At 68.1% G+C, this 109,869-nt stretch carries 111 protein-coding genes and 3 tRNA genes (2 of these 114 running past the window's edge); 69 read left to right on the top strand and 45 right to left on the bottom strand.

What is annotated here, in order from left to right:
• Positions 1-2,655: the 5' portion of a tetratricopeptide repeat protein gene (locus EG854_RS09720; protein WP_123287912.1), read on the bottom strand. It extends 204 nt beyond the left edge of the window; the window shows 2,655 of its 2,859 coding nt (coding positions 1-2,655); the start codon lies at positions 2,653-2,655; its stop codon lies beyond the left edge, outside the window.
• A 134-nt stretch (positions 2,656-2,789) separates the two neighbouring features.
• On the opposite strand from EG854_RS09720, the gene EG854_RS09715 reads away from it, so the two are divergent.
• Positions 2,790-3,230, top strand: a complete 441-nt coding sequence (locus EG854_RS09715; protein ID WP_338133586.1) for a DUF983 domain-containing protein — start codon at positions 2,790-2,792, stop codon at positions 3,228-3,230.
• Between the two features lie 27 nt (positions 3,231-3,257).
• Here the strand turns inward: EG854_RS09715 and EG854_RS09710 are convergent.
• Positions 3,258-3,331 (bottom strand) — tRNA-Cys (locus EG854_RS09710).
• A gap of 108 nt (positions 3,332-3,439) precedes the next feature.
• Between EG854_RS09710 and EG854_RS09705 the strand changes: the two genes are divergently transcribed.
• The 5 genes from EG854_RS09705 to EG854_RS09685 all read left to right on the top strand — a co-directional run bounded on the left by EG854_RS09705 (position 3,440) and on the right by EG854_RS09685 (position 10,064).
• Entirely contained in the window at positions 3,440-4,069 is a 630-nt protein-coding gene (locus tag EG854_RS09705) for a protein-L-isoaspartate O-methyltransferase family protein (RefSeq protein ID WP_123287911.1), read from the top strand.
• A gap of 135 nt (positions 4,070-4,204) precedes the next feature.
• Positions 4,205-5,683 (top strand): TolC family outer membrane protein, encoded by a 1,479-nt coding sequence (locus EG854_RS09700; RefSeq protein WP_123287951.1) that lies wholly within the window; start codon positions 4,205-4,207, stop codon positions 5,681-5,683.
• A 141-nt stretch (positions 5,684-5,824) separates the two neighbouring features.
• Entirely contained in the window at positions 5,825-6,454 is a 630-nt protein-coding gene (locus EG854_RS09695; protein WP_123287910.1) for a DUF2497 domain-containing protein, read from the top strand.
• 149 nt (positions 6,455-6,603) lie between these two features.
• Positions 6,604-9,330, top strand: a complete 2,727-nt coding sequence (locus EG854_RS09690; protein WP_123287909.1) for a valine--tRNA ligase — start codon at positions 6,604-6,606, stop codon at positions 9,328-9,330.
• Positions 9,327-10,064: a TlyA family RNA methyltransferase gene (locus EG854_RS09685; RefSeq protein ID WP_123287908.1), complete on the top strand. Its 738-nt coding sequence runs from the start codon at positions 9,327-9,329 to the stop codon at positions 10,062-10,064. The genes EG854_RS09690 and EG854_RS09685 overlap by 4 nt, the downstream gene beginning before the upstream one ends.
• A gap of 70 nt (positions 10,065-10,134) precedes the next feature.
• Here EG854_RS09685 and EG854_RS09680 read toward each other — a convergent pair whose 3' ends face one another.
• Entirely contained in the window at positions 10,135-10,755 is a 621-nt protein-coding gene (locus EG854_RS09680) for a glycine zipper 2TM domain-containing protein (RefSeq protein ID WP_123287907.1), read from the bottom strand.
• 156 nt (positions 10,756-10,911) lie between these two features.
• Here EG854_RS09680 and EG854_RS09675 point away from each other — a divergent pair, with 156 nt between their 5' ends.
• The gene (locus tag EG854_RS09675) at positions 10,912-12,147 is read left to right on the top strand and encodes a class I SAM-dependent RNA methyltransferase (RefSeq protein WP_123287906.1); all 1,236 of its coding nucleotides are present in this window, start codon (positions 10,912-10,914) and stop codon (positions 12,145-12,147) included.
• Between the two features lie 3 nt (positions 12,148-12,150).
• Here the strand turns inward: EG854_RS09675 and EG854_RS09670 are convergent, their stop codons facing one another.
• Both EG854_RS09670 and EG854_RS09665 read right to left on the bottom strand, forming a co-directional pair.
• Positions 12,151-13,239 carry a PA0069 family radical SAM protein gene (locus tag EG854_RS09670; RefSeq protein WP_123287905.1) on the bottom strand — a complete coding sequence of 363 codons (1,089 nt, stop codon included), beginning with the start codon at positions 13,237-13,239 and terminating at the stop codon, positions 12,151-12,153.
• Positions 13,240-13,279: 40 nt separating this feature from the next.
• Positions 13,280-13,356, bottom strand: a tRNA-Arg gene (locus EG854_RS09665).
• A gap of 294 nt (positions 13,357-13,650) precedes the next feature.
• On the opposite strand from EG854_RS09665, the gene EG854_RS09660 reads away from it, so the two are divergent.
• The 4 genes from EG854_RS09660 to EG854_RS09645 all read left to right on the top strand — a co-directional run bounded on the left by EG854_RS09660 (position 13,651) and on the right by EG854_RS09645 (position 17,729).
• Positions 13,651-16,152 (top strand): helicase-related protein, encoded by a 2,502-nt coding sequence (locus tag EG854_RS09660; protein ID WP_123287904.1) that lies wholly within the window; start codon positions 13,651-13,653, stop codon positions 16,150-16,152.
• Positions 16,149-16,457 (top strand): S4 domain-containing protein, encoded by a 309-nt coding sequence (locus tag EG854_RS09655; protein WP_123287903.1) that lies wholly within the window; start codon positions 16,149-16,151, stop codon positions 16,455-16,457. The genes EG854_RS09660 and EG854_RS09655 overlap by 4 nt, the downstream gene beginning before the upstream one ends.
• 69 nt (positions 16,458-16,526) lie before the next feature.
• On the top strand, positions 16,527-16,868 hold the full coding sequence (gene fdxA / locus EG854_RS09650) for a ferredoxin FdxA (RefSeq protein WP_123287902.1): 342 nt from the start codon (positions 16,527-16,529) through the stop codon (positions 16,866-16,868).
• Positions 16,869-17,189: 321 nt separating this feature from the next.
• Positions 17,190-17,729, top strand: coding sequence for a CarD family transcriptional regulator (locus EG854_RS09645; protein WP_123287901.1), 540 nt, complete (start codon positions 17,190-17,192; stop codon positions 17,727-17,729).
• A gap of 67 nt (positions 17,730-17,796) precedes the next feature.
• Here EG854_RS09645 and EG854_RS09640 read toward each other — a convergent pair whose 3' ends face one another.
• Positions 17,797-18,174, bottom strand: coding sequence for a c-type cytochrome (locus EG854_RS09640; RefSeq protein ID WP_123287900.1), 378 nt, complete (start codon positions 18,172-18,174; stop codon positions 17,797-17,799).
• A 156-nt stretch (positions 18,175-18,330) separates the two neighbouring features.
• On the opposite strand from EG854_RS09640, the gene EG854_RS09635 reads away from it, so the two are divergent.
• A complete protein-coding gene (locus EG854_RS09635) occupies positions 18,331-18,702 on the top strand; it encodes a hypothetical protein (RefSeq protein ID WP_123287899.1) in 372 nt (123 codons plus the stop codon).
• On the opposite strand, the gene EG854_RS09630 is transcribed toward EG854_RS09635, so the two are convergent.
• Positions 18,703-19,179, bottom strand: coding sequence for a DUF3617 domain-containing protein (locus tag EG854_RS09630; protein ID WP_123287898.1), 477 nt, complete (start codon positions 19,177-19,179; stop codon positions 18,703-18,705). It abuts the gene before it with no gap.
• Between the two features lie 253 nt (positions 19,180-19,432).
• Here EG854_RS09630 and rpmB point away from each other — a divergent pair, with 253 nt between their 5' ends.
• Positions 19,433-19,729 carry a 50S ribosomal protein L28 gene (rpmB, locus tag EG854_RS09625; protein ID WP_123287897.1) on the top strand — a complete coding sequence of 99 codons (297 nt, stop codon included), beginning with the start codon at positions 19,433-19,435 and terminating at the stop codon, positions 19,727-19,729.
• A gap of 115 nt (positions 19,730-19,844) precedes the next feature.
• Positions 19,845-21,584, top strand: coding sequence for a M1 family metallopeptidase (locus EG854_RS09620; RefSeq protein WP_241153199.1), 1,740 nt, complete (start codon positions 19,845-19,847; stop codon positions 21,582-21,584).
• A 6-nt stretch (positions 21,585-21,590) separates the two neighbouring features.
• On the opposite strand, the gene EG854_RS09615 is transcribed toward EG854_RS09620, so the two are convergent.
• The 4 genes from EG854_RS09615 to EG854_RS09600 form a co-directional block, all read right to left on the bottom strand.
• Positions 21,591-22,364 carry a transglutaminase-like domain-containing protein gene (locus EG854_RS09615; protein ID WP_123287896.1) on the bottom strand — a complete coding sequence of 258 codons (774 nt, stop codon included), beginning with the start codon at positions 22,362-22,364 and terminating at the stop codon, positions 21,591-21,593.
• Positions 22,365-22,449: 85 nt separating this feature from the next.
• Entirely contained in the window at positions 22,450-23,007 is a 558-nt protein-coding gene (locus tag EG854_RS09610) for an HNH endonuclease (RefSeq protein ID WP_123287949.1), read from the bottom strand.
• Between the two features lie 204 nt (positions 23,008-23,211).
• The gene (locus EG854_RS09605) at positions 23,212-23,868 is read right to left on the bottom strand and encodes a trimeric intracellular cation channel family protein (RefSeq protein ID WP_123287895.1); all 657 of its coding nucleotides are present in this window, start codon (positions 23,866-23,868) and stop codon (positions 23,212-23,214) included.
• Positions 23,865-24,515, bottom strand: coding sequence for a DNA-3-methyladenine glycosylase family protein (locus EG854_RS09600; protein WP_123287894.1), 651 nt, complete (start codon positions 24,513-24,515; stop codon positions 23,865-23,867). The genes EG854_RS09605 and EG854_RS09600 overlap by 4 nt, the downstream gene beginning before the upstream one ends.
• 127 nt (positions 24,516-24,642) lie before the next feature.
• Between EG854_RS09600 and gluQRS the strand changes: the two genes are divergently transcribed.
• The 4 genes from gluQRS (at position 24,643) to EG854_RS09580 (ending at position 27,830) form a co-directional block, all read left to right on the top strand.
• Complete coding sequence (gluQRS, locus tag EG854_RS09595) at positions 24,643-25,494, top strand: tRNA glutamyl-Q(34) synthetase GluQRS (protein WP_123287893.1); 852 nt, start codon at positions 24,643-24,645, stop codon at positions 25,492-25,494.
• Positions 25,495-25,508: 14 nt separating this feature from the next.
• Positions 25,509-26,663, top strand: a complete 1,155-nt coding sequence (locus EG854_RS09590) for a serine hydrolase domain-containing protein (RefSeq protein WP_123287892.1) — start codon at positions 25,509-25,511, stop codon at positions 26,661-26,663.
• A gap of 9 nt (positions 26,664-26,672) precedes the next feature.
• Positions 26,673-27,434, top strand: coding sequence for an extensin-like domain-containing protein (locus EG854_RS09585; protein WP_123287891.1), 762 nt, complete (start codon positions 26,673-26,675; stop codon positions 27,432-27,434).
• A gap of 192 nt (positions 27,435-27,626) precedes the next feature.
• Positions 27,627-27,830, top strand: a complete 204-nt coding sequence (locus tag EG854_RS09580) for a cold-shock protein (RefSeq protein ID WP_123287890.1) — start codon at positions 27,627-27,629, stop codon at positions 27,828-27,830.
• 58 nt (positions 27,831-27,888) lie between these two features.
• Here EG854_RS09580 and EG854_RS09575 read toward each other — a convergent pair whose 3' ends face one another.
• Positions 27,889-28,845 carry a DMT family transporter gene (locus tag EG854_RS09575; RefSeq protein WP_123287889.1) on the bottom strand — a complete coding sequence of 319 codons (957 nt, stop codon included), beginning with the start codon at positions 28,843-28,845 and terminating at the stop codon, positions 27,889-27,891.
• A gap of 50 nt (positions 28,846-28,895) precedes the next feature.
• Between EG854_RS09575 and EG854_RS09570 the strand changes: the two genes are divergently transcribed.
• Both EG854_RS09570 and EG854_RS09565 read left to right on the top strand, forming a co-directional pair.
• On the top strand, positions 28,896-29,918 hold the full coding sequence (locus tag EG854_RS09570; RefSeq protein ID WP_123287888.1) for a UbiA family prenyltransferase: 1,023 nt from the start codon (positions 28,896-28,898) through the stop codon (positions 29,916-29,918).
• A 25-nt stretch (positions 29,919-29,943) separates the two neighbouring features.
• On the top strand, positions 29,944-30,798 hold the full coding sequence (locus EG854_RS09565) for a DUF3298 and DUF4163 domain-containing protein (RefSeq protein WP_123287887.1): 855 nt from the start codon (positions 29,944-29,946) through the stop codon (positions 30,796-30,798).
• 9 nt (positions 30,799-30,807) lie between these two features.
• Here EG854_RS09565 and EG854_RS09560 read toward each other — a convergent pair whose 3' ends face one another.
• The 3 genes from EG854_RS09560 to EG854_RS09550 are packed head-to-tail and all read right to left on the bottom strand — an operon-like array spanning position 30,808 to position 32,350.
• Positions 30,808-31,743 carry an alpha/beta fold hydrolase gene (locus tag EG854_RS09560; RefSeq protein ID WP_123287886.1) on the bottom strand — a complete coding sequence of 312 codons (936 nt, stop codon included), beginning with the start codon at positions 31,741-31,743 and terminating at the stop codon, positions 30,808-30,810.
• Between the two features lie 29 nt (positions 31,744-31,772).
• Positions 31,773-31,970 (bottom strand): helix-turn-helix transcriptional regulator, encoded by a 198-nt coding sequence (locus tag EG854_RS09555; protein WP_123287885.1) that lies wholly within the window; start codon positions 31,968-31,970, stop codon positions 31,773-31,775.
• Entirely contained in the window at positions 31,970-32,350 is a 381-nt protein-coding gene (locus tag EG854_RS09550) for a hypothetical protein (RefSeq protein WP_123287884.1), read from the bottom strand. Before EG854_RS09550 ends, EG854_RS09555 begins: the two co-directional genes overlap by 1 nt.
• A gap of 121 nt (positions 32,351-32,471) precedes the next feature.
• On the opposite strand from EG854_RS09550, the gene EG854_RS09545 reads away from it, so the two are divergent.
• From EG854_RS09545 to ypfJ, 3 genes are all read left to right on the top strand, one after another.
• Positions 32,472-33,476: a fatty acid desaturase family protein gene (locus EG854_RS09545; protein WP_123287883.1), complete on the top strand. Its 1,005-nt coding sequence runs from the start codon at positions 32,472-32,474 to the stop codon at positions 33,474-33,476.
• A gap of 67 nt (positions 33,477-33,543) precedes the next feature.
• Entirely contained in the window at positions 33,544-33,933 is a 390-nt protein-coding gene (locus tag EG854_RS09540) for a hypothetical protein (protein ID WP_164461988.1), read from the top strand.
• A gap of 77 nt (positions 33,934-34,010) precedes the next feature.
• Positions 34,011-34,862 (top strand): KPN_02809 family neutral zinc metallopeptidase, encoded by an 852-nt coding sequence (gene ypfJ, locus EG854_RS09535; RefSeq protein WP_123287881.1) that lies wholly within the window; start codon positions 34,011-34,013, stop codon positions 34,860-34,862.
• Here ypfJ and EG854_RS09530 read toward each other — a convergent pair.
• The 4 genes from EG854_RS09530 to EG854_RS09515 all read right to left on the bottom strand — a co-directional run bounded on the left by EG854_RS09530 (position 34,856) and on the right by EG854_RS09515 (position 40,388).
• The gene (locus EG854_RS09530) at positions 34,856-35,812 is read right to left on the bottom strand and encodes an aspartyl protease family protein (protein WP_123287880.1); all 957 of its coding nucleotides are present in this window, start codon (positions 35,810-35,812) and stop codon (positions 34,856-34,858) included. The two genes, ypfJ and EG854_RS09530, sit on opposite strands and share 7 nt — an antisense overlap.
• Positions 35,813-35,855: 43 nt before the next feature.
• On the bottom strand, positions 35,856-36,869 hold the full coding sequence (locus EG854_RS09525) for a protein-L-isoaspartate O-methyltransferase family protein (RefSeq protein ID WP_123287879.1): 1,014 nt from the start codon (positions 36,867-36,869) through the stop codon (positions 35,856-35,858).
• Positions 36,870-36,882: 13 nt separating this feature from the next.
• Positions 36,883-39,381, bottom strand: coding sequence for a hypothetical protein (locus EG854_RS09520; RefSeq protein WP_123287878.1), 2,499 nt, complete (start codon positions 39,379-39,381; stop codon positions 36,883-36,885).
• A gap of 173 nt (positions 39,382-39,554) precedes the next feature.
• The gene (locus tag EG854_RS09515; protein WP_123287877.1) at positions 39,555-40,388 is read right to left on the bottom strand and encodes an LD-carboxypeptidase; all 834 of its coding nucleotides are present in this window, start codon (positions 40,386-40,388) and stop codon (positions 39,555-39,557) included.
• Positions 40,389-40,501: 113 nt separating this feature from the next.
• Between EG854_RS09515 and EG854_RS09510 the strand changes: the two genes are divergently transcribed.
• From EG854_RS09510 to EG854_RS09485, 6 genes are read left to right on the top strand one after another with little or no spacing between them, the layout of a single operon-like run.
• Entirely contained in the window at positions 40,502-41,899 is a 1,398-nt protein-coding gene (locus EG854_RS09510) for a UDP-N-acetylmuramate--L-alanine ligase (RefSeq protein WP_123287876.1), read from the top strand.
• Positions 41,896-43,896 carry a TonB-dependent receptor gene (locus EG854_RS09505; RefSeq protein WP_123287875.1) on the top strand — a complete coding sequence of 667 codons (2,001 nt, stop codon included), beginning with the start codon at positions 41,896-41,898 and terminating at the stop codon, positions 43,894-43,896. Before EG854_RS09510 ends, EG854_RS09505 begins: the two co-directional genes overlap by 4 nt.
• Positions 43,897-43,941: 45 nt before the next feature.
• A complete protein-coding gene (locus EG854_RS09500; RefSeq protein ID WP_123287874.1) occupies positions 43,942-44,598 on the top strand; it encodes a PepSY-associated TM helix domain-containing protein in 657 nt (218 codons plus the stop codon).
• A gap of 16 nt (positions 44,599-44,614) precedes the next feature.
• Positions 44,615-45,133, top strand: a complete 519-nt coding sequence (locus tag EG854_RS09495) for a DUF2271 domain-containing protein (protein WP_123287873.1) — start codon at positions 44,615-44,617, stop codon at positions 45,131-45,133.
• 7 nt (positions 45,134-45,140) lie between these two features.
• Complete coding sequence (locus EG854_RS09490; RefSeq protein WP_123287872.1) at positions 45,141-46,241, top strand: FAD:protein FMN transferase; 1,101 nt, start codon at positions 45,141-45,143, stop codon at positions 46,239-46,241.
• A 5-nt stretch (positions 46,242-46,246) separates the two neighbouring features.
• Positions 46,247-47,575, top strand: coding sequence for a sulfite reductase subunit alpha (locus tag EG854_RS09485; RefSeq protein WP_164461987.1), 1,329 nt, complete (start codon positions 46,247-46,249; stop codon positions 47,573-47,575).
• Positions 47,576-47,813: 238 nt separating this feature from the next.
• On the opposite strand, the gene EG854_RS09480 is transcribed toward EG854_RS09485, so the two are convergent.
• Positions 47,814-49,040, bottom strand: a complete 1,227-nt coding sequence (locus EG854_RS09480; protein WP_123287948.1) for an NAD(P)/FAD-dependent oxidoreductase — start codon at positions 49,038-49,040, stop codon at positions 47,814-47,816.
• A 90-nt stretch (positions 49,041-49,130) separates the two neighbouring features.
• Between EG854_RS09480 and EG854_RS09475 the strand changes: the two genes are divergently transcribed.
• The 13 genes from EG854_RS09475 (at position 49,131) to EG854_RS09415 (ending at position 61,126) form a co-directional block, all read left to right on the top strand.
• Complete coding sequence (locus EG854_RS09475) at positions 49,131-49,451, top strand: YerC/YecD family TrpR-related protein (protein WP_123287870.1); 321 nt, start codon at positions 49,131-49,133, stop codon at positions 49,449-49,451.
• Positions 49,448-50,329, top strand: a complete 882-nt coding sequence (hisG, locus tag EG854_RS09470; protein ID WP_123287869.1) for an ATP phosphoribosyltransferase — start codon at positions 49,448-49,450, stop codon at positions 50,327-50,329. Before EG854_RS09475 ends, hisG begins: the two co-directional genes overlap by 4 nt.
• The gene (gene hisD, locus EG854_RS09465; protein ID WP_123287868.1) at positions 50,329-51,636 is read left to right on the top strand and encodes a histidinol dehydrogenase; all 1,308 of its coding nucleotides are present in this window, start codon (positions 50,329-50,331) and stop codon (positions 51,634-51,636) included. Before hisG ends, hisD begins: the two co-directional genes overlap by 1 nt.
• Positions 51,633-53,036, top strand: coding sequence for an imidazoleglycerol-phosphate dehydratase HisB (gene hisB, locus EG854_RS09460; RefSeq protein ID WP_183211085.1), 1,404 nt, complete (start codon positions 51,633-51,635; stop codon positions 53,034-53,036). Before hisD ends, hisB begins: the two co-directional genes overlap by 4 nt.
• The gene (gene hisH, locus EG854_RS09455) at positions 53,033-53,632 is read left to right on the top strand and encodes an imidazole glycerol phosphate synthase subunit HisH (RefSeq protein ID WP_123287867.1); all 600 of its coding nucleotides are present in this window, start codon (positions 53,033-53,035) and stop codon (positions 53,630-53,632) included. Before hisB ends, hisH begins: the two co-directional genes overlap by 4 nt.
• Positions 53,629-54,360, top strand: a complete 732-nt coding sequence (locus EG854_RS09450; protein WP_123287866.1) for a 1-(5-phosphoribosyl)-5-[(5-phosphoribosylamino)methylideneamino]imidazole-4-carboxamide isomerase — start codon at positions 53,629-53,631, stop codon at positions 54,358-54,360. Before hisH ends, EG854_RS09450 begins: the two co-directional genes overlap by 4 nt.
• Complete coding sequence (hisF, locus tag EG854_RS09445) at positions 54,357-55,124, top strand: imidazole glycerol phosphate synthase subunit HisF (protein ID WP_123287865.1); 768 nt, start codon at positions 54,357-54,359, stop codon at positions 55,122-55,124. The genes EG854_RS09450 and hisF overlap by 4 nt, the downstream gene beginning before the upstream one ends.
• Entirely contained in the window at positions 55,121-55,747 is a 627-nt protein-coding gene (gene hisIE / locus EG854_RS09440) for a bifunctional phosphoribosyl-AMP cyclohydrolase/phosphoribosyl-ATP diphosphatase HisIE (protein ID WP_123287864.1), read from the top strand. Before hisF ends, hisIE begins: the two co-directional genes overlap by 4 nt.
• Before the next feature lie 50 nt (positions 55,748-55,797).
• Positions 55,798-57,237: a glucose-6-phosphate dehydrogenase gene (gene zwf / locus EG854_RS09435; RefSeq protein WP_123287863.1), complete on the top strand. Its 1,440-nt coding sequence runs from the start codon at positions 55,798-55,800 to the stop codon at positions 57,235-57,237.
• On the top strand, positions 57,227-57,937 hold the full coding sequence (gene pgl / locus EG854_RS09430) for a 6-phosphogluconolactonase (protein WP_123287862.1): 711 nt from the start codon (positions 57,227-57,229) through the stop codon (positions 57,935-57,937). The genes zwf and pgl overlap by 11 nt, the downstream gene beginning before the upstream one ends.
• Entirely contained in the window at positions 57,934-59,829 is a 1,896-nt protein-coding gene (gene edd, locus EG854_RS09425; RefSeq protein WP_123287861.1) for a phosphogluconate dehydratase, read from the top strand. The genes pgl and edd overlap by 4 nt, the downstream gene beginning before the upstream one ends.
• Positions 59,830-60,798, top strand: a complete 969-nt coding sequence (glk, locus tag EG854_RS09420; protein WP_123287860.1) for a glucokinase — start codon at positions 59,830-59,832, stop codon at positions 60,796-60,798.
• A gap of 76 nt (positions 60,799-60,874) precedes the next feature.
• Positions 60,875-61,126 (top strand): hypothetical protein, encoded by a 252-nt coding sequence (locus EG854_RS09415; RefSeq protein WP_123287859.1) that lies wholly within the window; start codon positions 60,875-60,877, stop codon positions 61,124-61,126.
• A gap of 91 nt (positions 61,127-61,217) precedes the next feature.
• On the opposite strand, the gene EG854_RS09410 is transcribed toward EG854_RS09415, so the two are convergent.
• The 3 genes from EG854_RS09410 to EG854_RS09400 all read right to left on the bottom strand — a co-directional run bounded on the left by EG854_RS09410 (position 61,218) and on the right by EG854_RS09400 (position 66,384).
• Positions 61,218-62,021 (bottom strand): DUF1295 domain-containing protein, encoded by an 804-nt coding sequence (locus EG854_RS09410; protein WP_123287858.1) that lies wholly within the window; start codon positions 62,019-62,021, stop codon positions 61,218-61,220.
• Positions 62,022-62,096: 75 nt separating this feature from the next.
• On the bottom strand, positions 62,097-65,249 hold the full coding sequence (locus tag EG854_RS09405) for an efflux RND transporter permease subunit (RefSeq protein ID WP_123287857.1): 3,153 nt from the start codon (positions 65,247-65,249) through the stop codon (positions 62,097-62,099).
• A 10-nt stretch (positions 65,250-65,259) separates the two neighbouring features.
• Positions 65,260-66,384 carry an efflux RND transporter periplasmic adaptor subunit gene (locus EG854_RS09400; RefSeq protein WP_123287856.1) on the bottom strand — a complete coding sequence of 375 codons (1,125 nt, stop codon included), beginning with the start codon at positions 66,382-66,384 and terminating at the stop codon, positions 65,260-65,262.
• A 223-nt stretch (positions 66,385-66,607) separates the two neighbouring features.
• On the opposite strand from EG854_RS09400, the gene lepA reads away from it, so the two are divergent.
• Positions 66,608-68,428 carry a translation elongation factor 4 gene (gene lepA, locus EG854_RS09395; protein ID WP_123287855.1) on the top strand — a complete coding sequence of 607 codons (1,821 nt, stop codon included), beginning with the start codon at positions 66,608-66,610 and terminating at the stop codon, positions 68,426-68,428.
• A 20-nt stretch (positions 68,429-68,448) separates the two neighbouring features.
• Here lepA and EG854_RS09390 read toward each other — a convergent pair whose 3' ends face one another.
• Both EG854_RS09390 and EG854_RS09385 read right to left on the bottom strand, forming a co-directional pair.
• Entirely contained in the window at positions 68,449-69,510 is a 1,062-nt protein-coding gene (locus EG854_RS09390; RefSeq protein ID WP_164461986.1) for a DUF262 domain-containing protein, read from the bottom strand.
• 601 nt (positions 69,511-70,111) lie between these two features.
• Positions 70,112-70,945 (bottom strand): protein NO VEIN domain-containing protein, encoded by an 834-nt coding sequence (locus EG854_RS09385; protein WP_123287853.1) that lies wholly within the window; start codon positions 70,943-70,945, stop codon positions 70,112-70,114.
• A gap of 339 nt (positions 70,946-71,284) precedes the next feature.
• Here EG854_RS09385 and EG854_RS09380 point away from each other — a divergent pair, with 339 nt between their 5' ends.
• The 11 genes from EG854_RS09380 to EG854_RS09330 all read left to right on the top strand — a co-directional run bounded on the left by EG854_RS09380 (position 71,285) and on the right by EG854_RS09330 (position 79,715).
• Positions 71,285-71,902 (top strand): hypothetical protein, encoded by a 618-nt coding sequence (locus EG854_RS09380; protein ID WP_123287852.1) that lies wholly within the window; start codon positions 71,285-71,287, stop codon positions 71,900-71,902.
• A gap of 55 nt (positions 71,903-71,957) precedes the next feature.
• A complete protein-coding gene (locus EG854_RS09375; protein WP_164461985.1) occupies positions 71,958-72,788 on the top strand; it encodes a hypothetical protein in 831 nt (276 codons plus the stop codon).
• 91 nt (positions 72,789-72,879) lie between these two features.
• Positions 72,880-73,590: an enhanced serine sensitivity protein SseB C-terminal domain-containing protein gene (locus EG854_RS09370; RefSeq protein ID WP_123287850.1), complete on the top strand. Its 711-nt coding sequence runs from the start codon at positions 72,880-72,882 to the stop codon at positions 73,588-73,590.
• Positions 73,591-73,697: 107 nt separating this feature from the next.
• Positions 73,698-73,784, top strand: a tRNA-Leu gene (locus EG854_RS09365).
• Between the two features lie 79 nt (positions 73,785-73,863).
• Entirely contained in the window at positions 73,864-74,478 is a 615-nt protein-coding gene (locus EG854_RS09360) for a ribonuclease D (RefSeq protein WP_123287849.1), read from the top strand.
• Entirely contained in the window at positions 74,479-75,129 is a 651-nt protein-coding gene (gene lptC, locus EG854_RS09355; protein ID WP_123287848.1) for an LPS export ABC transporter periplasmic protein LptC, read from the top strand.
• 8 nt (positions 75,130-75,137) lie between these two features.
• Positions 75,138-75,647, top strand: a complete 510-nt coding sequence (locus EG854_RS09350) for an LptA/OstA family protein (protein WP_123287847.1) — start codon at positions 75,138-75,140, stop codon at positions 75,645-75,647.
• Positions 75,648-75,749: 102 nt separating this feature from the next.
• Entirely contained in the window at positions 75,750-76,460 is a 711-nt protein-coding gene (gene lptB / locus EG854_RS09345; RefSeq protein ID WP_260155265.1) for an LPS export ABC transporter ATP-binding protein, read from the top strand.
• A 452-nt stretch (positions 76,461-76,912) separates the two neighbouring features.
• Complete coding sequence (rpoN, locus tag EG854_RS09340; RefSeq protein ID WP_123287946.1) at positions 76,913-78,433, top strand: RNA polymerase factor sigma-54; 1,521 nt, start codon at positions 76,913-76,915, stop codon at positions 78,431-78,433.
• A gap of 74 nt (positions 78,434-78,507) precedes the next feature.
• Positions 78,508-79,170, top strand: a complete 663-nt coding sequence (hpf, locus tag EG854_RS09335; RefSeq protein ID WP_123287845.1) for a ribosome hibernation-promoting factor, HPF/YfiA family — start codon at positions 78,508-78,510, stop codon at positions 79,168-79,170.
• A gap of 71 nt (positions 79,171-79,241) precedes the next feature.
• Complete coding sequence (locus EG854_RS09330) at positions 79,242-79,715, top strand: PTS sugar transporter subunit IIA (protein WP_338133585.1); 474 nt, start codon at positions 79,242-79,244, stop codon at positions 79,713-79,715.
• Positions 79,716-79,926: 211 nt separating this feature from the next.
• On the opposite strand, the gene EG854_RS09325 is transcribed toward EG854_RS09330, so the two are convergent.
• From EG854_RS09325 to EG854_RS09300, 5 genes are all read right to left on the bottom strand, one after another.
• Positions 79,927-80,193 carry a DUF1150 family protein gene (locus tag EG854_RS09325; RefSeq protein WP_123287843.1) on the bottom strand — a complete coding sequence of 89 codons (267 nt, stop codon included), beginning with the start codon at positions 80,191-80,193 and terminating at the stop codon, positions 79,927-79,929.
• Between the two features lie 92 nt (positions 80,194-80,285).
• Complete coding sequence (locus EG854_RS09320; protein ID WP_123287945.1) at positions 80,286-80,711, bottom strand: Hsp20 family protein; 426 nt, start codon at positions 80,709-80,711, stop codon at positions 80,286-80,288.
• A 108-nt stretch (positions 80,712-80,819) separates the two neighbouring features.
• Positions 80,820-81,440, bottom strand: coding sequence for a hypothetical protein (locus tag EG854_RS13165; protein ID WP_164461984.1), 621 nt, complete (start codon positions 81,438-81,440; stop codon positions 80,820-80,822).
• 58 nt (positions 81,441-81,498) lie between these two features.
• The gene (locus EG854_RS09305; RefSeq protein ID WP_123287842.1) at positions 81,499-81,867 is read right to left on the bottom strand and encodes a dihydroneopterin aldolase; all 369 of its coding nucleotides are present in this window, start codon (positions 81,865-81,867) and stop codon (positions 81,499-81,501) included.
• A 3-nt stretch (positions 81,868-81,870) separates the two neighbouring features.
• The gene (locus EG854_RS09300) at positions 81,871-82,644 is read right to left on the bottom strand and encodes an SDR family oxidoreductase (protein WP_375782296.1); all 774 of its coding nucleotides are present in this window, start codon (positions 82,642-82,644) and stop codon (positions 81,871-81,873) included.
• 158 nt (positions 82,645-82,802) lie between these two features.
• Here EG854_RS09300 and EG854_RS09295 point away from each other — a divergent pair, with 158 nt between their 5' ends.
• The 3 genes from EG854_RS09295 to uvrC are packed head-to-tail and all read left to right on the top strand — an operon-like array spanning position 82,803 to position 85,678.
• A complete protein-coding gene (locus tag EG854_RS09295; protein ID WP_123287840.1) occupies positions 82,803-83,291 on the top strand; it encodes an NUDIX domain-containing protein in 489 nt (162 codons plus the stop codon).
• Positions 83,292-83,334: 43 nt separating this feature from the next.
• Positions 83,335-83,781: a DMT family transporter gene (locus tag EG854_RS09290; protein WP_123287839.1), complete on the top strand. Its 447-nt coding sequence runs from the start codon at positions 83,335-83,337 to the stop codon at positions 83,779-83,781.
• Positions 83,782-83,797: 16 nt separating this feature from the next.
• On the top strand, positions 83,798-85,678 hold the full coding sequence (gene uvrC / locus EG854_RS09285; protein WP_123287838.1) for an excinuclease ABC subunit UvrC: 1,881 nt from the start codon (positions 83,798-83,800) through the stop codon (positions 85,676-85,678).
• Between the two features lie 3 nt (positions 85,679-85,681).
• Here uvrC and EG854_RS09280 read toward each other — a convergent pair whose 3' ends face one another.
• Together EG854_RS09280 and EG854_RS09275 are read right to left on the bottom strand one after the other, a co-directional pair.
• Positions 85,682-86,062 (bottom strand): PIN domain-containing protein, encoded by a 381-nt coding sequence (locus tag EG854_RS09280; protein WP_123287837.1) that lies wholly within the window; start codon positions 86,060-86,062, stop codon positions 85,682-85,684.
• On the bottom strand, positions 86,063-86,299 hold the full coding sequence (locus tag EG854_RS09275) for an antitoxin (protein WP_123287836.1): 237 nt from the start codon (positions 86,297-86,299) through the stop codon (positions 86,063-86,065).
• 70 nt (positions 86,300-86,369) lie between these two features.
• Between EG854_RS09275 and EG854_RS09270 the strand changes: the two genes are divergently transcribed.
• Positions 86,370-86,993, top strand: a complete 624-nt coding sequence (locus EG854_RS09270) for a carbonic anhydrase (RefSeq protein ID WP_123287835.1) — start codon at positions 86,370-86,372, stop codon at positions 86,991-86,993.
• Positions 86,994-87,046: 53 nt separating this feature from the next.
• Positions 87,047-87,694, top strand: a complete 648-nt coding sequence (pgsA, locus tag EG854_RS09265) for a CDP-diacylglycerol--glycerol-3-phosphate 3-phosphatidyltransferase (RefSeq protein WP_123287943.1) — start codon at positions 87,047-87,049, stop codon at positions 87,692-87,694.
• A 32-nt stretch (positions 87,695-87,726) separates the two neighbouring features.
• Here the strand turns inward: pgsA and EG854_RS09260 are convergent, their stop codons facing one another.
• Together EG854_RS09260 and EG854_RS09255 are read right to left on the bottom strand one after the other, a co-directional pair.
• Positions 87,727-88,101, bottom strand: a complete 375-nt coding sequence (locus EG854_RS09260; protein WP_123287834.1) for a four helix bundle protein — start codon at positions 88,099-88,101, stop codon at positions 87,727-87,729.
• Positions 88,102-88,157: 56 nt separating this feature from the next.
• Positions 88,158-90,254 carry a S46 family peptidase gene (locus tag EG854_RS09255; RefSeq protein ID WP_123287833.1) on the bottom strand — a complete coding sequence of 699 codons (2,097 nt, stop codon included), beginning with the start codon at positions 90,252-90,254 and terminating at the stop codon, positions 88,158-88,160.
• Positions 90,255-90,434: 180 nt separating this feature from the next.
• On the opposite strand from EG854_RS09255, the gene EG854_RS09250 reads away from it, so the two are divergent.
• Genes EG854_RS09250 through EG854_RS09240 form a run of 3 tightly spaced genes read left to right on the top strand, consistent with a single transcriptional unit; the run spans position 90,435 to position 93,410 of the window.
• Positions 90,435-91,607, top strand: a complete 1,173-nt coding sequence (locus EG854_RS09250) for an ABC transporter permease (protein WP_123287832.1) — start codon at positions 90,435-90,437, stop codon at positions 91,605-91,607.
• Complete coding sequence (locus tag EG854_RS09245) at positions 91,604-92,356, top strand: ABC transporter ATP-binding protein (RefSeq protein WP_123287831.1); 753 nt, start codon at positions 91,604-91,606, stop codon at positions 92,354-92,356. The genes EG854_RS09250 and EG854_RS09245 overlap by 4 nt, the downstream gene beginning before the upstream one ends.
• 43 nt (positions 92,357-92,399) lie before the next feature.
• The gene (locus EG854_RS09240; RefSeq protein WP_123287830.1) at positions 92,400-93,410 is read left to right on the top strand and encodes an HlyD family secretion protein; all 1,011 of its coding nucleotides are present in this window, start codon (positions 92,400-92,402) and stop codon (positions 93,408-93,410) included.
• Between the two features lie 13 nt (positions 93,411-93,423).
• On the opposite strand, the gene EG854_RS09235 is transcribed toward EG854_RS09240, so the two are convergent.
• Together EG854_RS09235 and EG854_RS13160 are read right to left on the bottom strand one after the other, a co-directional pair.
• A complete protein-coding gene (locus EG854_RS09235; RefSeq protein WP_123287829.1) occupies positions 93,424-94,224 on the bottom strand; it encodes a crotonase/enoyl-CoA hydratase family protein in 801 nt (266 codons plus the stop codon).
• An 85-nt stretch (positions 94,225-94,309) separates the two neighbouring features.
• On the bottom strand, positions 94,310-94,465 hold the full coding sequence (locus EG854_RS13160) for a hypothetical protein (protein ID WP_164461983.1): 156 nt from the start codon (positions 94,463-94,465) through the stop codon (positions 94,310-94,312).
• 161 nt (positions 94,466-94,626) lie between these two features.
• On the opposite strand from EG854_RS13160, the gene EG854_RS09230 reads away from it, so the two are divergent.
• Both EG854_RS09230 and EG854_RS09225 read left to right on the top strand, forming a co-directional pair.
• Positions 94,627-94,851, top strand: a complete 225-nt coding sequence (locus tag EG854_RS09230) for a DUF1289 domain-containing protein (RefSeq protein WP_123287828.1) — start codon at positions 94,627-94,629, stop codon at positions 94,849-94,851.
• Positions 94,852-94,961: 110 nt separating this feature from the next.
• Positions 94,962-95,468, top strand: coding sequence for a retropepsin-like aspartic protease family protein (locus EG854_RS09225; protein WP_164461982.1), 507 nt, complete (start codon positions 94,962-94,964; stop codon positions 95,466-95,468).
• Here the strand turns inward: EG854_RS09225 and EG854_RS09220 are convergent.
• Together EG854_RS09220 and dusA are read right to left on the bottom strand one after the other, a co-directional pair.
• Entirely contained in the window at positions 95,465-96,286 is an 822-nt protein-coding gene (locus EG854_RS09220) for a sulfite exporter TauE/SafE family protein (protein WP_123287826.1), read from the bottom strand. The two genes, EG854_RS09225 and EG854_RS09220, sit on opposite strands and share 4 nt — an antisense overlap.
• On the bottom strand, positions 96,286-97,308 hold the full coding sequence (gene dusA / locus EG854_RS09215; RefSeq protein ID WP_123287825.1) for a tRNA dihydrouridine(20/20a) synthase DusA: 1,023 nt from the start codon (positions 97,306-97,308) through the stop codon (positions 96,286-96,288). Before dusA ends, EG854_RS09220 begins: the two co-directional genes overlap by 1 nt.
• Before the next feature lie 335 nt (positions 97,309-97,643).
• Between dusA and EG854_RS09210 the strand changes: the two genes are divergently transcribed.
• A complete protein-coding gene (locus tag EG854_RS09210; RefSeq protein ID WP_123287824.1) occupies positions 97,644-98,252 on the top strand; it encodes a DUF4168 domain-containing protein in 609 nt (202 codons plus the stop codon).
• 38 nt (positions 98,253-98,290) lie between these two features.
• Here the strand turns inward: EG854_RS09210 and EG854_RS09205 are convergent, their stop codons facing one another.
• On the bottom strand, positions 98,291-100,135 hold the full coding sequence (locus EG854_RS09205; RefSeq protein WP_123287823.1) for a monovalent cation:proton antiporter-2 (CPA2) family protein: 1,845 nt from the start codon (positions 100,133-100,135) through the stop codon (positions 98,291-98,293).
• Between the two features lie 112 nt (positions 100,136-100,247).
• Here EG854_RS09205 and EG854_RS09200 point away from each other — a divergent pair, with 112 nt between their 5' ends.
• On the top strand, positions 100,248-102,095 hold the full coding sequence (locus tag EG854_RS09200; RefSeq protein ID WP_241153198.1) for a vWA domain-containing protein: 1,848 nt from the start codon (positions 100,248-100,250) through the stop codon (positions 102,093-102,095).
• 73 nt (positions 102,096-102,168) lie between these two features.
• On the top strand, positions 102,169-102,816 hold the full coding sequence (locus EG854_RS09195; protein WP_206423394.1) for a DUF4126 domain-containing protein: 648 nt from the start codon (positions 102,169-102,171) through the stop codon (positions 102,814-102,816).
• Here EG854_RS09195 and amaB read toward each other — a convergent pair.
• Entirely contained in the window at positions 102,800-104,305 is a 1,506-nt protein-coding gene (amaB, locus tag EG854_RS09190; RefSeq protein ID WP_123287821.1) for an L-piperidine-6-carboxylate dehydrogenase, read from the bottom strand. The genes EG854_RS09195 and amaB overlap by 17 nt on opposite strands.
• A 129-nt stretch (positions 104,306-104,434) precedes the next feature.
• Here amaB and EG854_RS09185 point away from each other — a divergent pair, with 129 nt between their 5' ends.
• Positions 104,435-105,064 carry a hypothetical protein gene (locus EG854_RS09185; protein ID WP_241153197.1) on the top strand — a complete coding sequence of 210 codons (630 nt, stop codon included), beginning with the start codon at positions 104,435-104,437 and terminating at the stop codon, positions 105,062-105,064.
• Between the two features lie 80 nt (positions 105,065-105,144).
• Positions 105,145-107,541 carry a sensor histidine kinase gene (locus EG854_RS09180; protein ID WP_123287820.1) on the top strand — a complete coding sequence of 799 codons (2,397 nt, stop codon included), beginning with the start codon at positions 105,145-105,147 and terminating at the stop codon, positions 107,539-107,541.
• A gap of 2 nt (positions 107,542-107,543) precedes the next feature.
• On the opposite strand, the gene EG854_RS09175 is transcribed toward EG854_RS09180, so the two are convergent.
• From EG854_RS09175 to EG854_RS09155, 5 genes are all read right to left on the bottom strand, one after another.
• On the bottom strand, positions 107,544-108,071 hold the full coding sequence (locus EG854_RS09175) for a periplasmic heavy metal sensor (protein WP_123287819.1): 528 nt from the start codon (positions 108,069-108,071) through the stop codon (positions 107,544-107,546).
• Positions 108,068-108,508 (bottom strand): hypothetical protein, encoded by a 441-nt coding sequence (locus EG854_RS09170; RefSeq protein WP_241153196.1) that lies wholly within the window; start codon positions 108,506-108,508, stop codon positions 108,068-108,070. Before EG854_RS09170 ends, EG854_RS09175 begins: the two co-directional genes overlap by 4 nt.
• Entirely contained in the window at positions 108,505-109,071 is a 567-nt protein-coding gene (locus EG854_RS09165) for an RNA polymerase sigma factor (RefSeq protein ID WP_164461981.1), read from the bottom strand. The genes EG854_RS09170 and EG854_RS09165 overlap by 4 nt, the downstream gene beginning before the upstream one ends.
• Positions 109,072-109,137: 66 nt before the next feature.
• On the bottom strand, positions 109,138-109,773 hold the full coding sequence (locus tag EG854_RS09160) for an EF-hand domain-containing protein (protein WP_123287817.1): 636 nt from the start codon (positions 109,771-109,773) through the stop codon (positions 109,138-109,140).
• A 64-nt stretch (positions 109,774-109,837) separates the two neighbouring features.
• Positions 109,838-109,869: the end of a bifunctional [glutamine synthetase] adenylyltransferase/[glutamine synthetase]-adenylyl-L-tyrosine phosphorylase gene (locus EG854_RS09155; RefSeq protein ID WP_123287816.1), read on the bottom strand. The gene runs 2,854 nt beyond the window's last position; the window shows 32 of its 2,886 coding nt (coding positions 2,855-2,886); its start codon lies off the right edge, out of view — the gene reads right to left on this strand; the stop codon is at positions 109,838-109,840.

Genomic DNA, 109,869 nt, shown 5'->3' with positions numbered 1-109,869 from the left:
CCAGTTGCGCGACAGCCGAAGCAGCGCCGTATCGTCCTCGGCCAGGGAATAACCGACAGCGGCGCGCAGCAGGCGGTTCTCCTCATCGCGCGTCAGCGGGGTCGCGGTGTCCTCGTGGCGGTCGCCCAGACCCTGTTCGTAGAGGGCGGCGGCCTCACCCCATTTTTCCTGCTTCCAGAAGACCTCGGCCCGGGCGGCGCGCGCTTCGGGGCTGGTGTCGCCGCCCAGCACCTCGAGCGCATGGTCAAAGCGGCCAAGGCCCAGCAGGGCCCGGGCCTCAAGCACACGGCGCTCTGACGCCAGCGCTGTGGGCAGCAGGGTGGTCCGCGTCGCCCACAGAGCCTGAAGCGCAGCCTCGGGCTGACGGTCCATGAGGTAGACCACGGCCAGGTCGGCGGCCACTTGGGCCTGGGCCACGCCCTCCAGCCGGTTCTCGACCTGGTGCTTCAGCAGTTCGGCGGCCTGATCCAGCAGGTCGACATCGATCAGGCGACGCGCCAGACGCCGCACCATCTCGTCGCCGTCGGCGCCGATGGGGGTCAGCTCACGGAAGTCATAGAACAGGCCCAGCGCCTGTATGGGCGGCATGCCGTCGGCGCCACCCTCGAGGAACAGCGCCCGGAAGACGCGGGCCAGATCGGCCTGCAGCGCCTCGGCGCCGGGCAGACGTGACAGGCGGGTGCCCGCACTGCGCAGCGCCGTCAGCGCCTCGCGGTACATGCCCTGGGACATGTAGAGCTCGCCGAGGGTGCGGATCACCTCCAGCTCGGTGATGTCGCCGCGCCAGCGCCAGCGCAGTCCTTCCAGCACCCGCGCCGCCTCGATCGGGGTGACCGCGCCGCGCGCCAGATCGATCTTCACCGCTGCGAGGCGGGCGGGTACGGCGACCTGATCCAGCGGAGCCCGACCCACGGCCTGATAGACCGCCCGCGCCCGGTCGGTCTGGCCTTCCAGCTCGAACAGCCGGGCCTGCACCAGACGCACGGCCAGTTGCTCACCCGCGCTGATGTCCTGGCTGAGACAGTAGGAGATCAGGGCCTTGGCCGCCTCGGTGTCGCCGGTCTTCAGCGCCGCTTCGGCATGGGCCGCGCCGAACCGCGCGCGCCAGACGGGCGGAAAGTCGTCGATGACCATGGAGGCACGGGCAAAGGACTCCCGCGCCGCCGTCCAGTCACCCCGTTGGGTACCCAGATAGCCCTGCCAGGCCTGGGCCGAGGGATCGCCTGACAGCGCCGCACCCGCCAGATCGACTGCCGCCTCGTCATAGCGCCCAATGGCCACGCGAGCGGCCGCGCGCAGGCCGCGCACTTCAGCCTCGCCCAGCATGCCGGGGGCGGCGGCCACGATGGAGTTCAGAACGCCGATGGCCTCATAGTGCAGGCCCGATCCCACCAGGAACCGCGCCAGCGCCAGACGCGCCTCGACCGGGGCGCGCGGATTGTCTCCGGCCACCTGGGCCTCGTCCGTGGCGGCTTCCTGCAGGCGTCGGTGGGTGGCGACAAAGCCCTTGTCGCCGGTCGCCGCCCATTCGCCGAGGATCAGGGCGGGATGGGTGGCCTTCTGCGGCGTGTCCTCGGCGAGGTCGGCAGCGACCAGCGCGGCCGAGGGCGGCGACAGGGTCAGCCCGCCGGGTCGGCTGACCAGCACGCGGTCGCCCGCCGGCTGGATGGTCAGGTCATCGGTTGCGGTCTCGATGCCCAGCCCCTGCGCCGACGGCAGCAGGGTCAGGTCCACGGTCTGGCGACGTCCGGCAAAGCCCTTGCCCGGGGCCAGCGCCGTCACGGCGGCAAAGCGGTCGCCGACCAGCGGATCGGTCAGCCAGACGGCCTTGGTCGCCCCGGCCATGGTGACGACCAGCGAGGCGCGGCCCTCTTCGTCGCGGCCGACGCGGACGCCGCCGGGGGGCACGGCCCGACCACCGAGGGTCACGGTCCAGACATTGCCCTGTCCAGAAGCGGCCACCTGGAGATTGCGCGGGGCGTCGATGCGCAGCGAGGTGTAATCAGGCCCGCGCGCCCAGCGCGCCTCGCCCGCCGGGCCCAGATCGTCGGCACCCTGCATGTCCAGCGTCGCCGCCTGGTCAAAGACGATCCAGACGGCCTCGCCCCGGCGGAAGACGGCGGCGCCGACCGGACGGTCCCAGTTGAAGGTCAGGGTCACCGAATCCGCAGACGGCGCGGCGCGCACGGCCACAGTCGCCGCCGAGGCCGTAGCCGCGGACGGCGGCGGGGCCTCGCCCGGGCGATAGAGATTGATCCAGACGGCACCATCAGCCTGACCCCGGGTGACCGAGGCGCCCTCGGCCAGGGTCAGGACCAGTTCGGTGCCGTTTGCCACAGCCCGGGTCTCGATGGCCTCAAGGCCCGGCGGGGGATCGACCTTGAGCCGGGAGACATCGGGTGCGGCGGTCGTGCCGACCCGTACGACAACGGTCCGGCCATCAATCGCGACGCGAGACCGGGCGCCGACCACGCCGGCGAACTCGATCCGGGTATAGGTGTCCGTGGTCCCGATGCGGATGGCCAGCGGCTCGGTCACGGCCGAGGCCGGGGCTTCCTGCGCCAGGGTCAGCAGGGGCGCGAACGCGACCGACCCGGCCGCGGCAAGCGCCACGGTCGACCTCAGGACGCCCTTCGTGGCCTTGGTTCGGGACATGATGCCGGACCATCGCAACAAGGCGTTGCTTCAGGGTTAACGCTTCCTGACCCGTCCTTCGTGCGACACTGCGCCGGACTTGTTCGCCTCGGCCCTCCGGCCCACATGCGGACCTGTCGATGAAGGGACATCTGATGACACCGCCGGAACCCGGCCCCGATCCCGTCGAGGCGCCGAAACCCAATCTGCTGATGGTCTCGCTGAAATGCCGCTGCCCGCGCTGCGGTGAGGGGCCGCTGCTGGAGGGCTATCTGACGGTGCGCGACGCCTGCCCGGCCTGCGGGCTGGACTACAGCTTCGCCGATCCCGCCGATGGCCCGGCCTTTTTCGTCATGTCGATCGTCGGCGTGATCGGCATGGCCGCCATGATGGCGCTGGAGCTGGGGCTGCACCCGCCGATCTGGGTGCATCTGGTGGTCACCCTGCCGCTGATCCTGATCCTGTGTCTGGGCAGTCTTCGGCCGTTCAAGGCCTGGCTGGTCGCCGAGCAATATGCCCGCAGCGCCGCCCCGCCCGAGTTTTCCAGCATCGGCAAGCATGGCGAGGGCTCGCGCTGGCGAGAACGCCGCCGCTGAGGAGGTCTGGCGGTCGGGGAACCGCGATGGAGGCCTGACCCGGAATCGAACCGGGGTGCACGGATTTGCAGTCCGCTGCGTAACCACTCCGCCATCAGGCCACTGATCGCGAGGCGCGTTCGCTATCAGATCGGATTGTCCCCCGCAACGCACACACCTATAAGCGGGCCAGCTTTTTCACTCTCCTCTCCCCAGGGATCGATCGACGCATGGACTTCCAGACGGCACGCAAGGTGATGGTGGACAGCCAGGTCCGGGTGAACGATGTCACGGATCGCGCCCTGCAGGCGGCCCTGCTGGCGGTGCCGCGTGAGGCCCTGTGCGCCCCGGACCGCGCCTTTTCCGCCTATGCCGAGGTCGAGGTGCCGGTCACGGCCACGCGCAGCCTGATGCTGCCGCGCGACCTGTCGAAACTGTTGATGGCGGCCGCTCCCAAGCCGGGTGAGCGGGCGCTGGTCATGTCGGGCGCCTATGCCGCCGCCGTGCTGGCGCAGATGGGTCTGGACGTCACCCTGCAGGAATCGGACGCCGAGGCGCTGGCCATCTCCGCCCCGACCCTGAGCGCCGCGGGCGTCACCGTGGTTGAGGCGCCGCTGGACCGGCCGCAGTCCGACGGCTGGGACCTGATCGTGTCCGAGGTCGCCGTGCCCGTCCGCCCGGATGCCTGGCTGGACGCCCTGAAGGTCGGCGGTCGCGCCGTGCTGGTCGAGCGCAACGGCCCGGTCGGCAAGGCCAGCCTGCACATGCGCACCCCCGAGGGCTGGTCGCGCCGGCAGCTGTTCGATGCAACGCCTCCGGTTCTGGACGAACTGCGCCCCGAGCCCGCCTTCAGCCTCTAGAGTCCAGCGCGGCGACGGAATGAACCGGGTGCCGCGTGAAAAAAACTTAACTGGCGTCGGGCACAACGATCTCGCACTACGCTCGTCACCGAGAATGACACGACGCGGGCCGGCCGCGTCAGGCAGGAAATGAAGATGTTCAATCGCACCCGTGCGCTGATTTCGCTTGCGGCCCTCGCCCTGGGGTCCGGACTGGCCATGCCGGCGCTGGCCCAGGACACCCTGCCCGACGCCATCCGCATGGCCTACCGGACCAATCCGACCCTGCTGGGCCAACGCGCCAATCAGCGGGCACTGGACGAATCGATCGTTCAGGCGCGCTCGGGCCTGCGCCCGTCGATCGATGTCAGCGCCAGCGCCAACTACACGCAGGTCGAAACGCCGGCGGGTACGACTGAAACAGAAAGCGGCGGCGCCAGCATCGGCCTGTCCCAGACGCTGTATTCGGGCGGCCGCATATCGCTGGGCATCACCGCCACCGAGGCCAACATCCTGGCGGGACGCGAGGACCTGCGCTCGGTCGAGCAACAGGTGCTGGCCACCGTCATCCAGGTCTATGCTGATGTGCTGCGCGACGAGGAGATCGTCCGCATCCGTCAGGAGAACCTGACCGTCCTGCAGCGCCAGCTGGACGAGGCCTCGGCCCGCTTCGAGGTCGGCGAGATCACCCGCACCGACGTGGCCCAGGCCGAGGCGCGCCTCGCCCAGTCCGAGGCCGATCTGGCCAATTCCCAGGCCCAGCTGTCGGTCAGCCGCGCCTCCTATGCCGCCATCGTCGGCCAGACTCCAGGCCGTCTGGCCCCGCTGCCGCCCCTGCCTGGCGTACCGGACGACTTTGACGTCGCCCTCGACATCGGCCTGGCCGAAAATCCCAACGTCCGCGCCGCCGAATATGCCCTGGCCGCGGCCGAGGCCAATGTCGCCCTGGCGCGCGCCGAATATCTGCCGTCCGTGCGGGTCAGCGCCTCCTACGGCGGCTCGACCAATGAGCTGTCCAGCTTTGATCTGGCTGATCGCACCACCTTCCAGGCCGGAGCGACCCTGTCGGTGCCGCTGTTCACCGGCGGCCTGAACCAGTCACGTGTGTCCCAGGCGCTGGAGCGGGCCAATGCCGCCCAGATTCAGATCGAGGGTCAGCGCCGGACGGTGCTGCAATCGATCAGCTCGTCCTATGCCCAGCTGATCTCGGCCCGCTCGAGCCTGCGCGCCGGCGAAGAAGCCGTCCGTGCCGCCACCGTCGCCGCCGAGGGTGTCCGTCAGGAAGCCCAGGTCGGCCTGCGCACCACCCTCGATGTTCTGAACGGCGAGCTGGAACTGCGCTCGGCCCAGGTGGCGCTCGTGACCGCCCGCCGCAATGAGTATGTCGCCATGGCCCAGCTGCTGCTGGCCATGGGCCGTCTGGACGTCACCGTGCTGGTCCCCGCCGAGGACGTCTATGATCCCTCGGTCAACTATGAGCGCGTGCGCAACCGCGGCGGCCTGCCGTGGGATGGCGTGATCGAGGCCATCGACCGCATCGCCGCCCCGCAGATCGTGCCTGCGAATGATGCCGAGGACGCGCCGATCGACACCCAGCTCAAGGGCGACACCATCCAGACCGCGCCGCGCAACTGATCCTCGATTAACCAACGAGGCGAAAAAGGTCCGTTGATTCCGGGCCCCGTTGATGCGACGACAGGACACACGGGGGCCGCATCGGTCCGTTCCGATCCCGTCTGCGCGTAAGCGTAGCGACCATGCCAGGGGTTATGAGACATGACTGATCCGACCGCCCAGGAACCGACGATGGAGGAGATCCTGGCGTCGATCCGCCGGATCATCTCGGAAGACGATGCCCCGGCCGAGACGGCCCCGGCCGCCGCCGCCCCGGAACCGGAACCGGAACCCCAGCCCGAGCCGGAACCGGCGCGCGAGCCTGAACCGGCCGAGGATGTGCTGGAACTGACCGAACGCTATGAGGCCCCCGCCGAGGAACCGGCCGAGGAACAGCCCGCCCCCGCCCAGGAGACCCTCGGCGACCTCGATATCGGCTCGGCCGACCCCTTCCCCGTGGATGAGGCCGCCCCGGAGCCCGAGCCGGAACCGGCCCCGGCCCCCCGCGCTGCGCCGTCTTCCGATGAGGGCCTGATCAGCGATGCGACCGCCGCCTCGGCCGCCGGCGCCTTTGCCGGGTTGGCCGCCGCCCTGCGTCCGGCGCCCGCCGCCTCGGCCAGCGCGCCTGCCGGCAACAGCGCCACCATCGACGAACTGGTCCGCAGCCTGCTGAGCCCCATGCTGCGCGAAATGCTCAAGGACTGGCTGGACGCCAATCTGCAGAACATTGTCGAGGCCGAGGTCCGCAAGGAAGTCGACCGCGTATCGCGGCTGAACGGTGCGCCCCGCTAGCCTCTGACCCTGACTTCGTCCTAAAGACTGAGGGGGCGGCTCCAGCGGGGCCGCCCCCTTTTCGTTATCGCCAAATATTGAGAACCTTTCGCCCTCAAACAGCGAGGCTCCGCGAGCCGAGCGATAGGGCAAAAAAGAAACGCCCGATCATGCTTGAGAAGAATTTCGAACCGCAAAGCGCCGAGCCCCGCCTGTACCAGGCGTGGGAGGACAGCGGCCTGTTCGCCCCCCGTGACGCCGCCGCGACCGACGGCGCGGCCGGGGCCTATTCCATCGTCATTCCGCCGCCGAACGTGACGGGCAGCCTGCACATCGGCCATGCGCTGAACAACACCCTGCAGGATATCCTGGCCCGCTATCACCGGATGACCGGCAAGGCCGTGCTGTGGCTGCCGGGCACGGACCATGCGGGGATCGCCACCCAGATGGTGGTCGAGCGCCAGCTGGCGGCCGCCGGCAATGTCGGGCGGCGCGACATGGGCCGCGAGGCCTTCATCGACAAGGTCTGGGAGTGGAAGGCCGAGTCGGGTGGCACCATTGTGCGCCAGCTGCGCCGGTTGGGCGCCTCCTGCGACTGGAGCCGCGAGCGGTTTACGCTGGACGAAGGGCTGAACGCCGCCGTCCGCAAGGTGTTCGTGCAACTGCACAAGGACGGCCTGATCTATCGCGACAAGCGGCTGGTGAACTGGGACCCGCATTTCCAGACGGCCATCTCGGACCTCGAGGTCGAGCAAAAGGAAGTCGACGGCGCCTATTGGCATTGCGCCTATCCGCTGGCCGACGGCCTGACCTATGAGCACCCGGTCGCCTTCGATGACGACGGCAAGGCGACGGAGTGGGAGACGCGCGATTACATCGTCGTCGCCACCACCCGGCCCGAGACCATGCTGGGCGATACCGGCGTGGCCGTGCACCCGGACGATGCACGCTATGCCGGTCTGGTGGGCAAGGCCGTGATCCTGCCGATCACCGGCCGCCGCGTGCCGATCGTCGCCGATGACTATGCCGATCCGACCAAGGGCTCGGGCGCCGTCAAGATCACCCCGGCGCACGACTTCAACGACTTCCAGGTCGGCAAGCGGGCGGGCCTCGCCACGCTCAACGTCATGGACTCTCTGGCCCGGATCACCGCCGCCGACTGCCCCGATGTGCCCGCCGAGTACGAAGGCATGGACCGCTTTGCGGCGCGCAAGGCCATCGTCGTCCGCGCCGAGGAAGAGGGCTGGCTGAAGGCCATCGAGAAGACCAAACACATGGTCCCGCACGGCGACCGCTCGGGCGTGGTCATCGAGCCGTGGCTGACGGACCAGTGGTACGTTGACGCCAAGACGCTGGCCCAGCCGGCCATTGCGGCGGTCGAGACCGGCAAGACCACATTCGAGCCCGCCAGCTATTCCAAGATCTATTTCGAATGGCTGAGAAACATCGAGCCGTGGTGCATCAGCCGCCAGCTGTGGTGGGGGCACCGCATCCCGGCCTGGTACGACGACGACGGCAATATCTATGTCGCCGAGACCGAGGAAGACGCTCTCGCGCAGGCGGGTGGCAAGCCCCTGACCCAGGACGAGGATGTTCTCGATACCTGGTTCTCCTCCGCCCTGTGGCCCTTCTCGACCATGGGCTGGCCGGAGAAGACGGAAGACCTTCAGCGCTTCTATCCGACCTCGGACCTGGTCACCGCCGCCGACATCATCTTCTTCTGGGTCGCCCGGATGATGATGATGGGCCTGCACTTCATGGACGAGGTGCCCTTCCACCGCGTCATCATCAATGGCCTCGTCCGCGACGAGAAGGGCCAGAAGATGAGCAAGTCCAAGGGCAATGTCATCGACCCGCTGGAGATCATCGACGATCTGGGCGCCGATCCGCTGCGCTTCACCATGGCCATCCTGTCGGGCACGCGCGACATCAAGCTGAGCCGCCAGCGGATCGAGGGCTATCGCAACTTCGGCACCAAGCTGTGGAATGCCGCGCGCTTTTCTCAGATGAACGGCTGTGCCCGGGTGGAGGGTTTTGACCCGGCGGCCGCCGAGGCCACCATCAACCGCTGGATCCGCGGCGAACTGGTCAAGGCCGAGCGCGAGGTGGCGTCGGCCATCGAGGGCGGCCGGTTCGACGATGCGGCAGGCAGCCTCTACCGCTTTGTCTGGAACATCTTCTGCGACTGGTATCTGGAACTGGCCAAGCCGGTGTTCCAGGGCTCGGACGCGGCGGCCGGGGCCGAGACCCGCGCCATGACTGCCTGGGTGCTGGACCAGACCATCAAGCTGATGCACCCGGTCATGCCCTTCATCACCGAGGAGCTGTGGGCCCAGACCGCCGACAATGGCGCGGCGCGCACCGAGCCCCTGCTCATCGGCGCCGCCTGGCCCGAACTGGCCGACAGCCTGATCGATACGGAGGCGGCAGCCGAGGTCAGCTGGCTGATCGAGACGGTCGAGGCCGTGCGTTCGCTGAAGGGCGAGATGAGCGTGGCCACGACCCGCCCGCCGCTGACCTTTGTCGGCCCGGACGCCGCCACCACGGCCCGGATCGACCGGTATCGCGAGATCCTGATGACGCTGGCCCGGGTGTCCGAGGTGTCGGTCGCCGAGGCCGCGCCCGAAGGGGCGGTGACCTTCGTCGCGGGGGGCGCCACCGCGGCCCTGACGCTGGCCGGTCTGGTCGATATCGCCGCCGAACGCGTCCGCCTGAACAAGGAGATCGCCGCCTTTGACAGCGACATCGGCCATTTCGGCAAGAAGCTGAACAACCCGAACTTCGTGTCCCGCGCGGCGCCGGAGGTGGTTCAGGAGCAACGCGACAAGCTGGCCGAGGCCGAGGCCGGCAAGGCGCGCCTGCAGGAGGCTCTGGAGCGACTGAGCCGACTGGGGTGAGCGTCCGCCTCGACCAGCTGCTGATCGCACGCGGCCTGTTCGACAGCCGGCCGCAGGCACGCGCGGCCATTGAGGCGGGCGGGGTGACGGTGGCGGGGCAGGTGGTCACAAAGCCTGCCGCCAGGGTGGCCGAGGATGCGGTCATCGAGGCCGAGGCCGCCCATCCGTTTGTCGGGCGGGGCGCGCTGAAGCTGGATCATGCCCTGACGCTGTGGCCCATCGCGGTCGAGGGGCGGAGCGTGCTGGACGTCGGCGCCTCGACCGGCGGCTTTACCGAGGTCTGCCTGATCCGGGGGGCGGCCCGGGTTCATGCGGTCGATGTCGGCCATGGCCAGCTGCACGAGCGGATCGCAGCGGACCCCCGCGTGGTGGTGCTGGAGCGCACCGATGCGCGCGACCTGACCGCCGACCAGATCGAACCGGCGCCCGAGCTGATCGTCTGTGACGCCAGCTTCATCAGCCTGTTGAAGGTGCTGCCCGTGCCCCTGTCGCTGGCGGCGCCGGGGGCGGACCTCGTGGCGCTGGTCAAACCCCAGTTCGAGGCGGACGGGCCAAAGGATGTCGGACGGGGCGGGGTAATGCGCGACCCCGAGGCGCGTCAGGCAGCGCTGGCGCGGGTGTCCGCCGGGGTGGAGGCGTTGGGCTGGACCGTCCAGGCCTCGGCCGAGAGCCCGGTCACCGGCGGCGACGGCAATGTCGAATATCTGCTGTGGGCAAAGGGTCCCCACAATTGAGGAGACGCCACCGGGGGATTGCTCCTCCGGCGGCGTCCCTCCACGTCGTCGACAGACAGGGGGGCTGAAATTAGTCGACGACGCGATACTGACCCCGGGCGTCGCGGCAGGCGCGGACGTAGCGCACCTCCTGACGGCCATCGGGAAGACGGATGGTGCTTTCACTCAGGCTGCAGTCCTGACCCCGGGCGCGATCGTCATAGCGACGGTCGTCGTAACCCCGGTCGTCGTATCCGCGATCGTCGTAGCGGCGATCATCATAGCGGGGATCAGGGTAGCCCTGATTGTAGCCGTAGGGCTGGCGGCGCTGGGGCTGCTGGTACCCATAGCTGCGGTTGTCGTAGCCGCGCTGGTCATAGCCGGCCTGGCACTGGCCCGAGCTTCCGCCCACTCCGGCACCGATCACGGCCCCCAGTACGCCACCGATGACACTGCCTTCGGTGCGCCTGCCCCGGGCGCTGACCTGGGATCCGGCCACGGCGCCCAGGACGGCACCAAAGGTGGCACCGGCGGCCTGACGCTGCCCACGGCCCGACTGGCAATAGGACTGCTGCGGATAGGACTGGCCGTATCCCTGGCCATAGCCGTACGGCTGGCCATAGCTCTGGGCGACGGACGGGCTGGCGGCCAGCAGGCCCGCGGCAGCGATCGCCGAAGCGATGATACCGGCACGGATCGGGGTCTTGTGCATCGCGGGCTCCTTGTTTCTGAGGGACGACTTGCCCCTGTGATGACCCCTTGTAGGGAGGCGGGACTGAACGGCATTTGAGCAGCCCGTTCATCTTCGTTCAGGTTTCGGGCAGGGGTGCCGGTTTGCTCTGGGCCGCGAAAGCTGCTTGGAGGCGCCATGCGTGAACGGCTGACGATTTCCCATGTGGGCGCCCAGGGCGACGGGGTGGCCCCCGGCCCGGTGTTCGCCCCCCTGACGCTGGCGGGCGAGGTGATCGAGGCCGAGGTCAGGGATGGCCGCGCCGAGGGGCTGACGCTGATCGCGCCGTCACCCGAGCGGCAGGTGCCGCCCTGCCCCCATTTCGGCACCTGCGGCGGCTGTGCCCTGCAGCACTGGCAGACCGACCCCTATCTGGCGTGGAAGGGCGAGCAGGTGCGGCTGGCGCTGGCCCGACAGGGGCTGGAGCCCGACATCCGGCCGACCGTCGGCATCCCGCCCGCGACCCGGCGGCGGCTGGCCCTGCATGCCCGGCGCGCCGCCGACGGCACCGTCTCCCTCGGCTTCAAGGGGCGGCGCTCGTGGGCGCTGGTGCCGATCCAGACCTGCGTGATCGCCGACCCGCGACTGGTCGAGGCCCTGCCCCGACTGATCCCGGTGGCCGCCGCCTTCCTCGACCACCCCAAGTCGGCCCCGACCCTGCATGTGACCCTGACCGAGACCGGTCTGGACGTCGACGTCACCGGGGTCGAGCGGCGCTCGGGCGGCCTGCCCGCCGACCGCCGCCAGCAGGCCATCCGCGCCGCCGAGGCCGCCGATCTGGCCCGCCTGAGCCTTGCCGGCGAGGTGCTGGCCATGCGCCGGGCGCCGCGCGTCCGCTTCGGTCCGGCCGCGGTGACTCTGCCGCCCGGCGGCTTCCTGCAGGCTGTGCCCGAGGCCGAGGCCGCCATGGTCACCCGGCTGCTGGAGGGGGTGAAGGGCGCGAAACGGATCGCCGACCTGTTCTGTGGCGCGGGCACCTTTACCTTTCCGCTGGCCTCGGTCGCGCCGGTGCTGGCCGCCGACGCCGCCGAGGGGGGGATCGCTGCCCTGAAGGCCGGGCGGGCGGGGCTGAAGGGTCTGTCGCCGATCGAGGCCGTGGCCCGCGACCTGTTCCGCCGCCCGCTGACGCCCCATGACCTGAAGGGCATCGACACGGTGGTGTTCGACCCCCCGCGCGCCGGGGCCCAGGCCCAGGTCGAGCAGATCGCGGCCTCCGGCGCCACCACCGTGGTCGGGGTGTCGTGCAACCCCGTGACCTTTGCCCGCGACGCCCGCATTCTGGTCGAGGCCGGCTTTGTGCTGGAGGCCGTGACCCCCATCGACCAGTTCCTGTGGTCCGCCCACGTCGAACTGGTCGGCACCTTCCGGCGGTAAGCCTCACGTCCCGTCGAACAGGTCCATCTGGGGGCGGAACTCGGGCGGGACCTTGAAACGGGTGATGTCCAGCAGGGGCTGGGGCGTGTCGAGGCCATAGCGTTTGGCGGCGGCGCGATAGCGGGTGGCGATCAGTTGGGCGACGGGGCCGGTGCCCTTCATCCGCTGGGACCAGTCGGCGTCATAATCCTTGCCCCCGCGCGTCTGGCGGATCAGCGACATGACGCGTCTGGCGCGGTCGGGGCGGGCGTCCTCGAGCCATTCGCGGAACAGGTCCTTGATCTCGAGCGGCAGGCGCAGGGTGACATACATGGCGCGGGTCGCCCCGGCCCTGGCCGCCGCCTTCAGCACGTCTTCCAGCTCATGGTCATTGAGCCCGGGGATGACCGGAGCAAAGCCGACGCCGACAGGCACGCCCGCGTCTGACAGGCGCTTGATCGCCTCCAGCCGCCGTTCGGGGGTCGAGGCGCGCGGCTCCATCGTCCGGGCCAGCGACCGGTCGAGAGTGGTGATCGAGACGAACACCTGGGCCAGGTTCTCCCGCCCCATGGGGCCGAGGATGTCGAGATCGCGGGTGACGCGGAACGACTTGGTGATCAGGCTGAAGGGCTGATTGAAGCGCTGCATGACCTGCAAAAGGCTGCGGGTCGTCTGCCGCTCGTCCTCGACCGGCTGATAGGGGTCGGTGTTGCCGCCGACATGGATGCGTTTGCAGACGTATTTCGGGTGGGCCAGCTCCCGTTCCAGCAGACGGGCGGCGTCGGGTTTGACGAAGATCCGGCTCTCGAAATCCAGCCCCGGGGACAGGCCCATCCAGGCATGGGACGGCCGGGCGTAGCAGTAGATGCAGCCGTGCTCGCAGCCCTTGTAGGGATTGATCGAGCGGTCGAAGCCGACATCCGGGCTGGTGTTCTTCGAAATGATGGTCCTGGGCCGCTCGATCAGCTGTTCGGTGCGCAGCGGGGCGACCTCGGCGTCGTCGGAGGTCCAGCCGTCGTCCATGGCCTCGGCCACGTGTGGCTCATAGCGACCGGTGGCATTGGAGCGCGCGCCCCTGCCCTTGGGCGCCTTGCGGACTGTCGTCTGGACCATGCGCGGAACTATGGGCCGCGCATGAGAACAAATCAAGAACTGGCGACCCCGGCAGGACTCCAACCTGCGACCTCGGCTTTAGGAAAGCCTTGCTCTATGCAGCTGAGCTACGGGGCCGTCGGGGGTGGACCTAGCGGGTCGCGGGAAACAGGGGAAGCGCCCGGGTGTCCTCCGGGCTGAAAAACGTGCGGATCCTGCGGCCGGCCCGGTCGACGGTTGTGGTTAATCGGCATTAAGATACAATATGTTGCGGTGAACAAACCCCGAATCTCTGGGTGTCAGTGATTCGGTCCTGATTCGTTTCGCGCTTGTTCCACACGCGCGCCGTCCCCTGTTAATCGGGCCGCTGCGGCGGGCGGGACGATTTATCCGGTTGAGTCCCCGCTTCGCGCGCCCCACCTTGAGCCTGTCATGAGCGATCGCCCCACAGGTCAGTCGGCAGCGCAGGTTGTGGCGGTGCTGGGGCCCACCAATACCGGCAAGACCCATCTGGCGGTCGAGCGGATGCTGGGCCATGCCTCGGGCATGATCGGCCTGCCGCTGCGGCTTCTGGCGCGGGAGGTCTATGAGCGGGTGGTGCGCCAGCGAGGCGCGGCCTCGGTCGCCCTGATCACCGGCGAGGAGAAGATCGTCCCCGAGCGACCGCGCTATTTCGTCTGTACGGTCGAGGCCATGCCGATGGACCGGGCGGTCGACTTTGTGGCGGTCGATGAGATCCAGCTGGTCGCGGACCCCGAGCGCGGGCATCTGTTCACCCACAGGCTGCTGCATGCCCGGGGCCGGTTCGAGACCCTGTTCCTGGGCGCCGGGACGATGGCGCCGCTGATCCGGCGGCTGGTGCCCGATGCCGAGATCCGGCACCGGGAGCGGCTGTCGCAGCTGAGCTATGCCGGGCCGGCCAAGCTGACCCGGCTGCCCAAGCGGTCCGCGGTCGTCGCCTTTTCGGCCGAGCAGGTCTATGCCATCGCCGAACTGTTGCGGCGCCAGAGGGGCGGGGCCGCGGTGGTGATGGGTGCGCTCAGCCCCCGCACGCGCAATGCCCAGGTGGCCCTGTTCCAGTCGGGCGAGGTGGATTTCCTCGTGGCGACCGATGCCATTGGCATGGGGCTGAACATGGATGTCGACCATGTGGCCTTTGCCGGGCTGAAGAAGTTCGACGGGCGGCGGACGCGGCATCTGCATGCGCATGAGATCGGCCAGATTGCCGGGCGGGCCGGGAGGCACCTGCGCGACGGCACCTTTGGCGTGACGGCCCAGGCGACCGACCTTGATCCCGATCTGGTCGAGCAGGTGGTCGAGCACCGGTTCGATCCGGTGCGGGCGGCGGAATGGCGGAACGGCCGGCTGGATTTCGACAGCCTGCCGGCCCTGATCCGCTCGCTGGAGACGCGGCCGGACTGGCCGGGACTGGTGCTGTCGGCGCCGGCGCTGGACGAGGTGCTGCTGAGGCGGGCCGCGCGCGAGGACGATGTGCAGCGCATTGCCCGCTCACGCGGCAGTCTTATGCGGCTGTGGGACTGCTGCCAGATGCCCGACTTTCCCAAGACCACGCCGGAGGAGCATTTCCAGCTGGTCATGCATCTGTTCGAGGCGCTGACCGGGCCGCGCGGGCGGGTGACGGAGGACTGGTTCGCGGGCCGGTTTGCCGGTCTGGACAGCGATGAGGGGCAGATCGACCGGATTTCCGCGCGCCTCGCCGGGGTGCGGACGCTCAGCTACATCGCCAACCGACCCGGCTGGCTGGAGGCCGCGGCCCACTGGCGCGAGCGGACGCGGGCGCTGGAGGACCGGCTGTCGGATGTGCTGCACGAGCGGCTGACCGCGCGCTTCGTCGATCGGCGCACGACAGTGCTGATGCAGGCGCTGAAGGACTATGGAGAGGCCGACACACAGGTCTCGGACGACGGCGAGGTCTCGGTAGAGGGGCAGGCCGTCGGGCGCCTGACCGGCATCAGCTTCAAGGCCGAGGCGGGGGCCAGCGCGCTGGAGACGCGGGCGCTGGGCCGGGCCGCGCGGCAGGCCGTGGCGCCGGAGATCGAACGACGGCTGGGGCGACTGGCGGCCGAGCCGGATGAGGCCTTTGGCGTGACGCCCGAAGGCGCGGTGCTGTGGCGCGGCGTTTGGGCGGGGCAGATAGACCCCCGTGGGGACTGGTTCGCGCCGCGAGTCCGGCTGCTGGGCGAACTGGGTTCAGCAGCGGCGCGTGAACGGGCGCAGCGGCGGCTGGAGGCCTGGCTGGCGGGCGAGACAGGCCGGGCGCTGAAACCCCTGAAGCGACTGAAGACGGCGATCGAGAGCGGCGCCCTGAAGGGACTGCCGCGCGGGCTGGCCTTCCGTCTGCTTGAGGCGGGGGGCGTCATCGACAGGGCCGAGGTGGAGCGCGATCTGGCCGCGCTCAGCCAGGCTGAACGCCGCACGCTGCGGACATTCGGCGTGCGCATGGGCGCCCATTCCGTCTGGCTGCCGGCTCTGTTAAAGCCCCGCCCCCGCGCGGTCGCGCAGGCGTTCACCGGCGGATGGGCATTCCGGGGGCGCAGTCCGGGCGTGACGCTGTTGCCGTCTACCCCTCCCCCGCCGCGGAGGTTGTCGGCCTTCGGTCTGCGCGCGGTGGGTCGATACGTCGCCCCGGTCGAACTGCTGGAGGCGATGGCCGAACGGCGGGCGGCCGGAAAGGGCACGCTGTCCGCAGACGATCTGCGGGACCTTGGCATGACCATCGGCGAGGCCACGGCCTTGATTGCCGCCCTGAAGACGACCCGCGCGCGGCAACCCGATCGACCGGGACAGACTCCGAAGCCGGTGAAGGACTCCCCGTTCGCGGTCCTGCGGGCTTTGGCTGCGCCGCTGGATCCGGCTGCCCGGACCAAGCGCCGCCGCCCGCGCCGCGCCCGCTCGTCAACGGGAGGCACATGAGCGACAGCGCCGAGATCTGCCGCCTGGATGTGTGGCTGTGGCGGGCGCGGCTGTCGCCGACCCGGACCGAGGCCGCGCGCATTATCGAAAAGGGCCGGGTGCGGCTGACCCGGGCGGGGCAGCAGGCGCGCATGTCCAAGGCGGGCTATCGCGTGCGGCCGGGCGATGTGGTGACCCTGATGCGGGGCGAGCGGCTGGTCGAGGCGCGGATCGTCGCGTTCGGGACGCGGCGTGGGCCTCCGGCAGAAGCCGCGAGCCTGTATGAAGACCTGACGCGACCGCCGCCGGAGGGTGCCGACGGTTGACACCGGCGCGATCGGGGGCCATCTGCCGCGTCCGGCCCCCGGCTGATCCTCCGACCCCCGGTTTCGTTCATGACCTACATCGTCACCGACGCCTGCGTCCGCTGCAAATTCATGGATTGCGTCGAGGTGTGCCCGGTCGACTGCTTCTATGAGGGCGAGAATTTTCTGGTGATCGCGCCGGACGAATGCATCGACTGCGGCGTCTGCGAACCCGAGTGCCCGGTCGATGCCATCAAGCCCGATACCGAGGACGAGCCGGACGGCAAATGGCTGAAGGTCAACGCCGACTTTGCCAAGATCTGGCCGAACATCACAGTCAAGGGCGCACCGCCTGCCGACGCTGAAGAGTTCGAGCGAGAGACCGGAAAGTTCGAAAAATACTTCTCGGAAAAGCCGGGCAAGGGCTCCTGACGGCGGTTTTGCGCAACGGATGGGCAGCCGACGGCCCCATTCCGGTCACAATATGCCCCTCCCCCATGGTCATGCTTGGGGATATTTTGAATTTTCCGCTTTTTGTGATAGATTGATCTCATTCGGTCGGATGGCCCGCGACGCGCTCGCACCATCCGGAGTGACGATAGAACCCCGACATAAACCGGGGCGGCCAGAGGTTTGGTGATCCGTTTCCGCATCTGAGATCGACAGTCTGCCGGCGCCGCTTTGCCGGACGGGACAGGTCGTCTTCGATGCCGAGGTGAATTGCGATCGTCTGCGTCCGTGAAAGGAAATGACATGACGAGCAAGAGTGGTCTTGAATTCAAGGTTGGCGACGCGGTCGTCTATCCGGCTCACGGTGTCGGCAAGGTTGCCGCCGTGGAGACCCAGGAAGTCGCGGGCATGACCCTGGAAGTCTATGTCGTAACCTTCGACCACGAGAAAATGACCCTGCGCGTCCCGACCAACAAGGCCAAGACCGCCGGTCTGCGCTCGCTGGCCGCCGAGGATGTCGTCAGCCGCGCCCTGGTGACGCTGAAGGGCCGCGCCCGCATCAAGCGCACCATGTGGTCGCGTCGCGCCCAGGAATATGAGGCCAAGATCAACTCGGGCGACCTGATCTCGATCGCCGAAGTGGTACGCGACCTGCACCGCGCCGACACCCAGCCGGAACAGTCCTATTCGGAGCGCCAGCTGTACGAATCGGCCCTGGATCGCATGGCCCGCGAAGTCGCCGCCGCCAACCGCATCGACAAGGACGCGGCCGTCGAGCTGCTGGCCAAGTCGCTGAGCGCCAAGAAGGCCCCGCCGGCCCCGGCCGCCGCCGAAGCGGCCTGAGTTCAGGCAACAGGCTGAGAAGAATGAAGGCCCCGGAGCGATCCGGGGCCTTTTTTCGTGCGCCCTCTCAGCCGGCCTCGAGCGATTCGAGATACGCGATCAGGTCGCGGATCTCGTCAGGCTGGAGCTCGACCTGGGGCATGGCGGGGTGGGCGGTGGTCAGGCCCTCGGCCAGGGCTTCCTGCAGGAAGCGGACGGGATAGGTGTCGTGCAGGTCACGGAACGGCGGGGCAGCAGTCATGGGGCTGGCGCCGCTCGGGCCGATGGCATGACAGGCGGCACACCGGGTCTGGGCAAGGACCTGGCCCCGCATGACGGACTCTGCAGACGCCTCTACGCGGGCCTCCGGGGCCTCGGATGAAGACGGGGCGTCGGGGAAGGCCGCACAGGCTGCCAGAGCCGCCACCCCAGCAGCAGCAAGGGGGAAAAGGATCAGTGCGCGCATGACAGAGCTCCCGGTCGGGTCGCTCCAGTCCAGCACGGACCCGACGCGATGACCTTGACGTGGATCAAGGCCGGTGTCCCGGACGTTGGGCACTATGAGCCCTATTCATCACGACGTCGCCTCCGGTGTGGAAGTGACCAGACGCGGGAGCCCGCCATGACCTCGACCCTGACCCATATCCGTCTTGAACTGGCGCGCGAGCCCGGCTCGCCGGCCGGCAACCCGCAGGACGGCTGGGACATCGTGGCGGTGCTGGATGCAGACGGCCGGCTGGATGCTGCGGGATGCCGGGACCAGTCAGACCGCCTTCACGTCCGCCGGTTCGAGGACAATCAGACCATCGCCACCGGGACCCTGCGTCAGGGCCCCGGCGGCAAATGGCTGCTGGACCTGGCCCCCGAGGACGCGCCCGACGCCACGGGCTTTCGCTTTGGCGAAGAGCGGTTCGTGGCCGGGGAATACGTCAGCCTGATCAATGCCGACGGCGAAACGCATGCCTATGTCGTGGCCAAGGCCGCGCCGCTTTGATCAGAAATATTCGGCGCCGGCCGGGCAGGTGGCGCTGATCCGGCGGGCAGTGATGCTGGCCGGGATGTAGGGCGTGCCGCGCGCCAGTTGGGCCCCGCCGTTGAAGCGGAAGCTTTCCGGCGCATACGGCCCGTTCAGGCGGACGCGCACTGTGCGGTCCTTGTGGTCGCGGCAGATGCCCTCGAAGCGCGCCTGTCCGTTGCCGACCTCACGCACCGGATAGGTGCAGGACCAGCGCCGGGTCGACAGGCCGCTGAAGAAGCGGGTGATCTCGCTGGGACGGACGCATTTGGTCTCGGTATCGCGGATGCCGAGCGCGCTGGTCGTATATTCCCAATAGCCGGGCAGCGGCGTGCCTGCGGCCTGGGGCGCGGTCGCCGACGACGGCACGGTCATCAGCATGCCCAGTGCCAGTGCTCCGCCCGCAATCGGGAGCGCGCGGGCGAGGAAACGGGTGCGGCCTTGTGTGTTCGTCATGTCAGCCCTCTCTGAAAGCTCGGAGATCGATATATGACCTGTGTATGTGTCCGCAATTGAACGGCGGCTGAACGATCCGTAATTGTGCCGTTGGGGCAAGCACATTCCCCCGCCGGAATCCCCCGCGCGCGGCCTTGACGCCCGGCCCCCTCCTCCTCTATACGACCGCCTCTCGCGCGGGACAGGGTTTCGCGTGCACCCAATGTTTCGTGCCCGGTATCTTTTGCACCGTGGCGCCAATGAGGATCAGTCCATGTCGCGTCGTTGCGAACTCACCGGGATCGGCCCGATGGTCGGCCATTCGGTCAGCCACTCGAACATCAAGACCAAGCGCCGGTTCCTGCCGTCGCTGAAGACCGTCAAGGTCGCGTCGGAATCGCTGGGCCAGACCTTCAGCCTGCGTATCTCGAACGCCGCCCTGCGCACCCTGGACTACAAGGGTGGCCTGGACGCCTTCATCGTCAAGGCTCGCGACGAAAAGCTGTCGACCGCCGCCCAGCGCATCAAGCGCCAGGTGAAGGCCAAGCTGGCCGAGCAGCAAGCCTCCTGATCCCCTTCGGGTTCATCCAGATTTCGGAAAGGCCGGTGGAAACACCGGCCTTTTTCTTTTTCAGTTCCGTCTCTAAGGTTCCGGCTTTCCTGTGACAGGCCTGCCGGAGACGCCCGTGACCGCATCGTTCCGCCCCCTTCTGGTCTCGATGGCCGCGCTTGGTCTGAGCTTTGGCGCGAGCGCCCCGGTGCTGGCGCAGGAGGCGGCCGAACAGCGGACCTCGACCGAATTCACCATGGACACGGGCGGGCCGCGCACGCCGGAACAGCTGGCCATGCGGTTCGATGTGGCCGATCTGGCGATCAAGGTCATGCCGGACGACAAGGCCATCGAGGGCGTCGCCACCCTGACCTTTACGGCGACGGCGCCGCTGGACCGGCTGGTGGTCGAGCTGGACACCCGGTTCGACGTCTCGGAAGTGGCGATCGACGGGCGCGTCCTGTCGCCGAACGACTGGGTCAACCCCGAAGGCCGGATGACCATCAGCCTGCCGCGCCGCCTGCGCGAGGGACAGTCTGTCGATCTGCGCATCGCCTATGCCGGCAAGCCGCATGTGGCGCGCAATGCGCCCTGGGACGGGGGCTTTGTCTGGTCGACGGCGCCGGGCGGCGAGCCGTGGATCGCCACCGCGATCCAGGGCGACGGCTGTGACCTGTTCTGGCCCTGCATCGACCATCCGATGGCCGAGCCGGGCCGCGTCGACCTGCACATCACCATTCCGTCCGACCTGTCGGCGCCCGCCAATGGCCGCTTCCTCGGCAAGGAGGATCACGGCGACGGCTGGACCACCTGGAACTGGACCGCAGACCAGCCCAACAACTATGCCATCTCTCTGACGGTCGGGCCGTACGTCGAGCTGTCGGGCACCTATGAGAGCCGGTTCGGCAATACTATTCCGATGTATTTCTGGCACCTGAACAGCACCGATCCGGACAAGGCTGCGGCGCTGTTTGCCGAATTCCCCGAGCAACTGGCCTTTTTCGAAGCGACGGTCGGGCCGTTCCCGTTCGGTGACGAGAAGATGGGCGTGGTCGAGACCCCGCACCTGGGCATGGAGCACCAGACCATCAATGCCTATGGCAACCAGTACCGCAAGGATCACGAGGGCTATGACTGGCTGTTGCAGCACGAGCTGGCGCATGAGTGGTTCGGCAACCAGCTGACCAACGTCAACTGGGACGACATGTGGCTGCACGAGGGGCTGGGGACCTATATGCAGCCGCTCTACACGCGCTGGCTGAACGGCGAGCAGTATTATCAGGCCGCGCTTCTGGAGCAGCGTCTGGGTCTGGCCAACCGGTTCCCGGTGGTGTCGGGCAGCGCCCTGACCGAGGAACAGGTCTATGAGGGCGACCAGGGCCCCGGCAACGACATCTACTACAAGGGCTCGCTGATCATGCACTCGCTGCGCATGCTGATCGGGGATGAGGACTTCTATGAGTCCGTCACCCGGCTGGTCTATGGGCGGCCCGACCCGCGCCCGGGCAATTTCGAGCCGCGCTTTGCCTCGACGCCCGACTTTCTCGCCATCGTCAATGAGGTCACGGGTCAGGATCTGGGCTGGTTCTTCAACGGCTATCTGTATCAGGCCGCCCTGCCCGATCTGGTCACCCGGCAGCAGGGCGACCGGCTGATGCTGGAATGGGTGGTCGGCGACGGCAGCCCCTTCCCCATGCCGATCGAGGTGTCGGTCGATGGCCGGGTCCAGACCGTGCCGATGACGGGCGGTCGCGGCGAGGTCCGGGGCGTGGGCCCGCACAGCCATGTGCTGATCGACCCGGAGAACAAGGTGCTGCGCCGGCTGGACAATATCGATGAATTCGTGGCCTGGCGGGCGACCCAGCGGCGGCGCTAGGTCGCGCTAGACCCGCTCAACGCTGACGGACTGTTTGAGCATCTGGCACGGGCCGTTGGTCGACAGGAAGGCGATGTCGACGGCGTCACGACCGCTGGCGATCCGCACCAGACCCTCGACGGGGGCGAGGCCCGTCGGGTCGACGAGCCACCAGCCGCCCGACAGATAGACCTCGAACACCGCATGGAAGTCGGGCGGGTCAAGGTCGAGGGCATAGGCGCTGACGGCGCGCGCCGGAATGCCGGAGGCCCGGCACATGGCCATGCCCAGATGGGTGAAGTCGCGACATACCCCGGCCCGGTCGAGGAAGGTGTCGGCCGCCGTCGTCTGGGGCGTGGAGACGCCGTGGGTATAGGCGATATTGGCCTTGATCCAGTCGAGGATCGCCAGCACCTGGGCCCCGCCCGCCTCGGACCACTGATTGCCGACAAACCGCTCAAAGCCATCCGAGGGGCAATAGCGGCTGGGCCACAGATAGGTCAGGGTCTCGCCCGGCAGCTCGGTCCAGCTGTGCTGGTGCGCCGTCGGCGGCAGGCGCTTGAGCGTGCCGTTGTCGATCACGGCCTCGTACGTCAGGCAGACATCGCCGGACAGGCAGGCGCGCAGGGTGCGGGAGCCATAATCCGGCGTGGTGTGGGCGACCAGCTCGACGCCCGTGGGGCCTTCCAGCCGCTCTTCCAGAATGGTCTGACCCGGCCAGCGGGCGGCCTGGATCAGATAGATGGCATCCGTCGGCGCCTCGAAGCGGTAGGTCAGTTCGGAACGTATGCGCAGCTTCATGAAGGGGTCCGACAGGGGCCGCCCGAATGGGCCGCCGGTCCGCGCTCACTAAGGCAAAGCACGCGTCCGCAACAGACCGTGGCCGCTATGGTTCCAGCTCGATGTCCCAGTAGAGGTAGTCGAGCCAGCTGTTGTGCAGATAGTCGGGCGGGAAGCGCCGACCGGCGCCCTGAAGCTGCCACGCATTCGGGCGCCGGGGCGCGTGGCGGATCGGCATGGCTGCCTGGGCCGGGGTGCGGCCGCCCTTTCGGAGGTTACAGGGCGGGCAGGCGGCGACGATATTCTCCCAGGTCGTGCGACCGCCGTGGGAGCGGGGCACCACATGGTCAAAGGTCAGTTCCCCCGCATGGCCGCAGTACTGGCAGGTAAAGCCGTCACGCAGGAAGACATTGAAGCGGGTGAAGGCGGGCGAACGGTCCTGATCGATATAGGTCTTCAGCGACACCACACTGGGCAGCTGGAACTCCATCGACGGGCTGCGGACCACCTTGTCATAGACGGAGACCACATCGACGCGGTCCTGCCAGACGGCCTTGACCACATCCTGCCAGGGCCAGATCGACAGGGGGTAATAGGACAGGGGCCGGAAGTCGGCGTTCAGCACCAGGGCCGGCCAGCCGGAGGGGGTGCGCGGCGCCGTCATGCGGCCGGGCTGGACCTCAGCCAGGGCGGCACCGGATAGCGCAGTCAGGGAGCGGGACATCATCCCCCTCCGTTCCGCACGGAATGTGCATAAGCGACCGGACTGAAGACGACTTCCTCCACGCTGATGAGGAAAGCTTATCGTCGATTCGACACGACCGCCATGACGAAGACATGTCGGTTCCGTGAAGTCGCGGGCGGGGCCTTAGGGGGCGCGGACCCGGGCCGGGAAGGACGGCAGGCTCCAGCCCCAGGCGAGGGCCCCGGCGCGCAGGGCAAACCCCAGCGGCATGGCCAGTAGGGCCGCGGCGACATTGCCGAGCCCCAGCAGCTTGAACGCGACATAGGCGACCGCCGCAAGAATGGCCGCGGTGACCGTGATCTCCCGCCGCAGCAGGATCGACGGCTGGCCCGCGAGAAGATCCCGGACGATACCTCCGAAACACGCGGTGACCGTGCCCATGACGATGCAGATCAGGGGGCTGGCGCCCAGCGCCTCGGCCTTGGCGGCGCCCATCACGCCATAGGCGGCGAGCCCGATGGCATCCAGCCACAGCAGGGCGCGGAAGCGCCACTCGGGCCGGCCGATCACCCAGACGCCCAACGCCGCCAGCAGGCAGACCGCGATATATTTCCAGTCGATCACCCAGAAGACCGGTACATCCAGCATGACATCGCGCAGGGTGCCGCCGCCGACCCCGGTGATGGCGGCAAAGAAGCCGAGGGTGACCAGATCATGCTTTTCCCGCGCCGCGGCCAGCGCCCCCGTCGCGGCGAACACGGCCACCCCGGCATAGTCCAGCAGATAGAGGTTCGGCAGGAGCGGTTCGCTGAGGGTCTGAAGGATCGGGGCTTCAATCATCGGGCGTCCTCCAGCGAAATCTCACCGCGCTTGACGGCACCATACCAGCTCCACAGCAGATGCGCCGCCACCGAACGGTGCGGACGCCAGACCACGGCCCGCGCATAGGCCTGTTTCTGGGTGGGCCGTATCTCGATTCCATCGGCCCAACGCATGGCTTCCTGTAAGGCAACGTCGCCGCCCGGGAAGACATCGGTGCGGCCCTCGCAGAACATCAGGAAGGTCTCGGCGGTCCACAGGCCGACGCCCTTGATGGCAGTCAGGGCGGCGATGGCCTCGGCATCGTCCAACTGTTCCAGATGGTCGAAGTCGATCCGACCCTCGACATGGGCGCGGGCGATCTCATGGCCGTAGCGGGCCTTTTGCCCGGAAAGGCCGAAGGCCCGGAGTTGCTCGGGCGAGTGGGCCAGAACGGTTCCCGGCGTGATCTCACCAAGCCCCTCGCCCACGCGGCGCCAGATGGAGGCGGCGGCGGCCACCGACACCTGCTGTTCGACGATCATGCGGAACAGGCCCTCGAAGCCGCCGGTCCTGAGGCGCCATTCGAAGGGCGGCACGGCCTCGACCACGCGCACCAGCACGGGATCGGCGGCGGCCAGCGCCTGCCGGGCCGTCAGGATGTGGTCGGCGGTGGGGGCGGTCGGCATGCTCGGCCTTGGTCGACAGGGTCCGGACCGCGATCTAGGGTCGGCCCATGCCCAGTCTGGCCGAAGATTGCCCCGCGATCACCCCTGAATCCGGCCATGGGAGCCGGAATCCGCGAGCGGGACAGGCATGACGCTGGTCACGCGCTTTGCCCCCTCGCCCACCGGCCTGCTGCACATGGGCCATGCCTTTTCGGCGCTGACGGCGTGGACGGCGGCACGTACGGCCGGGGGCCGGTTCCTGCTGCGGATCGAGGACACGGATTTCACCCGCTGCCGGTCCGAATATACCGAGGCCGTCTTCGAGGATCTGGCTTGGCTGGGTCTGGACTGGGAGACGCCGGTTCGCCACCAGTCGGAGCACAGGGTGGATTATGATCGGGCGCTGGAGACGCTACGCGATCAGGGGCTGCTATACCGCTGTTTCCGCACACGGAAGGAGCGGCTGGCGCTGGCGGGGGTCGCGCCGCACGCCGACGATCCGACAGACCCGGCGGCCTTTACCGGGGGGCCCCACGCGCCGGACGAGGAGGCGCGGCGGCTGGAGGCCGGGGAGGCCTTCGCCTGGCGGCTGTCGCTGGACCGGGCCCGGGCGCAGCTGGGCGACCTGTCACGGCTGGGCTGGAGCGAGGAAGGCGTCGATCCCGGGACCCACAGCGCCCGACCCGGGGCCCTCGGAGACATGGTCATGGGACGAAAGGACATCGGCGCGGGCTATGTCATCGCCTCGGTCATCGACGATGCGGCGCAGGGCATCACCCATGTGATCCGGGGCGAGGACCTGATCCCCATGACGTCGATCCAGCGTGTCCTTCAAGCCCTGTTGCAGCTGCCGACGCCGATATACCGTCATCATCCGTTGCTACTGGATGAGACCGGCAAGCGGTTTGCCAAGCGGGACGGGGCCGTGACCCTGGCCCAGATCCGGGCGGGGGGCACCTCGCCCGCCGACCTCAGGGCCCGACTGGGCTTCCCCGACTGATCAGGGAGATACGCATGATCCTCGACCGACGCTCCCTGATGGCCGCCCTCGGTGCCGCACCCGCCGAAAGCCTGCCGACGCTGGCCTTTGCCCGCACTGGCGATGCGGCGGTGCAGGCCGCGCTGGACCGTGTGTTCGACCGTTTTGCCCCGGTCGGGCTGGGGGCAGCGCTGGTGTCGCGTGAGGGGGTCTATGCCTCGGGCGTACGGGGCCTGCGCCGGAAGGACGGCACCGAGCCGGTGCAGAGCACCGACGCCTGGCATCTGGGGTCCAATACCAAGGCCATGACCGCTGTGCTGTTTGCGCGTCTGGTCGAGCAGGGGCGGGCCAGCTGGGACCTGAAGCTGGTCGAGGCCCTGCCCGGCGAGCACGATCCGGCGTGGTCCGATATGCGGGTCGTGGACCTGATGCAGCACCGCGCGGGCCTGAGGGACGACGATGTGCTGGGGCAGGCCTGGTTCATGACGGCACGCGGCGATCCCGCCAGCCTGCCGGAGCAAAGGCTGGCCGTGGCGCGAAAGGCGCTGGCGTCTGCCCCCGGGGGCACGCCGGGTCAGTTTCAGTACGGCAATGCCAATTATATGGTCGCGGCCGCCGCCATGGAGGCCCTCACCGGTCAGGACTGGCAGGCGCTGATGGTCGAGCAGGTGTTTGACCCGCTGGGCATCACCTCGGCCGGGTTTGGCGCGCCGCCCGAGCCCGCACCGTGGGGACACCGGGAGATGGGGGGCACGACCGCGTCCCTGCCGCCCTCGCATCCCGGCTCGGACAATCCGGCGGCACTGGGCCCGGCCGGAACGGTCCATATGACGCTGGAGGATTATGGGCGCTTCCTCGCCGTGTTTCTCAACGACGGGCAACCGCTGCTGCAGCCGGCCTCCGTCGCGCGCCTGAGCGAGCCGGCCGGGGGGCCGCCGCCGGCCTATGGCTGTGGCTGGATCGTGCTGAACCAGCCATGGGCCGGTGCGGACGGGGCGACGCCGGGCAGGGTGCTGGCCCACGATGGGTCCAACACCATGTGGTACGCCAGCGTGGCGGTGGCGCCCGCGCGCGATCTGGCTCTGATCGCCGTCAGCAATGACGGCACCGCCGGGGCCCGGGCCTGTCCGGCCTTGCTGCGGGCTCTGATCGCGGGCCTGCCGGTCGCGGAAACCGGCGGGGTCGTCTAGTAGAAGCCGATGAAGCGTGATCTGGCCGACTTCTGGAATCTGCTGTGGGAGGCGGCGCTGGGCCTGTGCGCCGCCTTTGCCATGCTGAATCTGTTCGCCCCGCCGCAGGACCTGCCGTGGAAGCCGCTGGATCTGGACCGCCCGATCGGTCAGGCGACGGCCGCCAAGGTCGACGATTTCGAGATTTCACGGGTCGCCGCGCCCGAGGAGGTCCGCGGCGTGACCGAGGCCTGTATGCAGGTGCTGCGCGACGCCGGGGTCGAGGTCGAGCGCGCACCCGACCGGGACGACGGCGGCTTCTGCGTCGTGAAGGGCGCGGTGCGGATCACGGGCGGCGATGTCACGCCGCTGGCCCCCGGCGGGCTGGTGATGCAGTGCCCGCTGGCGGTGCGCTATGTCATCTGGGACCGGCAGGTGCTGCGCCCCGCCGCGCGTGAGACCTTCGGCAGCGAGGTGGCCAGTGTGCAGAACTATGGCTCCTATTCCTGCCGCCGCATCTACGGCAAGGAGGACCCCGGCGCCCGGCCCAGCGAGCACGCCCGGGCCAATGCGCTGGACGTCTCGGCCATCCGGCTGGAGGACGGACGGGTCGTCAGCATCGCCTCGGACTGGCGCGGAACCGGCCCTGCGGGTCCCGACGCCCGCCCCTTCCTGAAGCGTCTGCGCGACGGCGCCTGCCGCGTTTTCTCGACCGTGCTGACCCCGGATTACAACGAGGCGCACCGCGATCACCTGCATCTGGACGGGGCCCCTCGGGGCCTGTGTGCCTGACCTGTTCGCCTGCCGGACGAATCAATTCCGGTTGACCAAAAGCCCCTGACGCGAGACAACGCTTTCGCAGCCCGGATTTGCGCGGTGTCCAAAGCCGCGGGTCGCTCCTTCGCCTGAACGAGCTTTATCCAGACGGGTTGACGGGCTCCCAACAGGGGGTCCGCCTGGAAAGCGCGTTTACGGAGACGCATTATGGCGACCGGTACGGTCAAATGGTTCAACCCCACCAAGGGGTACGGTTTCATCCAGCCTGATGGCGGCGGCAGCGACGTGTTCGTTCACGTCACCGCAGTTCAGCAGGCCGGCCTGACGGGCCTGGATGACAACGCCAAGGTCGAATACGAGCTGGAATCCCAGCGCGGCAAGACCTCGGCGGTGGGCCTCAAGCTCCTCTAAACGAGGACTGAGGTTTCAGACCTTTGCGGGCGCGGACTCTTCGGGGTCCGCGCCCGTTTCAATTCCGGGGACCGTCCGCAGTCTGCACCGGCACCATGACGGGACCGGCGGGCGGGGTCAGGCGGCTGGCGCGCTGGGCCAGGACGACGCCGATCAGGACCAGCACGCCGCCGATGGCCTGGACCGGGGTCAGGGCCTCGGCGAAGATCCACCAGCCCAGCAGGGCCGCGACCACGGGCTGGATCAGGATGGTGACGGCGGTGACCGAGGCCGGCAGCCGGCCCAGCGCCCAGGCGACGCCGCCCTGCCCCACCACATGCATCAGGCCGAGGCCCGCGCAGGCCAGCCAGCCGCCCGGGCCGGCGGGAATGATCTCCTCGCCCAGCGCCAGGGCGATCAGCAGCAGCAGGGGCGTGCCGACCAGCGTCGCCCAGAAGGTCACCCTGAGCGCGCCCGCCGTGCGCCGCGCGGCCTTTACCGCGAGGAAATAGGCCGCATACCAGACGGCGACTGAGAGCGAGAAGAGGTCGCCCAGCAGGGGGTTGGTGCCCTGCCCGCCGTCGGCACCAGCGGCCATGGCAAAGGCCCCGGCGACCGCCAGCGCGAGCGCCAGAACGAAGCTGCGGCCCGGGCGCTGTTTCCAGACCAGCCAGGCGAACAGGGTCACGACCACGGGCGTCAGATTGCAGAGCACCGTGGCATTGGCGACCGAGGTCATGACGATGCCGTAGTGCCAGAAGGCCAGATCCAGCACGAAGAACAGCCCGGCCAGCAGCATCCAGCGCGACGGGGTGCCCAGACCCCGGCTCTCTCCGCTTCCCTGGGTGGCAGTCAGCAGGGTCAGCAGCGGCAGGGCGAACAGGAACCGCCAGAAGCCCGCCGCCGCCGGACCTGTCTCGGTCAGTCGCACAAGGATGGGCGCGAGTCCCAGCACCATGGCGGCCAGCACCAGCACCGCCAGCGGAAAGGCCGCGTGACGGGTCAGGGCGACGACAGAGGCCGGAGCGCGGATCATGGCGCCCTCTATCCCTTCTCATCGGGACCGGGAAGGCGCTATCAGGGGGGATGACCGCTCCGCTTCCCGACGCTGGCCGCAATTGGGTCGACCGCCATGCGCCCGAGGGGCTGAAGCCCTGGCTGAAGCTGGGCCGCTTCGACCGGCCGATCGGCATCTGGCTGCTGCTGCTACCGGGGTGGCAGGGGATCATGCTGGCGGTCGCGTCGCTGGAGCCGGATGCGCCGCCCTTGGCGCTCGCGTGGCTGGTGGTGGCGTTCGCGGTGGGCGCCTGTCTGATGCGAGCGGCGGGCTGCGCCTTCAACGACATCGTCGACCGCGACATCGACGCGAAGGTGGCGCGGACGGCGGCCCGGCCGGTGGCCTCGGGGCAGATATCGGTGAAGGGGGCGTGGGCGTTCGTGGTCGGCTGCTGCCTGATCAGCCTCTTGATCCTGCTGACGCTGAACCTGACCGCCGTGCTGCTGGGCGTGGCGTCGCTGGTGCTGGTGGCGGCCTATCCCTTCATGAAGCGCATCACCTGGTGGCCGCAGGCCTGGCTGGGCCTGACGTTCAACTGGGGTGCCCTGATGGGGTTCGCGGCGGCGGCCGGCGCAGCCCCCATCATCATGTGTGCCGTTGGCGAGGCCATGGTAGCGTCCGGCTTCTGGTCGACCTACGGACTTGCGGCTGGCAGTGGTGAGGCGCTGACAGGAACCGCCCTGCTGCTCTACTTCGGCGGGGTGTTCTGGACGCTGGGCTATGACACCATCTACGCCCTGCAGGACATCGAGGACGATGCGCTGGCGGGGGTGAAGTCCTCGGCCCGGCGGCTGGGCGGCAAGGTCCGGGATGGCGTGGCCTTCTTCTATCTGATCGCGGCGATCTTTTCGGCGGGAGCTGCCGCGGTGGGGGGTCTGTCGCCGCTGTTCTGGGGCGGCTGGCTGGCCTTTGCGGCGCATCTGGTCTGGCAGGTGCGCAATGTCCGGGCCGACGATCCGCAAGGGGCGCTTACGCTATTCAAGTCCAACCGCGAGGCCGGTGTGCTGTTGTTGATCGCGCTGGGCCTTGGGGCGGTCCCGATCGGGGGCTAGACTGGTGCCAACCCAGGAGTTTTCCATGCGTCCCTCCCCGACCCAGACCCTCCGACTGTCCCTGATCCTGCTGGCGATGCCGCTGGCGCTGGCCGCCTGTAACCGCGACGGCGACGAGCCCGCCCCGGCCGAGGTGGCCGCCGAGACCGATGCGCCCGCGCAGGAGACCCCGGCGGCCTCGCCGTCGAATCTGAGCTTTGCCGACAAGACCGAGCACGCCACCGTCTCGCTGACCCTGCCCGAGGGGATCAAGGCAGAGCCCGACCTGCATGCCCGCACCTATGCCGAAGAGGTCCGCAACCTTCGTCAGTTCGAGGAGGGGGCGCTGGCCGCCCGCACCGAGGCTGAGGGCGATGAGGGCATGCCGCCGTTCGAGAAGACGGTCACGGTCACGGTCGCCGGCCAAACCGACCGCCTGTTCAGCCTGAGGCGCGAGGCCTTTGACTATTCCGGTGGGGCCCATCCCAACACCCTGACGACGGGCATTGTCTGGGATCGGTCGCTGAAGCGGCTGATCGGGGCGCCGGAGCTGTTCCGGAAGGGGGCGGACCTGACGGCGCTGGATCAGGCCCTGTGCACGGCGGTGAATGCCGCCCGCCGCCAGCGGGTGCCGGATGCCCGGACGATCACTCTGGCCGGTCGCGACGGATGGGCCTGTCCCCGGGCGGCCGAGACGCCCTTTGTGCTGGCGCCGGGCGATCAGGCAGGCAAGGCCGGGGGGCTGATCTTCCTGATCGGGCCCTATCAGGTCGGGCCGGGCGTCGAAGGCGGCTATGAGATCGCCATCCCGCAGACCGCCTTCAAGAGCATGATCGCCACGGCCTATGCCGGGGAGTTCGCGGGCCAGCCGCGGCGGACGGGGGACGTCACGCCGCGCTGACGCACCCGCCTATTCCGCGAGGAAGCGGTCGACGATCTCGCTGAACCGCTCCGGCTGGTCGGCCATGATGAAGTGGCGGGTGTCATCGACCCGGATCAGCTCTACGCCCGGCAGGGTGGCGTACTCGCGTTGCCACAGGGCATCAGCCATGGCGGGCGGGGCGCCGCCGTTGGCATCGGCCGCATAGACGGCCCAGACCGGGGTGGTCATGGTGGGCAGCGCGGGGCGGAGGTCGGTCAGCATGACCTCCTTGATGGCGGTCGCCAGAGCCTGACGATCCGAGGCCATGCCCCATTCGACCATGGCGGCCTGTGTCGCGGGGTCGTTGACATAGCCCACGGCACCCTGGACCTGACCGGCGCGGAAGCTGGCATCATCGGCGGCGAGGGTTCCGGCGGCGGCCTGTTCGGCGAAGGGGCGCGCCGTTTCGACCGTCACCTCCGGGCCGAACAGGGCCGAGAAGAAGGGCAGGCTGTCGACGCTCATGACCTTGCCGACGAGGGCCGGGTATTGCTGGGCCAGCATCAGGGCGCTCATCCCGCCCATGGAGTGGCCGATGATGGCGGGGTCCCGCAGGCCTGCCTCATCGATATAGCGGGCCAGATCGTCGATCACCGGCTGGACGAACGGGCCGTCGCCATGGCCCCAGGGCTCACCGGCGAAACCGGCCAGCTGGACCATGTGCACCCGGCGGGTGGCGGACAGGCGCTCGGCCTCGGCCCGCCAGACCTCCCGCGAGGAGGCATAGCCGGGGATGAGGATGACGTCGGGGCCGGCGCCCAGCACCTCGACCGACAGCCGGTCGGAGGTGAAGGCGGGTGCGCTCTGGGCCACAGCCATACGCGGCGCGATCAGGCTCAGGATGCCGCCCGCCAGCAGCAGGGCCGAGGCGAGGACCAGGGCGTGCAGAAGCGAACGCCCCGAAAGGGAACGGAAATTGTGCATGGGATTGTCCTTGGAGTTTGCCTGAACGCTCAGGCGTGCGGGTTTTCGAAGATGTCTTCCACCGGGCGATCGAACACCACGGCGATGCGATAGGCGAGGTCGAGCGAAGGGTCATGCTTTTCGGTCTCGAGCGCATTGACCGCCTGACGCGAGACCCCCAGTTCCTGGCCCAGTTGCTCCTGGGTCCAGCCGCGCTCGACGCGCAGCAGTTTGAGGCGGTTCTTCATCAGCGGCTGCTCCGGATGAACACCGGCATGAAGCCCATCAGCCCCCAGAAGACGACATAGACCCACCAGCCCTCGATGTGCGGGGCCTCGGCGAACTTCTCGGCGAACCCCCAGAAGACGCTGAGCGCGAAGGTCATGCCGGCGGCGAGGATGAACCGCTTGGCCGTGACGCCGGCGACGAACTCGTCACTGTCGCGGATGAAGGCCAGGGTCGCCCAGATCTGCCCCGCCACCGGCGCCGCGACCGCCGCCGCAAGCACCCAGCCGCTGACCCCGCCGATAGCGTCCAGCGCGCCGCCGACGGCCAGCACCAGGGCGACGACATAGCCCAGCATGAAGAATACGGTTCGAAAGGTGTAGGCCTTGGCAGCAGATGTCATGTCACGTCCTCCTGACTGAATGTAAGGACGACCTTACACCGTGATCGTGTCATGTCAACCTGACTTTTCGTCAGGAGTCCCTGTCTTTTGTCCGTTGTCGAAAAGGACGGTAGGCTAGGCCATGCCTGCCGCTCCGCGCATTGCTCCGCAACAGCTGTTTCAGCCCGAGGACTGGGCGCCGTTCCAGTCGCGCAGTGCCGTGGCCGGGCCGCTTCTGGTGGTGCACTGCTGGGGGGTGATTGCGCTGGCGGTGGCGCTGGGGGTGTGGATCCCCTGGCTGATGCCGCTCAGCGTCATGATCATCGGCACGCGGCAGCTGGGGCTGGCCATATTGATGCATGAGGCGGCCCATGGCGGGCTGTCGCGCAATCTGAAGCTCAATGATTTTCTCGGGCACTGGCTGTGCGCCGTGCCGGTGGGCGCGTCGCTGGACAGCTATCGCCCCTATCACCTGGCCCACCACCGCTTTGCCCAGCAGGCCGAGGACCCGGACCTGATGCTGTCGGCCCCCTTCCCCGTCAGCCCTGCCTCGCTGCGGCGGAAGCTGATCCGCGACCTGACTGGCCAGACCTTTTTCAAGCAGAGGGTGCTGTTGCCGCTGGCGGCGCTGAACCAATCGCGCGCTCAAGCAGCGAGGCTCCGCGAGCCGAGCGTTAGCGCACCAAACAGGGCCACAGATGACCATGCGTATGAGACGATTGTCACAGGCCGGTCGGTACTGCCGTTCGTGTTGTTCAACCTCGCGCTGCTGGCGGGGTTCGTAGCGGCGGGGGTCTGGTGGGCCTTTTTCGCGCTGTGGCTGCTGCCCATGGCGACCTGGTTTCCGATGGTCACCCGCATCCGCAACATCGCCGAACACGCCTGTGTCGAAGGCTCGGCCGAGGATGCCTTTCGCGCCGCCCGCACCACCCGGGCCAATTGGCTGGAGCGCGCCTTCATCGCCCCCTACTGGGTCAATTTCCACGCCGAACACCACCTGTTTATGCACGTGCCCTGCTGGAAACTGCCCGCCCTGCACCGCGCCGTCCACGCCCGGCCCGAGGGCGAGCGGATGGAGGTGGCGGGGGGCTATGCCGAGGTGCTGAGGTCGGCGAGCTCAAAAGCAGACGTGGCGAGTCTTCGCTGAGGCTCCCGCAGCCCCCCGGATAAGGCCCCGCTTGGCCCGCTTCGCCAGTCGCCCTATCTTTCCCCTCATGACCCGTCCCCTGATCCTGTCCGGTCTTGTCGTCGGCCTGGCCCTGGCCGGGGCCACGGCGGCCGAGGCGCAGAGCCTGCCGCCGCCCTATGTTGCACCGCCGCCGCGTGCGGGGGCGCTGCCGCCGCCGGGAGGCTATGCGGCCGAGCGGCATCGCTATGAGATCGATCGCCAGCGGGCGGGGGCCGACCTGCGTCAGGCCGAAGCCGAGCGGGGCCGGGCCGAGGCGGCGCGGGTGGTCGCCGATCTGGAGCGCCAGCGGCAGACGCCGGCGCTGACACCGCCTGTGGCCGTGCCTCCTGGCACACCGGCCAGCGCCCGCGCCCGCCGCGAGGAGATCGAGGCCCGCACCGGCGGGATCGACCGCTGGCTGGACGGCGACGACTGATCGCCCGATCCACGCATCCCTTTCCCCCGACCGGCGTTCGCCGTTAAGCTGGTTTCGGGACATCGAGGGAGGGCATCATGCGCTGGAGAGGCGGACAACGCGGCGGCGGCGGAATTCAGGATCGCCGCGGCATGGGCGCGGGCGGCATCGCCGGCGGCGGGCTGGGCGTCATGGTGCTGGCGGCGATCGGCTATCTGGTGTTTGGCATTCCGCCCGAAACCACGACCCAGCTGGCGACCCAGCTGGGCGCGGCGGGCAGTCAGGCCGAGGGTGAGCGAGGCACGCCCGAGGATGAGGCTGGCCTGTTCGTCGATGTGATCGGCGGCAATGTGAACGCCGTCTGGTCGGACCTGCTGATGGGCTACCACGCGCCGACCGTGGTCCTGTACGAGGTCGGCACCGGTACGGGCTGCGGCTTTGGTCAGGCGGCCATGGGGCCGTTCTATTGTCCGGCGGATCAGACCGTCTATCTGGACCTGGGCTTCTGGGAGCAGATGCAGACCCAGCTGGGCGCATCGGGCGCGGATTTCGCCAAGGCCTATGTGATCGCCCATGAGTTCGGCCACCACATCCAGACGCTGACGGGGGCCTCGGACGATGTGCGGCGGGCACAGGCGCGGGCCACCAGCGAGGCCGAGGCCAACCGCTTTTCCGTGGCGCTGGAGCTTCAGGCCGACTGCTATGCCGGTGTCTGGGCGGCCAATGCCGCACGCCTGTCGGGCGGCGAGGTGGCGCTGCGGCCCGGTGATCTGGAAGAGGGGCTGAAGACGGCCGCCGCCATCGGCGACGATGCTCTGCAGCAACGCGGAGGGGGTCGCGTTTCGCCCGACAGCTTTACCCACGGATCGTCGGAGCAGCGGGTCGAATGGCTGACGCGCGGCTATGAGACCGGCGATCCGGCGGCGTGTGACACCTTCCGGGGTTACTGAACCACCGTCAGATCCAGCTGGGCGGTGCGGTAGAGGGTGCCGCCGCCGATATCGAGCAGCAGGCCCTGATCGCGGAAGGCCGCCATGCCCAGCAGGGCCGCGGGGATGCCGGGCATGCCGACCGCGCCATAGACCGGCACATCGACCTCGCGGAAGGTGCGGCCCACCGCACGCAGGCGCGCGACTGTCAGGATGTCGGCGGTGATCTGTCCGCCCAGCACCAGACTTTCGCCGGTCCCGGCCGGGCGTCCGTCCAGAATGCCGGCGGCCTCGGCGGCGGGCTGACTGAGGCTGAGGATGGAAGAGGCGCCGGTATCGACCACGGCGTCCAGCGTGTGGCCCTCGACCTCGACCGGGGTGACCAGGGCGGTGCCGCGCCGGCGGACGGCAACCCGGCTCCAGCGCGCGTCGTGGACCACGGCCTGCCGGTCCATCAGCCGCATGCGGCGCTCGACCAGATCGACCTCGAGCGCCAGCAGTTTCAGCAGGTCCTGACCCAGGATCAGGGGGGCGGAAAGCCCCTCTTCATCCGCCAGCGGGCCCAGATCGAGGATGGCGCAGCGCAGGCCGCTGAGGGACAGGCCGTCCACCGCCATGTCCAGCCGCACACCCTTGCCCATCTGGGGCTGGCCGCCGACGCCGTAGGCCACCAGCGGAATGTCGAACAGGGGGCGCGGGCCCAGCTCGGCCTCGATGGCGGTATGAAAACCCCGGTCGATCACCGAATACTGCGCACCGCTGTCGATCAGGGCATTGACCGTCTGGCCGGCGATGCGGACCGGGATCGTCGGGCTGAGCACCCGGGCGGCAAAGTCGATCCAGGGGGTGGTCGTTCCTCCGCTGAAGGCCAGGCCCGGCGCGCTCCACAGGACATTCTCCTTCAGCCACCACCCGCCCCCGAGGGCGCCGGCGACCACACCAGTCCGGATCAGGAGGCTGCGTCGGTTCATGCCGCTCTGTTTGGCCTGAACGCGCCCCTGTGACCAGAGACGATCAGCCGCCCGAGGATGCGCCCTGGGGTCGCGGACGGTTCTGCATGGCGCCGGTCATGGGGATGAAGAACACCCCGACGTCGCGGCGCGAGCGGACGCGGCCGTCGGCGTCCTTGGTATAGACATACAGCACCTGACCCCGGCGGAAGGGCTGGCCGATCGGGATGATCAGCTTGCCGCCGGGCTTGAGCTGGCGGAACAGCTCGGGCGGGGCGTACTGGGCGACGCAGGTCAGCATGATGGTGTCGAACCCGCCCTCGACCTCGGGCCAGCCGAAATAGCCGTCGCCAACACGGGCGTGGACGTTGTCATAGCCCAGCGGCTTGAAGATCTTGCTGACCGCATGGCCGACCGGCTGGATGATCTCGATCGTGTAGGAGTCGCGCACGATCCGCGACAGCAGCGACGACTGAAAGCCCGAGCCGGTACCGATTTCCAGCGTCACATCGGTGGGCTTGGGCTCGGCCAGCTGGGTCATATAGGCCTGGCCCAGATAGTCGCTGAGCACCGAACCGTGGCCGATGGCCCACGGCTTGGGATTGGCCTCATAGGCCTGATAGGCCGTCGAATCCTGCGCGGCATAGGCGTAGTGGAAGAAGTCGCGCGGCACGCTCTCGAAGGCCTGGACCACACGGGGATCGGCCGCGCCGAACTTGCCGTCCAGATAGGATTTGATGCGCTGGATCGCGGCGGGTTTGCGCGACTGGATGGCGTCGAACTGGGCGCGGCTGAGGCTGCTGGGGCGCTCGGAGGCGGCCATGGCGGCAACGAAGGCCTCGTAGGTCCACGGCTGGGCCGGCATGCGGACGGTTTCGGAGACGGCGCTGTCGGTCGTCTCGGGCGCCGCTGCGGTCGCCGGGGCGTCGGTCGAGGGCGCAGGCGTATCGCCGCCGGTGCGGGTCGGGTTGAGCCGGGCCTGAAGCCGCTCGCGCGTGGCCTCGTCACAGGCGACGAGGGTCGAGGCCCCGGCCAGGGCCGCGCCTCCGGCGATCAGGCGTCTACGGTCGATCGTCATGGCGGAAATCCTTTTACGCAGGCGACGAAACAGGAAGGGGATCAAGGGTGGAGCGCGTTTGGCGGCCCGGCGGCAGGGCGAGGAAGGCCAGCACATAGAGGGCTGCCCCCACCATCAGCAGGGAGGAGAAGCCGACCTCGCGCGACATCAGATTGGCCAGCGGCGTGGCGACGACCGAGAAGGCCCCGTTCAGGCCCCAGGCCCAGGGCAGCATCCGCCCCTCACCCACCTGGATCAGACCCAGCGGGAAGGGCAGGCCCAGCGCCAGCGACACGGGCGCGGCCGCGGCCAGCACGAGCAGTCCCCGTGTCCAGGCGGGCTGGTCCAGCGTCGACAGCATGACCGCCTCGCCCTGCGTGAAGACCAGCCAGATCCAGCCCAGCACCACGATCAGGGACACGAACGAGGCCACCTTGGGCAGGGCCACCACGCGGCCGGCGATCAGACTGCCCAGCCCCGAGAAGATCAGCATGGACGTCAGCACCAGGGCGAAGGCCGAGGAATAGTCATTGAGATAGAAGGCCGCCTTGTCGATCAGGAAGATCTCGATCAGCAGGAAGCCCAGACCCAGACTGGGGAAGTACAGCACCGGCCACAGGCGGCGGGGCTCGGGCGCGGCAACCTTCCGTTTACGGAACATCAGCGGGGCGGCCAGCACCAGCAGGGCGATCAGGGCGGCCTGGGCCAGCACCACCAGATTGACCAGAGCGCCGATCTCGGCCTGGGGCAGGACCTCCAGCCGGTGGATCAGGGTGGTCGGCCGGTCGAGCCGCAGCGACGCATAGTAGGCGGGCCGGTCCAGCGTCTGGGGCCGGATGTTGAAGGCGCGACTGGAGGGGCTGTCGCGCCCCTGCAGCACCGCCTCGGCCTCGCGCGCGATGGCATCGTCCGTGCCCTGAGAGATCACGGTGCCGCTTTCGAACGACACCACCGGCAGGTCGTTGAACAGACCCGCGCGGGCCGCCTCGATGTTCAGTCCGGGGCGCCAGGAAATGTCGAACGAGCGGGCGGCGGCGAAGGTCTCGAGCGCTGTGACATCCGCCTCGCTCCACGGCGTCGGCGAAATCAGGATGCGGGCATTCCACGCCGAGCGATAGACCATGACGTGGTCCTCGGGGCGCTCGACACCGGCCCGGATCAGGGCCTCGCGCGCCGTCGCCATGATGCGAAAGGCATAGACGGGGAAGTCGCGGATCGAGACGGGGACCGAGACCATGCCGTCAGGATCGAGCGCGGCCAGATAGGCCTGCATGGCCTCGACCGTAAGCGCCGTGACATTGGCCGGCGCCGCATCGATGAAGTCGGACGAGACGTCGATCACGTCAAAGCGCTCGCCGGGGGCCGCACCCGCCGCCCGGGCAACGGCCAGCGGTCCGCCCTCGGCCAGCCGCACATCGTCGCCCAGTGCAAGACCGCGCGAGGGGCCCAGCCCGTGGGTCAGGGCGTGTTTCAGCACCGGCTCGCTTTCAACGACCAGCAGCCGTTCGGCCCCCAGCGCCCGGGCTTCGGCCAGGCGGAAGCCGCCGGAGGCGCCCAGGATCAGCACCCCGGCGCGGGGCCGCAGCATATAGGGGGCGGCCGACAGGGCGCTGTCAGCATAGCCGCCGCCGAGACCGCCCGCCTTGGGCAGGGCCGCGATCCGGCTGCCGTCGCGGTAGAGGCCATATGTGGCGGGCGGCCCTTCGACCTCCATCATCGACGCGTTGTTGGAAACGTCGGCGTCGACCCGCTCGGTGAAGTTGTCGAGCATCAGATAGTGCCCGCGCGGGCGACGGACCTCGGCCACCACCTCGGCGCCCCGGGTGTTCATGGGCGCATAGACGGCCTTGAACTCGGAATAGGCAGGCGGGGTGCCGAGCAGCAGAATGGCCTCGCCCAGCACAAGGGCGCCTCCGGCCAGCGCGCCACCGAGGGTACTGAAGCGGCCCGGCTGAAACAGCGGCGCCAGCGCCAACGGCACCAGCAGCAGGGGCGCCAGAAGAAAGGGGTGGACGAGGAACATCAGCGCCAGGGCGAGGGCCGAGCCCAGCCCCGCGCCAATCAGATCATAGGCATAGACCCGCCCGATCTCTCGCGGGTTCAGGATGAAGATCAGCGCGATATAGAGGCCGGCCAGAAAGAAGAACGGCAGCAACGCCCCGTAATAGCCCGCGATATTCAGCAGCTGGTCGGCCCAGGTCGTGGGGTTCTGCAGCTGCAGCGGATTGAAGGGATTGCGGGCGATCCGCTCGTAACCCAGCGCTGCTGCCAGCACCATGGTGGCCGGCAGGACGGCGCGCAGCCAGGCCCCGTGACGCTCGACCGTATCGCGGAACAGGGCAACCGCCACGCCCGACAGAGCAAAGCCCGCCATGACGATGGAGATGATCCAGTAGCCATACTCGGACCATTTCGCGACGGCGAAATAGCGGGTCAGGGCGTTCTCGATGCCGACAACACCGAGCGCCACAAGGAACAGGGGGATCAGCGCGGCCCGGGTGCTCTTCGACAGGCCGGTCACAGGGCCGACCACGCCACGGGCGGCCGGATCACGAGGTGATCCCGGCCCCCTTTTCCGCGCACGGAAGACTTCAAGGTTAACAGCCCCTTAACCCGCATGGGGCCATCTGGCCTGACCGGCGTTATCTGTCGACCGCCTTCCCCGAAAACGCGAGGATTCGGGGCCCCGGGGCTGCGTTTTACCCGTCAGCGCGGCCCGAAAGGCACGATCTTGTTGTCGGCGTCATGGCCGATGTCGGCCCCGCCCAGATACGGAATGCCGGACCGCAGGCACCAGTAGCGGACGATTTCCTCGGGCGTCAGGCCGAACTCGGGCTCATTGGGGGTGATGTCGCTGACCCGGCCCAGACGGAAGCCCGCGATGCGGCGGATCGAGGCCTGACCGGTCAGATGGAACATCATCCGGTCGATCCGGTAGAGCGCCTCGGACACCTCCTCGATCATCACCACATGGCCGCTCAGGTCGGGTTCGATGGCCGTGCCGACCAGTTGGTCGAGGATGGTCAGGTTGAAGGCGACGGTCGGCCGTCCGTCGAGGCTGGGCTCATACCCCGTGGTCGCGCCCTTGATCAGCCAGTCGAGCGCGCGGTCGATGGCCTCGGCCCCCTCGCGGCGACCGAAGTCGGCGACCATCGGCCCGTGGGCGACATGGGCAAAGCCTGTCTTGTAGAGGGTGGCCAGCAGGCTGCCGGCGTCAGAATAGCCCAGATAGCGCTTGGTCCGGGCCTCGGGCTTCAGCCCGTCGCGCACCGCCTCGGCGATCCGGCACGAGCCATAACCACCGCGCGCGAACCACAGGGCGTCGTAGCGCGGGTCGTTGGCCATCTCGAGGAATGCGCGGGCGCGCAGGGCGTCGTCACCGGCGAAATGGCCGTGGTTAGCGAAACAGGCCGGATGGAACACGACCTTGACGTCGCCGCCGGGAAAGCGGGCCTCGACATGGGCCTCCAGTCGCGCGGCGGTGGCCTTGCTGAAGCGTGACGAGGGCGCCACCACGCCAATGCGGGTTACCGATCCCATACTGCGTTTCCCCTGTTGGGCAGGCGGTCGGACAAATCGGGCTCCCGGCTCTGGCATGCGGTGCGCCCCGTGCTAGTCAGGGCCTTCCTCCGACACTCCCCGGTTTCGCCTCCATGAATCAAGACGCCAATCCAGCTGGTTCCTATTTCTTCTGCGGTATCGGCGGGTCGGGAATGCTGCCGCTGGCCCTGATCCTGGCCGCGCGGGGGGCCCTGGTGGCGGGATCGGACCGGTCGCACGACCAGGGCCGCAGCCCCGACAAGTTTGCCTGGCTGGAGGCGCAGGGCATCGCGCTTTACCCGCAGGACGGGTCGGGTGTGACGGATGCGGCGACCACGGTTGTGGCCTCGGGCGCCGTCGAGGACACAGTGCCCGACATCGCCGCCGCCCGCCGGGTCGGCGCCCCCGTCATGACCCGACCGCAGATGCTGTCGGACCTGTTCAACGCCGCCGAGCGGCGCGTGGGCATCGCCGGGACCAGCGGCAAGTCGACCATCACCGGCATGGTGGCGTGGATCCTTGATCAGGCAGGCCTCGACCCCACGGTCATGAATGGCGCGGTGATGAGCAATTTCGTGCGCGAGGACACACCCTTTGCCGCTGCGCGGATCGGCAACCCCGACCTGTTCGTCTCGGAGGTCGATGAGTCGGACGGCTCGATCCAGCTGTACCGGCCCACGGTCGCCGTGGTCTCGAACATCTCGCTGGACCACAAGTCCATGGAAGAGCTGCGCGCCCTGTTCGGCGGCTTCGCCGGGCATGCGGATATCGCCGTGCTGAACCTCGACAATGACGAGACGCGGGCACTGGCCGACACCCTGCCTGCAGACCGCCGCCTGACCTTTTCGCTGGGCAACACGGCCGCAGACCTGCGCGCGACCGATGTCGAGGCGACCGCAACCGGGATGCGGTTCCGGCTGGACGGGGCTGAAGTCCGCCTGCAGGTGCCGGGCGCACACAATGTCGCCAATGCCCTGGCCGCCCTGGGCGTCGCCCAAGCGCTGGGCGTGGCGCGTGAGACAGCCATCGCCGCGCTCGCCAGTTTCCGGGGCATCCGGCGTCGGCTGGAGGTTGTGGGACAGGCGGGTGGCGTGACCGTCATCGACGACTTTGCCCACAACCCGGACAAGATCACCGCGACGCTGCGGACCCTGCACGCCTTTCCCGGGCGGTTGCTGGTCCTGTTCCAGCCGCACGGCTTTGGCCCGCTGAAGCTGATGCGGCGCGAGTTCATCGAGACCTTTGCCAGCCTGATGGGTCCGGGCGATCATCTGATCATGCCCGAGCCGGTCTATTACGGGGGCACCACCGACCGCAGCGTCTCGAGCCCGCAGATCGTCGAGGGCGTGGTCGCCGCCGGACGTCAGGCCGAGGCTCATGCCACGCGCGCCGACTGCGGCGACCGGCTGATCCAGCTTGCCCAGCCCGGCGACCGAATTCTGGTGATGGGCGCGCGCGATGACACCCTGACCACCTTTGCCCGCGAGCTGCTGACGCGCCTTTCGGCATGATGCAGGATCCGCCGGTCGTTCTCGACGAGATCGTGGTCACCGCCCCGCGCCTGCCTGCTGCAGAAGGGGAGGCGGCCTTTTCCGTGATCCGGCTGGACGGCGAGGCGCTGGACCGGTCGATGCGGCTGGACGAGGCGCTGGGCCGGGTGCCCGCCGTCGGCCTGTTCCGCCGGACCTCCAGCCTGACCGCCAATCCGACCACCCAGGGCCTGTCGCTGCGGGCCATTGCCCCGACCGGCGCCGGGCGGGCGCTGGTGGCGCTCGACGGGGTGCCGCTGAATGATCCCTTTGGCGGCTGGGTGATCTGGGCCCAGGTGCCGCCCGAGGGCCTGTCGGGCGTGGATGTGGTGCGCGCCGGGGGCACCGGCCCCTATGGCGCAGGCGCGCTGACCGGCTCGGTGCTGCTGCGGGAACGGGATACGGGCGGGGCCTGGACGGCGGCGGTGGGGGAGCGCGGCTCGGCCCGGCTGGCCGCCTCGGGAACGGGCGACCTCGGCCCCCTGCGCTGGGTGGCGACCGCTGGCCACGAGCGGACCGACGGCCATACGCCGGTGCGGGCGCCCGACGCCGGAGCCGCTGACCGGCCACTGGACCTTGAGGCCAGCGCGGCCTCGCTGCGGCTGGACATGCCGGTCGGGGATGCGCTGGTCTCTGGCCGGGTTTCCGCCTTCGAAGAGATGCGCGGCTCGGGCGTCGAGGGATCGGACGCCGAGGCCTCGGGCACGGCCCTGTCGCTGACCGCCACGCGCCAGCCGGACGCCGACCGGGCGGGCTGGCGCGTGCAGCTGTGGCGGCGCACCAGCGACCTGCAGAACCGCTTTGTCGCGACCGCGCCAGACCGCTCCTCGACCAGCCCGGCCAATCATCAGTTCCACACTCCCGCCATAGCCTGGGGGCTGAACGCCGCCTGGCGGATGCGGCGGGACGGCCTTGAGACCGAGTTTGGCGTTGATGCCCGGCAGGCCGAGGGCGAGACCAACGAACGCTATCGCTTCATGGGCGGGGAATTCACGCGCTCCCGGCAGGCGGGCGGCGAGACCGCGGTGGCGGGAGTCTATGCCGAGGCCAGCGCCACGCGCGGCCCGTGGCTGGTGACAGGAGGCCTGCGCCTCGACCACTGGTCCGCCAGCGACGGCCGACGGGTCGAGCGCGACCTGCAGACCGATGCCCGGGTGCTGGACGAACAGCCGGCCGATCAGTCGGGCGATGTGGTGTCGGCCCGGCTGGGGGTGCGCCGTGCCCTGTCGCCCGAATGGTCGGTGCGGGCGGCGACCTATAGCGCCTTTCGACCGGCGACCCTGAATGAGCTGCACCGGCCGTTCAGGGTCGGCAATGACATCACCGAGGCCAATGCCGGTCTGGTGCCCGAGCAGTTGACCGGGATCGAGGCGGGGCTGGCGCGCGAGACCGACCGGCTGGACATCCGGGCCACGCTTTTTGCCACCCGGATCGAGGACGCCATCGTCAATGTCACCATCGGCGCAGGTCCCGGCGTCTTTCCCCGCGCGGGCTTTGTCCCGGCCGGTGGTGTCCTGCGCGAGCGACAGAACGCCGGGACCATCGAGGCTGTCGGGCTGGAACTGGAGGCCGAAGCGCGGCTGCGCGAGGGCCTGACGCTGCGGGGTGCGCTGGCCGCCACCGACGCGCGGGTGGACGGCGGCTCGCAGGCGCCGCAGCTGACCGGGCTGCGCCCCGCCCAGGCCCCGATCTGGAGTGCCACCGCCGGTCTGGACTGGACCCCCGCGGCCGACTGGACCGTCAGCGTCGATGCCCGTTGGGAGAGCCGCCGTTTCGACGACGATCTCAACAGCCGCGTACTTGACCCGGCCCTGACCGCGTCGGCCCGTCTGGAGCGGAGGCTGTCGCCCGGCCTGACCGCCTGGGTCGAGGGGGTGAACCTGTTCGACGCAAACGTCGAGACGGCGGAAACGGGCACGGGCGTCGTGTCGTATGGCCCGCCGCGCACCTTGTGGATCGGGCTGTCGCGTCGCTGGTAGACGACGTTACTTGCAAGCGGTTCGCATTTTTGGCACAGGCGCAGGGTGTCGACGTCTCCCGCGCCCGCTCCTGCCCCATCCGCCGCCCGGCTGAGCTCCGCGCGGGCCTTCTGGCTGAAGCAGTTGCACCAGTGGCACTGGATGTCCGCTTCGGTCAGCCTGATCGGACTGATCCTGTTTGCGGTGACCGGCTTTACCCTGAACCATGCCGCCCAGATCCCGGCCGAGCCGGTGGTGGTCGAGCGCACCGCCACCCTGCCCGCGCCGCTGCTGCAGCGGCTTGAGACCTTCCCCGCCGAGACCACCGACCCGGTCCCCGATGCCGTGGCGCGTTGGGCCTCGAGTGAGCTGGACGTCTCCATCGCCGGGCGGGCCACCGAGACCACGGGCGCGGAAATCTATGTCGCCCTGCCCCGGCCCGGTGGCGACGGCTGGATGACGCTGGACCGGCAGACGGGCGAGGCCCTCGTCGAGGTGACCACGCGCGGGCCGATCGCCTATCTGAATGACCTGCACAAGGGGCGAGATACCGGCGGGGCCTGGTCGCTGTTCATCGATGTGTTCGCGGTGGCCTGTCTGGTGTTCGCCCTGACCGGTCTGGCGCTGCTGGTGCTGCATGCCCGCAACCGGCGCATGACCTGGCCGCTGGTGTCGCTGGGCCTGCTGATCCCGCTGATCCTCTCCCTGATCTTTATCCACTGAGTGTGCCCCCGTTCCGATGAAGCCCCTGACCCTTGCTGCGACCCTGCCCGCCGCCGGACTGATGCTGATGGGGGCTGCCCCGTTGCCGTCCGGTGATCTGACGGTCAGCATCGGCATTCCGCGCATTTCCAGCGCCTCCTACCACCGGCCCTATGTGGCGGTGTGGATCGAGCGGCCCGATGAGACCGCCGTGCGCACCCTGTCGGTCTGGTATGACACCGCCCTGCCCGCCGGTGAGGGCAAGGACTGGCTGAGGGACATCCGCACCTGGTGGCGCAAGGACGGGCGCAACCTGACCCTGCCGGCCGATGGTGTCTCTGGCCCGACCCGCGCGCCGGGCACCCAGACGGTCACAATCCCCGCCTCGCGCCTGCGCGATCTGCCGGCCGGAAACTATGTGCTGGCGGTCGAGGCCGCGCGTGAGCTGGGCGGACGTGAGATCGTGCGCGTGCCCTTCCGCCTCGGCGCTGCCAATACCGCCTCGGGCACCGGAGACTCCGAACTGGGTGCCGTGCGCGTCACCGTCGCCCGCTGAGGTCCTGATGTCCGAGCCGCGTGTCCCCGCCTCCAGCCGTTCGGCCCCGCCGGTCATCGACCTGTCCGGGGGCGCGAATGAGCCGCGTCCGGAGACCAACAACCGCATCCTGATCCCGCCCCTTCGCAGCGCCCCGGAAAAGCCGCCGGGCGCGCAGATCGCCCAGCTGGGCGGCGAGACCATGGGCACGGTCTGGACCGCCCGGATCGTGGTCCGCGACGAGACCGAGGCCATCCGCTGGCAGGCCCTGATCGAGGAAGAGCTGGAGCGCATCATCGCCCTGTTCAGCCCGTGGGAGCGCAACAGCGAGATTTCCCGGTTCAATGGCGCCCCCGAGGGTACCTGGGCCCTGTCCGATGCCTTCTGGACCGTCCTGACCCGGGCGCTGGAGCTGGCCGACGACACCAATGGCGCGGTCGATCCGACGCTGGGGTCGTTGGTCGATCTGTGGGGGTTCGGACCGCCCGGACGCCGGTCGCCCCTGCTGCCCCTGCCCGAGGATCACGAGGTCGAGGCGGCGCGGTCCAAGAGCGGCTGGATGCGCCTTCGGCTGAATGTCGATGCGCGGGCGGCCGTCCAGCCCGGCGGGCTGAAGCTGGACCTGTCGGGCATCGCCAAGGGGCATGCGGTCGACCTTATCTCTCTGCGGCTGGCCCGTGAGGGGGCGACCTCGCACCTGTTCGAGATCGGCGGCGAGCTGAAGGGTGTCGGCGTCAAACCGGACGGCCGTCCGTGGTGGGTCGAACTGGAAAAGACGGTTGGGCTGGAGACGCCGCGCACCATTGCGGCCCTGTATGGACTGGCCGTTGCCACCTCGGGCGAGGCGCGCCGCCAGTTCGTCCACGGCGGCCAGACGTACTCTCACACCATCGACGGTCGCACGGGGCGGCCCGTGACTAATGGCATGGTCTCGGCCTCGGTGCTGCATGACTCGGCCATGGTCGCCGATGCGCTGGCGACCGCCCTGACAGTGCTGGGGCCTGAGGAAGGTCTGGATCATGCCGAGCACGCCGGGATTGCGGCCCTGATGGTCCACCGCACCGACGATGGTCTGGTTGAGCAGATGAGCCCCGCGCTTGTGGCCATGCTGGACGTCGGGCGGGAATGATCCCCATGGGTGGCGAGCTCTGGGCCGCGACGGCGGTGCTGGCCTGGGCCGGACTGACCGCCTGGTCGCTGCGCCCGCGGCCGGCGCCGGGGGCCATCGCTGAGGCCGCGACGCTGGTCGTGCACGCCAGCCAGACCGGCAGCGCCGAGGCCCTGGCCGAGGAAACTGCGACCGCCCTGTCCGCCACCGGCCTGTCGGTCCAGCGGCTCGGCCTGTCGCAGCTGACCCCCGAACTGCTGGCGAAGGCCGAGCGTCTGTTCCTGATCGCCGCGACCACGGGCGAGGGCGATGCCCCGGATGAGGCGACCGGCTTTCTGCGACGGCTGATGCCCACTCCGCCCGACCTGTCGCACCTTCAGGTCGGTGTTCTGGCGCTGGGCGACAGCAGCTATGGCCACTATTGCGGCTTTGGCCGGGCGCTGGACAGCTGGCTGGCCCGGGCGGGGGCGACCGCCCTTTTCGACCGGGTCGAGGTGGACCGGCTGGACCCCGGCGCCCTGGCGCACTGGCGACATCAGCTGACGGCCGTGACCGGCGCGACCTTCGCCCGCGAGACCCGCAGTCGCCCGCACCGCCCCTGGCGTCTGGAGCGGCGCGCCCATCTGAACCCCGGCAGCCCGGGTCGGCCGGTCTATCGCCTGCGCCTGCGGCCCATCGGGGATATGCCGGACTGGCGGGCGGGCGATGTGGCCGAGGTCGAGCTGCCCGAGGCCGTGGCGGGCCAGCCGGGTCAGTTGCGGGACTATTCGATCGCAACCGTCCCGGCGGACCGGGCCATGGATCTGATCATCCGCGAGACGGTGCGCCCCGACGGCACGCCGGGACTGGCCTCGACCTGGCTGCTGGACCGGTGCCGGATCGGGGAGACGGTGCCGCTCCGCATCCGGCCCAACCGGACCTTCCACGGGCCCGATGCAACTGGGCCGCTGATCCTGATCGGCAATGGCACGGGGCTGGGCGGGCTTGTGGCCCATCTGTCCGAGCGGGCGCGCGCCGCGAAACCCGGACCGGCGTGGCTGGTGTTCGGTGAACGGACCGCCGCCCATGACGCCTTGCTGGACCAGCGCCTGCAGGGCTGGCTGGCATCGGGCGTGCTGACCCGGCTGGACCGCGCCTTCTCGCGCGATAAGGGCGGTGCCCGCTATGTGCAGGACATCTTGCAGGCCGAGGCTGACACCGTGCGCGACTGGGTGGAGCGTGGCGCCACGATCATGGTCTGCGGCAGCCTTAAGGGCATGGCGCCCGCCGTCCATGCGGCGCTGCGCGACATTCTGGACGAGGACCGGCTACTGGACCTGCGCGAGGCCGGGCGCTACCGGCGGGATGTGTATTAGATTGCGCTTTGGCTCTTTGGCGACTTGTCATCCCGGCCGTAGCGGAGCGGAGAGCCGGGACGGATGCCGATGTTAATCGAGATCGCCCGGACAGGCCGCCGGGCCTGAGCCGGGCGAAGGTCGATCACGGCAAGCCGTCGCCCGGACAGCGCGAGCGCTTCCGGGCGGTGTCGGGATAGCCCTGCAAACGTCCCGGATATTCGCTTTAGCGAATTCCGGGATGACAATTGCGAACGGCTTAAGCCTTCGCGACCGCCTTCATCGAGACGGACGGATCGGCCAGCTTTTCCGCGTCGACCGGTGTGGCCTTCGCAATCACCAGACGCCCGCCCATGAATTCGGCCGGGGCATTGACCGCCTCGACGCACAGCAGGCGGTCACCCGCGAGGTGGAAGACGGCAAAACCGGGACCGGTCGGATCGCCGCGCACAACCTTGCGGTCCGCACCGTCGGAAAGCCCCGCCATCTGCAGCTTCAGATCATACTGATCCGACCAGAACCACGGCACTTCGGGCGGGGGCGGTTTGCGGCCGGTGATGGCGGCGGCGGCCTGTTTGGCCTGTTCGAGGGCGTTCGGCACACTCTCCAGCCGGACGATCCGACCATCATGCACCGGCACCGGCCGCCGGGTCATATCGCCGAGGGCGTAGATGTGGGGGTCCGAAGTGCGGGCGGTCTCATCGACCACCACACCCCCGTCACAGGTCAGACCGGCGGCCGCGCCAAGTCCCTCGCAGGCCACGCCGCCCACACCGACGATCGCCAGATCGGCCGGCAGGCTCTGGCCGTCGTCCAGCGTCACGCCAGCGACCGAGCCATCCTCGCCCGGCTGGAAGGCCACAACGGTACGACCGGTCAGCAGGGTCACCCCTTGCCGGCTGTGGGCGTCGTGCATGAAGTCAGCCAGCACCTCCGATGCCACCCGGGCCAGCAGCCGCGCCTCGCGTTCGATCACCACCACCTCGGCACCCAGCGCCCGGGCCGAGGCGGCGACCTCCAGCCCGACATAGCCGCCGCCGACTACAGCCAGCCGCACGCCGGGTTTGATCGCCGCCCTGAGTCTGCGCGCATCGACCAGGGTCCGCAGCTCCAGCACGCCTGTCAGATCGGCGCCCGGCACGTCGAGCTTCCTTGCCGTCGATCCGGTCGCGAGGATCAGGGTGTCGTAGGCGACGGTCTCGCCGTCCGACAGCACCACCTGTTTTCCCGCCCGATCGATGGCGGTGACCGTCTGGCCCAGCCGCATCTGGATATTCTGTTCGACATAGAAGTCGGCGGGCCGCAGCAGCAGGTCTTCCTCCTCGCCCTCTCCCTTCAGCAGGGCCTTGGACAGGGGCGGGCGCTGATAGGGGGCGACCGGCTCCTCGCCGATCAGCACCACCTCGCCGTCAAAGCCATATTGTCTCAGAAGCGCGGCCGCACTGCCCCCGGCATGCCCCGCGCCCACGATCACGATCCTGCTCATGACCCGGACATAGGCTGCGATCGCCGGTCGCACCATAGGCAGGGCGATCGCGCTTGACCGTTCCACTGTTACAGCATAGTGGAACGCGCCATGACCGACGCCCTCCCCCCCAATGCCGCCGTCGCGGCCCGCAGCCGGCTGGATCTGTACGACGCCCTGCTGTCCCTGAAGACGCGCGAGGAGGTCGACGCCTTCCTCGCCGATCTGTGCACGCCCGCCGAGGTGCGCGCCTTTGCCGAACGCTGGCAAGTGGCGCGCCTGCTGGACGCGGGGGGCAAGTCGTACCGCGAGATCGCCGCCGAGGCGCAGGCCAGCCCGACCACCGTCGTGCGCGTCGCCCGCTTCCTCAAGGAAATGCCGCATCAGGGCTATCGCCTGGTGCTTGACCGACAGTCCGGAGTATCCGCGTGAGCAAGGTTCAGGGGCGACTTCGTATCGCCGTTCAGAAATCCGGCCGTCTGGCCGAGCGCAGCCTCGACCTGATCCGCAATGCGGGCCTCCGGGTCATCAAGGGCAACAATGACCTGCTCTACAAGGTCGAGAATGCGCCGGTGGACCTGCTCCGGGTGCGCGATGACGACATCCCGACCTTTGTCGCCGACGGCGTCTGCGACCTCGGCATTGTCGGCGAGAATGTGCTGGAGGAGGCCCGCAACGGTGGTCCGCTGGCCGAGGTGGTCATGCCGCTGGGCTTTGGCCGCTGCACGCTCAAGATCGCCGCGCCTGAAAGTCTGCCGTGGGACGGCCCCGCCTCGCTGAACGGTCTCCGGCTGGCGACCAGCTATCCGCGCATTCTGGGCCGCTGGCTGGCCGAGAACGGCGTCGAGGCCGGGGTGATCACCATGCGCGGCGCGGTCGAGGTCGCACCCCGGCTGAAGCTGGCCTCGGCCATCTGTGATCTGGTCTCGACCGGGGCGACGCTGGAGGCCAATGGTCTGGTGCCGCTGGACACGGTGTTCGAGAGCCAGGCGGTGCTGATCCGCTCGCCCCAGCCGGTGGAAGAGGCGCTGGAGTCCCTGCTCGAAAACCTGATCACCCGCATCGGCGGCGTGGTTGCCTCCCAGGACGCCAAATACGTGATGCTGAACGCGCCGCGTGCCGCGCTGGACCGGATCACAGCCCTGTTGCCGGGGTCGGAGTCGCCGACGGTCATGCCGCTGTCGGGGCGCGACGATGCGGTGGCCGTGCACGCCGTCTGTCAGGAGGCGGTTTTCTGGGAAACGCTGGAGCGGCTGAAGGCCGAGGGCGCCTCGTCCATCCTGGTCCTGCCCATCGAGAAGATGATGTGATGCGCCAGATCGACTGGACCACCCTCTCCCCCGAGGAGCAACGCGAGGCGCTGGCCCGCCCGGCGCAGCGCACCGAGGCGCGCGTCAGCGATGTCGTGCGCGAGATCTTTGACGACGTGCGCAGCTGGGGCGGCGCGGCCGTCACCGACTGGAGCGTGAAGCTGGACGGCGCCGCGCCCCGGCGGATTGCCATTACGCCGGATGCCGTGCGTGAGGCCCGCGCCGCCCTGCCGCCCGCCGACACCCGCGCCCTGCGCATCGCCGCCGAGAATGTGCGCGTCTTTCATCAGGCGACCCGGCCGGACGACACGGCCTGGGTCGAGACGACGCCCGGCGTGCGATCAAGGCTGGTGTGGCGTCCGATTGCCTCGGCGGGCCTCTATGTCCCAGGGGGCAGTGCGCCCCTGTTCTCGTCCCTGCTGATGCAGGCCATTCCGGCGGGCGTCGCCGGTGTTGCGCGGCGCGTGGCCGTGACTCCTCCTGCGAAGGACGGCGGTGTGCACCCCGCCATGATCGTGGCCGCCGATGAGGCCGGGCTGGACGCCCTGTGGCTGATCGGCGGGGCGCAGGCCATTGCCGCCCTGACCTTCGGTGCGGACCTCGAGGACGGCCGCATCGAACCGGTCGACAAGCTGTTCGGCCCGGGAAATGCCTGGGTCGCCGAGGCCAAGAAGCAGGCGAACGCCCTGCCGGGCGGGCCCGCCGTCGACATGCCGGCGGGACCGTCCGAACTGATGGTCATTGCCGATTCCAGCGCCGATCCCGAGATCGCCGCCGCCGACCTGCTCAGCCAGGCCGAGCACGATGCCGATGCCCAGGTGCTGCTGGTGTCCAACAGCCGGGGCGCGATCGCCGCCATCCTTGCAGAGGTCGAACGCCTGCTTCAGACCCTGCCGCGCTCCGACATCGCTCGCCGTTCGCTGGCCGAGGGGCGTGCCATCCGCGTCGCCGATCTGGCCGAGGCCTGCGCCGTCGCCAATCTGTATGGCCCCGAGCACCTGGCGCTGCAGACACTCGATGCCGAGCAACTGGTGGACCGCATCAATGCCGCCGGCGCCATCTTCGTCGGGACGTATGCGGCGGAGACGCTGGGGGACTATGCCGCCGGACCCAGCCACGTCCTGCCGACCGACGGCGGGGCGCGCACACTGGGCGGCATCACCACCGCCAGCTTCATGACCTCCATGTCGGTGCAGTCTGTCTCTGAGAAGGGCGCCGCCGCCCTCGCCCCCGTCGCGGCGCGCCTCGCCCGGCTGGAGGGTCTGGAGGCCCACGCCCGCGCGGCCGATCTGAGGTGTTCGTCATGACCGCGCTGCCCGCGCCCTTCGCCCCGCTGGTCTCGGGTGGTGAAGGCCTCGACCGCTATCCGACCGGTACCGCTGCGCTCGCCGCCCGCATGGCGGAGGTCTACGGCGTGCCCGTCGATCAGGTCCTGCCCGTGCGGGGCGCGACCCACGCGTTCGAGCTGATCTTCCGTCTCGCTGCGCGTGAGAACCTCGGTGTGCAGGCGCCCGGGAGCGAACTGTTCACGACGCTGGCCGCAATCTACCCGACTGCGGTCGAGCCCTCGGGGGTGATCCGGATCGCCGGGCGGGGCACGAGCGGCGGCGACGCCGCGTCCTGCGACCTGCTGGTCATGGACGAGGCCGCCATCGAGTTTGAGGCCAGCCACTCGGTCGCCGCGCGCGTCGCCGGTACGCCCAATCTGATCGTCGTGCGCAGTCTGTCGCTGGCCTATGGCCTCGCGGGGGCCCGCGTCGGGGCCCTGATCGCCCGACCCGAAGTGCTGGCGCGGCTGCGTGCCGTGCTGGAGCCCCACGCCCTGCCCGAGCCCTCCGTTCGACTGGCGCTGCAGGCGCTCGACCCGTCCCGCATGATCGAGACCGAGGCCCGCATCGCGGCGGTCTGTGCCGAGCGGACACGCATGGTCGAAATCCTTGGCGCGAACACCACCGCCGAGCCCGGTCCGGCTGTGCGGCTGCACGGCGAGGGTCTGGATGCGGCCATGGCGCGCCTGACCGCGCTGGGCGTGCCTTTCCAGACCGGCGACGGCCTGCGCCTGCCGGTCTTCGCCAGGGCCGAGCTCAACGACCGCACCCTGTCGGCCTTTGGCGTCACCGGCGCTACCCGTGCCAACCGCACCGGCGAGGCGGTCCGCGACACGAAGGAGACGCGTATCGTCTGCGCCGTCGATCTGGACGCGACCGGCCCGGTGTCGATCACGACCGGCGTCGGTTTCTTCGATCACATGCTGGAGCAGGTCGCGGCCCACGGCGGCTTTTCCCTGCGGCTGGCCTGCGAGGGCGACCTGCACACCGACCCGCACCACACCATTGAGGACTCGGCCATCGCGCTCGGTCAGGCGCTGAAGCAGGCGCTGGGCGAGCGGCGCGGCATCGCCCGCTATGGCTTTGTCCTGCCGATGGACGAGGCCAATGCCACGGTCTCGATCGACCTGTCAGGCCGGCCCTATCCGGTGTTCGAGGGGACGTTCGCGACCCCCTTCATCGGCGACTACCGCACAGACCTGACGGCCCATGTGTTCCGCTCGCTGGCCGAGCACCTCGGCGCCGCCATCCATGTGTCGGTGACCGGCGACGACGACCACCACAAGACCGAGGCCGTCTACAAGGCCTTTGGCCGCGCGCTCCGTCAGGCCATCCGCATCGAGGGCGACGCCGTGCCCTCGACCAAGGGTGTGCTGTGACCGGGATCGCCATTCTCGACTATGGCGCGGGCAATCTGGCCTCGGTGCAGTTCGCTTTCGAGCGGCTGGGGGCACGGGTGCGCCGGGTGTCGGATGCTGCGGGCATCGACGCGGCCGAGCGGCTGGTCCTGCCCGGCGTGGGCGCGGCCGCCTGGGCCATGGGGCGGCTGGACGCGCTGGGGCTGAGCGATCCGATCCGGGCCTTTTCTCGCCCGCTGATCGGCCTGTGTCTGGGCCAGCAGCTGCTGTTCGAAACCAGCGCCGAGGGCGACGCTGCCATGCTGGGCCTGATCCCCGGACAGGTGAGCGCGCTCACGCCCGGGCCGGGGCTGACGGTGCCGCACATGGGTTGGTCGGCGCTGTCCGATCTGGCCGACGATCCCCTGACCGAGGGTATCGAGGACGGGGCCTATGTGTATTTCGTACACGGCTTTGCCTGTCCGGACGGGCCGGCGACGCTCGCCCGCGCCCGTCACGGCACCCCCTTCCCCGCCATGGTCCGGCAGGGCAACCGCTGGGGCTGCCAGTTTCACCCCGAGCGCTCGTCGACGACCGGCGCGCGTATCCTTTCGAACTTTCTGGCGATCGACGCATGATCCTCTATCCCGCCATCGACCTAAAGGACGGCGTCTGCGTGCGGCTGATGCACGGGCGTTTCGATCAGGTGACCCGCTATGACGACGATCCGGTCGCAAGGCTGAGCGCCTTTGCTGATGCCGGGGCCGACTGGGTCCACATCGTCGATCTGGACGGGGCCGAGGCCGGACGCGCGGTCCAGCACGACACCCTGTCGCGACTGGCGGGGACGGGGCGCGTCCGCATCCAGTCGGGCGGCGGCGTGCGGACGCGAGATGACGTGAGCCGCCTGCGTGACGCCGGGGTCGCCCGGGTGGTGGTTGGGTCGCTGGCCGTGACCGCGCCCGAGACAGTGCGCGGCTGGCTGGAGGATCTGGGCCCCGAGGCCCTGACGCTGGCGCTGGACGTGCGCGTCACCGACGACGGCATCGTGCCGGCCTTGAAGGGCTGGACCGAGGCCGCGCCGCTGGACCTGTGGGCCGTGCTCGACCTCTATCCCGAGGGCGTGTTCCGTCACCTGCTGGTCACCGACATCGGCCGCGACGGCGCCTTGACCGGCCCCAATATCGACCTGCTGGCCGAGATCGTCCGGCGGCGGCCGGACCTGAAGGTGCAGGCCTCGGGCGGGGTGGCGCAAACTTCCGACCTGACAGCAGCGCGCGATGCGGGCTGCGACGGCGCCATCATCGGGCGCGCGCTTTATGAGGGCCGCTTCACCGTCGAGCGGGCGCTCGAGGCGGTGCGATGACCGCGCGGCGCATCATCCCCTGTCTGGACGTCAAGGACGGGCGGGTGGTCAAGGGCGTGCGGTTCGAGGGCCATGTCGACATGGGCGACGCGGTCGACCTGGCGCTGCGCTATCGCGATCAGGGCGCCGATGAGCTGGTGTTCTACGACATCACGGCCAGTCCCGAGGGGCGAACCCTGGACTATGGCTGGATCGCCGATATCGCGCGGGATCTGGACATTCCCTTCTGCGTCGCCGGGGGCATCGCCACGGTCGAGCAGGCCGCGCACTGCCTCGACCACGGAGCCGACAAGGTCTCGGTCAACTCGCGGGCGCTGGCCCGGCCGGAGCTGATCAGCGAGATGGCCGAGCGGCTGGGCCGCCAGTGTGTGGTGGTCGGTGTCGACAGTCGCCTCATCGACGGCGAATGGCAGGTGCACCAGTTCACCGGTGACCCCTCGGCCACGAAGCGCACGGGCCGCCGCACCCTGGATTGGATCCTTGAGGCCGAGGCCCTGGGCGCGGGCGAGATTGTGCTGAACGTCATGGACCAGGACGGCGTCCGCAAGGGCTATGACATCGCCCAGCTGAAGGCGGCGCGCGACCGGCTGACCATTCCGCTGGTCGCCTCGGGCGGCGCGGGCACGCCGGACCATTTCCGTGAGGTCTTCGAACAGGCCGATGTTTCGGGCGCGCTGGCCGCCAGCGTGTTCCACACCGGCGCCATCGCCATCCCCGACCTCAAACGCTATCTCGCCGACGCCGGACAGGAGATCAGGCTGTGACCCTCAATCCCGACACGCTGGACTTCGACAAGGGCGGCGGCCTGATCCCCGTGGTGGTGCAGGACGCCGCGACGCTTCAGGTGCTCACACTCGCCTATATGGACCGCGCCGCCCTTGAGGAGACCCAAGCGAGCGGCGAGGCGACCTTCTTTTCCCGCTCGCGCGGCGGGCGCTGGCGCAAGGGCGAGACCTCGGGCGACCGGCTGCACGTCGTCTCGCTCACGCCGGACTGCGACGGCGATGCCCTGGTGCTCAAGGTCCGGCCGGTCGGCAATGCCTGTCATCTGAACAGGATCAGCTGTTTCGGCGAAGAGGATGCGCCCGGCCTCGGCCGCCTCGCCCGGCTGGAGGCGACTATCGCCGAACGCGCGGATGCCGATCCAGCCACCAGCTGGACCGCCCGGCTGATGGCCGAGGGTCCCAAACGCGCCGCGCAAAAGGTCGGCGAGGAGGGCGTGGAAGTGGCATTGGCCGGGGCCGCAGGCGACACCGAAGAGCTTGCGAATGAGGCGGCGGACCTCATCTATCACCTGTTCGTTCTGCTCAAGACGCGTCACATGGTGTTTCAGGACGTGCTCGACGTGTTGGCCCGGCGGGCCGAAGCGGCCAAGAACCCTGTCTGACGGCGCGCCCCTTTCGGCCGGTGCGCCCGGACGAAGAGACGGAGAGGCGAATGTCGGCCCTGATACTGTTCGGCGGAGGTGGAGACCTGGCGCTGCGCATGCTGCTGCCGTCGCTGTATTTTCTCGACCACGATGGTCTGCTGGATCCCGAACTGAAGATCATCGCCGCCGCCCGGTCGGACGAGACGCGCGACGCCTACATCGAGCGGGTGCGGGCCTCGGTCGAGCCCCGCGCCAAGTCTGACGACGTCTGGTCCGACGAGACCTGGACCCGCCTGGCTGCCCGGCTGGACTATGTGGCACTGGACGCCACCAGTGCGGATGAGCTGAAGGCGCTGAAGGCGAAAACCGGGGACGGCTCTGTAACAGCTTTCATGGCCGTGTCGCCGTCGCTCTATGGCCGGATCGTCCCGGCCATGCACGCCGCAGGGCTGGCCGGTCCGGACACCCGGATCGTGCTGGAAAAGCCGGTCGGTCGCGATCTGGAGAGCTTCCGCGAGATCGACGACGCCGTCTCGGCCGTGTTCGACGAGCGGCAGGTGTTCCGCATCGACCACTATCTGGGCAAGGAGACGGTCCAGAACCTGATCGCCCTGCGGTTCGGCAACACCATCTTCGAGCCGCTGTGGAACAATCTGACCATCGACCATGTGCAGATCACCGTGGCCGAGACCGTCGCCGTTGGAGACCGCTGGCCCTACTATGACGAGTACGGCGCCCTGCGTGACATGCTGCAGAACCACATGCTGCAGCTGCTGTGTCTGGTCGCCATGGAGCCGCCGTCCAACATCGACGCGGACTCGGTGCGCAACGAGAAGGTCAAGGTGCTGCGCTCGCTTCGGCCGATCACGGTCGAGGAGGCCGGTCGCGTCACCACTCGGGGGCAGTACACGGATTACGTCAGCGAGCGAGGCGCCCCGACCGACACCGAGACCTTTGTCGCCATCCGCGCCGACATCGACAACTGGCGCTGGGCGGGCGTGCCCTTCTTCATGCGCACCGGCAAATGCATGGCCGAGAAGCGCACCGAGATCGTGATCCAGTTCAAGCCGGTGCCCCATTCGATCTTCGGTCGTGACGGATCCAGCTATCGCGGCGCGATCCAGCCGAACCGGATGATCATTGAACTGCAGCCGGACGAGGACATTTCCCTTGAGGTGATGAACAAGCAGCCCGGCCTCGATCAGCGCATGCAGCTTCAGCCCATCACCATGAGCCTGTCGTGGGGGCACAATGACCGCAAGGCCAGCCCGCCGCGCCGCCGCATCGCCTATGAGCGGCTGCTGCTGGACGCCATGGCCGGGGACTCCACCCTGTTCGTGCGACGGGACGAGGCGGAAGAGGCCTGGAAGTGGGTCGACGAGGTTTCCGATGCCTGGGACGGCGCGGCGATGAAGGTCGAGCCCTATGAAGGCGGCAGCTGGGGCCCCGAGGCCGCCGACCTGCTGCTGTCCCGCACGGGCCGTCGCTGGAGCAGTCATGAGCGTTGAGATCGAAACCTTTGCCCATCGCGCCGACTGGGCCGCCGCCTGCGCCGCGCGCATGACTGACGCCCTGGCCGGGGCCTTGAGCGAACGCCCGCGCGCCTTCTTCGCGGGCTCGGGCGGATCGACTCCCGGTCCTGTTTATGCGGCGATGCGCGAGGCCGATCTGGACTGGAGCCGGGTGACTGTGACGCTGGTCGATGAGCGCCATGTGCCGGAGAACTCGCCCGAGTCGAACGCCACCCTGCTGAAGACCAGCCTGCCGGTCGGCCCCGGACAGGCCGACTTCATCCCGCTTTACAGCCCGGCCGTGACCGTCGATCGGGCCGCCGCGGTCGCCACTCACGCCCTGTCAAGCCGGACTGACCGGCTGGACGCGGCCCTGCTGGGCATGGGCGAGGACGGGCACATCCTGTCGATGTTCCCCGAAAGCCCGACGCTGAAGACCCTGCTGATCCCGACGCTGACGCCCGCCGTCCTCGGCGTGCCGCCCGGCCGCGACGGTCTGGCGCCCAGCCGCGAGCGCCTGTCGATGAACCTGCCCTGGCTGATGGGTTGCGGCACCGTGGTCATGGCCCTGACCGGGTCGGCCAAGCGCAAGGTGTTCGAGGATCGCATCATGGCCGATCCCGCTATCGTCCCCGTCGCTGCACTGGCCGCCCACATCCCCCACCTGCAAGTCCTCTGGACGGAGCAGTCCGCATGACCGACCTCCACCCCACCCTGCGCGCGGTCACCGACCGCATCATCGCCCGCAGCCGGGACACCCGCACCGACTATCTGCGGCGGATGGACGATGCCGCGACCAACCGGCCCGGCCGCGCCAAGCTGAGCTGCGCCAACTGGGCCCACGCCTTTGCCGGAGCGCCGGTCAAGGACAAGCTGACCGCCATGACCGGCAGCCAGCCGAACCTGGGCATCGTCACCGCCTATAACGACATGCTGTCGGCCCATCAGCCGTTCGAGCGCTTCCCCAACATCGTCCGTCAGGCCGTGCGCGAGGTGAATGCCACTGCCCAGGTCGCCGGCGGCACCCCGGCCATGTGTGATGGCGTGACCCAGGGTCGGCCGGGCATGGAGCTGTCGCTGTTCAGCCGCGACGTAATCGCCATGTCGACAGCGGTGGCCCTGACCCACGATGCCTTTGACGCCGCCCTCTGCCTCGGCGTCTGCGACAAGATCGTGCCGGGCCTGTTCATGGGCTCGCTGGCGTTCGGCCATCTGCCCGTCGTGTTCGCCCCCGCCGGTCCCATGCCCAGCGGTATTCCCAATGCCGAAAAGGCCCGCGTGCGTGCCCTCTATGCCCAGAACAAGGTCGACCGCGCGACCCTGCTGGAGAGCGAGGTGGCCAGCTATCATTCGCCGGGCACCTGCACCTTTTACGGCACGGCCAACTCCAACCAGATGATGATGGAGGTGATCGGCCTGCACCTGCCCTCGACCGCGTTCGTCCACCCGGATACCGGCCTCAGGGACGCCCTGACCGCGGCGGCGGCGAAGCGGGCCGTCGAACTGGCCCGCTCGGGCGAGGGTCGCATGAGCCGGGTGGTCGACGAGAAGTCGATCATCAACGCCATCATCGCCCTGCTGGCCACCGGCGGCTCGACCAATCACGCCATCCATCTGGTCGCCATGGCCCGCTCGGCGGGCGTGCTGATCGACTGGACCGATCTGGACGAGCTGAGCAGCTGCACGCCGCTGCTGGCGCGCGTCTATCCGAACGGCTCGGCCGATGTGAACGCCTTCCAAGCCGCCGGCGGCGTGGCCTTCGTCGTGCGCGAACTGGCCGAGAGCGGGCATCTGCACACCGACGTCACCACCGTCATGGGCGAGGGGCTGGAGGCCTATTACCAGGAGCCCGTGCTGGACGAGAACGGTAAGCTGGTCTGGTGCGACGGCGTGACCGAGAGCCTCGACCCCGACATCCTCCGCCCCGTGTCCGACCCCTTCCAGAAGGATGGCGGACTACGCCTCGTGCAGGGCGCTCTGGGCCGGGCGGTCATCAAGGTCTCGGCCGTCAAGCCCGAGCACCGGGTGGTCGAGGCCCCCGCCGCCGTCTTCGACAGTCAGGAAGCCGCGCTGGAGGCCTTCAAACAGGGCCAGCTCGATCGCGACGTCGTCGTGGTCCTGCGCTTCCAGGGCCCCAAGGCGAACGGCATGCCCGAGTTGCACAGCCTGTCGCCCGCGCTGAGTGTGATCCAGGACCGGGGCTTCAAGGTCGCCTTCGTCACTGACGGCCGGATGTCCGGCGCGTCGGGCAAGACACCGGCCGCCATCCACCTCAGCCCCGAAGCCTTGGCCGGTGGGCCGATCGCCCGCGTGCGTGACGGCGACATCGTCCGCCTCGACCCGGACAGGGGTGAGCTGACCGTCGTCGGCTGTCCCGACTTTGCGGAGCGCCCCTGTGCCCCGCGCACGGAGGCCAGCCTGCAGACCGCGTCCTGGGGCTACGGTCGTGAACTGTTCGGCGCCTTCCGCCATGTGGTCGGATCGGCCGAGGAAGGCGCATCCGTGGTGTTTGCCCAGCCGCCTGCCGGACCGCCCGGCACCGATACTCCCCCCGACCCCAATGTGGTCGACCGCACCATGGACGCCTGAATGAGCCCTGCTCCCCTGCATCTCGTCGGCGATGTCGGCGGCACCAATGCCCGCTTTGCTCTGTCGCGCATGGTCGATGGCGTGCCGCGCGTCGAGCACCACGAAAGCTTTCCGGCCGAGGACCATCCGACCTTTCTGGATGGCGTGCGGGCGTTTCTGGAGGGCTGCAACGAACGCCCGGACGGCGGCGCCATTGCCGTAGCAGGGCCGGTTACCGATGGCTTCATCGACCTGACGAATTCGCCGTGGCGCGTGTCCGAGGCCGAGTTGGCCAGCCTGGGCGTGGGCCCTATCCGGCTGATCAACGATTTCGAGGCCCTGGCCTGGGCCGCGCCTCTGCTGGAGGGCGATGATCTATCCCATCTGGGCGGACCGCAAACCGGCGATCAGCACCAGACCCTCGCCGTGCTGGGACCGGGCACCGGGTTCGGCGTCTCGGCTTTGGCCCGCGACCGCTGGGGCTCGGCCGTGGCGCTGGCGTCCGAGGGCGGCCATGTCGACTTCCCCCCATCCGATACCATCGAGGACGAGGTCCTGCGTATCCTCAGGCGGCGTTACACCCGGGTGTCGATCGAGCGGCTGGTCTGCGGCCCGGGGCTGGTCAATCTGCACCGGGCGCTGGCCGAGATCGACGGTCGTCCGACCTCCATCGACGATCCGGCCGAGATCACCCGCGATGCCCTGGCCGATCCGCGCAGCCCGTGCGGCGCGACGCTGGCCCGCTTCTGCGCCATTCTGGGCTCGGTCGCCGGGGACGTGGCCCTGACCACCGGCGCGCGCGGCGGGGTCTATATCGCCGGGGGTATTGCGCCGCGCATTCTGGACTTTCTGAAGGCCAGCCCGTTCCGCGAACGGTTCGAGCAGAAGGGGCGCTTCACCCCCTATATGCAGGCCATTCCGACCTGGGTGATCCTGCACAAACAGGCGGCCTTGCTGGGTGCTGCCAAGGTCGCCTGCCGCGACGACTGACTTTGTCATCACATACGCGTGAACTCTTTGACCGGTAGCGACGTTGTTCCGGTCTCAACTGAGGAAGGGACTTCTCATGCGCAAGATGATCATTGCTTCTCTGTCTGCCGTTGCCTTGATGGGCGTTGCCGCCTGTGGCGAAAGCACGGAGGACGCCGCCGCCGAACGTCAGGCCGACGCCCTGGAAGAACAGGCCGACCAGGCCCCCACCGAGGCCCAGGAAGAAGCCCTGGAGGCTGAAGCGGACCGGATCGAACAGGAAGCCGGAAATGCTGACGGCGGTATGACGACCGAGAACATGCCGAACACTGTGCCCCCCGCACAGTAACAGGTCCGACCTGCCGGGGGGTCATGCCCCCGGTCATCCTTCGGAAGGAAAGGCCCCGCCATCCCCCCCGGCGGGGCCTTTTTTCTGCGCCCTATCCGGCCCGCTTCGGCGGCCAGGGGATAAAGGCACTGGTCCGGCGCACATAGTCCGCATAGCCGGGCCGCGAGCTGTGGATCGACTTTTCGGTGATGCCGATACCGGACCATTTGGTCAGGGTAAAGGTCAGGAAGATGGGCCCGAGGATCGAGGCCACACCCGGACCCGTCTCGGCCGCAAGCAGATAGAGACCCCACCACACACAGGCGTCGCCGAAATAGTTGGGATGGCGGGTATAGCGCCACAGGCCGGTGTCCAGCACCTGACCCTTGGTCGAGGGGTCCCGGCGAAAGGCCGCCAGTTGGGCATCGCCCACCGTCTCGAACACCAGACCGATCGCGAACAGGGCCACCCCGGTCAAGCCCAACCAGCCGACCGCCGGCGCATCAGCCACCTGCCCCAGTTGCACCGGAAGCGACGTCAGCCACGCCAGCACCCCCTGCGGCAGGAAGACGAAAAGCAGGGCCACGACCGGCCAGCTCTTGCCGGTTTTCGTCTGGCGTCCGATCAGGTCGGTATAGCGGCGGTCCTCGCCATGGGCCCACCAGCGCAGGAACAGGTGCAGGCCCAGCCGTACCGCCCACAGCCCGCACAGCCCGACCAGCAGACCCGAGCGCAGGGCATCGCCGTCCGTCCGAGGCCAGGTCACCAGCGCCAGGAACAGCATGGCCAGCGGCCAGACCGCATCGATAAAGCTGACATCGCGGATCCGCACCGCCACCAGCCACTGCAGGCTCATGACGCCCGTGATCAGCAGAAGATTGACGCCCAATAGCAGGCCGATCTCGGTCAGGGTCATGGGCAAGGCTCCGTCAGCAGGGGACAGTCCCCTATACGCTTAACCCGGTGCAGTGGATGCCCTTAGCCCCGGCCATCACTCGCGGTGTTGCGCCCCGAACGTCCGTTCCAGCCGCCGCTCAAGCCGCGTCTTGACCCCGTCGATCAGACTGAAAGCCGCGGGGATGAAGATCAGCGACAGGGCCGTAGAGGTGATCAGCCCTCCGATCACTGCCACCGCCATCGGGCTGCGGAACTCGGTTCCCTCACCGAAGGCCAAGGCGATCGGCAGCATACCGAGACCCATGGCCAGCGTCGTCATGATGATCGGTCGCGCCCGCTTGTGCGCGGCGTCGATGATGGCCTCCCGCCGGTTCATGCCGTTCTTCATGGCGATGATGGCGTAGTCGACCAGCAGGATGGAGTTCTTTGCCGCGATCCCGGTCAGCATGATGATGCCGATCAGGGCCGGCATCGACAGCGACTTGCCCGTCACCAGCAGCAGGAAGAAGGCCCCGCCGAACGACACGGGCAGGGCCGCCAGAATGGTGATCGGGTGGAAGAAGCTGCGGAACAGCAGGACCAGCACGACGTACATCAGCAGAATGCCGGTCACGATGGCGAAGATGAAACCCGTTGCGGTTTCCTGCAGATTCTCAAGCTCACCCGACACCGCCTGGGTGACGCCCGCCGGCAGGTTCTGCATGGCGGGCAGATTGTCGACCCGTTCCGACGCCTGTCCCAGGGTGATGCCGTTCAGCTCGGCCGTCAGGGTGGCGACGCGCTTGCGGTCCAGACGGTCGATCTGGTTGGGCCCGGCCCCGAACGAGATATCCGCCACCGAGGTCAGGGGCACAGAAGCGCCCGACGCCGTCGGCACACGCAGGTTCTCCAGAATGCCCAGATCGCTGCGGGCTTCCTCGCGCAGCATCACCCGTATCGGGATCTGCCGGTCACCCAGGTTGAATTTGGGCAGCAACTGATCCGCATCGCCGAGGGTCGCCACACGAGCCACCGAACTGATGTCCGCCGACGCCACGCCCTGCAGCGCTGCCACATCGCCCTTGGGCGTGATCAGGATCTCGGGCCGCACCAGCGCCGCCGAGGAGATGACATTGGTGAGGCCAGGAATCTCGCGCATCTGGCGCTCGACCGCCGAAGCGGCCTCTTCCAGGGCTTCGCCTTCATCGCCCACCAGCTGGATCGACACCTGGCTGCCCTGGCCGTCGGCTCCGAACTGGACCCGGGCGCCCGGAATGGCGCGCAGCACCGGACCCATTTCCTGCTCGAACGCCTGCTGGCGCAGCGACCGCTCGCTGCGCTTGACCAGATTGACGGTGATGTTGGCCCGGCGAACCTCGCCCGCCGACCCGCCGCCGCCGGGACCAAAGCTGACCGAGGCTGAACCGATCGAGGAATAGACCGACCGCACCTCGGGCCGTTCCAGTAGCGCCGTATTGACCCGCTGCACCACCGAGTCCGTCTCGGCCAGCGTCGATCCCGGCGGCAGCTGGATGGTGATGCTGGAGCGTGACACATCCTCGGCCGGAATGAATTCGAACGGCAGCATGGAGGCGAGGACGAACGAGCCGATTAGGAAGGCCGTGCCCCCGCCCATGACCCAGATCCTGTGGTCCCTGTAACGCCTCAGGACGCGACGGCCAAAGCTCGGACGACGCTCGCCATCGCGGCCGCGGAAGTCGTTCAGCACCCAGTTGACCATGATGAGATAGCGCTTCATCCAAGCCGGATCGCCGTGTTCCTTGCCCTGGTCCCGCTTGAGCATATAGGCGCCCATCAGCGGCGTGAGCGTTCGCGCCACCACCAGCGAGAAGAACACGCTGACGCAGGTGGCGATGGCGAAGCTCTTGAAGAATTGGCCCACTACCCCAGGCATGAAGCCGGTCGGCGCGAAGACCGCCAGCAGGGTCGCCGTCGTCGCGATAACCGCCAGACCGATTTCGTCCGCCGCCTCGATCGCCGCCGGGTAGGGGGCCTTGCCGTCGCGTATGTGCCGGACGATGTTCTCGATCTCGACGATGGCGTCGTCGACCAGAATGCCGATGGTCAGCGACAGGGCCAGCAGAGTCACCACGTTCAGCGACTGACCCGTCAGGTCCATGATCCAGAAGGTCGGGATCAGCGACATGGGCATGGCCACTGCCGCGATCAGCGTTGCCCGCCAGTCGCGCAGGAAGACGAACACCACCAGCACTGCCAGACCCGCGCCCAGCAGCAGCGCCTCGACCGAGGCATGGAAGTTGTTGATCACCTCCGAGGTGGTAGTGGTCACCTCTTCAATTGTGACGTTGTCCAGTTCCGCATCGAGCGCCGCGATCTCGGCCCCGGCTGTCTCATAGACGTCCAGCTCGGACGACTCCTTGGAGCGGCTGATACTGAAGCCGACGACCTCAGCCCCATTGTAGCGGGCCCGGCCGCGGGGCTCGGACCATTCGTCCACCACCTCGCCCAGATCGCCCAGACGCACCGAACGATTTCCCACCGGGATCAGCGTCTCGCGCAGGTCCTCGACCGACTGGGCCGAGCCGACCGTGCGGATCGCCTGCTCCTCGCCGCCGATCTGGCCGCGTCCGCCCGGCAGGTTTATGTTGGAGGCCCGCAGCTGGTTCGACACCGCTGCGGCCGTTACGCCCTGGGCCGCCAGTCGGGCCGGGTCCAGCTTGATGCGGATTTCCCGGCTGACGCCGCCGTCGCGGCTGACCTGGCTGACGCCCTCGAGCGACAGCAGTCGCTTGGCTACGGTGTTGTCGACGAACCAGCTCAGTTCCTCGGGGTTCATGCCGGGCGCGCGGACGACATAGGTGGCGATCGGGATCTGGGTGAATTCGATCCGCTGGACGATCGGCTCCTGCACATCGGCGGGCAGATTCTGGCGTACACCGGCAATGGCGTTGCGCACATCATTGGTGGCCTTTTCCAGATCCACACCCAGCTGGAAGGTGATGGCCGTGGTCGACACCGAGTCATTGATGGTCGAGCTGATGTCGTCGACCTCGCCGAGGCCCGACACCGCATCCTCGATCAGACGCGTCACCTGGGTTTCCAGCTCGGTCGGTGCCGCACCTGACTGGACGACCGTCACCGCCACAACCGGCAGATCGACGTTCGGGAAGTTGTTCGTCGGTAGTTTGAAGTAGCTCAGCACCCCGGCGACCGTCAGGATGATGAACAGCAGCACCACCGGGATCGGGTTCCGGATCGACGCCGCCGATATAGTGTTGAAGTTCATCGGGCCGGTCTCAGGTTGCAGACGCGGCGGGTGCGCGTGTCGGCGCCACCGGGGTGGCCGGCGCCACCGTCACCCGGTCACCGTCGCCCAGGAAGCCAGCGCCCTTGACCACCACCCGCTGGCCGGCCTCAAGCCCGCTCTCGATGGCCACATTCGGCCCCTCGCGCGCGCCGGTCCGCACCTGGACAAAGCGGACAGTCGAGTCGCGCCCGACGACGTAGACCCCGGCCTGTCCCTCGCGATAGATGACGGCTTCGGATGGCACGACCAGGGCCGGAAGCTGGCCCAGCGCGATCTCAGCCCGGGCGAACATGCCGGTCTTGAGATCGCTGCCGCTGTTGAGGGCGATGCGCGCGACACCCAGACGCGTCTGGGGATCGACCTCGGGCGTCACGATCCGCACCCGGCCGCCGGTCGGACCGTCGGCCCGGTCGGCAGTGATGACGGCCGTCATGCCCGATCGCACCAGCGACAGGTCGGATTCCGGCACCTGGGCGTCAAGTTCCAGACGTCCGTCGCGCACAACCCGGAACAACTCTGTGCCCGGCTGGACGATCTGGCCGCGCGTCACGCTGCGGCTGATGACCCGGCCGGCGACGGGCGCGCGGATGGTGGTCTGGGCCAGTCGCGTCGCCGTTTCTGACCGGGCCGCGCGGGCGGCCTCCAGCTGGGCGGCGGCCGTGCGTTGATTGGCCTCGGCCGTGTCCAGCCCGGCCTGGCTGAGGTAGCCGCGCTCGCGCAGCTCGCGGGCCCGATCCAGCGCCGCATCCTGCTGCGCGACCAGGGCTTCCGCCGATTTCACCGAGGCATCCTGCTGGGCCAGCTGGGCGCGCAGCACGTCGTCGTTCAGCTTCACCATGGCCTGGCCCTGCCGGACATAGCTGCCCTCATCGACATAGACGGCGGTCGCCACAAGTCCGCCGGTTTCGGCACCGACCGGCACCTCTTCCCATGCCGAGATCGTGCCCGAGACCGTCAGAGTCCGCGCCAGATCGACGCTGCGGACGGTCGCCACGGTCACCGTCTGACCGGCCGCCGGCTCGACGCCTGCCTTGTCGTCCTCACTGTGGCCCGAGCAGGCGCCCAGTACCCCCAGGCCAAGGATCGCGAAGGCAGCAGCCACCGGCTTCAGCATTGATCTCACGTCAGTATCCCCTGTGCGGGGTTCCATCCTCAGTCATCCCGAAGCGTGAGAGTCGCGTCGAAAAGGCCGGAACCCGGATGCCGCCTATATCCTGTTCCCGGCCCGTTCTCAAACGAGACCTTGTCCATTACAGCACTTTAATCCCCTTGCGACGGGCCCTCTCGCGCCCGCGTGAGTTGGCGTCGGCCCGGCCCCATGCTAACCGCGCCGCAGCATGAGCACGTCCCCTCCGACACCCCCGATCGACCGCATTCGCAATTTCTCTGTGGTCGCCCATATTGATCATGGGAAATCAACGCTTTCCGACCGGTTGATTCAGTTCACGGGGGGGCTGACGGCGCGGGAGATGCGCGAGCAGGTCCTGGACAATATGGAGATCGAGCAGGAGCGCGGGATCACCATCAAGGCCCAGACCGTCCGGCTGAACTACAAGGCGAAGGACGGGCTGGACTACGTCCTGAACCTGATGGACACGCCGGGCCACGTCGATTTCGCCTATGAGGTCAGCCGCAGCCTCGCCGCCTGCGAGGGCTCGATCCTGGTGGTCGACGCGTCGCAGGGGGTCGAGGCCCAGACCCTCGCGAACGTCTACCAGGCCATCGACAACAACCACGAGATCGTGCCGGTCCTCAACAAGATCGACCTGCCCGCCGCCGAGCCCGAGCGGGTCCGCGAACAGATCGAGGATGTGATCGGCATCGACGCCTCCGAGGCCGTCCTGTGCTCGGCCAAGTCCGGCATCGGCATCGAGGATGTGCTGGAAGCCATCGTCACCCGCCTGCCCGCCCCCAGGGGCGACGCAAACGCCCCGCTGAAGGCCATGCTGGTCGACGCCTGGTACGACCCCTACCTCGGCGTGATCCTGCTGGTCCGGGTCTTCGACGGCCACCTGCGCGCCGGCCAGCGGGTGAAGTTCATGCAGAACGGCTCGACCCATCTGGTCGACCGTGTCGGCGTCTTCCTGCCCAAGAATACCCCGGTCGAGAGCCTCGGCCCGGGCGAGGTCGGCTTCATCACCGCCCAGATCAAGGAAGTCGCCCACGCCGCCGTCGGCGACACCATCACGGATGAAAAGCGCCCCACCGACACCCCGCTCAAGGGCTTCAAGGAAGTCCAGTCGGTGGTGTTCTGCGGCCTGTTCCCGATCGATGCGGCCGATTTCGAGGATCTGCGCGCCGCCATCGGCCGCCTGCGCCTGAACGACGCCTCCTTCACCTATGAGATGGAATCCAGTGCCGCCCTTGGCTTCGGCTTCCGCTGCGGCTTCCTCGGCCTGCTGCACCTCGAGATCATTCAGGAGCGCCTCAGCCGCGAGTTCAACCTCGACCTGATCGCGACCGCCCCCTCGGTGGTCTACAAGATCGGCCTCAGGGACGGCACCGAGATCGACCTGCACAACCCGGCCGACCTGCCCGACGTCATGCAGATCGACACCATCAGTGAGCCGTGGATCAAGGCCACCATCCTGACGCCCGACGAATACCTCGGCGGGGTGATCAAGCTGTGTCAGGACCGCCGCGGCCAGCAGGTGGAGCTCAGCTACGTCGGCGCCCGCGCCCTGGTGGTCTATGAGCTGCCGCTGAACGAAGTGGTGTTCGACTTCTACGACCGGCTGAAGTCGATCTCGAAGGGCTATGCCAGCTTCGATTACGAGCTGACCGACTACAAGGTCGGCGATCTGGTCAAGATGAACATCCTCGTCAATGCCGAGCCGGTCGACGCCCTCTCGATGCTGGTCCACCGGGGCCGCGCCGAGACCCGCGGCCGCGGCATGGTCGAGAAGATGAAGGAGCTGATCCCGCCCCACATGTTCCAGATCCCGATCCAGGCGGCCATCGGCGGCAAGATCATTGCCCGCGAAACCGTCCGCGCCCTGCGCAAGGACGTGACCTCGAAATGCTACGGCGGCGACGCCACCCGCAAGAAGAAGCTGCTGGAGAAGCAAAAGGCCGGCAAGAAGCGCATGCGCCAGTTCGGCAAGGTCGACATCCCGCAGGAAGCCTTCATCGCGGCGCTGAAGATGGATGAGGATTGAGTGGCGTAGCGCGGCAGGCGCTACTCCGGGTCTGCACCTCGTGCTTCGACGATCGCTCGCTCTCCGGTAAGAAGTTGGCGGACGTGGTCCGCGCGGATTAGCCTTTCCTTGCGGTTGTTAACGCCTTCCCTCGCAGCAAGAATGTAAGGCTGGGGAGCGTCATCTGCGAAGGCTTTAATATCAGCCTGCCAGCTTTCAAGAAGAGTCTTTCCCTCACGCTTCGCCCTTGATAGCTCGACCACCAGCGTGAAGAGATTGGCTTTACGAAGCCAGAATGGCGGCAGCTCTTGAATTTCAAGTACTAGGCCAGACGCACCGTCGATCCAACTGTAAACTTCATCCCGGTTTTCGATGCTATCCTTGTAGCGCTCCAGATTTGGCTTTACCTTGTCATTCCGGTCATAGTACCCGTCCAACACTGACGATATTACGTTTAGCGTGAACATGAGCGCCACTTTCCGTGCCATCTCATAGGAGGTGAACGCGCCCGACTCTCCAATCAAAGATATATAGTATTCGTCACGCTTTTTCCCAGCCCACTCGATAAAATCATCGCTGACATTCGGGTTTAGTCGCAGATCAGGGCGCTCTAGCTCCTCATCGGCAAAGTCGACCCTCATGTCGCCACTCATATATTGCGCCAGCAACATCATTTCGGATGCGCCGTATTCGGAGGCCAGTTTCTCAATCAGCGACAGAGCATAGAATGTTCGGTTGACGCGCTTGAAAACTTCTCTTACCCGCTCGTCATCATGACGCGCTTCAAAATCAATAACCGGCACCTCGTATGTTAGGAAATTCGATTTCTCATTCGCTGTAAGATCGCGGAAATGGCGGCCCTTAACTTCTAGCTCATTGTTTACATAGCTGAGTATAGCATTGAGCCTTTGCTGACCATCCACGACGCACTGCTGCGCCCTGAGCGTATCGACATCGATATCCCCCTTGGCAAAAAACACCTGCGGAAACGGGTAACCCGAAAGTATGGTGTCTATAAATTCCTTTTTATGAGTCTCTCGCCAAACAAGATTTCTCTGGAAGTATGGGGAAAGTATGAGCTTCCCATCCTTGAGGTCATTCACTATGTTTACGATCTGTATGGATCGCACTGTGTATTTTGACATTCACGCTGCTCCAGGGTTCTTTATTTTTGCGATGAAGTACTCTTCGTCTCCATATACCGAGATACTAATTTTTGAAAAAATCGTAATGTACTTATTGCTCAGATCAGACGAAACGCTCAATATATTATTCCTCGCGTCGCAATCCGGCATTAAGTCAGGCCTAACAATGCCTCTGTTGAAGGCGTAAGAACGAAAGCTCTTATACACCTCAGAAGCCGGCCTAGACTCATGTGGCAAGAAGCTGGTCTGATCGCGAAAATACTTCGTCGCTCTAGCACTACATAGAAGCAACTCTCGAAACAAATCTCGATCAATTACCGCTAGATCTAGATCAGACTCACCCACTGCAAACGGCCGGCCCTCCACAAAACTTTTCCCCGTGAAAGCTGACCCCGTGAGCATCACGGCCCTAGCGGGCACATGTAAGGCTCGGCTAACTTCATCGTATATGTCGAATAGGTGATCGCGGAAATCGCGATGAACGTAGGGCTCCGTGGATAGAGCGAAAATATCTTCCTTGGTAAATTGCTCTCGTCCGTAAAGCCGCATTCGTCCCCCCTCAAAACTCGGCTCGCCAGACCGTCGCTTCCAACTTGACCGATGATTCTAGCGGCGGCGGCAGCACGAACAGCCCCGGCGACGACGATAAGTCGTGCACCCTGTAAAGCCGCCAGACACCGGGCTCTTCGCGAGAGACCTCGCGTTCAGTTCTCGTCAGAAAGAAGGGTGTCGTGCGCGGGCCATTGGTGGCCTTCACTTCGATCTTCCGCGGCGCGCCATCCGTTCGGAAGCTAAGAATGTCGTAGCCGACCCCGTCACCTTTATCGCGGGCCGTCCACTCAACCTTCTCGGCGAGTCTTGGATAGCCGGCTTCGGTCAGGCGGCGCCGTTCGTGATTGAAGACGATCTCCTCGCCCACCACCCCGAGACGCCGGTTTCGAGTGTCTCGCGCCGCGTGGTCGTATTTGCGGGCGATACGCTCAAGCAGGGGTTTGACGGGCTTGGGCTCTTGAGCTCTGGAGGGCGGCGGACCTTCGATCAGCTCGGGCACGGCGGCCGGGGCAACCGTCTTGTCGCTGTCGTCCGCCCAAAGAGGATTGCGATCAAGGAAGCGCTCCACCGCATCGACGAGTGATCCCTGATACCGGTCGTTCGGCGCAAAGCCCCGCATCCAGTCCATATCCAGATCAATGAGGACAGCGGAAATGTTCATGCGCTTTCGCTCAATTGAGCCCTTGTTCCGGCCCGTCAGGGATTGGAGCTCGCGGTTGCGCTCAAGGCGATTGACCTTTTCACCCGCCTTCACACGCCCGAACATGTCGAAGTAGTCAGCGACGATCAGATCGTTCTGCCAGTCGGCCCAATCGCTTCGCGGTACTGGCGAGGTCTCCATTTCGGGCCTTTGTGACGACGAAGGAATCGCGCTTCGCGCAGATACTGTCGGCAGACGCGCCCGAATGACAAGGGCGGCTAGAGCCCGGCGACCATCCGAATGAACAGCACAACCTGCGCCGCCGTGCCCAGCGTCAGCAGCCCCACCAAGATCCACTCTGTCCTGTCGCGTTTCATAGCGTGCCCCTCGCATGGCCCGGGCGCCAGCCCGTTCAAACAACCTAGCCTGGTATTTGATTAATCGCTATCGTTGCGCGTCAACCGACTCGCGCCGTTGCGCGAGCCTATCCATGGACGCCACACCGTGAATTCTTACCGTCCTCTGGCGGGGCTCCAGAGCATGAGAGTCCTCGTCGCCTGCGAATACAGCGGCACGGTCCGCAATGCGTTTCTGGCCATGGGGCACGACGCATGGTCATGCGACCTGTTGCCGAGCGAGGACGGGTCCAACCGGCATATCGTTGGGGATGCCAGAGACCTCCTAAATGATGGGTGGGACCTGCTGATGGTCGCACACCCGCCTTGCACGAGATTATGCAATTCGGGTGTGCGATGGCTGACGAAACCGCCTCCCGGCAAGACCAAGGAAGAGATGTGGCGCGAGTTGGAGGAAGGCGCGTCGCTGTTCTCGGACTTTTGGAATGCCCCGATCGATCGCATCGCCATCGAGAACCCGGTCATGCACAAACACGCCAAGGCCCGGATCGCGAATTTCGAAGAGTTCGCTCAGAGCATTCAGCCTTGGCAGTTCGGGCACGGCGAGACCAAGCGGACCTGTCTGTGGCTGAAGAACCTACCGCCACTGGTGCCGACGAACATCGTGGATGGGCGGGCGCCAAGAGTTCACCGGATGCCGCCTTCTGCGGATCGATGGAAGGAGCGGTCGCGCTTCTATCCTGGGATTGCGAAGGCCATGGCCGAACAATGGACCGAGGCGGCCATGGTGGAAGCCGCGTAACGACGGTCTACGTCCGATCCTGACGCAGGGGCCCTCTATCCTGCGCCGCATGGATATGACCCTGCCCCCGGCTGTGCCTCTGCCGGATCCGCCGAAGGCGGATCGGCCGGCGCATTATCGACTGTCGACCGAGACCTGGATGCTGATCCTGAAGGAGTATCGGGAGGGGGCGACGGCACCCTTTCTGGCCAGCAAGTGGCGGGTGTCGGAGCATGCGGTGCGGCGGCGCATCACCATGCACGGGGCGACCAAGCGCGAGTGGGGCGACAGTCAGGCGATCGCCATGGCCACGGCGCGCGAGGCCGAGCTGGAGGAAGCGCGACGGAACAGCCCCGAGGCGGTGGCGGCGCGTCTGTTCGCGGGCCTGCCCATGCCCTCGGATGAGGGGGAGGTGGACGGCGGCGAGGACCCGGCGGCGCTGGCGCGGATGGCGATGCTGGCGTCGGGGCGGGCCATGCGCGGGCGGCTGTGGGCCGAGGCGCGGGCGCTGGGGGCGCTGGCGGAAACCTATCAGCGGCTGGCAGCGCGGGAGGGGGAGGACTCGGGCGCGGGAGCCTCGGGCAGCGGCGGCGTGCGGGGGGCGGCGCTGACGCCGGAGACGGCGCCGCTGGCGCTGGTGCATGCCATTCTGATGATGGATGCGGAGGCGAAGTCCGAGCGGTTCCGGATGGACCCGGATGCCGGGGAAGCTCAGCCAGACTATACGATCAAGCGGGCCTATTGGCGGGACTGGAAGGAAAAGGGCGACTGGCTGCGGGGCGTGGCGTTCCGGCGGCAGGCGCTGGAGGCGCGGGTGGAGGCGCTGGAAGCGGCGCTGATCGAGGCGGGCCTGCCGCTGCCGGAGGAGCATTCGGCGCGGCGGGCGGCGCGGCTGGCGGAGGACTGAGGCGGAGCCGGGTGCCCTCCCCCTCTCGCCATTCGCGGGCGGGCGGGGTAGGTCACTGCCCTTTCCGGTTTTGCAGTACAGGACGGCTCTCATGACCGCCTCTCCGACTCCCGCCTTTTCGCCGCTGAACGACCTTGAGATGCTGCTGATGGCGGCCAGCTCGGGCGGGGCCGATGAACGCGCGGCCTTTGAGGCGGCGGTGCCGGCCTCGAAGCTGTGGGCCGTGGTCGCCGAGGAGGATGCGGCGACGGATACGCTGCGTCTGCGGACGGTGACGCCGAAGGACGGCCGCCCGGCGACGGCGATCTTTACCGCGAAGGAGCGGGCGCTGGCGGTGTTCGGGGAGCATGCGGCGGCCGAGGCCTTTGACGGGCGGGCGCTGCTGGAGGTGATCCGGGTCAATCCGGCGGTGCTGAACCCGGGCCAGCCCTATGGGGTGTCGTGGCCGCCGGCGGCCCTGTCGGCGATGATCGGCCAGAGCCTGCCCGAGGCCGGGGCGCGCTGGCCGACCCATCTGGCCGTGCCGAAGGAGACGCCCGAGGGGCTGGTCGAGGGGCTGACGCGCGCGTTTTCTGCCGATCCGTCGGTCAAGGCGGCGTGGCTGGCGCTGGCGCGCTGGTCGGACAGCGAGACGGCGGGCTTTTATCTGGATGTGCGGATGCCGCAGGGCGAGGCGCAGCTGCCGGGCCTGATGGAGCGGGCGCTGAAGGGTGTGATGCTGGATGCTCGGCTGGATGCAGGGGTGCGCACGCCCGAGGCACCGGCCGGCATCGGGCTGGAGATCGTGGCGCCGCGGGATTGATCGCAGGGCCTCAGTATTTTCGTCATATGCCCGTTGACCGGACCCGGAGCCTGCCTTATGGGTCCGCGCCTTCCCGGACGATATGTCTCTGATGTGTCGGCCCGAGAGCCCAGGTGGCGGAATTGGTAGACGCGCTGGCTTCAGGTGCCAGTGATCGAAAGGTCGTGGAGGTTCGAGTCCTCTCCTGGGCACCAATTCTTCGAAACGGCGCTGCATCCTGACGATGCGGCGCCGTTCGTTTATGGTCCATTCGCAAGTCAACAGGCGGGACGCATGACAGTACATCTGCACAGGGGCGATCTGCCCGACGGTCTGGACCTCGGCGCCGTGGTGGCGGTCGATTCCGAGACCATGGGCCTGCGCTATCGCCGCGATCCGCTGTGCGTGGTGCAGCTGTCGGCCGGGGACGGGGACGCCCATCTGGTCCAGCTGGACCGCGACGCCTATGACTGTCCGAACCTGAAGCGGCTGCTGACGGACCCGCAGGTGCTCAAGATCTTCCACTTTGGCCGGTTCGACATCGCCATGTTCCAGCTGTGGCTGGGGGTGGAGACGCGGCCGGTGTACTGCACCAAGATCGCCTCCAAGCTGGCGCGCACCTATACCGACCGGCACGGTCTGAAGGATGTCGTGCGCGAGCTGGCGGGGGTGGACCTGTCCAAGGCGCAGCAGAGCTCGGACTGGGGGGCGGAGACGCTCAGCCAGGCGCAGCAGGACTATGCGGCGGCGGACGTGCTGTACCTGCATGCGGTGCGCGAGCGGCTGGACGCCATGCTGGCACGCGAGGGCCGCACGGGGCTGGCGGCGCAACTGTTCGACTTCCTGCCCGTGCGGGCCCGGCTGGACCTGGACGGCTGGGAAGACACCGACATCTTCGCCCATACCTGAATGACCGACACGCCCCCGCCCGTGGATCCGACGTCGCCGACGGCCGCCAAGGCCCGGCACTGGCGCGCCCATTCGCGGCGGGTGATGCTGTTCCGGCGGGTGCTGCCGGTGGTGATCCTTCTGCTGGCCGGGGGGACAGTGGCGTGGATCGTGCTGCGCTCGGCCATTTCGGACGCCGAACGCCGGGCCGAGCAGCGCAGCGACGTGGCGCTGGATAATGCCCTCTACTACGGACAGGACGATCAGGGGCGCTCGTTCGTGATCGGGGCCAAGGGCGTGGTGCGGGTGCCGGAGACCGGCCATCTGCGTCTGGTCGGGCCGGTGCTGCGTCTCAATCTGGGCGGGGCCAGGGTCACCGAGATGACCGCCGACGGCGGCACCTATGACGAGGCCTCACGTCGCGTCATCATCGGGCCGAATGTACGGATTTCGGACGGCGGGTCGGGCTTTGTCCTGACCACGCCCGAAGCCGTGGTCGACACCCGCACCGGCGTGGTGACAGGCGACAAGGGCGTGCAGGGCACCGGACCGCTTGGCACCATGGCCGCGACGTCCTATGTCATCCGCGACCAGGGCGAGAGCATCGAGTTTCGCGGCACGGTCGAGAACAAGGTTCGCGGCACCATCAACCCCGCGTCCTCCCGGAGATAAGGTCGGCCATGACCCGTTCCAGCAAGCTGTCCCTGACCGTCGCGGTCGCCCTGGCGTTCAGCCTGACCCTGCCCGGCACCGGCGTGTCGCAGGACCCGTCCGACGATCCGGTCATGTATACGGGCATCGTCTTCAGCTACACGCCCAACGGCTTTGCCCTGGACGGCGAGGCCGAGATCCTGCAGGGCGACAACCGGCTGCGCGCCAACCGGATCGAGGCCTTCACCAATGACAACTCCGACCTGTCGCGGGTCGAGGCGTCGGGCGAGGTGTTCTTTGTCACGCCCACCCAGACCCTGCGCGGCGACCGGGCGGTCTATAATCTGCAGTCGGCCGAGGTGGTGCTGACCGGCAATGTCATCGTCACGCAAGGCCGCAATGTCATGACCGGCAGCCGGCTGGTCTATAATGTCCGCACCGAAAGCGCCCGGATGGAAGGCGCGCCGACGCCCGCCGGCAACCGGGTGCAGGGGGTCTTTTATCCCAACGGCACCACCCCGCCGGACCAGGCTGACTGATCCCCGGTGGCGCGCAAGGAACTCTCGGCCCTCAATCTGGATGAACGGCCCAAGGCGGCCGCGAAGGTCGTTGCGCCGAAGGCCGCCGAGCCGGACCGGGGGCTGAAGGCGCGGCATCTGGCCCGGTCGTTCGGCAAGCGGCAGGTGGTGCGCGACGTGTCGATCACCGTGCAGCGCGGCGAGGTCGCGGGCCTGCTGGGGCCGAACGGCGCGGGCAAGACCACCTGCTTCTATATGATCACCGGCCTGATCCCGGCGGATTCCGGCACCATCACCCTCGACGGCGAGGATCTGACGCCCCAGCCCATGTACCAGCGCGCGCGCATGGGTCTGGGCTATCTGGCGCAGGAGGCGTCGATCTTTCGCGGCATGACGGTCGAGGAGAACGTCCGCGCCGTCGTCGAACTGCACAAGACCGGCGCCACCGCCATCCGCGAGGAAACCGACCGCCTGCTGGACGAGCTGAGCGTCGGCCATCTGAAGGATGCCCCGGCCGCGGCCCTGTCGGGCGGCGAACGTCGCCGCGTCGAGATCGCCCGGGCGCTGGCCGGCGACCCGGCCTTCATGCTGCTGGACGAACCCTTTGCCGGCATCGACCCCCTGGCCATCGCCGACATCCGCCAGGTGATCCGCTATCTGGCCGAGCGGGGCATCGGCGTGTTGATCACCGACCACAATGTCCGCGAGACGCTGGACATCATCGACCGCGCCGCGATCATCTCGGCCGGCGAGGTGCTGTTCGAAGGCACCGCCGCCGAAATCGTCGCCAACCCCGACGTCCGCCGGGTGTATCTGGGCGATATGTACGGCTAGTGGTTCGGACGGCCTGCTCGGACCGATCCTCGGATCAAGTCCGAGGATGACGGGGACCTCGGGCAAAGACGTTCATCACAGCGGACACAACGAGGGCACAGCGAACACAACGGGGCCGGTGCGTGTGGTGGAGGCGCCGACTGACAATGTGTCTCTTCTCCCGATGGGAGAAGGTGGCGCGTGAGCGCCGGATGAGGGTCGGTGGTCTCGGTCGGCGAAGGCCGTAGCAATGCCGGTGCGACGGCTCACGCCGAAGGATATGGAGAGACCCTCACCCCAACCCCTCTCCCAACGGAGAGGGGATCAGAGACGGCCTGCTCGCACTGATTCTCGGAGATGAAGAAGAGGGTGGGCGGCGCGTCTTCGCGCTCCGTTAACCTCGACGGCGACATGATGCCTGCAGCAAGTTTCGGGCCACGGTGTCCGAACGGGGTTCGGTGGGGACGGTTGCGGTGATCGGTCAGAGACTGGAGATCAGGCAGGGCCAGGGGCTGGTGATCACGCCCCAGCTGCAGCAGGCTATCAAGCTGCTGCAACTGTCGAACCAGGAGCTGGAGGCGTTTGTCGAGGCCGAACTGGAGCGCAATCCGCTGCTGAAGCGCGATGAGGAGGCCGACATCCCCGGCGAGGCGGTCGGCGAGACCTCGGCCGATAGTCCGAATGACCCCCATGCCGAGCTGAGCTTTGACGAGGCGCGCCCGGATGCCGCTGAACAGGCCATGGATACGCGCGCCGACGATGTCTATGACGCCAGCCCCGGCGAGCGGGCGACCGAAGGTGCGGGCGGCGGCGGCGACGAGGCCCAGCCCGGGCTGTCGGACTGGTCGCGCACGGGCAAGGGTGGCCCCGTCCCCGAGGGCGAGGGGATGGAGCGGGCCGACAGCCGCGAACTGACCCTGTGGGAGCATCTGCAGGCCCAGCTGTCGGGCACGCCGTTGAACGCGGCCGACCGGGCCATTGGTCTGGCCCTGATCGAAATGGTCGATGACCATGGATACCTGCGCGGCGATCTGGCCGAGGTGGCCGACCGGCTGGGCTGCGGCATCGACCGGGTCGAGGCGGTGCTGGCCGTCTGTCACGGGTTCGAGCCGACCGGTATCATGGCGCGCTCGGTGCCCGAATGCCTGAAGCTGCAACTGGTCGAGCGCAACCGGTTCGATCCGGCCATGGCGGCGCTGCTGGACAATCTGGAGCTATTGGCGCGGCACAATCTGTCGGCCCTGCGCAGCGCTTGCGGCGTCGACGCCGAGGACCTGTCCGAGATGATTTCCGAGCTGAAGGCCCTGACGCCCCGCCCGGGCGCGGGCTTTGGCGGCGAGCCGGCCCAGACGGTGATCCCCGATGTACTGGTGCGGCCCGACCCGGCCGGCGGCTGGCGGATCGAGCTGAACGCCGACACCCTGCCCCGACTGCTGGTCGACAAGCGCTATCACGGGGTGGTGTCGGCCGGTGCCCGGTCGGACACGGAAAAGACCTTCGTCGCCGACTGCGCGGCCCAGGCCAACTGGCTGGTCAAATCGCTGGACCAGCGGGCCAAGACCATCCTGAAGGTGTCGTCCGAGATCATTCGCCAGCAGGACGCCTTTTTTGCCTTTGGCGTCGAGTTCCTGAGGCCGCTGAATCTGAAGACGGTGGCCGATGCGATCGGCATGCATGAGTCGACCGTCAGCCGCGTTACCTCGAACAAATATATGGCGACGCCGCGCGGGGTGTTCGAACTGAAATTCTTCTTCACCTCGGCGATCCAGTCGGTCGACGGCCAGTCCAGCCACTCGGCCGAAGCCGTCCGTCACCGGATCAAGTCGATGATCGACCACGAAGGACGAGACGGCGACGTTTTGTCCGACGACCGGATCGTCGAATTGCTGAATCAGGCGGGCATCGATATTGCCCGCCGGACAGTGGCGAAATATCGCGAAGCCCTGCGAATTCCGTCGTCTGTCGAGCGCAAGCGGCGTCTGAAAACCGGTTAACCGCGTCTGCTTGGGCGACCACAAAAATGTGAAGTCCGTTGACACCGAACGGCTTCGGTCGCGTTCTATCTCCTATGCAAGTCCAAGTCAGCGGTAAGCACGTGGATGTCGGCGAAGCGTTAGGCTCGCGCATCTCCCAGGAACTCAACGAGGGAGTCGGCAAATACTTTGAACGCGGCGGACAGGATGCCGAGGTTGTGGTGTCCAAGGACGGTCCCGGGTTCAAGGTCGATTGCTGGGTCCGGCTGGCGTCAGGCCAGAGTCTGGTCACCACCGGGCATGGGAGCGATGCCCACAGTGCCTTTTCCGATTCACTCGACAAGCTGGAAAAACGCGTCCGGCGCTACAAGCGGCGGCTGAAGGATCACCACGCCGGGCCCAAGGGCCTGTCGCCCGAGAAGACGGAGATGGCGGCCGCAGAGGTGGCGCGCATGACCGTCTTCCGCAATCTCGACGATACGGATGACGACGACTTTGCCGATGTGGGCAAGGCCGAGGGCGAGGCGCCGGCCGGTCTGGTCATCGCCGAGACCGAATCCGAACTGCGCACCCTGACCGTTGGCCAGGCGGTGCTGGAGCTGGACATGAGCGGCTACCCCGTCGTCGTGTTCAAGAATGCCGCCCATGGCGGCGTGGCCGTGGTCTATCGCCGGCCCGATGGCAACATCGGCTGGGTCGACCCCCGCCGGACAAGTTCACAGAACGGACACGGTTCGGTAAACGGTTCAGCGGTATAAGGCCTTTAAGGGGCCGCAAGTCGGGCCTAGAGGGCTGACGCCTTTCGGGTCCACAGTTGCGTAGTTCGGGGATGAGTATGGAAATCGGAGATCTGGTCAGCCGGGACGGTATCGTCCTGCGCGGAAGTGTCTCGTCCAAACGTCAGGCCCTGCAGGCGGTGGCGGATGCCGCTGCCCATGTGCTGGGCCATGCGGATGCCGCCCCCCTTATGGATGCCCTGATGGAGCGCGAAGCGCTGGGCTCGACCGGGGTCGGCTCGGGCGTGGCCCTTCCCCATGCGCGGCACCGGGATGTGGACCATGTGTTCGCCGTTCTGGTGCGGCTGGAGACGCCGATCGCGTTTGATGCCGTCGACGATCGACCGGTCGACATCCTGTTTGGTCTGTTCGCGCCGCCCAGCGATGGCGCCGGGCATCTGCGGGCCCTGGCTGCGGCCTCACGCGCGCTGCGCTCGCCGGACCTGCAGCAACGCCTGCGTCAGGCCGACAGCCGCGATACCCTGCATGCGCTGCTGGTCCGTCAGATCGTATCGACGGCGGCCTGAGGCCTGCTGCTTCAGCCAAGGGTCAGCAACCCCTTCCCGCTCATCCCCGCGGAAGCGGGGACCCAGTGTTTTGGCTTACCCTGCCCCTACCCCGGCCCGCTGCCAGCTATCCCGATCACCCTTTGCAAGGAAGAGCTGGGTCCCCGCTTCCGCGGGGATGAGCGGACTTAATGAAGGTGCGACCTGGCCGAGCTCCAGTCTGATCTCGAGTTCAGTGAACCGAGACCGGCTCCAGCTCGTGGGCCACGGCGGCGGCAAAGGCGCTTTCCCGGTCGGCCATGACGGCCAGACGCTCGCCGTCGGCGCTGTGCACCGCATACAGGGTCTGGCGCGGGTCCAGCCGGATGGGCGGCTGATCCGGATCGGTCGCGCCGGCGACCTCGTCCATGATTTCGGACGCGGCCACCTCACGCACATAGACCAGATCGGGCGCACCCAGATCGGCAAAGGCCTTGTCCGTCATGTCGTCGGTCGTCATCACCTGAAGTGGGCTCCTGAAACGCGGGTATGAAGGGTCAACGCGTGACCCCGGAAAGTGGCTCCGATGGGATCGGAGGCGGGACCAGCCTATCAGCGGGTCGTGATGGGAATACGGCGGGTCTGGGACACCTGTTCGGGCCGCAGAAGGTCGACGTGCAAAAGGCCGTGCTCCAGAGAGGCCTCCTCGACCTCAAGGCCATCGGCCAGCACGAAGGTCCTCAGAAACCCCCGCGCCGCGATGCCACGGTGCAGATAGGCATTCTCGGCCCCCCCCTTGTCGCCGCCGTCGCGCTTGCCAGAAATGGTCAGCTGGCGACCCTCGAGCGTGATCGACAGATCGTCGGGCGCGAAGCCGGCCACGGCCAGGGTGATGCGAACGGCGGCCTCTCCGCGCTGCTCGACATTATAGGGAGGATAGGCCTCGGAGGCCGCCCGCGCCGCCCGGTCGATCAGACTGCGGGTATGGTCAAAGCCCAGCAGAAACGGGCTGTCGAACAGGACTGTACGCGTGGTCATCCGGCCCTCCTGAAAGCGACCCTTGATGCGGACCCCCGAAAGCGGCGAATCCATCAAAGCCCTATCTGGGATGTGGCGGGCGGGCTTTCAAGCCTTGAGGCCCGGGGCTCAGATCCACCAGGAGCGCGGATTGGGGATGGCCCGGCGTGACTTGAGCAGCCAGCTACCCCAGGCGCCGCGCACCAGCACCCACAGCACCAGCAGGAACAGCACGAACACCCCGGCGTTGACCACGATCAGGATGACGCCGAGCACCGCCACGACCGCCGCTGCCCAGAGGGTGCGGACCTGAAAGACGTGGTGGCTGGCGGCCACTGCATGGGTCGGGACGTCGCGCACCATGACCGCCAGCAGGCCGATTACCGCCGACACGCCGAAGGTCGGAATGGCGAACAGGATCAGGGCATAGACGGTGTAGAGACCCATCATGCCCTCGGGCTCGGGCAGGTCGTCGGTGCGGGAGGGCCGGGGCGGGGCGCTGTGGGCCGGGGCGCTATGCGTGGGGGCGAGCGGCGCGACCAGCGGGGCATTCATCGGATCATCCACCGGATCGGGCTCGGGAGCGGGAGCGGGAGCGGGTTCAGGCTCCGGCGCGACCTCGGGCTCAGGGCTGCGCGGATGGGCCGCCAGCGATTCGGGCGAGCAGAATCCGACCTCGGCATCCGGGTCGGCCTCGGGCCGGGGGGCGGGCTGGTCCTTGAACAGGTCGGGATCGCCGGGTTCGGCCATCTGGCTCCTCACACTTCGGGGCGACAATGCCGGGGCGGGCGCGCGGGCGCAACCACTGTCAGCCGCGCGACAGGCGTATCTCGCAGCCGGCCTCGGCCGCGTCGGCCAGACAGCCGGGCTTGCCGATGCGCACCGTCACCCCCTGCACGACCGGATCGGCCATCAGGCTCCGGCCCAGTCGCTGGGCAAAGGTCTCCACCAGACCGACATGGCCCTCGGCCACCAGCTCGCGCGACAGGCGGGCGACATCCTCATAGTTCAGCGTATCGCCCAGCGCCTCGACCGGTCCGGGCGCCAGTTGCAGCGCGACATTGATCACCAGGGTCTGCAGGCGGCCAAGTTCGTGGTCGTGCACGCCGATGCCGGCCTCGACCACAAGGTCGCGCACGAACACGGTCAGCCCCTCGTGGCGCAGGCCGTCAGCCATGGATCAGTCCTCTTCGATATCGGGGGTGCGCCAGGCCAGATGTTGGCCCGAGTCGACGGCGATCATCTGGCCGGTGATCAGCGGCTCGCGGATAAGCCAGAGGACGGCGCGGGCAATCGCCTCCGGCTCGACCGCGCGGCCCAGCGGCGTGGACGCCGCCTCCGCCTGAAAAACCGCCTCGGTCTGATGGGTCGAGGCCAGCGTCGGCCCCGGGCCCACACCGTTCACGCGAATGACGGGGGCCAGGGCCTGGGCCATGGTACGCGTCGCCGTCCACAGCGCCGACTTGGACAGGCCGTAGGAGAAGAAGCGCGGATCGGGCTTCAGCACCCTCTGGTCCAGAATATTGACGATGGCCGAGCCGGCGGGGGCCAGGCCGGCAAAGGTCTGGGCCAGCAGCACAGGGGCGCGCAGGTTCACATCCATATGGCGCGACCAGCTGTCGCCGGTGATGGTCATCAACCGGTCGTCGTCGAACACCGAGGCATTGTTGACCAGCGCCGTCAGCGGGCCGAGGGCCGCGGCGGCCCGACCGATCAGACCGTGGGTGGCCACGGCATCGGCCAGATCGGCATCGAGGGTCACGGCCTTCCGGCCCAGGTCGCGCACCTCGGCGGCGGTTGCTTCGGCGGCCTCAGCATCCCGGCCATAGTGGATGGCAACATCCAGCCCGGCCCTGGCCAGCGTCAAGCTGATGGCGCGCCCGATGCGTTTGGCGCCGCCGGTGACCAGCACAGCCCCGGGCATGTCAGACGGACCCGTGGAGGTATCAGTCAACCCGGCCGAACTCGAACACGTTCAGTGCGCCCAGAACGATGACAAAGCCGAAGATGATGAAGAGCGCGGTCATGGAATTCTCCCGTCGGAAATCTGGTTCTGGCCTTAAAGCGCGCCCGGCCTCTGTTCAAGGGGCGCAGGCCGGGCCATCAAGCCGCATGGCCCCCTCCCCGACCCGCAATTGGCGCGAACGCATCGAGCCGTTCACCCGTCCGACCTTTCACACCCTGGCCCGGATGACGCGCGGCATGACGCTGGGCGTGCGCGGCCTGGCGGTCGATGGCGAAGGCCGCATCCTGCTGGTGCGCCACACCTATCTGCCCGACTGGTGGCTGCCCGGCGGCGGCGTTGATCGCGGCGAGAGCCTGCATGACGCTCTGGTGCGCGAGATGCGCGAGGAGACCGGCCTGGTCCTGACCGGGCCCGCCACCCTGCTGTCGATCCATTCGAACGAAGCCCATTTCCGGGGCGACCACGTGGCCGTCTATCTGATCCGCGACTTTGAGACCGGCCCCGCCAGCCAGCACGGCGAGATCGCCGAGACCGGCTGGTTTGCCCCCGACGCCCTGCCCGACGCCCTCAGCCGGGGCAGCCGTGCGCGGCTGAGGGAGTATCTGGACGGTGTGCCGGCCGACCTACGGTGGTGAGGACAGCGTTCCCATCCGCCCCTCCCGGTGCTAGCCAGCGCGGATGAACCCTGCACTGCTTGCCATGCTGGCCGTCGTTCTGGCGGGAGGGGCGACCGCCCTTCAGGCGCCGACCAATGCGCGGCTGGCCGAGGCCGTGGCCTCGCCGGTCAATGCGGCCTTTGTCTCGTTCGCGGTGGGCACGGTCGCGCTGGGGATGCTGGCGCTGATGCTGCAGACCCGGCCGGATATGGCGGCGACGCGGTCGCTGCCCTGGTGGGTGTGGATCGGCGGGCTGTATGGCTCGGTGTTCGTAGTCGCGGCCGCCTGGGCCGTGCCGCGGCTGGGGGTGGCAGTGACCATAACCCTGATGGTGGCCGGGCAGCTGATCATCAGCCTGATCCTCGACCATTTCGGGGCCATGGGCGTGCCGAAGCAGCCGATGAACCTGATGCGGGTGGCCGGTATCCTGATGGTGATCGGCGGCGTGGTTCTGGTCCGGCGCGGGTAGACCTATATTGGGGGCGATGACTGCCCTGCCCCCTGATTCCTCGACGGAAAAGCCGCCGCTGGTCGGCGCGGAGCTGATCCGCGACGAGGCCCGGCGTGCGCCCGACAAGCCGGGCGTCTATCGCATGTATGGCGAGGACGGCTCGTGCCTGTACGTCGGCAAGGCCAAGTCGCTGAAGAAGCGGGTGCTGCAGTATGCGCAGGGGCGGGTGCACAGCCAGCGCACGGCCCTGATGGTCAATCAGACGCGGTCGATGCAGCTGGTGCTGACGGCGTCGGAAACCGAGGCCCTGCTGCTGGAGGCGACCTATATCAAGTCGCTGAAGCCGCGCTACAATGTGCTGCTGCGCGACGACAAGAGCTTTTCCCAGCTGATGATCCGGCGCGACCACCCCGCGCCCCAGATCCGCAAGCACCGGGGCGGGCGGACGATCAAGGGCGACTATTACGGGCCGTTCGCCTCGACCTGGGCGGTCAACCGGACACTGACCACCCTACAGAAGGCCTTCCTGCTGCGGTCGTGCTCGGACAGTGTCTATGAGGGGCGCACCCGGCCCTGCATGCTGCACCAGATCAAGCGCTGTTCGGCGCCGTGCACCGGCCTGATCTCGCTGGAGGACTACAACCGGCTGGTGGGCGAGGCAGCGGCGTTTCTGAACGGCAAGTCGGATGCCGTGGTCGGGCGGCTGTCGCGCGACATGCAGGCGGCGTCCGAGGCCATGGACTATGAGCGCGCGGCGCGGCTGCGCGACCGCATCCGGGCACTGACCGCCATCTCGATGGAATATTCCCGGCTGGCGGGCGGGGTGTCCGAGGCCGATGTATTCGCCCTGCACACCGACGCAGGACAGGCCTGTGTGCAGGTGTTCTTCTATCGCGCGGGCCAGAACTGGGGCGGGCGGGCCTATTTCCCGCGCATCGACAAGAGCGACAGCGACACCGAAATCCTGTCAGCCTTTCTGGCCCAATTCTATGAGGACAAGCCGGTCCCGCGCCTGATCCTGACCAATCTGCGCCCGCTGGAACTGGAACTGCTGGAAGAGGCCTTCAGCCTCAAGGTCGAGCACAAGGTCGAGATCGCCATTCCCAAGCGCGGCGACAAGCTGAGCCTGGTCGACCATGCCCTGACCAATGCGCGCGAGGCGCTGGGCCGGCGGCTGGCCGAGACCTCGGCCCAGGGCAAGATCCTGGAGGCGGTGACCGAGGCCTTCGGGCTGGAGGCCCGGCCCGAGCGGATCGAGGTCTATGACAATGCCCACATTTCGGGCTCGAACGCGGTCGGCGGCATGGTCGTGGCCGGGCCGGAAGGCTATCGCAAGAACCAGTACCGCAAGTTCAACATCCGCGATCAGGACCTGACCCCCGGCGACGACTACGGCATGATGCGCGAGGTGCTGACCCGGCGATTTGCCCGCCTGCTCAAGGATGAGGAGGCCGGACAGGCGACCGAGCGGCCCGACCTGATCCTGATCGACGGCGGCGCCGGCCAGCTGTCGGAGGTGGTGCGGGTCATGGCTGATCTGGGCATCGACGATGTGGCCGTGGTCGGCGTGGCCAAGGGCCCGGACCGCGACGCCGGGCGCGAGCACTTCTTCATGCCTGGCAAACCGCCCTTCATGCTGCCGCAGAAGTCGCCGGCCCTCTATTACCTTCAGCGGCTGCGCGACGAGGCGCACCGGTTCGCCAACGGCGCCCATGCGACGCGCCGGTCGATGGATATCAAAAAGAACCCGCTGGACCAGATCGAGGGCATCGGCCCGGGGCGGAAAAAGGCCCTGCTGCAGGCCTTTGGCTCGGCCAAGGGGGTGTCGCGGGCCGCGGTTGTCGATCTGGCCAAGGTGGACGGCATCAGCCAGCCGACCGCCGAACGCATCCACGCCTTTTTCCGCAAGGGGTGAGGCTCACCACTCCAGCAGGGAGAGGCCGGGGATGTCGCGGAAGTCATCGGGGTTTCGAGTCACCAGAGGGGCATCGGCGATGATGGCCTGGGCGGCGATCATGCGGTCCAGTACCTTTCTCCGGGAGTAGCCGACCGCCTGGACAATCGCCCCGTAAGCGTCTGCCTCCGCAAGGCCGAAACCCAGGACCTCGATCTCCCGAAGCATCAGCGAGAGGGTCGCTTCGCGCACGGGGGACTCAGGTCCGGTCAGACCGGCTTTGAGTTCAACAACCGAAATGACTGAAAGGAGCAGCTGCTCGTCGGAGCGCGCCACTCTGGCACGCACATCAACGTCCCCATCCCTTAGAGGGATGGCAATGCTGGTATCGAGGAGCAGGGCCAATCAGAGACCTTTGCGGACCGGCGCGATGAAGGGCGGACGCTTCTGAACGCTGGAGGGTTTCGGTAGCCTGTCGAGAGCCTCGACCAGTTGTCGCGGCTTCATACGCCTTGGCCGCATGGTGACCACATCGCCATTGCGCTCGATCTCAACCTCGACCCCCGGGCCGAAAGTGATTTCCTTGGGCAGGCGCACGGCGTCGCTGTTGCCACTGCGAAATATCCGACTGACGACACCCATGGCGCTACTCCCAATGTATATACGAGTATACACCATTTTCGGGACCCGCTCAAACCGCTAGGCTCCTCGTATGACCGACCTCTCCTCCGATCCCTTGCTGGCCGGCTATCGCCGGTTTCGTGCGCATCAGTGGCCGCGGGCCCGTGCGGCCTATGAGACCCTGGCCGAGGCCGGGCAGACGCCGCACACCCTGTTCCTGGCCTGTTCGGACAGTCGGGCGGACCCGGCGCTGATCTTTGACGCCGCGCCCGGCGATCTGTTTGTCGTGCGCAATGTCGCCAATCTGGTGCCGCCCTACCAGCCCGACGGCGGGCTGCACGGGGTGTCGTCGGCGCTGGAGTTTGGGGTCAAGGCGCTGAAGGTGTCGCGCATCGTCGTCATGGGCCATGCCCACTGCGGCGGGGTGGCGGCCATGCGCTCCGAAAGCCCGCCGCCGGGACTGGATTTCGTCGAGGCCTGGATCGATCAGGGCCGCCCGGCGGTGCGCGAGGTCCTGCACACCTGCAGCCACGATCACGCCGAGCAGCTGAGCGAGGAGGCCATCGTGCGGCTGTCGCTCGACAATCTGCGGACCTTCCCGTGGATCGCCGAGCGCGAGGCGACGGGCGCCCTGACCCTGACCGGTCTGCATTTCGGCATCGCCGACGGGGTGCTGCGCGTTCTGGGAGACGACGGGCAGTTCCAGCCGGTCTGAACGGCTCGCCAGCGCCCGCGAAGCATGGCACATCCATGGGATCGGAGATGACCATGCCCCAGTCGGACACTGCCCCCCACCACCACGCCAATCCCATCCCCAACATCCTGACCGGCCTGCGACTGGCCGCCGGGGTGGTGATGTTCCTGATCCTCGCCGGAGCCACGGGCGGCATACCGATCGTGTCGTCCTATCTCAGCCCCGAGGACCAGTTCGGCCTCTATCGCGTGGCCTTCATCATCTTTGTCGTGGCGGCCACAACCGACTGGATCGACGGCTATCTGGCCCGGCGCTGGCACGCGACCACACGCTGGGGGGCGATCCTGGATCCCATCGCCGACAAGGTGCTGGTGACCGGCGCCATCCTGGGCGTGCTGACCTCGGGTTCGGTGCCGCAGATCGCCATTCCCTGCGGCCTGATCCTGTTCCGCGAGTTCGCGGTCTCGGCCCTGCGCGAGACCGTGGCCGGCAAGGTCAAACTGCCGGTCACCCTGCTGGCCAAGTGGAAGACCACCCTGCAGCTGGTGGCGCTGGGCGCCCAGCTGTTTGCCCGCAACTGGGACGGTTTTGGGCTCGAGTTCGAATATTATCCCTACTTCCAGATGTTTGCCGATGTGCTGATCTGGGCCGCAGCGATCATCACCCTCTGGACCGGGTGGCAGTATTTCGACAAGGCCCGCCGGAAGATGGCGCACCTCTGAAGTTTAGGCAGTAGGCAGTAGGGTCACGCGGGTCAGTCGGGGGCATGCGCCTCAAGTCGGATGATGAGGCCGCGCATCATTTTTCCGAGTTCATCGGCCTGACGCAGAGCGTCGGCTGCGGCGGCTTCGGTCGCAAGGCCGACGCGGACGGCAATCAGCAGGTGGGTCTCGGTTTCCTTCAGTGAACCCTGCGCGATCCTGAGGAAGTTGAGGTAGGCACCTTTCGAGGACCGGCCATAGCCTTCGGCGATATTGGCGGGCACCGAGGTGGCGGCACGTCGGGTTTGGGCGGTTAAACCGAACCGCTCTTCGCCCGGATACGACCTCGTCAGCTCGTAGCTCGACTGAGCCATATCCATCGCCCGCTGCCAGACCTTGAGGTCACGATAGCTGTTGATCTGATCCATGGCTCAGCCCCCGCCACAACACAGTCCCTACTGCCTACTGCCTATTCCCTACTGCCTCACTCGACGCCGAGCTCGGCCAGCAGGCCGTCCATGCCATAGACGTCGCGGAGCGCTACGGTGATGGCGCCGGTCGTGACGATCACGCTGCGATTGACCGAGGGGTCATAGCCATAGGCGTTGCGCTGGGTGAGGACGGTCGAGTCAAAATTGGCCCCGATGATCTCGCCCCGGGCATTGATGGCGGGGGACCCCGATGAGCCGCCGATGGTGTCGGTCGAGACCGACATGTTCAGCACCGTGTCCGGGTCGATCCGGTCACGCGCGGCCAGCAGCTTGGGCGCCACATCGAAGGGCGCGGCGCCGGTCGACCGGTCCCACAGCCCGCCGAAGGTGGTGAAGGGCTGAACCGTCGTGCCCTGATACGTCCAGCCCTCGACCCGGCCCCAGGTCAGACGCAGGGTGCCGGTCGCATCGGGATAGACGCTGTCGCCATAGGCGGCGAAACGGGCAGCGGCCAGATCCTCGGACGCCTGGGCGGTCGGGGCCTCGACCGTGTCCTCCCACTCGGCGCGCACCGACCGGGTTACGCCCTGGATCGACAGGACATAGCGGATCAGGGGGTCGTCCGAGGCCATGATGGCCGGGAGGCCACCGTCCCACAGGGCCTTGCGCACGGCCGGATCGGCCAGCGTCGTGCCGGAAATCAAACGCTCCGACAGCCCCTCGGGCGACTCGCGGCCCAGCAGGGTGCGGATGCGCGGATCGTCGACCGTCAGCCACTCGCGGGACTTCGACAGCCACCATTCCATGCGGACCTGCTCAAGGTCGGCATAGACGGGGCGGTCGGCCAGCAGGCGCGATTCAATGCCGCCGAGGCGGGTGTCGGCATATTCGGGCAGGCGCTCGGCCGCGGGCTTGTCGCGCTCCTGCGCCGCGCGCACCAGGGTCTCGGCCCAACCGTAGAGGGTCGAGCCGCCGCCGGCGCGGGCCACCAGCAGGGCATAGGCGGGGTACAGCCGCCGCACATCGTCCTGTACTGCCGACAGGGTGGTCCAGGGGTCGGCGCCCCCGGCCGCCGTATGCGCCGCCAGCCAGTCGCCCGAGCGGCCGCGGAAGTCGGCTTCCTGCTCGGCCTTGGCGGCCATGAAGTCGGTGTCGACCAGGGCGCGCATGCGGCCGATGCCGCGCTTGTAGCTGTTCTCGAGCCCGACCAGCGGGTCCATGACGATGAAGGCGTTCTCATCGCTCTCGGACCCGAAGCGGATCATGCGGCCGCGCAGTTCGGACATGATCAGCTGGTCCAGCGGCAGCTGCACGTCACGCACGGTCAGCAGCTGGTCCATGGTCAGCAGGCGCTGGGTCGAGCCGGGGCTGCCCGAGACGAACACCGGCTCACCCGCCGTCGGGCGGTCCGGGTTCCAGGTGAAATGGGTCGGCGTCTCGACCGGCGCGCCGTTCTCGTACAGGCGGATGAAGGCCGCATCGATGGCAAAGCGCGGGAAGTTGAAATTGTCGAGATCGCCGCCGAAGGTCGCGGCGCGGTCCTCGGGCGCAAACGCCAGCCGCACATCGGTGTAGCGGCGATAGCTGTACAGTTTGAACTGACCGCCCCGGTAGAGCGACACCACCTGACAGCGGCGCTCGGGCTGGTCCTTGCAATATTCCGCCTCGATGGCCGCAGCCTCGGTGTCCCGGGCGCGGTTGAAGGCCTGACCGCTCAGGCCGCGCCCGGCGGCGTGCATGCGCGCGGTGACGTCGGTGATGTCCATCAGGATCTCGGCCGAGGCCCCCGGACAGCGCAGCTCTTCCGCGCGGGTGGCGGGGGTAAAGCCGGTCTCGGCATAGTTGATGGCCGGGGTCGAGAGCTGGGCAACGCAGCTGGCGACGCAGTGGTTGTTGGTCAGCACCAGCCCCTCGCCCGAGACCACGCCCGCCGAACAGCCGCCGAACTTGACCGAACTGCGCTGCACCCGGTCCAGCCATGCCTGATCGATGGCCGTGCCCAGGGCGGCATTGGCGCGGGCGATCGGGAAGTTGTCGAAGGTCCACATCCCCTCATCGGCCTGGGCCGGGGTGACCGGCCCGAGGCCCAGGGCAGCGCCCATGGCAAGAGCGGTCACCGAAGCGGCGAAGCGAAGCGGGCGGAATGTCATGGGGTGTTTCCTGGATGGTTTCGGGCCGTAGTCCGTCCCTGCGACCAGAGTTAAACCGCCTGTGGGCCTGTCGTCCATGCCGATCACGGGGGGATGAACATGACCCTTACCCCGATTTAACTTGGCCTTGCGCGTCATGGCCTTCAGAACCGGGCCAACGTCAGGGGTTTGGCACCACATATGTCGCTTGCACTATCCACACTGCTGTATGAATGGCGCCGCTATATGGCGGCCGTGATGGCGCTGGCGCTGTCGGGCCTGCTGGTGCTGGCCATGACCGGCGTCTTCATCGGCATCGGCAAGGGCTTTACCGCGACCATCGAACGGTCGGGCGCCGACATCATGATCATGCAGCCCGGCGCCACCAGCCTGATCGGCGGCCCCTCGGGCGTGCCGCGCCGCTTCATCCCGCTGGCCTATCGCCACCCCGAGGTGGTCGAGGTCAAGCCGCTGGACGGCGCCGGTGGCAGCTTCCAGAGCATCAGAGGCTATGACCCGACCATGTCCCAGGCCGAGCGGGCCAAGACCAAGGCCCCGCGCCGCGAGTTCGTGCAGACGGTCATCATCGACACCACGCCGGGGTCGGTGACCATCCCGCGCGACTATTCCCAGGAACTGGTCGATGCCCTGCGCCAGCCCTACACCGTGGCGGTCGATGAGACGGCCCTGACCAAGCTGGGCGTCAAGCTGGGGGACCGCGCCCTCTATAACGGCCGGACCGTGACCGTGGTCGGCGTGACTCGCGGCTATCCCAATATGATGCAGTCCACCATCGTCATGTCGCGCGACACCCTGCGCATGGTGGGACAGTCCGACGAAGGCTCCCGCGTCGGCCCGCTGATGATCAAGATCAGCGACCCGGCCCGCGCCCAGGTCGTCGCCGCCCAGCTGACCGCCATGGGCGACGGCCAGTGGAAGGCCTGGACCCGTCAGGAGCTGGCCGATGCCAATGCCGGGGCCATGTTCGAGGAAGGCATTCTGGTGATCATCATCGGCGGCTGCGTGGTGCTGGGCACCATCATCGGCGTGGCCATCACTTGGCAGACCCTGCGCGGCGCCATCATGGCCAACATCAAGGAGTTCGCCTCGCTGCGGGCCCTCGGCGTCGGCATGGGCTCGCTGCGCCGCATCGTTATGGAGCTGAGCTTCTGGGTCGGTCTGGTCGGCGTGGCCGCCGCCATCGGCCTGACGATGCTGGTGCAGTGGTTCGCCCTGTCGAATGCCGTCATCATCTCCCTGCCCCCCATACTGCTGATCGTGGTCGGCGGCGGGCTGATCATCATCGCCATGCTGTCGGGCCTGCTGTCGATGGGCGTCCTCAAGAACAGCCAACCGGCGGACCTGCTGCGATGAACGCCACAAAAACGCACGGCAAGCACGGCGACTTCGCGATCGAGGCCAAGGGTCTGGTCAAGCGGTTCAAGTCGGGCAAGGCCTTCATCGAAGTGCTCAAGAACGTCGATTTCGACGCGCGCCACGGCGACCTGACCATGGTCATGGGCCCGTCCGGCTCGGGCAAGTCGACCCTGATCGCCGCCCTGTCGGGCCTGCTGCGCCCCGAAGAGGGCAAGGTCAGCGCACTGGACGTCGACAATCTTTGGAAGATGTCGTCGGGCAAGATCGACAAGTTCCGGCTGGATCACTGCGGCTTCATCTTCCAGGGCTTCAACCTGTTCCCGGCCCTGTCGGCCCTGCAGCAGGTCGAGATCGTGCTGAAGTTCCAGGGACTGTCAAAGTCCGACGCGCGCAAACAGGCCATGATCACGCTGAAGGAAGTGGGGCTGGGCCACCGGCTGCACCAGCGCCCGTCGATCCTGTCGGGCGGCGAAAAGCAGCGCGTCGCCATCGCCCGCGCCCTCGCCAAGAACCCGCAGATCCTGTTCGCCGACGAACCGACCTCGGCCCTCGATGGCGAGAACGGCCAGATCGTCATCCAGCTGCTGCGGCGCGCCGCCACCCAACACGGGGCCGCCGTGATCTGCGTCACCCACGACCCGCGCCTCGAGGCCTGGGCCGACCGCGTCATCAAGATCGAGGACGGCATCATCATTTCCGATGAGCGCCGCGTTCCGGACCCCAACGCCGCCCTTGCCCACCACTGATTGGGCCCACCACTAACCCTCTCTCAGAGACCGAAAGACCGCCATGCCCGCCTTCCTGAAGAACAAATGGCTCTGGATCGGCCTTGTCGTCATTGTCGTCGCTGTCGTCGGCTTCATGATGATGCAGGGCGCCAACAAGGCCAAACAGGCCGAACTGGCCGAGGCCACAGCCAATGCGCCCGTCAGCCCCTATGCGGCCGTCGCCAACGGCAAGGCCGACGTCGAGGGCGGCATCATCCAGGTCGCGGCCCGCCGCGGCGGCATTGTCCGGGCCGTCTATGTCGAGGAAGGCGATCTGGTCTCCGCCGGTCAGATCCTGGCCCGTCAGGAAGACGACGAGCCTCGCCTCGCCGTTCAGCGCGCCCAGGCCGAGGTCGCCCAGGCCCGCAGCCAGCTGGCCGCCCTGCGTGTCGATCTGAGCGCTGCCCGCCGCGAATATGAGCGCATGTCCTCGCTGGCCGACAGCAACTATATCGCCGCCCAGCGTCTGGATCAGGCCCGCGACGCCGTCGCCATGGCCGAGGCCCGTCTGGCCAGCCAGCAAGCCAGCGTCCGCACGGTAGAGGCCCGTCTGGCCGAGGCCGAATACAATCTGGAACTGACGGTCGTCCGCGCCCCGATGAGCGGCCGGATCGTGCGCCGCTATGCAAACCCCGGCGCCGGGGCCTCGACCCTGAACGTCTCGACCATGTTCGACCTCGAGCCCGATGCCCCGCGCATCGTGCGCGCCGAGATCGTCGAGGCCGACATCCCCAACATCCAGATCGGTCAGGCCGTCGAGATCAGCCCCGAGGGTGACCCCTCCAAGGTCTATGTCGGCCGAGTGCTGCGCCGCGCCGCCGTATTCGGGGCCCGCAAACTGTCCTCGGATGACCCCTCGCAACGGTCGGACGAGCGGGTCATCGAGGTGGTCGTCGCCTATGACGAGGCCCCCCTGCTGATCGGTCAGCGGGTGCTGGTGAAGTTCATGAGGCCGGGCGAAACCGCTGGCGCCCCGCGCGACACCCAGGTCGGCGTCGGCCCCGACCGCGCCATGCGCGAGCCCGGCAGCTGATCCGGACGGGGCCTCAAGCCCCGGTAAAGCGGCCCGGGCGCTTTTCCAGCGCGGCGGCGACGCCCTCGGCGTGATCGTCGGTCATGTGGGCGAGGGCCTGCATGGCGGCGGTCATCTCGAGGATCTGGTCGAAGGTCAGGTCGCGCCCCTGACGCAGCAGAGCCTTGGTCATGCGCAGCGCCTGGGGCGGCTGGGCGGCGATCTCGCGGGCCATCGTCAGGGCCTCGTCCATCAGGGCGGCGGCGGGCACCACCCGGTTGACCAGCCCCCACTCCAGCGCCGTGGCCGCATCGATGGAGCGCGCGGTGAACAGCAATTCCGCCGCCCGGGCATAGCCGACATTGCGTGGCAACAGCCAGGTACCGCCGTCGCCCGGCAGGATACCCAGCTTCAGGAAGGGCGCGCCGAAACTGGCCGCGTCCGAGGCGATGCGGATGTCGCCCAGACCGGCGATGTCGCCGCCCAGACCCATGGCCGGTCCGTTGACCGCAGTAACCAGCGGCACCTCGAGCTCATACAGGCTGCGCACGATCCGGTGCACGACCCGGCGGTAGCGCTCGCGGATGGCGGTGCCGGGTCCCTTGAACATGTCGCGGCGGTCGCGCATGGCCTTGAGGTCGCCCCCGGCGGAAAAGGCCCGACCTGCTCCGGTCAGGATCACGACCCGGACCTCGGGGTCGGCATTGACAGCCTCGCAGGCCGCAGCAAAGGCGTCGCCGTCCTCAAGATCGGGCAGGGCGTTCAGCCGCTCGGGCCGGTTCAGGGTCCAGATGACGATCGGCCCTTCGCGCCGCGTCTCGATCAGTCCCGCCATGCCACACCCCGGATCCAGAATTGAAAAGCCCCGGCCTTTTCAGGTCCGGGGCCTTCAGATGCAAGCCGTGATCACCGTGTGGAGATCAGCGGCGCTTCTTGATCGGATAGGGCACGAAATTCGACGGGTGGCTGACCACGCGGTCGCCCGCCCCGTTCGTATTCCGTGTGTCCACCAGAAGCCCGCCCCACAGGGCAAAGGACATCATGGCGTGCTGGAGGTTTTTCTCTTTCCTGTTCATGGTGGCGTCTCCTTTCGCTGAACGATGAAAAGAGACGCGTCGTGCTCACAGGGGCTTTCACCCTCTCAGTCGTTTCGCGTCCTTTACAGGAAACGACAGTTTTGTGACGGACGCAAGTTTTTTCGTCTGTTGCCGGATCATATTTGCGGTTGATGTCACATATGCGCACCCCCTCTGACGGCCCTCCCAAGCCCATCAAGACCCCCTGCACCAAGGTCTGCACGGTGGATGGCGCCTCCGGTCTTTGCCTCGGCTGTCTGCGGTCGCTGCAGGAGATCGCCGAGTGGAGCCGTCTGGATGACGCCACGCGTGAGGCCATTCTGGAGGAGCTGCCCGGGCGGGTGACGCGCCTTGACCCGGCGTTGCAGGGGCTGGTGCCGCGCTAACCATTTGTCAGCCATGACGCTTCACCGCATCCCAACGTCCATGCCCTAGACCGGACCCATGATTGCCGCAGAAGCGGCGCGTACATACGGGTGTCCGAGTGAGTATCGACATGACCGGCAGCGTTTCCGGAAGTGCTGTTCTGGCCGCGGCCGTGGGGACCTCCCTTCTGGCGGCCTGGGGCTTTGGGGCCCTTTCCGACAAATCCGCCCAGGCAGCGTCCCCGCCGGCCGCCGTGGTGCGGATGACCGAAACTGCCACCCCCATCCAGCGCGGTGCGGACGGTCATTACTGGGCCCGCGCCCAGGTGGAGAACAAACCCGTCGCCCTGCTGGTCGATACCGGGGCCGCCGCCGTGGTGCTGCGCCCGGCCGATGCCCGGGTGCTGGGACTGAACCCCGAGACCCTCGATTACAGCCAGTCGGTTCGCACCGTGTCGGGCATGGCCCAGGCCGCATCGGTGACGCTGTCCAGCGTAACCGTGGCGGGCGTCGAGATCCGCGATGTCGCCGCCCTGGTGGTCCAGGCCGACTTGCCGCACTCCTTGCTGGGGATGAGCTTCCTCGGCCGCCTGTCGGGCTTTGAGGCCACGCCCGAGGGCCTGGTGCTGAAGCCCTAAAGCGCCTTGGCGAGCACCGACACCGCCGTCGCCATCAGGTAGAGGGCGAACAGCCGCCGGAGCAGCCGTCGGTCAAGGCGGTGGGCCAGCCGTGCGCCATACGGGGCGACAAGGGCTGTCAGCCCCCCGATCACGAGGGCGGCGGGCACATTGACATAACCCAGCGACAGCGGCGGCCGCCCCTCCGCCGACCAGCCGAACACGACAAAGCCGACCGTCGCAGCCGCGCCAATCGCCATGCCGAAGCCCGAGGCCGTGGCCACCGCCTGATGGATTGGGCGTCCGCACAGGGTCATCATCAGCCCGCCGAAACTGCCGCCGCCGATACCCATCATGGCCGACAGCCCGCCGATGGCCGTGCCCCAGCCGCGCCGGGCCCAGCCCGTCGGCACATCCCGGGCCAGGGTGAAGCGCTCGGGCATCAGGCCCAGTTGGGCAGCGATCAGGCCCAGAAAGATCGCGTAAATCCAGGCCAGCTCCTGCATCGACACCAGCCCCGCCAGAAACGCCCCGACCAGCGCGCCACCGCCGACCCAGGGCGTCCAGGTCTTCAGCACGACCTCATCGACCGCCCCATGCGCCCGGTGCGCCGTCAGCGACCGCCAGGAGGTCAGCACAATGCTGAGCAGGGAACTGCCGACCGCCACATGCAGATTGGCCTCGCCGCCCAGACCCAGCAGGGCAAAGGCCCAGAACAGCACCGGCACGATCACCGTGCCGCCGCCCACGCCGAACAGGCCCGCGATCAGCCCGGCGAACACCCCCGCTGCGGCCAGCCCCGCGATCAGGCTGGCAAACTCGAGGGAGGAAAGGTCCACTAGGCGGCGGACTCAAGCCGCGCGGCGGCCCGGGCCTCGGCGTCGAGCACGGCGTCCAGCGCCCGGTCCAGAACCTCCAGCCCCGCGCCGGGCTGGATGCTGTCGACCGTCAGGATCCGCCGCCAGCTGCGCGCGCCCGGCCGACCGTGCATCAGGCCCAGCATGTGGCGCGCCATGGCCGGCAGAGGCACGCCCTCCTCCAGCCGCGCCGCCATATAGGGGCGGTAGGTGGCAAGCGCGTCCTCGACCGACCGCGCCTCGCCCTCGCAGAAGATCAGCGGATCGACCCGGCCGAGACCCGCGGGCTCATGATAGGCGGTGCGGCCCAGCATGACCCCGTCCAGCGCCGCGCCCTCCACCGGCTCCAGCAGGTCGCGGGCCGCCTCGACCGACGGCACGCCGCCGTTCAGCACCACGGTCAGTTCGGGCCGCTCGCGCTTCAGCCGCCGGACGAGGTCATAGTCCAGCGGCGGAATGTCCCGGTTCTCCTTGGGCGACAGCCCCTTCAGCCAGGCCATGCGGGCATGGACGATGAAATGATCGACCCCGGCGGCGACGCAGGCCTCGACCAGGGCGAACAGGGCCTGCTCGGGGATCTGGTCATCGACGCCGATCCGGCATTTGACCGTCACCGGCACCGGCACGGCCTCGGCCATCGCGCGCATACAGTCGGCCACAAGGGCGGGCTCGCGCATCAGACAGGCCCCGAACCGGCCGGACTGAACCCGGTCGGACGGACAGCCGACATTGAGGTTGATCTCGTCATAGCTGAACGGCAGGGCCGCCCGGGCGGCCTCGGCCAGCGCCTTCGGGTCCGATCCACCCAGCTGAAGGGCTACCGGCCCCACGTCGGGGTCATGCTGCAGCAGGCGCGTCCGGTCGCCATGGATCACCGCATCAGCGGTCACCATTTCGGTGTAGAGCATGGCCCGGCGGGTCAGGGACCGATGGAAGGCCCGGCAGTGCCGGTCCGTCCAGTCCATCATCGGGGCGACGCTCAGCCTGTGGGCGGCGAAGGTCATGCCCGGGGCGGATACACCAAAAGGGCGCTGACAGGAATTCGCACCGCGAATCCCGGCGGGCCGCGCCAGACCCCGCCTCTTTGTCGCCTTGTCCGCGCCGTGCAGGGGTCGCAGGTTCGGCACGACGGCGGGGCCGCGAGGCCCGCACGGCGGGAACGCGGTGCGGATTTCGTCCCAACCCCGCCTTAGTTGCATCGCGGAATAAGAGCCGCTACCTTAGTGATCGAGACCACTAGTCCTTGTTTTTCAAGGGCTTTGGTGAACCGGTATCGGAACCGGATCCGGGTTTCACCCGTTTTGACAATACGTCCAACCTCCCCGGAAGGAGCTTTTCCATGCGTATCACTCTTTTTGCTGCCGTCTCTGCCGTGGCCCTGATGGCCGGTTCGGTTCAGGCCGCGCCCGCCAACCTCAGCCCGGCCGCCGCTGTGGCCCAGGATCCCGGCTACTCTGATGACGAGCTGAAGAAGTTCGGCACCGCCATGGAGCAGCTGTCCGGCATTTCCGCCCAGATCCAGGGTGGCACCCCGACCGCCGAACAGCAGGCCGAAATGGCCGGCATCGTGGAGAACTCGGGCCTGACCATCGACCGCTTCAATGCGATCTCGCAGGCCGTCAGCGCCGATCCGGTGCTGCAGGCCCGGATGGCCGTGGTCATGACGCCGCCGTCGCCGGAAGGCTCGGTCGCCGCCTCGGTCACCGATCAGGAAGTCGAGCAATTCTCCTCGGCCGTGGGCCGGATCCAGGACATCGCGGCCGGCATCCAGGGCGGCACCCCGACCGCCGAGCAGCAGTCTGAAATGGCCGCTGTCGTCGAGGGCTCGGGCCTGACCATCGACCGCTTCAACGCGATCTCGACCGCGGTCAGCCAGGACCAGGCGCTGCAGGCCCGGATGCTGCTGGCCGACGCCAACCGCGCGGCCGGCATGTCGGGCGGCCAATAGGCCCAACGACAGTCTGATCTGAAGAAGACGGCGGTTCCTTACGGAGCCGCCGTTTTTTCGTCGGCCTCGACCGCGTCCTCGTTCAGCAGACGCCCCTCACGGCGCGGCTTGATATAGGGCGCCGGCTGCGGCGTCGGCATATTGCCCCGCATCAGGGCCCGCCCGGCCTGCAGACCGCCCGACAGCTGCAGCGTCAGCCGTTCGTCGTCGCGCCTGCGGACGTCGTCGATGGTCTCGCGCGCCTCCAGGTCCGACACCCCCAATTCCTTCAGCACCTGCTCGCCAAACGCCAGTGCCGACTCGAAGGTCTCGCGGATCTGATAGTCGACCCCCGCCTCGATCAGCCGCAGCGAATGGCCCCGGTCATAGGCGCGCACGAACAGCTTGGTCAGCGGGAACTCCGAACGGATCAGCTCGACGATGTGGTCCGCCTGCTCCGGCTTGTCGATACAGACCAGCACCGCCTCGGCCTTGTCGACGCCCGAGGCGCGCAGCACGTCCAGCCGCGTGCCGTCGCCGTAATAGACCTTGAAGCCGAACTGGCCGGCCGCCTGGATCATCTCGACGTCGTTCTCGATGATTGACACATCGACGTCGCGCGCCAGCAGGGGCTGGGACACCACCTGGGCAAAGCGGCCAAAGCCGATGATCAGCACCTGCTCGCGCAGGTTCTCGGCCATCTCGACGCCGTCCATCGCGCCGGAATCCAGCGTTTCCTTCGGCATGAACCGGCCCAGCAGCAATGTCGTGACCGGCGTCAGCACCATCGAAAGGATGACAATGGCCGTCAGCGCTGCACTGATACGGGCATCGAACAGGCCCACCGTACCCGCCGCCGCATAGAGGACAAAGGCGAACTCGCCCCCCTGCGCGAACAGCACGGCGCGCTCGACCGCCTCGCGCTCCCGCGCCTTGAACAGCCGCGCCACGCCATAGATGGCCACCGCCTTGACCGCCATGAAGGCGATCACCCCGCCGACCACCAGCTGCCAGTCGGCAATCACCACCCCGATATCCAGCGCCATGCCGACGCTCAGGAAGAACAGGCCCAGCAGGATGGCGCGGAACGGCTCGACATCGGCCTCCAGCTGGTGGCGGAAGGTCGATTCCGACAGCAGCACCCCGGCCAGGAACGCCCCCATGGCCATCGACAGCCCGCCCATGTCCATCACCCAGGCCGCGCCGACCACCACCAGCAGGGCGGCGGCGGTCATCACCTCGCGCCCGCCATACCGGGCCAGGATGCGGAACACCGGGTTCATGACAAAGCGCCCGGCCACCATCACCGCCGTGATCGCCGCCAGCGCCAGACCGACCGTCTGCCACAGCGGCGGGCCCTCGACCGTATTGACGCCCGTGACCGTGGCCAGCACCGCCACCACCGCCAGAAGCGGCACGATGGCGAGGTCTTCCAGCAGCAGGATCGACACCGCCCGCTGGCCTGATGGGGCGCCCATCTCGCCCCGCTCTTCCAGCATCTGCATGATCACGGCGGTCGAGCTGAGGACAAAGCCCATGGCTCCGACGAAGGCGACCGCCGGCGACAGGCCCAGCGCCAGACCGGTCAGGGTCAGCAACAGGCCACAGACCGCCACCTGGGCCGCGCCGAGACCGAAGATCTCTTTCCGCAGCGACCACAATCGGGTCGGTCGCATCTCCAGCCCGATGATGAAAAGGAAGATGACCACGCCGAATTCAGCGACGTGCAATATGGTCTCCGGCTCGGAAAACAGGCCCAGACCGAACGGCCCTATGGCCAGACCGGCGGCCAGATAGCCCAGCACCGAGCCCAGCCCTAACTTGCGAAAAATCGGCACCGCCAGAACGCCGGCCCCCAGCAGCGCCGCCGCATGCCCCAGCCCCAGTCCGCCCGCATCCGCCATGGCCGCCTCCCCCTGATTGAAACTGACTCCGTAGCAGAGGTTGGCGAGGCCGTCACAATCTGGCCCCATAACCCACGGCTGAATGCACGCCTCGACCTTGGAGGGTGTCGCCATGACTCGCACGAAGCCGAACCGCATTGCCGCCGTCGCTGTCAGCGGCTCGCTGATCCTGTCGCTGTCCGGCCCGCCTGCCGTCGCTGTCCCGTCGCAGGATCGCGTGGTCGATGGCGAGCCCACGGCCGCCGCCTGCGCGCCCTTCGGCTTCGGCCCGCCGACCCGACCCGAGCGGGGCTATGTCACAGCCCCACCGCCGCCTCCTGCACCGCCGATGCCTCGGCCGCCCGTCGTTGGTGAGGCCGCCACCGCTGACGAGATCGTCGTCAATGGCTCGCGAATCCGCCGGGACCCCGCCAACGCTCCGACGCCCTTGGTTCAGGTCGAGCGCGAGGCGTTGCTGGCCTCGGGGCAGACGGGGACCGTCGATTACCTGGCGACCGTCCCCGCGCTCTCGAACTCCCTGGTGCCCGGTTCGCCGGTCACGCCGCCCTCCACCGAACGCTATCCCGACGCCGTGCCCAATCCGGTCAAGCGCACCGCCGACGAGCCGGTCTCGACTTTCTCGATTGATGTCGACACAGCCGCCTATTCCAATGTCCGGCGCTTCCTCGGCGACGGTCAGCGGCCGCCGCGCGATGCCGTGCGTGTCGAGGAAATGGTCAATTATTTCGACTATGACCTGCCGGCCCCGGCCTCGAGGGAGCAGCCCTTTGCCGTCACCACCAGCGTGGTCGACTCGCCCTGGAGCCCCGGCCGCAAGATCGTCCATGTGGCACTTCAGGGCTATGAACTGCCGGCCAACCAGCGCCTGCCGCTGAACCTGACCTTCATGGTCGATGTGTCCGGCTCGATGCAAAGCCCCGACAAGCTGGGGCTGGCCCAGCGCACCATGAATCTGATCATCGACCGCATGCGGCCGCAGGATTCGATCGCCGTCACCACCTATGCCTCGGGCGCGCGCATTCTGCTGACGCCGACACCGGGCACCGAAAAGCTCAAGCTGCGCTGCGCCGTGGCCTCCCTGTCCGCCGGCGGCTCGACCGCCGGGGCAGCGGGCATGGTCAATGCCTATGACCAGGCCGAGGCGGCCTTTGGCGCGGACAAGATCAACCGCATCCTGATGTTCACCGACGGCGACTTCAATGTCGGGGTGACCGAGGACAAGCGGCTGGAGGACTATGTCGCCGAAAAGCGCGAAACCGGCATCTATCTGTCGGTCTATGGCTTCGGGCGCGGCAACTATCAGGACGCCCGCATGCAGGCCATTGCCCAGGCCGGCAACGGCACCGCCGCCTATGTCGATGATCTGGACGAGGCCCGGCGCCTGTTCGGTCCGGCCTTTGACCGGGGCGCCTTTCCCATCGCCGACGACGTCAAGATCCAGGTCGAGTTCAACCCGGCCCGGGTCAGCGAGTACCGGCTGATCGGCTATGAGACGCGGATGCTGTCCGAGGCCGATTTCTCGAACGACCGCATCGATGCGGGCGAGGTCGGATCGGGCGCAGCCGTCGTCGCCCTCTATGAGATCACCCCCGTGGGCGGACCCAGCCAGCTGCCGGATCGCCGCTACGAACAGACCCCCACGCCGACCGGCGATCCGTCTGGCGAATGGGCCTTTGTCCAGGTGCGGTTCAAGCCGCCGGGTGGCGACACCTCGCAACTGATGCAGCATCCGGTCACCGGTCAGGACGCCCGCCCCGGCACCGAGGTCCGTTGGGCGCTCGCCGTCGCCGGTGCCGCCCAGCTGCTGCGCGGCGACCCGTGGCTGGCCCCCGACTATGGCTGGGATCAGGTCATCGACCTGGCCCAGGGCGCGCGCGGTGAGGACCCGTGGGGCCAGCGGGCCGAGTTCGTCAACCTGTCCCGCGCCGCCTCGGAACTGGGCCCGGTGCGGGCGCCCTGACCGGGCGGCCGGAGCCTGCTATCCTGCCGGGCGTTGTCCGCTTGCACGGCCACCGACTGCTGGAGGATTGCCCATGCCTGACATGATGTCCGCCCTGCCCGTCTCCGGGCTCATGGAGACCTGGGTGCTGCCGGTGCTGCTGGCGCTGGGACTCGCGGCAGCGTCCGGCCTGCGCATCTTTGTGCCGCTGTTCATGGCAGCGCTGGCGGCAAAGTTTCAGCTGTTCGGTATCGAGCTGAACGACGGCATGCTGTGGATGACGTCCAACACCGCCATCGCCGCCCTGGGTCTGGCGACCATCATCGAGATCGTCTCGGACAAGGTGCCGGTGCTGGACAACGCCCTGCACGCGGTCGGCCTGATCGCGCGGCCGGTCGCCGGGGCCATGGTGGCCGGGTCGATGTTCGTGGGCCTTGATCCGACCGCGGCGGCCATTGCCGGCATCATCGTCGGCGCCCCGACAGCGCTGGCCTTTGGCGCGGCCCAGGGCGGCACCCGCGCCGCCTCGACCCTGTCCACCGCCGGCATGGCCAATCCCCTCCTCAGCGTCGTCGACGATGTGATGAGTGTCGGCACCGTGCTGATCGCCTTCCTCATGCCGCTGCTGATCCCGGTCGTGGTGCTGATCGGCTTTCTGGTGCTGCGGTCGGTCTACAGGCATTGGCGCAAGGGCAATGCCCCCACCGCCCTGCCCACCCTGTCGGCTAGACGTCGAACCTGACGCCCTGCGCCAGCGGCAGACTGGTGGAGAAGTTCACCGTCTGGGTCTGGCGCCGCATATAGGCCTTCCACGCGTCCGAGCCGCTCTCGCGCCCGCCGCCGGTGTCCTTTTCGCCGCCGAAGGCCCCGCCGATCTCGGCGCCGGACGGCCCGATGTTGACATTGGCGATGCCGCAGTCCGAGCCCCAGGCCGACAGGAACTGTTCGGCCTCTCGCAGCCGGTCGGTGAAGATGCAGCTGGACAGGCCCTGCGGCACCGCATTCTGCATCGCGATCGCCTGATCCAGCTCGCGCCAGGTCAGGACGTAGAGGATGGGCCCAAAGGTCTCGTGCCGGACGATGGCGCTCTGCTCGGGCATCTGCACGATCGCCGGACGGACATAGGCGCCGTCGCGGTCGAGCCGCTGGCCGCCCGTGATCACCTCTCCCCCCTCGGCCACGGCCTGTTTCAGCGCGGCCTGAACCGCGTCCACCGCCGCCTCATCGATCAGGGGCCCCACCAGGGTGCCCGCCTCGCGCGGGTCCCCGACCGGCAGCGTCTCATAGGCCGCCTTTAGCCGGGCGATCAGCCCCTCGGCCACATCCTCATGGACCAGCAGGCGACGCAGGGAGGTGCAGCGCTGGCCACAGGTGCCGACCGCAGAAAAGGCGATGGCCCGCACGGCCATGTCCAGGTCTGCGGTTTCGGTCAGGATCATGGCGTTGTTGCCGCCCAGCTCCAGTAGCGACCGGCCCAGCCGTCCGGCGACATCGACCGCCACGGCCTTGCCCATCCGGGTCGAGCCGGTGGCCGAGACCAGCGGAATGCGCGGATCGCGGGCCAGCGCCTGACCCACCTCGGCCCCGCCGATCACGACCTGACACAGGCCTGCCGGAGCATCCTCACCGAAGCGGGCGGCGGCCTTGTCGAACACGGCCTGAACGGCCAGAGCCACCAGAGAGGTCTTGTCCGACGGCTTCCAGATCACCGGATCGCCGCACACCAGCGCCAGCGCCGCATTCCACGCCCAGACGGCGACCGGGAAGTTGAAGGCCGTGATCACCGCCACAGGGCCCAGCGGCTGCCAGGTCTCGCGCATATGGTGGCCGGGGCGTTCGCTCGGCAGGGTCAGGCCGTACAGCTGGCGCGACAAGCCGACGGCGAAGTCGCAGACATCGATCATCTCCTGCACCTCGCCGAGACCCTCGGAGGTGATCTTGCCGGCCTCCAGCGTCACCAGCCGGGCCAGATCGTCCTTCGCAATCCGCAGTTCCTCGCCCAGCAGACGCACCAGTTCGCCCCGGCGGGGTGCGGGCACCCGTCGCCAGGCCGAAAAGGCGTCCGTGGCCATGGCAATCGCATCCTCGACCGCTTCCGGCGTGGCTGCGGCAAGCGCGCCCGCCCGCGACCCGTCGACCGGCGAGCGCGTCACCTGACCCGTATCGACCCACTCAGGCTGGACGCCCAGTCGCGTCAGGGTGTCCCGCAGGTCGTTCGCCGCCGATGTCATGATGTACCTCTCCAGCCGTTCGGGGACCGCTTAGCCCGAATCCCGGCGGCATTCACCCTTGCTTCACCCCGTTTCCCAACCGGGCGCTAACACCCGCGCTCGATACTGCAGGCACCGAAGGAGGGTCTGATGGCGCGCGCGCAATTCCAGAAGGGTGAAAAGGTCTGGGTCGAGTGCGTCGGCGTCTGGGCCCGGATCGAACAGGTCCAGCCCGTCTGGGCCAAGGGCTTCGACGAGCCTGTGCGCGTCACCTATGACGTGGGACTGGGTCGCGAATTTCTGGCCCAGGAACTGGCGGTCCCGGTCGAGGACGCTAAGGCCGTGTCGGAGGGCGATAAGCGCTGGCGCCTGCTACGGGCCCGTAACAAATGGCAGACGGCCGACGACTGTCCTCACCATCCGTTTCCCGGCACCTATCCGGTCGTGGTCACCGATCCCCAGGACTGGGGCGGCTGGCGCGTGCCGGGCGCAGAATATGACCGCGATCCCGAGCGCATCGAATACCAGGCCCGGCTGATCGCTGCGGCGCCGCGTCTGCTGGCCTTGGCTAACACCATGATCGAGGCCGTCGCCGATGTGCCCGACGACGCCCCGCCCGAAATGCGCCGCCTGGCCGACGCCGCCCGCAACCTCGTGCGTGACGTCACCGAGGTCACGACGGTTGCGCCCGTCACGGAACAATCGACGACCCGGATGTCGAGCCGGTCCGAGCCCCTCCCGGACGCCCCCACCGAGTCCCGCGCGACACAGGCGGCCTGACACCGGTATTCGGTGCCTCGACACCACAAGCCGACGCAGCCTAGATTCCCTGTTCGACACATCGGGCCGGGAGAAGACGAGTGCGCGCCAGCGAGCGACGCATCAATCCGACGGGGCGCCGCAGGGCGGATCGCGGTCGCGCCTCACCGGCATGGGTGCGGGTGCTGATTCTGGTCGTCGCCCTCGGCGTCGCCAGCTACGTCCTGCTGTTCGGACGGGAAATGGCCCAGCCGGTGCGTGATTCCGATCAGCTGCGCGATCAGGCCATGGTGGCCGAGGCCGGGCGACTGGCCTCCGATACCTTGCTGGGCATCCGCACGGCTGAACTGGCCCTGGCCGGCGCCAGCCGCGACCTGCCCGCCGACATGGCTGTGGCCTTCCTCGATCGCGCCGGCCAGATCGAGATCGCGCGCGGAGCGTCGATCTCCGACTTTCGGCCGCTTCCCGCCCGTGATGCGGCGCCGGTTGCCGCCCCGGACGGGGAGGCGTTGCTGATCCGGCGCACCACAGCCGACGGGCGCGACGCCGTGGCCCGCATTCCCCTGCCGCCTGCCGCCGTCGCCCCCGAGAACGGGCTGCTGGCCCTGCGGGTCGGCCGGACGGTGATCGGTGCGGGGGGGCAGTCGGCAGACCAGACCTCGCTCTGGATGGGCCTGACCGGGGCGGGCCCCGAGGCCGACCGCCGCATCCATGCCGTCATGCCGGACGAGGGTCCCAGCTTCCGCCGGGTCGCAATGCCGGTCGGCGACACCGGTCTGCTGGTCGTAGGGGCGCGTCCCGATGCTGTGGGCGCGACCGCCCTGCTCGACGATGCCTGGGTGCTGATGGCACCGCTGCTGGTCGGCGTTCTGGTCCTGCTGGCGGTGCTGCTGCAACAGGCCCGCTCGGCCCGCGCCGGCCGCGAATGGGCCGAGACCGAGCGCCGCTTCCGCATCGCGGTCGAGGGCGCGCGCTGCGGCGTCTGGGAATGGGATCTCGAACGCGAGGAGGTGATCCTGTCCGACTATATGGCCGTCATGATGGGCGTAGAGCAGGCGGGGCCGATGCCGGCTGCCGCCTTCATCGAACGCGTCCATCCCGATTACCGTGAAGCGCTGACGCATGCTCTCAGGCAGGCCGCAACCTTCGGCGCCTTCGAGGCCAGCTTCCCCGTGCCGGATGACAACGGTCGCCCCCGCTGGATCGATGCCCGCGGCCAGTCGCGAGGCACGCGGGGTGATACCGGCTTTTCGGTCATCCTCGGCGTGGCACTGGACATCACCGAGGAGCGCCGCGCCAAGGCCCAGGCCCAGTCCGCCGAAAGCCGCCTGCGCGACGGCATCGAAAGCGTCTCCGACGCCTTCGTCCTGTTCGACCGGGCCGACCGGCTGATCCTCTGGAACCAGGCCTTCGTCGACACCTTCGGCTTTGAGCCTGGCATGGTCCGTAGGGGGGCGAAGAAGGACGATCTGAACCGTATCGCCGCCCTCGCCATTCATTCCGAACACCCGGCGGCCGGCGGCCGCAGTGGCGCGCGCGAGGTCGAGCTGAATGACGGCCGGTGGCTGCAGCTGGTCGAACGGTTCACCGCCGACGGTGGCACGGTCGTCACCGCCGCCGACATCACCGCCATCAAGCGTCAGGAGGCCGAGCGCCAGCGCGCCGCCGACTCCCTGCGCGCCATGGTCGAAAAGCTGGAGGCCAGTCAGGAGAAGCTCAGCCTGCTGGCCCGCAAGTACGAGATCGCCATGACCCGGGCCGAGGCCGCCAACCAGGCCAAGTCCGAATTCCTGGCCAATATGAGCCACGAGCTGCGCACCCCGCTGAACGCCATCAACGGCTTCTCCGAAATCATGACGGCCGAGATGTTCGGGCCGCTGGGTGACCCGCGCTACAAGGGCTATTCCGCCGACATCCTGAAGTCCGGCCAGCATCTGCTCAGCCTGATCAACGACATCCTCGACATGGCCAAGATCGAGTCCGGCAAGATGACCCTCTATTACGAGGCGGTCTCGGTGCACGACATCTGCGAGGACGCAGCGCGGCTGATGCGGGGCAAGGTCGAGGAAGCCGGACTGACCCTGACGGTCGATGCGCCCGATACCCTGCCCGAGATGCAGGCCGACCACCGGGGCCTGAAACAGGTCATGCTGAACCTGATCTCCAACGCCGTAAAGTTCACACCCGAGGGCGGCCACATCCGGGTCGAGGCCCGCCAGACCGACGCAGGCCTGATCCAGATCGCGGTCAGCGACACCGGCATCGGCATCGCCGCCGAGGATGTGGCACGGCTGGCACGACCGTTCGAACAGGTCGAGGGCCAGCATTCCAAGACGACCCAGGGCACGGGCCTTGGCCTCGCCCTCACCAAATCCCTGATCGAACTGCATGGCGGCGAACTGTGGATCGACAGCGAACCGGGTCAGGGCACGACCGTCGCCTTTACCCTGCCGCTGGTGCCCCCCGCCCAGGCCGACGGCCAGCGCGAAGCCGCCTGACCCTACTCTGCCGGAGCAGCCTCGCGGCGCTCGCTCCGCTCACCCCGGTCCCGACCACCGCCGCGGCCCCGGCCCCGGGGACCATGGCGCGACAGCAGGGGCGCCACGGCGGCGCGTTCCTCGGGATTGAGGGTGGCCAGCAAGGCCGTCGTGTCATCCTCGATCCGGGCCCGGCCGCGCAGTTCCGCCTCACGCGAGGTGGCCAGCAGCGTCCGCACAGCCTCACCGTCATAAGGGGTCTCCAGCGCCCGGCTTAGGGCGGCCTTGCGGGCCGTGCGGGCTTCTTCGAAATCCGGACGGGCGGACAGGGCCGACTCGCGCAGCGTGGTTCTGACGCGAGACTGCGTCTCCGGCGGCAGGGCCCCTACGGCCTCCCAAGGGCTGTTGCCGCTGCGGCCGGGCCGACGCTGGTCCTCGACCCGGCTCTCGATCCGGTTCAGCGATACAGCCATAGTGGCCACGGCCGCCAGGGCGAACACATTGATCACGGCCAGAACGATCAGGCCGACCTTCATCGCACGCGCGCTCATCCCAGCACCTCCGTATCGTCGATCCCGCTCAGGGTCGCCTGATAGAGCACGGCGTCGGCCTGCACATCGGCGGTCAGCCGGTCGCTCAGGGTCACCCCGAACATCACCCCGGCACAGGCCGCCGCCATAAGACCGGACGCCAGCCGGACCCGGTCCAGTCCGAAGCTCGGCAGGCGGAAGCCCCGACCGCGGCGCGCAGGCGTCAGCGCCGCCTCGGCACCCTTCAGCGCCCGGGCAAAGGCGGCTGCATCCGGCAGCGGTGTCGTATGGCTGGCCAGACCGGCATCCAGCGCCCGCGCCTCGGCGAGTACCGCTTGCGCGGCCTCGCCGGCCTGTTCGGCATAGACCAGCGCCGCGTCACGCTCGGCCTCGGGCCAGCGCGCCGGATCGGCCCCATAGGCCTCGACGATCGCCTGAAAGCGTTCGGCCTTCATCATCTCTCTCCTTCAGAGGCCGGATTGAGGTCGGACAATGCCGACCGCAACGCCCGCCGCCCTCGCGACAGCAGGCTCTCCAGAGCCTCGACACTCACACCCATGATCCCGGCGGCCTCGATATTGCCGAGCTCCTGATAATGACACAGCACCACGGCCTCGCGCTGCCGTTCGGGCAGGGCCTGCAGCGCCGCATCGACCCTCAGCCCCACGTCCCGCGCCATCAGGCCGCGATCAGGGGCCGCCCCGTCGTCCACCTGTTCGGGGACGGCGTCGGTGGCAATCTCGCGCCGTTTCCGTAGCCGGTCGTAGCAGAGGTTCATCGCCACCCGGTGCAGCCAGGTATCGAATTTCGCCTTGCCGGGTTTCCAGCGCGGGGCCTGTTTCCAGGCCCTCAGCAGGGTTTCCTGCGCTACATCCTCGGCCTCGACCGGATCGCCCAGCAGCCGTCCCGCCAGCGCCATCATGCGCGGCAGCTTGACGGAAACCAGGGCCTGGATGGCCTCCGGGTCGCCCCGGGCCACCCGGGCCACCAGTTCCTGATCGGGGTCGGCGATCACGGGCAAACGGTTGTCCTGTCTCGCAAAAGACTGAGGGCCGTCGATCCCGGATCGCGTCGCCCGACATCTACCCTACTCCGAAGACGCCGCCGCTTGCGAGCGACGCTGTTGACGGCGTTCACGGCGTTCCTCCCGCATGCCCTGACGGGCCGCCTGACGTTCCTCGGCGGTTACAAAGCCGTCGCTGTTGGCATCCAGCTTGGCAAAGCCTTCAGCCATACGGGCCTCGGCCTCGGCGATTACCACCGGGCCGCGTTCGCCGCGACCGCCTTCGCCGCCCCAGCGCTGACCCCGGCCCGGGCCGCGCATACCGCGACGAGGACCCCGATCGCCGCGTTCAGCGCGACGCTCGCTGCGGGCTTCACGGGCGGCATCATATTCCGCCCGCGTCACAGCGCCATTACCGTCGGCATCCAGACGGGCAAAGTGGTTGTCGGCACGCTCGGCCTGACGAGCCTCACGGGCGGCGGCCATTTCTTCCGGCGTAACCGTGCCGTCGCCATTGGCGTCGACCGCCGTCAGGCGGGAAACACGCCCGGCCACGAACTCGGCCTGGCTGATACGCCCGTCACCGTCGGCATCGGCGCGGGCCATACCGCGATCCTGTCGGCCGGGATCCTGCGAAGGCGCCTGCTGGGCCACTCCCACGCCGGCGGATACCACCAGCGCCACAGCGGCTGCGCCGCCGATCCAGATAGATTTTCTCATGGGTCTTGCTCCTTGATCGTCAGATCGGACGTCCCCTTGTCCAGTCCGTCTAACGCAGGAGCCCTCAGGATTCCGTCGCGACGGGTGGAAGCACGG

Source organism: Brevundimonas halotolerans, assembly GCF_003730275.1.
Taxonomy (GTDB): domain Bacteria; phylum Pseudomonadota; class Alphaproteobacteria; order Caulobacterales; family Caulobacteraceae; genus Brevundimonas; species Brevundimonas halotolerans.
The sequence above is the reverse complement of the archived record's forward strand: the minus strand, read 5'-3'. Positions and strand labels throughout refer to the sequence as shown.

Excerpts from the sequence above, each read along its gene's own strand:
- EG854_RS09325 (WP_123287843.1), bottom strand. The coding sequence starts at position 80,193 with ATGACGACCGACGACATGACGGACAAGGCCTTTGCCGATCTGGGTGCG.
- lepA (WP_123287855.1), top strand. The coding sequence starts at position 66,608 with ATGAGCACGTCCCCTCCGACACCCCCGATCGACCGCATTCGCAATTTC.
- EG854_RS09330 (WP_338133585.1), top strand. The coding sequence starts at position 79,242 with ATGAGTATGGAAATCGGAGATCTGGTCAGCCGGGACGGTATCGTCCTG.
- pgl (WP_123287862.1), top strand. The coding sequence starts at position 57,227 with ATGAGCGTTGAGATCGAAACCTTTGCCCATCGCGCCGACTGGGCCGCC.
- EG854_RS09560 (WP_123287886.1), bottom strand. The coding sequence starts at position 31,743 with ATGCACAATTTCCGTTCCCTTTCGGGGCGTTCGCTTCTGCACGCCCTG.
- EG854_RS09515 (WP_123287877.1), bottom strand. The coding sequence starts at position 40,388 with ATGGGATCGGTAACCCGCATTGGCGTGGTGGCGCCCTCGTCACGCTTC.
- EG854_RS09600 (WP_123287894.1), bottom strand. The coding sequence starts at position 24,515 with ATGCCGACCGCCCCCACCGCCGACCACATCCTGACGGCCCGGCAGGCG.
- EG854_RS09450 (WP_123287866.1), top strand. The coding sequence starts at position 53,629 with ATGATCCTCTATCCCGCCATCGACCTAAAGGACGGCGTCTGCGTGCGG.
- EG854_RS09245 (WP_123287831.1), top strand. The coding sequence starts at position 91,604 with ATGAACGCCACAAAAACGCACGGCAAGCACGGCGACTTCGCGATCGAG.
- EG854_RS09530 (WP_123287880.1), bottom strand. The coding sequence starts at position 35,812 with ATGAACCGACGCAGCCTCCTGATCCGGACTGGTGTGGTCGCCGGCGCC.
- EG854_RS09240 (WP_123287830.1), top strand. The coding sequence starts at position 92,400 with ATGCCCGCCTTCCTGAAGAACAAATGGCTCTGGATCGGCCTTGTCGTC.
- EG854_RS09415 (WP_123287859.1), top strand. The coding sequence starts at position 60,875 with ATGCGCAAGATGATCATTGCTTCTCTGTCTGCCGTTGCCTTGATGGGC.
- EG854_RS09410 (WP_123287858.1), bottom strand. The coding sequence starts at position 62,021 with ATGACCCTGACCGAGATCGGCCTGCTATTGGGCGTCAATCTTCTGCTG.
- EG854_RS09485 (WP_164461987.1), top strand. The coding sequence starts at position 46,247 with ATGGGTGGCGAGCTCTGGGCCGCGACGGCGGTGCTGGCCTGGGCCGGA.
- hisD (WP_123287868.1), top strand. The coding sequence starts at position 50,329 with ATGCGCCAGATCGACTGGACCACCCTCTCCCCCGAGGAGCAACGCGAG.
- EG854_RS09475 (WP_123287870.1), top strand. The coding sequence starts at position 49,131 with ATGACCGACGCCCTCCCCCCCAATGCCGCCGTCGCGGCCCGCAGCCGG.
- EG854_RS09495 (WP_123287873.1), top strand. The coding sequence starts at position 44,615 with ATGAAGCCCCTGACCCTTGCTGCGACCCTGCCCGCCGCCGGACTGATG.
- EG854_RS09645 (WP_123287901.1), top strand. The coding sequence starts at position 17,190 with ATGACGAGCAAGAGTGGTCTTGAATTCAAGGTTGGCGACGCGGTCGTC.
- EG854_RS09260 (WP_123287834.1), bottom strand. The coding sequence starts at position 88,101 with ATGGATCAGATCAACAGCTATCGTGACCTCAAGGTCTGGCAGCGGGCG.
- EG854_RS09320 (WP_123287945.1), bottom strand. The coding sequence starts at position 80,711 with ATGACCACGCGTACAGTCCTGTTCGACAGCCCGTTTCTGCTGGGCTTT.
- EG854_RS09255 (WP_123287833.1), bottom strand. The coding sequence starts at position 90,254 with ATGACATTCCGCCCGCTTCGCTTCGCCGCTTCGGTGACCGCTCTTGCC.
- EG854_RS13165 (WP_164461984.1), bottom strand. The coding sequence starts at position 81,440 with ATGGCCGAACCCGGCGATCCCGACCTGTTCAAGGACCAGCCCGCCCCC.
- fdxA (WP_123287902.1), top strand. The coding sequence starts at position 16,527 with ATGACCTACATCGTCACCGACGCCTGCGTCCGCTGCAAATTCATGGAT.
- EG854_RS09385 (WP_123287853.1), bottom strand. The coding sequence starts at position 70,945 with ATGGAGACCTCGCCAGTACCGCGAAGCGATTGGGCCGACTGGCAGAAC.
- EG854_RS09555 (WP_123287885.1), bottom strand. The coding sequence starts at position 31,970 with ATGAAGAACCGCCTCAAACTGCTGCGCGTCGAGCGCGGCTGGACCCAG.
- EG854_RS09605 (WP_123287895.1), bottom strand. The coding sequence starts at position 23,868 with ATGATTGAAGCCCCGATCCTTCAGACCCTCAGCGAACCGCTCCTGCCG.
- EG854_RS09205 (WP_123287823.1), bottom strand. The coding sequence starts at position 100,135 with ATGGCGGATGCGGGCGGACTGGGGCTGGGGCATGCGGCGGCGCTGCTG.
- edd (WP_123287861.1), top strand. The coding sequence starts at position 57,934 with ATGACCGACCTCCACCCCACCCTGCGCGCGGTCACCGACCGCATCATC.
- dusA (WP_123287825.1), bottom strand. The coding sequence starts at position 97,308 with ATGACCTTCGCCGCCCACAGGCTGAGCGTCGCCCCGATGATGGACTGG.
- pgsA (WP_123287943.1), top strand. The coding sequence starts at position 87,047 with ATGCCCCAGTCGGACACTGCCCCCCACCACCACGCCAATCCCATCCCC.
- uvrC (WP_123287838.1), top strand. The coding sequence starts at position 83,798 with ATGACTGCCCTGCCCCCTGATTCCTCGACGGAAAAGCCGCCGCTGGTC.
- EG854_RS09660 (WP_123287904.1), top strand. The coding sequence starts at position 13,651 with ATGAGCGATCGCCCCACAGGTCAGTCGGCAGCGCAGGTTGTGGCGGTG.
- ypfJ (WP_123287881.1), top strand. The coding sequence starts at position 34,011 with ATGCGCTGGAGAGGCGGACAACGCGGCGGCGGCGGAATTCAGGATCGC.
- EG854_RS09630 (WP_123287898.1), bottom strand. The coding sequence starts at position 19,179 with ATGACGAACACACAAGGCCGCACCCGTTTCCTCGCCCGCGCGCTCCCG.
- EG854_RS09615 (WP_123287896.1), bottom strand. The coding sequence starts at position 22,364 with ATGAAGCTGCGCATACGTTCCGAACTGACCTACCGCTTCGAGGCGCCG.
- EG854_RS09295 (WP_123287840.1), top strand. The coding sequence starts at position 82,803 with ATGGCCCCCTCCCCGACCCGCAATTGGCGCGAACGCATCGAGCCGTTC.
- EG854_RS09505 (WP_123287875.1), top strand. The coding sequence starts at position 41,896 with ATGATGCAGGATCCGCCGGTCGTTCTCGACGAGATCGTGGTCACCGCC.
- EG854_RS09655 (WP_123287903.1), top strand. The coding sequence starts at position 16,149 with ATGAGCGACAGCGCCGAGATCTGCCGCCTGGATGTGTGGCTGTGGCGG.
- EG854_RS09550 (WP_123287884.1), bottom strand. The coding sequence starts at position 32,350 with ATGACATCTGCTGCCAAGGCCTACACCTTTCGAACCGTATTCTTCATG.
- EG854_RS09250 (WP_123287832.1), top strand. The coding sequence starts at position 90,435 with ATGTCGCTTGCACTATCCACACTGCTGTATGAATGGCGCCGCTATATG.
- EG854_RS09695 (WP_123287910.1), top strand. The coding sequence starts at position 5,825 with ATGACTGATCCGACCGCCCAGGAACCGACGATGGAGGAGATCCTGGCG.
- amaB (WP_123287821.1), bottom strand. The coding sequence starts at position 104,305 with ATGACATCGGCGGCGAACGACCTGCGGGACACCCTGACGCGACTGGGC.
- EG854_RS09195 (WP_206423394.1), top strand. The coding sequence starts at position 102,169 with ATGCCTGACATGATGTCCGCCCTGCCCGTCTCCGGGCTCATGGAGACC.
- EG854_RS09400 (WP_123287856.1), bottom strand. The coding sequence starts at position 66,384 with ATGCTGAAGCCGGTGGCTGCTGCCTTCGCGATCCTTGGCCTGGGGGTA.
- EG854_RS09170 (WP_241153196.1), bottom strand. The coding sequence starts at position 108,508 with ATGATGAAGGCCGAACGCTTTCAGGCGATCGTCGAGGCCTATGGGGCC.
- hpf (WP_123287845.1), top strand. The coding sequence starts at position 78,508 with ATGCAAGTCCAAGTCAGCGGTAAGCACGTGGATGTCGGCGAAGCGTTA.
- EG854_RS09700 (WP_123287951.1), top strand. The coding sequence starts at position 4,205 with ATGTTCAATCGCACCCGTGCGCTGATTTCGCTTGCGGCCCTCGCCCTG.
- EG854_RS09185 (WP_241153197.1), top strand. The coding sequence starts at position 104,435 with ATGGCGCGCGCGCAATTCCAGAAGGGTGAAAAGGTCTGGGTCGAGTGC.
- EG854_RS09680 (WP_123287907.1), bottom strand. The coding sequence starts at position 10,755 with ATGCACAAGACCCCGATCCGTGCCGGTATCATCGCTTCGGCGATCGCT.
- zwf (WP_123287863.1), top strand. The coding sequence starts at position 55,798 with ATGTCGGCCCTGATACTGTTCGGCGGAGGTGGAGACCTGGCGCTGCGC.
- EG854_RS09405 (WP_123287857.1), bottom strand. The coding sequence starts at position 65,249 with ATGAACTTCAACACTATATCGGCGGCGTCGATCCGGAACCCGATCCCG.
- EG854_RS09160 (WP_123287817.1), bottom strand. The coding sequence starts at position 109,773 with ATGAGAAAATCTATCTGGATCGGCGGCGCAGCCGCTGTGGCGCTGGTG.
- EG854_RS09635 (WP_123287899.1), top strand. The coding sequence starts at position 18,331 with ATGACCTCGACCCTGACCCATATCCGTCTTGAACTGGCGCGCGAGCCC.
- EG854_RS09270 (WP_123287835.1), top strand. The coding sequence starts at position 86,370 with ATGACCGACCTCTCCTCCGATCCCTTGCTGGCCGGCTATCGCCGGTTT.
- EG854_RS09275 (WP_123287836.1), bottom strand. The coding sequence starts at position 86,299 with ATGGGTGTCGTCAGTCGGATATTTCGCAGTGGCAACAGCGACGCCGTG.
- EG854_RS09675 (WP_123287906.1), top strand. The coding sequence starts at position 10,912 with ATGCGTGAACGGCTGACGATTTCCCATGTGGGCGCCCAGGGCGACGGG.
- EG854_RS09585 (WP_123287891.1), top strand. The coding sequence starts at position 26,673 with ATGAAGCGTGATCTGGCCGACTTCTGGAATCTGCTGTGGGAGGCGGCG.
- EG854_RS09175 (WP_123287819.1), bottom strand. The coding sequence starts at position 108,071 with ATGAGCGCGCGTGCGATGAAGGTCGGCCTGATCGTTCTGGCCGTGATC.
- EG854_RS09540 (WP_164461988.1), top strand. The coding sequence starts at position 33,544 with ATGACCCGTCCCCTGATCCTGTCCGGTCTTGTCGTCGGCCTGGCCCTG.
- EG854_RS09210 (WP_123287824.1), top strand. The coding sequence starts at position 97,644 with ATGCGTATCACTCTTTTTGCTGCCGTCTCTGCCGTGGCCCTGATGGCC.
- EG854_RS09705 (WP_123287911.1), top strand. The coding sequence starts at position 3,440 with ATGGACTTCCAGACGGCACGCAAGGTGATGGTGGACAGCCAGGTCCGG.
- lptC (WP_123287848.1), top strand. The coding sequence starts at position 74,479 with ATGACCGACACGCCCCCGCCCGTGGATCCGACGTCGCCGACGGCCGCC.
- EG854_RS09480 (WP_123287948.1), bottom strand. The coding sequence starts at position 49,040 with ATGAGCAGGATCGTGATCGTGGGCGCGGGGCATGCCGGGGGCAGTGCG.
- hisB (WP_183211085.1), top strand. The coding sequence starts at position 51,633 with ATGACCGCGCTGCCCGCGCCCTTCGCCCCGCTGGTCTCGGGTGGTGAA.
- EG854_RS13160 (WP_164461983.1), bottom strand. The coding sequence starts at position 94,465 with ATGAACAGGAAAGAGAAAAACCTCCAGCACGCCATGATGTCCTTTGCC.
- glk (WP_123287860.1), top strand. The coding sequence starts at position 59,830 with ATGAGCCCTGCTCCCCTGCATCTCGTCGGCGATGTCGGCGGCACCAAT.
- hisF (WP_123287865.1), top strand. The coding sequence starts at position 54,357 with ATGACCGCGCGGCGCATCATCCCCTGTCTGGACGTCAAGGACGGGCGG.
- EG854_RS09370 (WP_123287850.1), top strand. The coding sequence starts at position 72,880 with ATGACCGCCTCTCCGACTCCCGCCTTTTCGCCGCTGAACGACCTTGAG.
- EG854_RS09580 (WP_123287890.1), top strand. The coding sequence starts at position 27,627 with ATGGCGACCGGTACGGTCAAATGGTTCAACCCCACCAAGGGGTACGGT.
- EG854_RS09380 (WP_123287852.1), top strand. The coding sequence starts at position 71,285 with ATGAGAGTCCTCGTCGCCTGCGAATACAGCGGCACGGTCCGCAATGCG.
- rpmB (WP_123287897.1), top strand. The coding sequence starts at position 19,433 with ATGTCGCGTCGTTGCGAACTCACCGGGATCGGCCCGATGGTCGGCCAT.
- EG854_RS09290 (WP_123287839.1), top strand. The coding sequence starts at position 83,335 with ATGAACCCTGCACTGCTTGCCATGCTGGCCGTCGTTCTGGCGGGAGGG.
- EG854_RS09225 (WP_164461982.1), top strand. The coding sequence starts at position 94,962 with ATGACCGGCAGCGTTTCCGGAAGTGCTGTTCTGGCCGCGGCCGTGGGG.
- EG854_RS09575 (WP_123287889.1), bottom strand. The coding sequence starts at position 28,845 with ATGATCCGCGCTCCGGCCTCTGTCGTCGCCCTGACCCGTCACGCGGCC.
- EG854_RS09565 (WP_123287887.1), top strand. The coding sequence starts at position 29,944 with ATGCGTCCCTCCCCGACCCAGACCCTCCGACTGTCCCTGATCCTGCTG.
- EG854_RS09490 (WP_123287872.1), top strand. The coding sequence starts at position 45,141 with ATGTCCGAGCCGCGTGTCCCCGCCTCCAGCCGTTCGGCCCCGCCGGTC.
- EG854_RS09715 (WP_338133586.1), top strand. The coding sequence starts at position 2,790 with ATGACACCGCCGGAACCCGGCCCCGATCCCGTCGAGGCGCCGAAACCC.
- gluQRS (WP_123287893.1), top strand. The coding sequence starts at position 24,643 with ATGACGCTGGTCACGCGCTTTGCCCCCTCGCCCACCGGCCTGCTGCAC.
- EG854_RS09360 (WP_123287849.1), top strand. The coding sequence starts at position 73,864 with ATGACAGTACATCTGCACAGGGGCGATCTGCCCGACGGTCTGGACCTC.
- EG854_RS09200 (WP_241153198.1), top strand. The coding sequence starts at position 100,248 with ATGACTCGCACGAAGCCGAACCGCATTGCCGCCGTCGCTGTCAGCGGC.
- EG854_RS09510 (WP_123287876.1), top strand. The coding sequence starts at position 40,502 with ATGAATCAAGACGCCAATCCAGCTGGTTCCTATTTCTTCTGCGGTATC.
- EG854_RS09640 (WP_123287900.1), bottom strand. The coding sequence starts at position 18,174 with ATGCGCGCACTGATCCTTTTCCCCCTTGCTGCTGCTGGGGTGGCGGCT.
- EG854_RS09375 (WP_164461985.1), top strand. The coding sequence starts at position 71,958 with ATGACCCTGCCCCCGGCTGTGCCTCTGCCGGATCCGCCGAAGGCGGAT.
- EG854_RS09235 (WP_123287829.1), bottom strand. The coding sequence starts at position 94,224 with ATGGCGGGACTGATCGAGACGCGGCGCGAAGGGCCGATCGTCATCTGG.
- EG854_RS09305 (WP_123287842.1), bottom strand. The coding sequence starts at position 81,867 with ATGGCTGACGGCCTGCGCCACGAGGGGCTGACCGTGTTCGTGCGCGAC.
- EG854_RS09545 (WP_123287883.1), top strand. The coding sequence starts at position 32,472 with ATGCCTGCCGCTCCGCGCATTGCTCCGCAACAGCTGTTTCAGCCCGAG.
- EG854_RS09570 (WP_123287888.1), top strand. The coding sequence starts at position 28,896 with ATGACCGCTCCGCTTCCCGACGCTGGCCGCAATTGGGTCGACCGCCAT.
- EG854_RS09525 (WP_123287879.1), bottom strand. The coding sequence starts at position 36,869 with ATGACGATCGACCGTAGACGCCTGATCGCCGGAGGCGCGGCCCTGGCC.
- EG854_RS09670 (WP_123287905.1), bottom strand. The coding sequence starts at position 13,239 with ATGGTCCAGACGACAGTCCGCAAGGCGCCCAAGGGCAGGGGCGCGCGC.
- EG854_RS09230 (WP_123287828.1), top strand. The coding sequence starts at position 94,627 with ATGCGCACCCCCTCTGACGGCCCTCCCAAGCCCATCAAGACCCCCTGC.
- EG854_RS09350 (WP_123287847.1), top strand. The coding sequence starts at position 75,138 with ATGACCCGTTCCAGCAAGCTGTCCCTGACCGTCGCGGTCGCCCTGGCG.
- EG854_RS09610 (WP_123287949.1), bottom strand. The coding sequence starts at position 23,007 with ATGACGGCGCCGCGCACCCCCTCCGGCTGGCCGGCCCTGGTGCTGAAC.
- EG854_RS09590 (WP_123287892.1), top strand. The coding sequence starts at position 25,509 with ATGATCCTCGACCGACGCTCCCTGATGGCCGCCCTCGGTGCCGCACCC.
- EG854_RS09690 (WP_123287909.1), top strand. The coding sequence starts at position 6,604 with ATGCTTGAGAAGAATTTCGAACCGCAAAGCGCCGAGCCCCGCCTGTAC.